The 115,343-nt window shown below is 65.6% G+C and carries 96 protein-coding genes (2 of these 96 running past the window's edge); 41 read left to right on the top strand and 55 right to left on the bottom strand.

Going from position 1 to position 115,343, the window contains the following annotated elements; translation table 11 throughout:
- A protein-coding gene (locus tag LQG66_RS35860) for a hypothetical protein (RefSeq protein ID WP_231321037.1) crosses the window boundary here: on the top strand, nucleotides 1-395 show its 3' portion. 40 nt of this gene lie to the left of the window's left edge; the window shows 395 of its 435 coding nt (coding positions 41-435); its start codon lies off the left edge, out of view; it ends in the stop codon at nucleotides 393-395.
- A 76-nt stretch (nucleotides 396-471) separates the two neighbouring features.
- On the opposite strand, the gene LQG66_RS35855 is transcribed toward LQG66_RS35860, so the two are convergent.
- A complete protein-coding gene (locus tag LQG66_RS35855) occupies nucleotides 472-978 on the bottom strand; it encodes a YciE/YciF ferroxidase family protein (RefSeq protein WP_231321035.1) in 507 nt (168 codons plus the stop codon).
- A 392-nt stretch (nucleotides 979-1,370) separates the two neighbouring features.
- Here LQG66_RS35855 and LQG66_RS35850 point away from each other — a divergent pair, with 392 nt between their 5' ends.
- Together LQG66_RS35850 and LQG66_RS35845 are read left to right on the top strand one after the other, a co-directional pair.
- On the top strand, nucleotides 1,371-2,459 hold the full coding sequence (locus tag LQG66_RS35850) for a lysylphosphatidylglycerol synthase transmembrane domain-containing protein (RefSeq protein ID WP_231321033.1): 1,089 nt from the start codon (nucleotides 1,371-1,373) through the stop codon (nucleotides 2,457-2,459).
- A gap of 92 nt (nucleotides 2,460-2,551) precedes the next feature.
- The gene (locus LQG66_RS35845; RefSeq protein WP_231321031.1) at nucleotides 2,552-4,498 is read left to right on the top strand and encodes an SGNH/GDSL hydrolase family protein; all 1,947 of its coding nucleotides are present in this window, start codon (nucleotides 2,552-2,554) and stop codon (nucleotides 4,496-4,498) included.
- A gap of 749 nt (nucleotides 4,499-5,247) precedes the next feature.
- On the opposite strand, the gene LQG66_RS35840 is transcribed toward LQG66_RS35845, so the two are convergent.
- Together LQG66_RS35840 and LQG66_RS35835 are read right to left on the bottom strand one after the other, a co-directional pair.
- Nucleotides 5,248-5,871 (bottom strand): DUF2147 domain-containing protein, encoded by a 624-nt coding sequence (locus LQG66_RS35840; RefSeq protein WP_231321028.1) that lies wholly within the window; start codon nucleotides 5,869-5,871, stop codon nucleotides 5,248-5,250.
- A gap of 162 nt (nucleotides 5,872-6,033) precedes the next feature.
- Complete coding sequence (locus LQG66_RS35835) at nucleotides 6,034-7,062, bottom strand: NAD(P)/FAD-dependent oxidoreductase (RefSeq protein ID WP_231321026.1); 1,029 nt, start codon at nucleotides 7,060-7,062, stop codon at nucleotides 6,034-6,036.
- Between the two features lie 175 nt (nucleotides 7,063-7,237).
- Between LQG66_RS35835 and LQG66_RS35830 the strand changes: the two genes are divergently transcribed.
- Complete coding sequence (locus LQG66_RS35830; protein WP_231321015.1) at nucleotides 7,238-7,702, top strand: acyl-CoA thioesterase; 465 nt, start codon at nucleotides 7,238-7,240, stop codon at nucleotides 7,700-7,702.
- Between the two features lie 55 nt (nucleotides 7,703-7,757).
- Here LQG66_RS35830 and LQG66_RS35825 read toward each other — a convergent pair whose 3' ends face one another.
- Together LQG66_RS35825 and LQG66_RS35820 are read right to left on the bottom strand one after the other, a co-directional pair.
- Nucleotides 7,758-8,078, bottom strand: coding sequence for a 2Fe-2S iron-sulfur cluster-binding protein (locus LQG66_RS35825; RefSeq protein ID WP_231321013.1), 321 nt, complete (start codon nucleotides 8,076-8,078; stop codon nucleotides 7,758-7,760).
- 83 nt (nucleotides 8,079-8,161) lie between these two features.
- Nucleotides 8,162-8,536 carry an Hpt domain-containing protein gene (locus tag LQG66_RS35820; RefSeq protein WP_231321011.1) on the bottom strand — a complete coding sequence of 125 codons (375 nt, stop codon included), beginning with the start codon at nucleotides 8,534-8,536 and terminating at the stop codon, nucleotides 8,162-8,164.
- A gap of 386 nt (nucleotides 8,537-8,922) precedes the next feature.
- Between LQG66_RS35820 and LQG66_RS35815 the strand changes: the two genes are divergently transcribed.
- Nucleotides 8,923-14,472, top strand: coding sequence for an apolipoprotein A-IV repeat region-like domain-containing protein (locus LQG66_RS35815; protein ID WP_231321009.1), 5,550 nt, complete (start codon nucleotides 8,923-8,925; stop codon nucleotides 14,470-14,472).
- 260 nt (nucleotides 14,473-14,732) lie between these two features.
- Here LQG66_RS35815 and LQG66_RS35810 read toward each other — a convergent pair whose 3' ends face one another.
- The 3 genes from LQG66_RS35810 to LQG66_RS35800 all read right to left on the bottom strand — a co-directional run bounded on the left by LQG66_RS35810 (nucleotide 14,733) and on the right by LQG66_RS35800 (nucleotide 17,670).
- Nucleotides 14,733-15,611: an MlaD family protein gene (locus LQG66_RS35810; protein ID WP_231321000.1), complete on the bottom strand. Its 879-nt coding sequence runs from the start codon at nucleotides 15,609-15,611 to the stop codon at nucleotides 14,733-14,735.
- A gap of 153 nt (nucleotides 15,612-15,764) precedes the next feature.
- Complete coding sequence (locus tag LQG66_RS35805) at nucleotides 15,765-16,535, bottom strand: ABC transporter ATP-binding protein (RefSeq protein ID WP_231320998.1); 771 nt, start codon at nucleotides 16,533-16,535, stop codon at nucleotides 15,765-15,767.
- A gap of 1 nt (nucleotide 16,536) precedes the next feature.
- Nucleotides 16,537-17,670 (bottom strand): MlaE family ABC transporter permease, encoded by a 1,134-nt coding sequence (locus tag LQG66_RS35800; RefSeq protein WP_231328071.1) that lies wholly within the window; start codon nucleotides 17,668-17,670, stop codon nucleotides 16,537-16,539.
- A gap of 157 nt (nucleotides 17,671-17,827) precedes the next feature.
- Between LQG66_RS35800 and dgcA the strand changes: the two genes are divergently transcribed.
- Nucleotides 17,828-18,823: an N-acetyl-D-Glu racemase DgcA gene (gene dgcA / locus LQG66_RS35795; RefSeq protein ID WP_231320996.1), complete on the top strand. Its 996-nt coding sequence runs from the start codon at nucleotides 17,828-17,830 to the stop codon at nucleotides 18,821-18,823.
- On the opposite strand, the gene LQG66_RS35790 is transcribed toward dgcA, so the two are convergent.
- A complete protein-coding gene (locus tag LQG66_RS35790; RefSeq protein WP_231320994.1) occupies nucleotides 18,793-19,992 on the bottom strand; it encodes an MFS transporter in 1,200 nt (399 codons plus the stop codon). The genes dgcA and LQG66_RS35790 overlap by 31 nt on opposite strands.
- A 75-nt stretch (nucleotides 19,993-20,067) precedes the next feature.
- Here LQG66_RS35790 and LQG66_RS35785 point away from each other — a divergent pair, with 75 nt between their 5' ends.
- Together LQG66_RS35785 and LQG66_RS35780 are read left to right on the top strand one after the other, a co-directional pair.
- Nucleotides 20,068-21,603 carry a hypothetical protein gene (locus tag LQG66_RS35785; RefSeq protein WP_231320992.1) on the top strand — a complete coding sequence of 512 codons (1,536 nt, stop codon included), beginning with the start codon at nucleotides 20,068-20,070 and terminating at the stop codon, nucleotides 21,601-21,603.
- 221 nt (nucleotides 21,604-21,824) lie between these two features.
- Entirely contained in the window at nucleotides 21,825-23,474 is a 1,650-nt protein-coding gene (locus tag LQG66_RS35780; protein WP_231328070.1) for a caspase family protein, read from the top strand.
- A gap of 17 nt (nucleotides 23,475-23,491) precedes the next feature.
- On the opposite strand, the gene LQG66_RS35775 is transcribed toward LQG66_RS35780, so the two are convergent.
- The 5 genes from LQG66_RS35775 to LQG66_RS35755 form a co-directional block, all read right to left on the bottom strand.
- A complete protein-coding gene (locus tag LQG66_RS35775) occupies nucleotides 23,492-24,481 on the bottom strand; it encodes a threonine ammonia-lyase (protein WP_231320990.1) in 990 nt (329 codons plus the stop codon).
- A 58-nt stretch (nucleotides 24,482-24,539) separates the two neighbouring features.
- Nucleotides 24,540-25,352, bottom strand: coding sequence for a UDP-2,3-diacylglucosamine diphosphatase (locus tag LQG66_RS35770; RefSeq protein ID WP_231320980.1), 813 nt, complete (start codon nucleotides 25,350-25,352; stop codon nucleotides 24,540-24,542).
- 190 nt (nucleotides 25,353-25,542) lie between these two features.
- Nucleotides 25,543-26,961 carry a pyruvate kinase gene (gene pyk, locus LQG66_RS35765; RefSeq protein WP_231320978.1) on the bottom strand — a complete coding sequence of 473 codons (1,419 nt, stop codon included), beginning with the start codon at nucleotides 26,959-26,961 and terminating at the stop codon, nucleotides 25,543-25,545.
- 157 nt (nucleotides 26,962-27,118) lie between these two features.
- Nucleotides 27,119-28,192, bottom strand: a complete 1,074-nt coding sequence (locus tag LQG66_RS35760) for a tartrate dehydrogenase (protein WP_231320976.1) — start codon at nucleotides 28,190-28,192, stop codon at nucleotides 27,119-27,121.
- A gap of 21 nt (nucleotides 28,193-28,213) precedes the next feature.
- Nucleotides 28,214-29,509: an MFS transporter gene (locus tag LQG66_RS35755; RefSeq protein WP_231320974.1), complete on the bottom strand. Its 1,296-nt coding sequence runs from the start codon at nucleotides 29,507-29,509 to the stop codon at nucleotides 28,214-28,216.
- 129 nt (nucleotides 29,510-29,638) lie between these two features.
- Between LQG66_RS35755 and LQG66_RS35750 the strand changes: the two genes are divergently transcribed.
- Nucleotides 29,639-30,556, top strand: coding sequence for a LysR family transcriptional regulator (locus tag LQG66_RS35750; RefSeq protein ID WP_231320972.1), 918 nt, complete (start codon nucleotides 29,639-29,641; stop codon nucleotides 30,554-30,556).
- 245 nt (nucleotides 30,557-30,801) lie between these two features.
- Here the strand turns inward: LQG66_RS35750 and glgX are convergent, their stop codons facing one another.
- The 7 genes from glgX to LQG66_RS35715 all read right to left on the bottom strand — a co-directional run bounded on the left by glgX (nucleotide 30,802) and on the right by LQG66_RS35715 (nucleotide 38,187).
- On the bottom strand, nucleotides 30,802-33,039 hold the full coding sequence (gene glgX, locus LQG66_RS35745; RefSeq protein ID WP_231320957.1) for a glycogen debranching protein GlgX: 2,238 nt from the start codon (nucleotides 33,037-33,039) through the stop codon (nucleotides 30,802-30,804).
- Nucleotides 33,040-33,098: 59 nt separating this feature from the next.
- Complete coding sequence (locus LQG66_RS35740) at nucleotides 33,099-33,374, bottom strand: DUF3606 domain-containing protein (RefSeq protein WP_231320954.1); 276 nt, start codon at nucleotides 33,372-33,374, stop codon at nucleotides 33,099-33,101.
- Nucleotides 33,375-34,386: 1,012 nt separating this feature from the next.
- Complete coding sequence (locus LQG66_RS35735) at nucleotides 34,387-35,082, bottom strand: VIT1/CCC1 transporter family protein (RefSeq protein WP_231320952.1); 696 nt, start codon at nucleotides 35,080-35,082, stop codon at nucleotides 34,387-34,389.
- A gap of 59 nt (nucleotides 35,083-35,141) precedes the next feature.
- Complete coding sequence (locus tag LQG66_RS35730; protein ID WP_231320941.1) at nucleotides 35,142-35,690, bottom strand: cytochrome b; 549 nt, start codon at nucleotides 35,688-35,690, stop codon at nucleotides 35,142-35,144.
- Between the two features lie 110 nt (nucleotides 35,691-35,800).
- Nucleotides 35,801-37,219, bottom strand: coding sequence for a sensor histidine kinase (locus LQG66_RS35725; RefSeq protein WP_231320939.1), 1,419 nt, complete (start codon nucleotides 37,217-37,219; stop codon nucleotides 35,801-35,803).
- Nucleotides 37,216-37,881: a response regulator transcription factor gene (locus LQG66_RS35720; protein WP_231320936.1), complete on the bottom strand. Its 666-nt coding sequence runs from the start codon at nucleotides 37,879-37,881 to the stop codon at nucleotides 37,216-37,218. The genes LQG66_RS35725 and LQG66_RS35720 overlap by 4 nt, the downstream gene beginning before the upstream one ends.
- Nucleotides 37,882-38,187, bottom strand: a complete 306-nt coding sequence (locus LQG66_RS35715) for a PepSY domain-containing protein (RefSeq protein WP_231320934.1) — start codon at nucleotides 38,185-38,187, stop codon at nucleotides 37,882-37,884.
- A gap of 326 nt (nucleotides 38,188-38,513) precedes the next feature.
- On the opposite strand from LQG66_RS35715, the gene LQG66_RS35710 reads away from it, so the two are divergent.
- On the top strand, nucleotides 38,514-38,759 hold the full coding sequence (locus tag LQG66_RS35710; protein WP_231320923.1) for a hypothetical protein: 246 nt from the start codon (nucleotides 38,514-38,516) through the stop codon (nucleotides 38,757-38,759).
- Between the two features lie 181 nt (nucleotides 38,760-38,940).
- Here the strand turns inward: LQG66_RS35710 and arsB are convergent, their stop codons facing one another.
- The 4 genes from arsB to LQG66_RS35690 form a co-directional block, all read right to left on the bottom strand.
- The gene (gene arsB, locus LQG66_RS35705; RefSeq protein ID WP_231320921.1) at nucleotides 38,941-39,969 is read right to left on the bottom strand and encodes an ACR3 family arsenite efflux transporter; all 1,029 of its coding nucleotides are present in this window, start codon (nucleotides 39,967-39,969) and stop codon (nucleotides 38,941-38,943) included.
- 4 nt (nucleotides 39,970-39,973) lie between these two features.
- The gene (locus tag LQG66_RS35700) at nucleotides 39,974-40,501 is read right to left on the bottom strand and encodes an arsenate reductase ArsC (RefSeq protein WP_231320911.1); all 528 of its coding nucleotides are present in this window, start codon (nucleotides 40,499-40,501) and stop codon (nucleotides 39,974-39,976) included.
- Nucleotides 40,494-40,856 carry an ArsR/SmtB family transcription factor gene (locus LQG66_RS35695; RefSeq protein WP_231320908.1) on the bottom strand — a complete coding sequence of 121 codons (363 nt, stop codon included), beginning with the start codon at nucleotides 40,854-40,856 and terminating at the stop codon, nucleotides 40,494-40,496. The genes LQG66_RS35700 and LQG66_RS35695 overlap by 8 nt, the downstream gene beginning before the upstream one ends.
- Before the next feature lie 89 nt (nucleotides 40,857-40,945).
- Entirely contained in the window at nucleotides 40,946-41,596 is a 651-nt protein-coding gene (locus LQG66_RS35690) for a Crp/Fnr family transcriptional regulator (protein ID WP_231320905.1), read from the bottom strand.
- A gap of 78 nt (nucleotides 41,597-41,674) precedes the next feature.
- On the opposite strand from LQG66_RS35690, the gene LQG66_RS35685 reads away from it, so the two are divergent.
- The 5 genes from LQG66_RS35685 (at nucleotide 41,675) to LQG66_RS35665 (ending at nucleotide 46,977) form a co-directional block, all read left to right on the top strand.
- Nucleotides 41,675-42,154 (top strand): hypothetical protein, encoded by a 480-nt coding sequence (locus LQG66_RS35685; protein ID WP_231320903.1) that lies wholly within the window; start codon nucleotides 41,675-41,677, stop codon nucleotides 42,152-42,154.
- A 103-nt stretch (nucleotides 42,155-42,257) separates the two neighbouring features.
- Complete coding sequence (locus LQG66_RS35680) at nucleotides 42,258-42,575, top strand: ArsR/SmtB family transcription factor (protein ID WP_231320900.1); 318 nt, start codon at nucleotides 42,258-42,260, stop codon at nucleotides 42,573-42,575.
- A 48-nt stretch (nucleotides 42,576-42,623) separates the two neighbouring features.
- Nucleotides 42,624-44,000 (top strand): NAD(P)-binding domain-containing protein, encoded by a 1,377-nt coding sequence (locus tag LQG66_RS35675; RefSeq protein ID WP_231320898.1) that lies wholly within the window; start codon nucleotides 42,624-42,626, stop codon nucleotides 43,998-44,000.
- A gap of 28 nt (nucleotides 44,001-44,028) precedes the next feature.
- Nucleotides 44,029-45,216 carry an MFS transporter gene (locus LQG66_RS35670; RefSeq protein WP_231320896.1) on the top strand — a complete coding sequence of 396 codons (1,188 nt, stop codon included), beginning with the start codon at nucleotides 44,029-44,031 and terminating at the stop codon, nucleotides 45,214-45,216.
- 183 nt (nucleotides 45,217-45,399) lie between these two features.
- The gene (locus tag LQG66_RS35665) at nucleotides 45,400-46,977 is read left to right on the top strand and encodes an EAL domain-containing protein (protein ID WP_231320894.1); all 1,578 of its coding nucleotides are present in this window, start codon (nucleotides 45,400-45,402) and stop codon (nucleotides 46,975-46,977) included.
- Nucleotides 46,978-47,025: 48 nt separating this feature from the next.
- Here LQG66_RS35665 and LQG66_RS35660 read toward each other — a convergent pair whose 3' ends face one another.
- On the bottom strand, nucleotides 47,026-47,457 hold the full coding sequence (locus LQG66_RS35660) for a CHRD domain-containing protein (protein ID WP_231320892.1): 432 nt from the start codon (nucleotides 47,455-47,457) through the stop codon (nucleotides 47,026-47,028).
- A 183-nt stretch (nucleotides 47,458-47,640) separates the two neighbouring features.
- On the opposite strand from LQG66_RS35660, the gene LQG66_RS35655 reads away from it, so the two are divergent.
- Nucleotides 47,641-48,303, top strand: coding sequence for a TetR/AcrR family transcriptional regulator (locus LQG66_RS35655; protein WP_231320889.1), 663 nt, complete (start codon nucleotides 47,641-47,643; stop codon nucleotides 48,301-48,303).
- On the opposite strand, the gene LQG66_RS35650 is transcribed toward LQG66_RS35655, so the two are convergent.
- Nucleotides 48,300-49,034, bottom strand: coding sequence for a GntR family transcriptional regulator (locus tag LQG66_RS35650; protein ID WP_231320887.1), 735 nt, complete (start codon nucleotides 49,032-49,034; stop codon nucleotides 48,300-48,302). The two genes, LQG66_RS35655 and LQG66_RS35650, sit on opposite strands and share 4 nt — an antisense overlap.
- 176 nt (nucleotides 49,035-49,210) lie before the next feature.
- On the opposite strand from LQG66_RS35650, the gene LQG66_RS35645 reads away from it, so the two are divergent.
- Genes LQG66_RS35645 through LQG66_RS35630 form a run of 4 tightly spaced genes read left to right on the top strand, consistent with a single transcriptional unit; the run spans nucleotide 49,211 to nucleotide 53,907 of the window.
- Nucleotides 49,211-50,104 (top strand): VOC family protein, encoded by an 894-nt coding sequence (locus tag LQG66_RS35645; RefSeq protein ID WP_231320885.1) that lies wholly within the window; start codon nucleotides 49,211-49,213, stop codon nucleotides 50,102-50,104.
- A 34-nt stretch (nucleotides 50,105-50,138) separates the two neighbouring features.
- Nucleotides 50,139-51,689, top strand: a complete 1,551-nt coding sequence (locus LQG66_RS35640; protein WP_231320883.1) for a bifunctional 3-(3-hydroxy-phenyl)propionate/3-hydroxycinnamic acid hydroxylase — start codon at nucleotides 50,139-50,141, stop codon at nucleotides 51,687-51,689.
- A 31-nt stretch (nucleotides 51,690-51,720) separates the two neighbouring features.
- Nucleotides 51,721-53,046, top strand: a complete 1,326-nt coding sequence (locus LQG66_RS35635; RefSeq protein WP_231320881.1) for an MFS transporter — start codon at nucleotides 51,721-51,723, stop codon at nucleotides 53,044-53,046.
- 9 nt (nucleotides 53,047-53,055) lie between these two features.
- Entirely contained in the window at nucleotides 53,056-53,907 is an 852-nt protein-coding gene (locus LQG66_RS35630) for a fumarylacetoacetate hydrolase family protein (RefSeq protein WP_231320879.1), read from the top strand.
- A gap of 273 nt (nucleotides 53,908-54,180) precedes the next feature.
- On the opposite strand, the gene LQG66_RS35625 is transcribed toward LQG66_RS35630, so the two are convergent.
- The 9 genes from LQG66_RS35625 to LQG66_RS35585 are packed head-to-tail and all read right to left on the bottom strand — an operon-like array spanning nucleotide 54,181 to nucleotide 61,888.
- The gene (locus tag LQG66_RS35625; RefSeq protein WP_231320876.1) at nucleotides 54,181-54,870 is read right to left on the bottom strand and encodes a YoaK family protein; all 690 of its coding nucleotides are present in this window, start codon (nucleotides 54,868-54,870) and stop codon (nucleotides 54,181-54,183) included.
- A gap of 19 nt (nucleotides 54,871-54,889) precedes the next feature.
- Nucleotides 54,890-56,311, bottom strand: coding sequence for an alginate export family protein (locus tag LQG66_RS35620; protein ID WP_231320874.1), 1,422 nt, complete (start codon nucleotides 56,309-56,311; stop codon nucleotides 54,890-54,892).
- Nucleotides 56,312-56,325: 14 nt separating this feature from the next.
- Nucleotides 56,326-57,216 (bottom strand): glyoxalase, encoded by an 891-nt coding sequence (locus LQG66_RS35615; RefSeq protein WP_231320871.1) that lies wholly within the window; start codon nucleotides 57,214-57,216, stop codon nucleotides 56,326-56,328.
- A 25-nt stretch (nucleotides 57,217-57,241) separates the two neighbouring features.
- The gene (locus tag LQG66_RS35610; RefSeq protein ID WP_231320862.1) at nucleotides 57,242-57,664 is read right to left on the bottom strand and encodes a DoxX family protein; all 423 of its coding nucleotides are present in this window, start codon (nucleotides 57,662-57,664) and stop codon (nucleotides 57,242-57,244) included.
- Between the two features lies 1 nt (nucleotide 57,665).
- Nucleotides 57,666-59,543: an amidohydrolase gene (locus LQG66_RS35605; RefSeq protein WP_231320860.1), complete on the bottom strand. Its 1,878-nt coding sequence runs from the start codon at nucleotides 59,541-59,543 to the stop codon at nucleotides 57,666-57,668.
- Nucleotides 59,540-59,827, bottom strand: a complete 288-nt coding sequence (locus LQG66_RS35600; protein ID WP_231320857.1) for a XapX domain-containing protein — start codon at nucleotides 59,825-59,827, stop codon at nucleotides 59,540-59,542. The genes LQG66_RS35605 and LQG66_RS35600 overlap by 4 nt, the downstream gene beginning before the upstream one ends.
- 9 nt (nucleotides 59,828-59,836) lie before the next feature.
- Nucleotides 59,837-60,487 carry a hydrolase gene (locus LQG66_RS35595; protein ID WP_231320855.1) on the bottom strand — a complete coding sequence of 217 codons (651 nt, stop codon included), beginning with the start codon at nucleotides 60,485-60,487 and terminating at the stop codon, nucleotides 59,837-59,839.
- A 48-nt stretch (nucleotides 60,488-60,535) separates the two neighbouring features.
- Complete coding sequence (locus LQG66_RS35590) at nucleotides 60,536-61,048, bottom strand: hypothetical protein (RefSeq protein WP_231320846.1); 513 nt, start codon at nucleotides 61,046-61,048, stop codon at nucleotides 60,536-60,538.
- 15 nt (nucleotides 61,049-61,063) lie between these two features.
- Nucleotides 61,064-61,888 carry an alpha/beta fold hydrolase gene (locus tag LQG66_RS35585; protein ID WP_231320844.1) on the bottom strand — a complete coding sequence of 275 codons (825 nt, stop codon included), beginning with the start codon at nucleotides 61,886-61,888 and terminating at the stop codon, nucleotides 61,064-61,066.
- 144 nt (nucleotides 61,889-62,032) lie between these two features.
- On the opposite strand from LQG66_RS35585, the gene LQG66_RS35580 reads away from it, so the two are divergent.
- Nucleotides 62,033-63,079 (top strand): AraC family transcriptional regulator, encoded by a 1,047-nt coding sequence (locus LQG66_RS35580; protein WP_231320842.1) that lies wholly within the window; start codon nucleotides 62,033-62,035, stop codon nucleotides 63,077-63,079.
- A gap of 33 nt (nucleotides 63,080-63,112) precedes the next feature.
- Here the strand turns inward: LQG66_RS35580 and LQG66_RS35575 are convergent, their stop codons facing one another.
- Both LQG66_RS35575 and thiD read right to left on the bottom strand, forming a co-directional pair.
- Complete coding sequence (locus LQG66_RS35575) at nucleotides 63,113-63,571, bottom strand: nuclear transport factor 2 family protein (protein ID WP_231320840.1); 459 nt, start codon at nucleotides 63,569-63,571, stop codon at nucleotides 63,113-63,115.
- A 104-nt stretch (nucleotides 63,572-63,675) separates the two neighbouring features.
- A complete protein-coding gene (gene thiD / locus LQG66_RS35570; RefSeq protein WP_231320838.1) occupies nucleotides 63,676-64,476 on the bottom strand; it encodes a bifunctional hydroxymethylpyrimidine kinase/phosphomethylpyrimidine kinase in 801 nt (266 codons plus the stop codon).
- 122 nt (nucleotides 64,477-64,598) lie between these two features.
- Here thiD and LQG66_RS35565 point away from each other — a divergent pair, with 122 nt between their 5' ends.
- Entirely contained in the window at nucleotides 64,599-64,844 is a 246-nt protein-coding gene (locus LQG66_RS35565; RefSeq protein ID WP_231320836.1) for an Lrp/AsnC ligand binding domain-containing protein, read from the top strand.
- A 442-nt stretch (nucleotides 64,845-65,286) separates the two neighbouring features.
- Nucleotides 65,287-66,348, top strand: a complete 1,062-nt coding sequence (locus tag LQG66_RS35560) for a helix-turn-helix domain-containing protein (RefSeq protein ID WP_231328069.1) — start codon at nucleotides 65,287-65,289, stop codon at nucleotides 66,346-66,348.
- Here LQG66_RS35560 and LQG66_RS35555 read toward each other — a convergent pair.
- Nucleotides 66,302-68,812, bottom strand: a complete 2,511-nt coding sequence (locus LQG66_RS35555; RefSeq protein ID WP_231320827.1) for a bifunctional diguanylate cyclase/phosphodiesterase — start codon at nucleotides 68,810-68,812, stop codon at nucleotides 66,302-66,304. The two genes, LQG66_RS35560 and LQG66_RS35555, sit on opposite strands and share 47 nt — an antisense overlap.
- A 239-nt stretch (nucleotides 68,813-69,051) precedes the next feature.
- Here LQG66_RS35555 and LQG66_RS35550 point away from each other — a divergent pair, with 239 nt between their 5' ends.
- The gene (locus LQG66_RS35550; RefSeq protein ID WP_231320824.1) at nucleotides 69,052-70,212 is read left to right on the top strand and encodes an ABC transporter substrate-binding protein; all 1,161 of its coding nucleotides are present in this window, start codon (nucleotides 69,052-69,054) and stop codon (nucleotides 70,210-70,212) included.
- A gap of 15 nt (nucleotides 70,213-70,227) precedes the next feature.
- Here LQG66_RS35550 and LQG66_RS35545 read toward each other — a convergent pair whose 3' ends face one another.
- The 7 genes from LQG66_RS35545 to LQG66_RS35515 all read right to left on the bottom strand — a co-directional run bounded on the left by LQG66_RS35545 (nucleotide 70,228) and on the right by LQG66_RS35515 (nucleotide 80,388).
- Entirely contained in the window at nucleotides 70,228-71,148 is a 921-nt protein-coding gene (locus LQG66_RS35545) for a c-type cytochrome (RefSeq protein ID WP_231320822.1), read from the bottom strand.
- 149 nt (nucleotides 71,149-71,297) lie between these two features.
- Entirely contained in the window at nucleotides 71,298-71,747 is a 450-nt protein-coding gene (locus LQG66_RS35540) for a c-type cytochrome (protein WP_231320813.1), read from the bottom strand.
- Between the two features lie 127 nt (nucleotides 71,748-71,874).
- The gene (locus LQG66_RS35535; RefSeq protein ID WP_231320811.1) at nucleotides 71,875-74,184 is read right to left on the bottom strand and encodes a xanthine dehydrogenase family protein molybdopterin-binding subunit; all 2,310 of its coding nucleotides are present in this window, start codon (nucleotides 74,182-74,184) and stop codon (nucleotides 71,875-71,877) included.
- 149 nt (nucleotides 74,185-74,333) lie between these two features.
- Entirely contained in the window at nucleotides 74,334-75,863 is a 1,530-nt protein-coding gene (gene murJ / locus LQG66_RS35530) for a murein biosynthesis integral membrane protein MurJ (RefSeq protein WP_231320809.1), read from the bottom strand.
- A gap of 413 nt (nucleotides 75,864-76,276) precedes the next feature.
- Nucleotides 76,277-76,546, bottom strand: a complete 270-nt coding sequence (locus tag LQG66_RS35525) for a hypothetical protein (RefSeq protein WP_231320807.1) — start codon at nucleotides 76,544-76,546, stop codon at nucleotides 76,277-76,279.
- Between the two features lie 1,625 nt (nucleotides 76,547-78,171).
- On the bottom strand, nucleotides 78,172-79,323 hold the full coding sequence (locus LQG66_RS35520) for a DegT/DnrJ/EryC1/StrS family aminotransferase (RefSeq protein ID WP_231320805.1): 1,152 nt from the start codon (nucleotides 79,321-79,323) through the stop codon (nucleotides 78,172-78,174).
- A 54-nt stretch (nucleotides 79,324-79,377) separates the two neighbouring features.
- Nucleotides 79,378-80,388, bottom strand: coding sequence for a Gfo/Idh/MocA family protein (locus LQG66_RS35515; protein ID WP_231320803.1), 1,011 nt, complete (start codon nucleotides 80,386-80,388; stop codon nucleotides 79,378-79,380).
- Nucleotides 80,389-80,733: 345 nt separating this feature from the next.
- Between LQG66_RS35515 and LQG66_RS35510 the strand changes: the two genes are divergently transcribed.
- Nucleotides 80,734-81,438, top strand: a complete 705-nt coding sequence (locus tag LQG66_RS35510; protein WP_231320795.1) for a DUF1223 domain-containing protein — start codon at nucleotides 80,734-80,736, stop codon at nucleotides 81,436-81,438.
- A gap of 13 nt (nucleotides 81,439-81,451) precedes the next feature.
- On the opposite strand, the gene LQG66_RS35505 is transcribed toward LQG66_RS35510, so the two are convergent.
- The 6 genes from LQG66_RS35505 to LQG66_RS35480 form a co-directional block, all read right to left on the bottom strand.
- The gene (locus LQG66_RS35505; protein WP_231320786.1) at nucleotides 81,452-83,671 is read right to left on the bottom strand and encodes a tetratricopeptide repeat protein; all 2,220 of its coding nucleotides are present in this window, start codon (nucleotides 83,669-83,671) and stop codon (nucleotides 81,452-81,454) included.
- 85 nt (nucleotides 83,672-83,756) lie between these two features.
- Nucleotides 83,757-85,976: an O-linked N-acetylglucosamine transferase, SPINDLY family protein gene (locus LQG66_RS35500; RefSeq protein WP_231320784.1), complete on the bottom strand. Its 2,220-nt coding sequence runs from the start codon at nucleotides 85,974-85,976 to the stop codon at nucleotides 83,757-83,759.
- Nucleotides 85,977-86,057: 81 nt separating this feature from the next.
- Entirely contained in the window at nucleotides 86,058-88,280 is a 2,223-nt protein-coding gene (locus LQG66_RS35495; protein ID WP_231320776.1) for an O-linked N-acetylglucosamine transferase, SPINDLY family protein, read from the bottom strand.
- 69 nt (nucleotides 88,281-88,349) lie between these two features.
- Entirely contained in the window at nucleotides 88,350-89,762 is a 1,413-nt protein-coding gene (locus LQG66_RS35490) for a mannose-1-phosphate guanylyltransferase/mannose-6-phosphate isomerase (RefSeq protein ID WP_231320774.1), read from the bottom strand.
- Nucleotides 89,763-89,774: 12 nt separating this feature from the next.
- Nucleotides 89,775-90,791, bottom strand: a complete 1,017-nt coding sequence (locus LQG66_RS35485; protein ID WP_231320772.1) for an NAD-dependent epimerase — start codon at nucleotides 90,789-90,791, stop codon at nucleotides 89,775-89,777.
- Between the two features lie 10 nt (nucleotides 90,792-90,801).
- The gene (locus LQG66_RS35480) at nucleotides 90,802-92,085 is read right to left on the bottom strand and encodes a nucleotide sugar dehydrogenase (protein ID WP_231320770.1); all 1,284 of its coding nucleotides are present in this window, start codon (nucleotides 92,083-92,085) and stop codon (nucleotides 90,802-90,804) included.
- Nucleotides 92,086-92,285: 200 nt separating this feature from the next.
- Here LQG66_RS35480 and LQG66_RS35475 point away from each other — a divergent pair, with 200 nt between their 5' ends.
- Nucleotides 92,286-93,248, top strand: coding sequence for a lysylphosphatidylglycerol synthase transmembrane domain-containing protein (locus LQG66_RS35475; RefSeq protein ID WP_231320768.1), 963 nt, complete (start codon nucleotides 92,286-92,288; stop codon nucleotides 93,246-93,248).
- A gap of 1 nt (nucleotide 93,249) precedes the next feature.
- Here LQG66_RS35475 and asnB read toward each other — a convergent pair whose 3' ends face one another.
- The 3 genes from asnB to LQG66_RS35460 form a co-directional block, all read right to left on the bottom strand.
- On the bottom strand, nucleotides 93,250-95,220 hold the full coding sequence (asnB, locus tag LQG66_RS35470; protein ID WP_231320766.1) for an asparagine synthase (glutamine-hydrolyzing): 1,971 nt from the start codon (nucleotides 95,218-95,220) through the stop codon (nucleotides 93,250-93,252).
- Nucleotides 95,221-95,258: 38 nt separating this feature from the next.
- The gene (locus LQG66_RS35465; protein ID WP_231320764.1) at nucleotides 95,259-97,223 is read right to left on the bottom strand and encodes a TIGR04372 family glycosyltransferase; all 1,965 of its coding nucleotides are present in this window, start codon (nucleotides 97,221-97,223) and stop codon (nucleotides 95,259-95,261) included.
- 437 nt (nucleotides 97,224-97,660) lie between these two features.
- On the bottom strand, nucleotides 97,661-98,716 hold the full coding sequence (locus LQG66_RS35460; protein ID WP_231320761.1) for a hypothetical protein: 1,056 nt from the start codon (nucleotides 98,714-98,716) through the stop codon (nucleotides 97,661-97,663).
- Between the two features lie 600 nt (nucleotides 98,717-99,316).
- Between LQG66_RS35460 and LQG66_RS35455 the strand changes: the two genes are divergently transcribed.
- The 15 genes from LQG66_RS35455 to LQG66_RS35385 all read left to right on the top strand — a co-directional run.
- On the top strand, nucleotides 99,317-100,819 hold the full coding sequence (locus tag LQG66_RS35455; protein ID WP_231320759.1) for an MBOAT family O-acyltransferase: 1,503 nt from the start codon (nucleotides 99,317-99,319) through the stop codon (nucleotides 100,817-100,819).
- Nucleotides 100,820-100,881: 62 nt separating this feature from the next.
- A complete protein-coding gene (locus LQG66_RS35450; protein WP_231320757.1) occupies nucleotides 100,882-102,018 on the top strand; it encodes a hydrolase in 1,137 nt (378 codons plus the stop codon).
- Nucleotides 102,019-102,096: 78 nt separating this feature from the next.
- A complete protein-coding gene (locus LQG66_RS35445) occupies nucleotides 102,097-103,293 on the top strand; it encodes a hypothetical protein (protein ID WP_231320755.1) in 1,197 nt (398 codons plus the stop codon).
- A 722-nt stretch (nucleotides 103,294-104,015) separates the two neighbouring features.
- A complete protein-coding gene (locus LQG66_RS35440; RefSeq protein ID WP_231320753.1) occupies nucleotides 104,016-105,521 on the top strand; it encodes a PfkB family carbohydrate kinase in 1,506 nt (501 codons plus the stop codon).
- A gap of 9 nt (nucleotides 105,522-105,530) precedes the next feature.
- Nucleotides 105,531-106,253: a nucleotidyltransferase family protein gene (locus LQG66_RS35435; RefSeq protein WP_231320744.1), complete on the top strand. Its 723-nt coding sequence runs from the start codon at nucleotides 105,531-105,533 to the stop codon at nucleotides 106,251-106,253.
- 108 nt (nucleotides 106,254-106,361) lie between these two features.
- Entirely contained in the window at nucleotides 106,362-107,300 is a 939-nt protein-coding gene (locus LQG66_RS35430; RefSeq protein WP_231320734.1) for an NAD-dependent epimerase/dehydratase family protein, read from the top strand.
- A complete protein-coding gene (locus LQG66_RS35425; protein ID WP_231320732.1) occupies nucleotides 107,297-107,905 on the top strand; it encodes an SIS domain-containing protein in 609 nt (202 codons plus the stop codon). The genes LQG66_RS35430 and LQG66_RS35425 overlap by 4 nt, the downstream gene beginning before the upstream one ends.
- 12 nt (nucleotides 107,906-107,917) lie before the next feature.
- Entirely contained in the window at nucleotides 107,918-108,916 is a 999-nt protein-coding gene (locus tag LQG66_RS35420) for an NAD-dependent epimerase/dehydratase family protein (protein ID WP_231320730.1), read from the top strand.
- A 45-nt stretch (nucleotides 108,917-108,961) separates the two neighbouring features.
- Nucleotides 108,962-109,810, top strand: a complete 849-nt coding sequence (locus LQG66_RS35415; protein WP_231320721.1) for a transketolase — start codon at nucleotides 108,962-108,964, stop codon at nucleotides 109,808-109,810.
- Complete coding sequence (locus LQG66_RS35410) at nucleotides 109,807-110,730, top strand: transketolase family protein (RefSeq protein WP_231320719.1); 924 nt, start codon at nucleotides 109,807-109,809, stop codon at nucleotides 110,728-110,730. Before LQG66_RS35415 ends, LQG66_RS35410 begins: the two co-directional genes overlap by 4 nt.
- Nucleotides 110,731-110,738: 8 nt before the next feature.
- A complete protein-coding gene (locus tag LQG66_RS35405) occupies nucleotides 110,739-111,776 on the top strand; it encodes a zinc-binding dehydrogenase (RefSeq protein WP_231320717.1) in 1,038 nt (345 codons plus the stop codon).
- A 9-nt stretch (nucleotides 111,777-111,785) separates the two neighbouring features.
- Complete coding sequence (locus LQG66_RS35400; protein ID WP_231320706.1) at nucleotides 111,786-112,403, top strand: hypothetical protein; 618 nt, start codon at nucleotides 111,786-111,788, stop codon at nucleotides 112,401-112,403.
- Entirely contained in the window at nucleotides 112,390-113,433 is a 1,044-nt protein-coding gene (locus LQG66_RS35395) for an aminoglycoside phosphotransferase family protein (RefSeq protein WP_231320704.1), read from the top strand. Before LQG66_RS35400 ends, LQG66_RS35395 begins: the two co-directional genes overlap by 14 nt.
- A gap of 27 nt (nucleotides 113,434-113,460) precedes the next feature.
- Nucleotides 113,461-114,123, top strand: coding sequence for a class I SAM-dependent methyltransferase (locus LQG66_RS35390; protein ID WP_231320702.1), 663 nt, complete (start codon nucleotides 113,461-113,463; stop codon nucleotides 114,121-114,123).
- Between the two features lie 813 nt (nucleotides 114,124-114,936).
- Nucleotides 114,937-115,343 carry the 5' end (the start) of a TylF/MycF family methyltransferase gene (locus tag LQG66_RS35385; RefSeq protein WP_231320701.1) on the top strand. 541 nt of this gene lie beyond the right edge of the window, so 407 of the gene's 948 nt are visible here — the first part of the coding sequence; its start codon is at nucleotides 114,937-114,939; its stop codon lies beyond the right edge, outside the window.

Here is a 115,343-nt window from a genome sequence, read left to right as displayed (position 1 = left end):
CCGGCGCGATGGCGGCCGGCGTGCTGCTGGCGCTGGCGGTGCACATGCTCGGCGCCCGCTATGGGCTCGATCTCGGCGGACTGTGGCAGACTGAAGGCGGCGACTTCATGCCGGCCGGGTCGGCGATCGCCTGGTGGCTGATCGCCACCGTCGGCTTCTCCTCAGGCTATTTCATCGCCAACATCATGCACAGCGCGGTGTCGGGCGAGATCCCCCAGCGCATGCGCAACTTCCTGGTGGTCGTGGGCGTGCTGATCCTCGCCGGCATCGGCCAGGCGATCTCCGGACCGAGCCCGGTGCCCTCGGCGGCCGGCGTGCTGGCCGGCGTCGCTGCGCTCTGCCTCGGCGCCCTGATGGCGTTCTGCGGCGCCAACTTCGCGCTGCGCAAGACCTGACCGGCGGCATCCGGATGCGACAACGCCGCGCGGAGTGTCCGCGCGGCGTTTTGTCTCATCAGGTCTGGTTAAGCGATCAGCTGGCGGCGCGCAGATTGACGGTGGTCTCGGCGAGCTTGGTCAGCTTCAGGTCGGTCGCCTTCTCCTCCTCGAGGGTCTTATGCAGCACGGCGGCGCAGTCGGCGCGACCAAGCTGCTTGGACCAGGCGACCAGGCTGCCATAGCGGGTGATCTCATAATGCTCGGCCGCCTGCGCAGCATTGATCAGCGCAGCATCCAGCACGGCCTTGTCATCCACCTCGCCCGCGACCTCCTCAGCTTCCTCGATGATGCCGTCGATGGCCGGGCAGTCGACCGCCTTGGGCGCGATGCCGAGCATCTTGAACACCTGCTCGAGCCGCGTGACATGCGTCTTCGTCTCGTCCAGATGGGTCAGGAAGCCCTGCTTGAGCTGCCGATCAGTGGCCTTCTCGGCCATCGTGGGCAGCGCTTTGACGAGCTGGTTCTCGGCGTAATAGATGTCCTGCAGCTGATGCACGAACAGGTCGTTCATCGTCTTGATGTCTTTGGTGAAGAGTCCCATTTGCGTGATGTCCTTCCGGGGGTTCGGAACATGGCAGGTCCCTCCCCGACCGATCGTGACCATGTTCGCTTTGCTTGCATGCGGCTAACCGGCGGACAGCGCGGTTGTTCCTGCCCGGCAGGGACGCACCGGCACGGAACCCGCCACGTCGGCGGTACGTTTGCGAGAGCACTTTGCGAGTAACCATTGAGACCGAACTGAGGCAACCGCGGGCGGAGCTATGTGACTGGAGTGTGACAGCCACGCGGGGCGAAGTCGGAGCTGCGTCTTGTCAAGGACTGCACAAAGCGCGCGTTTTGGCTTAAGGAACTGGCAGTCACGGAATGCCCGCCTCATCGATCCATGCTATCGCCCCTCTTCCAAGCTCTACTGCCGCCCCGCCGGGAGGATGAATGCAGCGCCTGCTGACCACGCTCGGGCGTGGCTTCAAGAAATGGATCGGCTGGAAGCGGCTGGGGATTGCAGCAAGTCTTGCGATCATCGCCTTCGCGATCACGACGCTCGTGCGCACCCTGAAGGGCGTCGACGGCGGCGTCATCCTGACCGCACTCACCGAGATCCCGCCCGGTCACATCGCACTCGCGGCCTTGTGTGTGGTCGGCGCGTTCTGCACGCTGACCTTCTATGACTATTTTGCGCTGCGAACGATTGGCAAGAAGCATGTGCCGTATCGCATCGCCGCGATGAGCGCCTTCACCAGCTATTCGATCGGCCACAACATCGGCGCCACGGTGTTCACCGGCGGCGCCATTCGTTTCCGCATCTATTCGGACTACGGCCTCTCCGCGATCGACGTCGCCAAGATCTGCTTCCTGTCCGGGCTGACCTTCTGGCTCGGCAACCTGTTCGTCCTCGGCGTCGGCATGACGCTGCATCCGGCAGCCGCCTCCTCCATGGACCAGCTGCCCCCCGCGGTGAACCGGCTGATCGCGATCGGCTTGCTGGCCGCGATCTTCGCCTATCTCGGCTGGCTCGCCGTGGGCAAGAACCGCCGCCAGCTCGGGCAGAACGGCTGGAAGGTGGTGCTGCCCTCGGCCCAGCTCACGCTGGTGCAGATCCTGATCGGCGTCGTCGATCTCGGCTTCTGCGCTTTGGCGATGTATCTGCTCATCCCCGCTGATCCGGCGATCGACTTCATGTCGCTGTCGGTCGTGTTCATCCTGGCGACCCTGCTCGGCTTTGCCAGCCATGCGCCGGGCAGCCTGGGCGTGTTCGATGCCGCGATGCTGGTGGCGCTGCCGCAGTTCGGCCGCGAACAGCTGCTGGCGACCCTGCTGGTGTTCCGGGTGCTGTATTTCGTGATCCCGTTCGCGACCGCGATTTCCATCATGGGCATTCGGGAACTCTGGCTGAACGTCGTGAAGCCGTGGCAGGAGCGGCGCAGGTTGCAGACGGCCTACGACGATCAGGACACTGCGGAACGTGCGGCTTCGACAGCGGCTGCCGTTCCCCAGCGCATCAAGCGCCACTCGCAGCGTTGAATCGCGCTATAGTCGCGAGGTCCGAGCGGCGCGGTTGAACTTGCGCACCGCTCGCTTATTTCCGCCCCATCCTTGACCTCAATCGTTGCGTGATGACTCGAATGTCTGTTCGCCCGGTGCTCGCCGCCTGCATGCTCGCCGGTGTGCTCGACCTCGTCGCTGCATCGCAGGCAGCTGCGCAGCTCGGCGCAACGCCGCTGCAGATCAGCTGGGAGGTGCGCAACCGCTTCCGCCTGTTCAGGGAGGAACGTGATTTCCTGCTCCATGCCGAGAGCACGCGCGACCGTTCCATCCTTGCGGCCGAACAGGGCTTGGCGGTGCAGAGCGACGGCCGCGGCTGGGCGCGCAACATCGTCAACCGGCTGTGCATCGACCTCGCCGGCCGCGTCAACGAGCCGTGCACCCGCGACAACGTCAAGGAAAGCTATCTGACGCCGATCGACCATCCGGTCACGGTGCGCCTGACCGGCCCGTTGCCGGTCGGCGCGACCTGCGCCTGGTCGTTCGACGACGGCGACGGCCCGCAGACATCGACCTTCGACTGCGCCGAGCCGGTCAATCTGCGCGTCCGCTATGGGCGCCAGACGGTCGCCACCGTGGACGTCTCCAGCGCGGACGGCACCCAGCGGGTCACCACGGGCATTCGCGTGCGCGATGTCTTGATTGCCGGCCTCGGCGACAGCATTGCCGCGGGCGAAGGCAATCCGGACCGTCCGGTCGCGCTCGCCGACGACGGCTTCTGCTTCCGCTCCTATCTCGGCGGCGCCAGCGCGCAATATTATCGCCCGAGCCGCGCCGGCTTCAAAGGCGGTCGCGCCTGCGAGGCGCCGGACACGCTGCAGAACTGGCAGCGCTACAGCGCGGTGTGGTTCAACGCGGCCTGCCACCGCTCGCTCTACAGCTATCAGACCCGGACCGCATTGGCGCTCGCGGTGCGCTATCCGCACGTTGCCGTCACCTATCTGCCGCTGGCCTGCACCGGCGCCACCATCGCCGACGGCCTGTTCGGCAGCCAGCGCGCGCGCGAATGCACGCCCGGCCGCTCGGTCACGACCTGCGCCGGCGGCGTCAACGGCCAGCTCGGCGAATTGCGCGAGGCGCTGACCGCGGCCAAGCGGCGGCAGCCGGACCGGCGGCTCGATCTGGTGCTGCTGTCGATCGGCGCCAACGACATCAACTTTTCCGGCCTCGTCGCCGACGTCATCGTCGAGACGCCGACCGAGCGCACCCTGTTCAAGCGCTCCGGCGTGATCGGCTCGGTCGAGGAATCGCGCAGCGAGCTCGCACGCGATCTGCCGCAGGGCTTCGCCAAGCTCCGCGAGACGCTCAAGCCGCTGGTCGGCGATCTCTCGCGCGTCATCTACACCTCCTATGGCAACCCAGCGCTGAGCCGTCCGGGCACGCCATGCCCCGGCGGTCCCGCCGGGTTCGAAATCCATCCCTCTTTCAATGCCGATCCGCAGCGGCTCGCCAACGTCGCAGGCTTCGTCGAGAACGAGTTCCTGCCGGCGCTGCGCGGGCTCGCGCAATGCACCGCCGGCGTCCTGTGCCGCGATCCGCGCAGCGATCGCATGACCTTCGTCGATGCCCATCAGGCCGCGTTTGCCGATCATGGTTTTTGCGCGCGCTCGCCGCAGGACCCGCCGTTCGACCGCGAATGCTTCTCGCCCGCCGGCGACAGCTTCGATCCGAACATCGTCAGCGCCGGCAACGAACCGCTGCTGTGCGGACGCGGCGCCAGCGAATATCGCCCGTATTGGCCGCGTGCGCGCTGGATCCGCGATGCCAATGACAGCTACTTCTCGGCCATGACCTACCCGCAGGGGCTTCCCGCGGCAATGCAGCCCGCCGACATCCATGATGCGAGCTGGGGCGTGCTGTCGGCCGTCTATGGCGGCGCCGTGCATCCGACCGCCGAAGGCCACGCGGCGATGGCCGATGCCGCGTTTCCGGCGGCAGCCCAGGTGCTCAACCTCGATGCCGCCGAGCCCAGCATCTCGAGCCAGCCGCTGCCGCCAGCGGACGCCGTGCGGCAGTAGTAGCCGCGCCATCGCCCTGCCCTGCGTCGGCTGAGTTGCCCGCCGGGCCGCATCGCGCGACGGCGGCTGGCTTCGACAAGGCCTGATCACACCAAAACGGCCTGCGCCGAAAAACAAAATTTACAAGCCGTCTCAAGCCAATCACCCCTGTCCAGTCCCGCCGGACAAAATTTTTCTATTTCGTTTTTACAGAAAAAATGCTCTGTTGGTGCATCCCGTGCTCATGAGAGGGGCGGTTCGCGGTCGTCACGAACGTGGAGCGCGGGGGGCGGTGGGCGCTTTGGGCCGCAGCATGGCGAAGGTCATGCCGACGAACGGCACGAGGCGCACGGCGAAGTCGTATGGTCCTGGCATCCCGACGCTGGTGCCAAGCGGGTGGTGATGATGATCCGCCCGTGACGGGGGCAAGACAGCCCGGTCCCCGGGGAGAGTACGTATAAGCCGTCAAGCCATCGCGCAGGGAATGCCGGGATGTCTCGGCTGACCTGTGGTTCCTGCCGCCTGCATTTTTTTTCGCAGGCGGGCCATGGGTGCGGCCAGCGCCCGGCATTCCCTGCGCCCTCTCACGATAGAGGGCGTGATGTCGAAGCCATCACTCGGACGCCATGCGCCGCGAGAACGCGAACACATGTGCATGAACGACACAAGTGCATCAACACGGACGAAGACGCTGTCCATGCCTGCTTCATAGTCGTTCGCGCGCAAGCGCGAGCGACGCGTTGACGATGACGTCGCGATGGAGCTGCGAACTACTTCGCCGGGGCCGGCACAGGCTTCTTCATCATCGGAGCTGGCGGCACCTGCTTCGGCACCACGGCAGGCAGCGGCGCCGGCACCGGGGGCGGCAGATATTTGGCGATGATCGCCGGATCGATCTGCGCCATCGCGGTGTCCGGCAGCCGCACCCAGGTCTCGTCCTTGCCGAGCAGCGAGAAGCCGATATAGCCGCGCAAGGTCAGCGACTGGCCGTCGGGAGTCAGCGTCATCTTGGCGCTGTAGATCTTGCCGTCGCGCGGATCCAGCACGTTGCCGTCTTCGTACTTCAGACCGTCGCGTTTCATGTCGCGGATGAAGGAGATGCCGAGCCAGGGCGCGTTCTTGCGATCGTCGGCGCACTTGGCGCAGGTCGGATTCGGCGGATCGTTCGGCTTCGGAAACAGCTTCGCCATCACGCCTTCGAAGGTTCCGTTGTGATCGACGACGAGCACGTAGAGCACGGGCTGGCCGTTCTCGATCTTCTGCCACAGCCCGGCCGCGGAAGGCTCCGCCGCCAGCGCAGGCCGCGTCAGCAGCGCGCCGGCGACGACAAGCGCGCCAACCGCGAGCTTCGCTACACCGGACGCCAGCCGAGGCCGGAGAAACGCATTCAGCATCATCATCTCACCTTGACCAATTCACAAATCGAATGGCCGTACAGTACGGCCGTTTCGAAGACCGTTCCAGCCCATAACAGGTCTCGCGCGCCGGTGAAACCGGCGCGCAGCCGAAACATTCAGTCACAATTGAGTTGGGCCAGGTTCCCGCGCGGCCGTGAATTAGTTCACTCCGAGCTTCTTCTGCAGGCTCGACGACGATGTCGTGTACTGGAACACCAGCCGCTTCTCCGGATACACGTAGCGGTGCGCCTTCTGCGCCATCAACGCGCCCTCGTGGAATCCGCACAGGATCAGCTTGATCTTGCCGGGATAGGTGTTGATGTCGCCGATCGCGAAGATGCCGGGCACGCTGGTCTCGAATGCCGAGGTCTCGACCGGAATGAGATTGTGCTCGAGCGCGATGCCCCAGTCGGCGACCGGTCCGAGCTTCATCGTCAGCCCGAAGAACGGCAGCATCATATCGCAGGCCACGGTCTCGACCGCATTGTCGTTGCCCTTGATCGTGGCGGCGGAGAGCACGCCGTTGGCACCTTCGAGCGCGCTGACCTGGCCGATCCTCAGATCCATCTTGCCGCCCGCAACGAGCGCCCGCATCTGCTCGACGCTATGCGGCGCGGCGCGGAAGTCGTCGCGACGATGCACCAGCGTGATGCGCTTGGCGAGCGGGTGCAGATTGAGCGTCCAGTCGAGCGCGGAATCACCGCCGCCGACGATGACGACGTTCTTGTCGCGGAACTGCTCCATCTTGCGCACCGCGTAGAACACCGAGGTGCCCTCATAGGCCTCGATGCCGGGCACGGGCGGGCGCTTCGGCTGGAACGAGCCGCCGCCGGCCGCGATCACCACGACCTTGCACTCGAACACCTTGCCGGTGTCGGTGGTGACGCGGAAACCGGGATCGCCGATCTTCTCCACCGTGTTGACCATCTCGCCGAGATGGAAGGTCGGGCTGAACGGCTTGATCTGCTCCATCAGCTGTTCGGTGAGGCCGTGCCCCGTCACCATCGGCACGCCGGGAATGTCGTAGATCGGCTTCTCCGGATAGAGCTCGGCGCACTGGCCGCCGACCTTGTCGAGGATGTCGATCAGATGCGCCTTGATATCGAGCAGCCCCAGTTCAAACACGGCAAACAGTCCGCAAGGGCCCGCGCCAATGATCAGCACATCGGTCTTGATCGCTTCGCTCATGTCGCTCTTCTCGTTGGAGACGCCGCTCGACGGATGGCGGCAGATGGCGGTTCGGAATTTGTAGCCAACGGGGCGGTTTCAGGGAAGGCACAAAAGCCGGCCCCTCGTTCGCACGCGGCTTGCAGCGCCGAGCTTAGCGAGGTTTGAAAGCAGCATGAATGATGGAGATCAATCGGTGACAGAGACGGCCCGCCACGACCAGACGCCCGATATCGAGGACTTCCCCTACCGCCTCATGGACAATGTCCGCTTCGGCGACCTCGACCCCAACCAGCACGTCAACAACGCGGTTTATGCGACCTATTTCGAGACCGGCCGGGTGACGCTGATGAAGGACCCGCGCCATGGCCTGACGCAGGAGGGACTGGCCTGGATCATGGTGCGGCTCGACATGCATTTCCGTGCCGAGCTGCGCTGGCCGGGCACGATCGAGCTCGGATTGGGGGTCGTCAAGCTGGGGCGCACGTCCGTGACATCGGAGCAGGTCGTGTTCTCCGATGGCCGCTGTGTGGCCTCGGCCACCGCCGTCATGGTGCTGATCGACGAGGTCACGCGCCGGCCCGCCCCGTTGACGGGCCCGGTCATAGCGGCACTTCGACCTTGGACCCGCCGCGGCGTAACGCTCACGCCGGCGGCCTAGGCCGCGCGGCGAAATTCAGGAGGCAGCAGAGAAAATGCGTGCGAAAGCCGAACGGTCAGGCCTGACGCTCGGGCGTTGCGACGACGAGGCCGTCGAGCTCGTCGGAGACCTTGATCTGGCAGGACAGCCGCGAATTCGGCCGCACCTCGTAGCCGAAATCGAGCATATCCTCTTCCATCGGCGTCGGCGGCCCGACCTTCTCGCGCCAGGCTTCGTCGACATAGACATGGCAGGTCGCGCAGGCGCAGGCGCCGCCGCACTCGGCTTCGATGCCGGGAATGGCATTGCGGATCGCCGCTTCCATCACGGTCGCGCCGTTCTCGATATCAACGGTTCGGGATTCGCCGGTATGGTCGACAAAGGTGATCTTGGCCATGTGTGCTCGTACTGCGCAGGGAATGAGGTCGGGCTGTCCTATAACGGACCGCTCCGCTCCGCGCTAGTGCTGCGGCTGGCCGCTCAGGACGCGCCGAGCATGTCCGAAATGGCCGCGCGGGCCTGCGCCACGGCGGTGCCGAGCCAGGCCAGCGCATCGGCCGGATCGCCCTCGCGCAGCGCCGCTTCGAGGCCTTCGGCGGCATCGGCGACGTCGAGCGCGCCGACGGCGCGGGCGGAGCCCTTGAGGGTATGGGCGACCGCGGCGGCGTCGTCGGGCAGGACCTGCAGCCGCTCCAGGAGACGGACGGCCTGGGTCGAGAACATGCCGAGCACTTCGCGCTCGAGCGCGGTGTCCCCGAGGGTCATCCGTCGCAAGAGGTCGAGGCTGATCGGCCCGTCATCGGGAACCAGCGGGGGCGAAGGCATCCATTCGATCCGTTGCAGGTCGGGAATCATGGCGGCAATCCGGTGCGGCGGGCGCGCCCGGCGCGCCCCTGTGGTAAGCCAAGCACGACAATGGTTAATGCTTTCTTACCGACCCAATTGCCCCGGGTTTGCCGCGATTTTGGCCCGCGTCCGCCCCAATCCCGGCGGAAACGGGAATTTGCAGGACTTGTAAAGTGTTAACGGCGGCGGCTGTTAACGATGATTAAGAATCTCTTAACCACGGCCATTTCTTTCAACAGGCACAGTCAATAGGATGAGCCCCGGATGGAGTGGGCCACCTGGCGGAATTTGCCACCCCTGGTGCCTGCGGAGGGATGCATCCGGTTCGAGCCATTCGAGGGGGCACTCGTGCGCGGCTCGCCGGATCGAAAATATGACGAGGGCTCGGACTCAACATGGCGAACACCCCCAAAAAGGTCAAAGACCCCACTGAAGTTGCGCTATCCGCCATTCAGGAGGCTTTGAACATCAGCGATACGTCCGCGCCGCTGGAATCGCAGGGCTCGGTCCACGCTGACGGGGCCCCGCCGGTCATGCCGACCGGCGGATCCGCTTTCGATTCGTTCGACTCCCGTCCGGGAGTCGACAACCGCAGCCTGGACGACATCGAACCGCCTCCGCTCGCCGTTCGCCGGCCGGCCAATGACGACCGCGAGACGATCGGCCAATTGCTGCAGGCGATCCAGAAGGGCCGCCCGTCGCGCGGAGTCTATACGCTGGCCACCGCGTTCGCCGGCATCTGGATCGTGGGCTGCGCGCTGATCACGATCGGCTTTCTGTCGTCGCTGCAGGCCCTGATCGGCCAGAGCGGCGGCGTGCTGGTGCTGTCCGGCCTCGCGGCCGTGTTCTTTGCCCCGGTCCTGCTGTTCTACTTCCTTGCGAGTCTCGCCTGGCGGGGCCAGGAACTGCGCATGATCGCCCAGTCGATGGCGCAGGTCGCGATCCGCTTCTCCGAGCCGGAAGGCGCCGTCAGCGATTCGATCGTGACCGTCGGCCAGGCGATCCGCCGCGAGGTCGCGGCCATGGGCGACGGCGTCGAGCGCGCAATTGCGCGCGCCGGCGAGCTGGAGACGCTGGTCGCCAACGAGGTCGCTGCGCTCGAACGCGCCTACAGCGACAACGAGGTGCGTATCCGCGCTCTGCTGCAGGACATCGCCCACCAGCGCGACAACCTGGTCGGCCAGGCCGAGCAGGTCCGCAGCGCCATCTCGGGCGTGCAGATCGATCTGCGTCACGACATCGCGCTGATCTCGGACGCGATCGCCTCGCGCGTCGACGAGGTGGCCAAGAGCATCACCGGTGCGCTCGAAGAGCGCGGCGCCCACATCACGGCCGCCCTCGGCAATGCCGGCGACAACATGATCCTCGCGCTCGGCGAGCGCGGCGGCGACCTCCTGGATCGCCTCGAGGAGGCGAGCGCCGAGACCACCCGCGCCGTACTCGACGCGTCCGAGCGCCTGACGACCAGCCTCAACTTCAAGACCGGCCACGTCCATGACGAGTTCGCCGATCTGTCCGATCGCGTCCACGAGATGCTGAACGAGCGCATCGACCGCATCACCAGCGAGTTCGAGCAGCGCACGGCTGCCATCGTCGACGGCATTTCGGTCCGCACCGAGCAGGTCCACGATTCGCTCAAGGCGTCCGGCGAATCGCTGCTGCTGGAGCTCGAGCTGCGCAGCGGAGATCTCGTCACCAAGATCGACGAGGCAAGCCAGCGCCTGTCCGGACACATCGTAACCAGCGGCGAGAAGGCGAGCGAGTCGCTCGACGCCACCGTCAACTCGCTGGTGGCAAAGGTCGTTAGCCAGACCGAGAGCACACACGACACGCTGTCGATGCAGATGAGTGCCTTCGATGAGCTGGTAAAGAACCAGGGCACCGATCTTGCCGAGCGTTTCGCGCGCGACAGCTCGACGCTGGGCGCGCTGATCACCCGCCACATCACCGAATTCGACCGCACCGTGAAGACGTTCGGCGGCGATATCGTCGAGCGCATGGGTCAGCGCACCCAGGAGATCTCGGACAATCTCAAGACCTATGTCGACACGTTCGACACCCGGCTGTCGTCCAACGGCGGCGAGATCACTGCGACGCTCGATCAGCGGCTGACGCAGTTCGAGACCACGCTGCAGGCGCGCATCACCAACTTCGATTCCTCGCTCGAGTCGAAGATCAGGACGTTCGACGACAGCGTCGAGGGACGCCTGAAGACGCTCGAGGAGAACTTCGACAACCGCGCGACGTCGGTCACCTCGACCATCGAAGGAAGCCTCGGCACGCTCTCCAGCTCGATGACCGACGGTGCAGCGCAGGTCCTGCACGCGATCGACTCGCGCCTGACCGTGCTCACCTCCTCGCTCAGCGACGGCACCGACAAGGCGCTGGAGGCGGTCGACCAGCGCATCGTCAGCCTGTCGAACATCATCGACGGCCGCAGCACCGAACTGACGGAGGCTGTCACCGCGCGCTTCCAGGACATCCATCTGGGCATCGAGACCCGGGTCGGAACGATCGCAAACGACATCGACCGGCGCGTCGCCCAGTTCGAGGACCTGCTCGGCTCCCGCGTGGAAGCCGTGGCCGGCCGTATCGAGAGCAGCGGCCGCCAGGCGAGCGACGAACTGATGACGCGGGCCGAGTTGCTCTCTGCCAGCATCAAGTCGCACGTCGAGGACGCCGAGCGCGCGCTGACCACCCTCGTGGTCAACACCAGCGAAACCATCCAGACCGGCGCTCGGGCTGCGCAGCAGGCCCTGATCAACGTCTCGACCGATGTCGGCTCGCAGTTGAAGACCACCTCCACGGACGTCGAGCGCGCGCTCACCAGCGCGGGCAGCGGCGCTGCCACTGCGATCCTGTCGAGTGCACGCGAGGCCCAGGCCACGCTGGTCACGGCCTCCGGCGAGACGGCGAACCAGATCAAGTCGCTTTCGGCCGACGTCGAGCGCACGCTCACGGCGGCGGGCTCGACCACCGCAGAAGCGATCCTCGCGAGCGCCCGCGAGGTTCAGAACACGCTGGTGTCGACCTCCTCCGACGCGGCCAGCCACGTCAAATCGCTCACCGCCGACGTCGAGCAGGCGCTCACGGCCGCCGGTTCGGCGACCGCAGCCTCGATCCTCGCCGGTGCCCGCGAGGTTCAGAACACGCTGGTGTCGGCCTCCGCCGACGCGGCCGATCACGTGAAATCACTCGCCGCGGATGTACAACGCTCGCTGACCGGCGCAGGGACCGCGACCGCCGAGTCGATCACCGCGAGCGCCCGCGATGCCCAGAGCACCCTGCTCGCAGCGTCGAGCGAGGCATCAGAGCAGGTCAAGGCGCTCACCGTCGACGTGCAGCGCTCGCTCTCCATCGCGGGAACCGCCACGGCGGAGGCGATCACGGGCGGCGCGCGCGAGGCACAGACCACGCTCATCGGCGCCTCGTCCGAAGCGGCCAATCACGTCAAGTCGCTGGCGGCGGATGTGGAGCGGACACTCGCTGCGGTCGGCACCAGCACCGCGGCCGCGATCGTCGACAGCGCCCGCGACGTCCAGTCGAAGCTCGTAACCGTCTCGACCGAGGCGGCCGACCACGTCAAATCGCTGGCGGTCGACATCGAGCGTACGCTGTCGTCCGTTGGCGCCGACACGGCGACCTCGATCCTCAACAGCGCGCGTCAGGCCCAGATGTCGCTGACGGCCACGTCGGCCGACACCGCGGCCACCCTCATCGGCAGCGCACGAGAGGCGCAGACGATCCTGACCACGACGTCGACCGAGACCGTTGCGGTGATCGTCGGCGGAGCCCGCGAGGCGCAGGACGTGCTGACCGCGACGTCGACGGACACGGCGGGCCAGCTCAAGGCGATCTCGTCGGAGATCGAGCGCTCCATCAACGCGGTCGCGGCCAACACCACCGACGCGATCCAGAGCAGCGCCCTCAACGCTCAGAGCGCGCTCGTCGCCGCGTCCAACGAGGTTTCGACGCGGGTGAAATCGACCTCGACCGAGATTGAGCGGTCGGTGCTCGCCGCCGGCAATTCGTTCGGCTCCGCCATGACCGGCAAGACGGACGAAATCGTAACCTACGTGCATCAGCAGACCGAGCGGCTGTCGCAGGTCCTCGACGGCAAGCGCGGCACGCTGGTCGAGACGCTCAATTCGAAGACCAACCAGCTCACGATCGAGGTCGATCGCGTCACCACCGACGCGCTGAAGGCGATCGAGGTCCGCGGCCAGGCTTTCGCCCAAGCCGTGAGCGGCAACGGCTCGGAGGTCGCCCGCTCCATCACGTCGGCCGGCGAACTCGCAACGACGGCGATGAGCAAGTCGCTCAAGGAGCTGGAGCAGGCGTCGCGCGCCGCGATCGAGCAGTCTCGCCAGGTCTCCGTCGCGGCGGTCACCGAGATGCAGGAGACGAGCAAGATCCTGCGCACCGACACCGTCGCCCTGTTCGAGCGTCTGCGCGAGGGCAACATCCTGCTGCAGGAAGTGCTGACCGGAGCCCACGACAACCTCAACTCGCTGGAGCGGGCGCTGGTCACCCGTGTGGCCGACTTCGTCACCGCGATGAACGACGTCACCGCGCGCAACGGAACGGCGACGCAGACCCTCGAAGACCAGCTCAACGTGTTCAACGTCAAGACGACCAGGGCGCTGGAAAACCTCAACTCGCTGTCGGGACAGTTCGATGCTCATGGCAAGGCCTTGATCGAGGCCGCGGCCGTGGTCGAACAGAGCAACCGCGATGCGACCGTCTCCGTCTCCGAACGCAAGACGACGCTGGAATCGCTGGTGACCACCATCGATCTGCGCACTGCAGACCTCGACCAGCGCCTGTCGCGCTTCACCACTTTGCTCGACGAGTCGCTCGCCGCCGCCGAGGAGCGGGCGCGCGATATCGCCCGCGTCGTGGCGGAGACCGCGGGTGCCGGCTCGACCGCGATCAGCCGCCAGTTCGAAGCGATCCGCTCCAACGCCGAAGAGGAGCGCCGCCTCACCACCTCGTCGATGCAGGAGATCTACCAGCAGAGCACGCAGGAAGCGGATGCGATGTTCAAGCAATCGGCGGAGAAGTTCGCCACGCTGGTGTCGAGCATGAAGCAGATGGCGGGCGAGATGCATCGCGAGCTCGAGGCAACCCGTAACGAACTGCGCCGTGGCGTGCTGGAGATGCCGCAGGAGGCGGCCGAAAGCACTGCGCAGATGCGCAAGGTCATCGTCGACCAGATCGAAGCCCTGGCGGAGCTGAACCGGATCGTCGCCCATCACGGCCGCGGCCTCGACGTGGTCAGCACGGCGCGCCCGGCCGCCGTCGCGGCGCCCGCGGTCGTGCGCCAGGAAGAACCGGTCGTGGTGGCGGCTGCGGCCGTCGGCGGCCGGCCCGATATGCGCCTGCGCGAGCCGGCCGCGACCAGCGTCACCAACCTGCCGCCTCCGGATCTCGGCATGCAGCAGCCGCCCCCGCCTGCCCCTGCGCCGCGCCGGGTCGAGGCGCCGCCGATGGGTCCGGTGGCCGATCAGAACCGCGACAACTGGCTGTCCGACCTGCTCAACCGCGCCGACAACAGCACGGCAGGCCAGCAGGCGCCGCGCGGCCGCGCACCGGGAGCGCAGCCAGGCAATCCGCTGGAGTCGCTGTCGCTCGACATTGCCCGTCTGATGGATCGCAATCTCGCGGCCGAGATGTGGGACCGCTATCAGCGCGGCGAGACCAAGGCGTTCTCCAAACGCCTCTACACGCCGGCGGGCCAGAAGGCCTTCGACGAGGTCGCCCGCAAATACCGCGCCGACCGCACCTTCAAGCAGACGGTCGACCGTTACATCACCGAGTTCGAGCGGCTGCTCGACGAGGTCGCCCGCGACGACCGCAATCCGCAGGCGTTGCGCGCCCAGCTGACGTCCGAGACGGGGCTCGTCTACACCCTGCTCGCTCACGCCGCCGGACGGCTGGCGTGAGGTGGAGCGAGGCGAATGGTGAGTAGCGAATAGCGAATGGTGGTTAGAGCCAGCCGCGCAGCAAACGACAAAACGGAGGCCGCGAGGCCTCCGTTTTGCTTTTGGAGATGCAATGAAGGCTTCTTCGGTTTCGGCCGTTTCGGCTTGCCGTCGCCGGCATCCCACCGGTGCGATTCAATCAGCAGCCAGCATGCAGCGATGGACAGCGCGCCACCGTCGCGCCCCTCTTCGCTACTCCCTATTCGCCACTCACCCTGTCGTCACCGCCGCCCGCTGGCTGGTGGTGCGGGCGTCGGCTGGGAGGCCTGGGCGTTGCTGGGACTCGCGCTCGCACCGCCAGCGCCGAACAGAACGCGGGTCGGGTTGCGGTCGAAATTGTTCACGGCGCGGCTGATGTCGGTCAGCGTGCGCCGTCCGTCAGCCATCAGCGCCCCCGAGCGCTTGTCGAAATCCTCGGCGAGCTCGCGGATCGACTTCACGGTCAGGAACAATTCGCCGCCGTCCTTGCCGCCGGCCAGCGTGTTGAGACCCAGCATCAGCGTATCCGCCTTGCCCATGATGCCGTCGACGCGGGTCATGACACCGTCGATGCGCTCGGAGTTGCGCGCCAGAGACTGGGTGAAGACCTCGAGATTCTTGAGCGAGTTCTTCACGGCCTCCTGGTTGTCGGCCACCACTCGGTTGATGTTCTGCAGGGTGGCGCGGATCGCCTCGGTGACGTCCTGCAGCCGGGTCGGATCGGCGCGCAGCAGCGGAACGCCGTCCTCGTCCAGCGGCGGCGGCGGCGCGGCCTCTTCACCGCCCTTCAGCGAGATGGCAGCAACGCCGGTGAGGCCCTGGAATTCGAGCCCGACGAGGGTGTCCTTGCGGATGGGAGCGTTGTTCTCGACCATCGCCAGCGCCACGACACGGCGCGGATTGTCGAGCTTGACCGAGATGACCTCGCCCACTCGAATACCGTTGAAATTAACGCTGCCGCCGTTGCGCAGACCGGCCGCCGGCCCTTCGAACACGACCCGCAACGGGCTGCGCTGCTTGGTCGTATGCAGGCTCTGGAACCAGAGGACAAAGCCGATCGCCGCGGCAATCACCGCCAGCGTGAACGATCCGATCAGGACGTAATTCGCCCGCGTTTCCATTACCAACTCCGGTCCCGGCACGTCGCGACGGCAATCCTAACCGCCGCTGCCGTGCGCTCTCGGCTGGCACCGGACCGCGGCACCGACCCCATCAACTTTGTCGCGGGAGTCCCCACCCCGCACGCAACAACAATCGTCCGGGGCCGCATCGCTTTACCCCATCACGGCGCGGGCGCGCTTGCCGTGGAAATACTGCCGGAGCCACGGATGCTCCGAGGCCTGCATGTCGGCCATCGATCCCGCTGCGATGATCTTGCCGTCCCCCAGCACCGCGATGCGGTCGCACGCCGTGTAGAGGCTGTCGAGATCATGGGTTACCATGAAAACCGTCAGTCCCAAAGTGCGCTGCAGGGTCCGGACCAGTTCGTCGAAATCGCCGGCGCCGATCGGGTCGAGCCCCGAGGTCGGCTCATCCAGGAACACGAGCTCCGGATCGAGCGCCAGCGCACGCGCCAGCGCGACCCGCTTGATCATGCCGCCCGACAGCTCGCTCGGGAAACGATCGGCAACATCGGGCCGCAATCCGACCATCACGAGCTTGGCGACCATGATCTCGTCGAGCAGCCGCTGCGAGAGCTTGAGATACTCCCGTACCGGAAACTGGATGTTCTGCCGCACCGTGAGCGACGAGAACAGCGCGCCCTGCTGAAACAACACACCCCAGCGCCGCTCGACGGCGCGGCGTGCGGCGCGATCGGCCGCATCAAGGTCGACGCCGAAGACCTCGATGTGCCCCGACAGCTTCGGCACCAGGCCGATGATGGTGCGGGTCAGCACCGACTTGCCGGCGCCGGACGGGCCGACGAAGCCGAGGATCTCACCGCGCCTGACGTCGAGATCGAGACCGTCGAGCACCCGCGTCTTGCCGAACTGCACGGTGACGTCGCGCACATGAATGATCGGATCGGACACCTCTGCCGGCATGTCACATCCCGACCGCAGCGAAGAAGATCGCAAACACGCCGTCCATGACGATCACGAAGAAGATGCCCTTGACGACCGACGACGTGGTGTGGCGCCCCAATGACTCGGCGCTGCCCTGCACGGCCAGGCCCTCGACGCAGGCCACGATCCCGATCACGGCCGCCATGACCGGCGCCTTGACCAGGCCGACGGTGAAATGATCGATCGAAATCGCATCGCGCAGGCGCAGCAGGAAGGCCTCGGGATCGACGCCGCCATAGAACCACGCCACCAGCCCGCCGCCATAAAGCGCGGCGATGTCGCCGAGGAAGGCCAGGATCGGCAGTGCGATGACGAGCGCCAGCATGCGCGGCAGGATCAGAACCTCGATCGGGTCGAACCCCATGGTGCGCAGCGCGTCGATCTCCTCGCGCATCTTCATGGAGCCGAGTTCGGCGGTATAGGCGCTGCCCGAGCGGCCGGCGATCATGATCGCCACCAGCAGCACGCCGATCTCGCGCAGCACCAGCACGCCGAGCATGTCGACCACGAAGATATCAGCCCCGAACCTGCGGAAATGGAAGATGCCCTGCTGCGCGATGATGCAGCCGATCAGGAAGGTGATCAGCACGACGATCGGCACGGCGCGCCAGCACACCTGCTCGAGATGATGAATGGTCGACGTCAGGCGAAAGCTGCGGGGATGAATGAGCACCCGTCCGCTGGCGACGATCACGGCGCCCAGCATGTCGATCAGCGCGGCGACCGTACCGACGATACCGGCAACGCTGCGGCCGATCTGGCTCAGCATGCCGGTGATGGTCACGTTGGTCGCATCGCCGTCGGGCGCGGCACTGACGCGGCGAACCTCGTCGACCAGGCTGGCGTAGTTTGCCGACAGACCGTCGATCCTGGCCTCGACGGTTCCCGTCGTGAAGCTGCGACGCAGCCGCTCGATCAGCCAGGCGCCGAAGGTGTCGAGCTTGGAAACCTGGGATACGTCGATGGAGACGTCGATCTTCTTGCCAACGAGCTTTTCGGCGTCGGCGACGAGCCGCTCGAGCGACGGCGCAAACGGCGCGGTCCAGGCGCCCGTCGCGCGCAGCGACAGCGCATGTCCCTCCCCGCTCCGTTCCAGAGTAGGGCCGCCGTTCACGACGACCATCCTCGGAGCGGCCAACATCCGCTCATTGCCGAGAAAAATCCCACCGCGTTGCTACCACCTTGTCGGAGACCCACATCAACAGCCATAGTCGGTCGCGTCACGCAAGCCCCCAAAACGGCATTCCGGTTCACAAAGCGCCAGATCTTCAATGACTTCCAACGATTTTCCAATACTCAACGCACATGTCGCGCGGTGGCCGATCGCCGGAAGTTTCACGATCAGCCGCGGCGCCAAGACCGAAGCGGTCACCGTGATCGCAGAGGTGCTACAGGGCGCGACCGTCGGTCGCGGCGAATGCGCGCCCTATCCGCGCTATGGCGAGACGCCCGAGGCCTCCTTGAGCGCCCTGCTCGCGATGCAGGAGGCCGTGGCTGCCGGCCTCGATCGCAACGCGCTGCAGGCGGCGATGCCACCGGGTGCGGCTCGCAACGCGCTGGATTGTGCGCTGCTGGATCTCGAGGCCAAGCGCAGCGGCCGACGCATCTGGGACCTGCTCGGGCGTCGCGCGCCGGAGCCGTGCGTGACCGCCTACACGATCTCGCTCAGCACGCCCGACGTGATGGCCAAGGCGGCCGCCAAGGCGGCGCACCGGCCGCTGCTCAAGATCAAGCTCGGCGGTGACGGCGACGTTGCGCGGATCGCGGCTGTGCGCGAAGCGGCGCCACAATCGCAACTGATCGTCGACGCCAACGAGGCGTGGACCGAGGCCAATCTGGAAGCCAATCTCGCGGCCTGCACCGCTGCCGGAGTCACCCTGGTCGAGCAGCCGCTGCCGGCGGCCGCCGACGAGGCCCTCGGCCGCATCCAGCGTCCCCTCATGGTCTGCGCCGACGAGAGCGTTCACGACCGTAGCTCGCTCGAGGCGCTTCGCGGACGCTACGATGCCGTCAACATCAAGCTCGACAAGACCGGAGGCCTGACCGAGGCGCTCGCGATGGCCGATGCCGCACGCGCGCTAGGCTTCGACATCATGGTCGGCTGCATGGTGGCCACATCGCTGTCCATGGCGCCGGCGATGCTGCTGACACCCCTCGCCCGGTTCGTCGATCTCGACGGTCCGCTGCTGCTGGCCGACGACTGCGATCACGGACTGCATTACGACGGCAGTCTGGTCTATCCGCCCGATGCGGCGTTGTGGGGCTGATGCGTCAGGCTCGGGCGCGCAAACCACATCAGCACGCCGCCAGCTCCCGCCATGCCGGCCATCACGTAGTACACCCCGGGCCCGTAGGCTGCATAAACCGGTCCCGACAGCACCGATGCGGCCGAGCCGACGATGCCACTCGCGGCGGCGTAATAGCCCTGCCCGCGCGCGGTCAGATCGGCCGGCACCTGACGGACCAGCAGGCCCATCGTTCCGACCAGCGTCAGTCCGAAGGTGAAGCCATGGCTGATCTGGACCGCCGCAAGGCCAAGCGCGTGCGGCTCCTGGGCCGTCAACGTCCAGCGCAACACGGCCGCCACCGCGCCGATCACGACCAGACTTGCAGCCGAAAGCGTGAAGCGCGGCGACAGCGCGAACACCACGATCTCGGCGAGCACGCCCATCGTCCACAGCCAGGCGATGGTCAGCCCGCTGAGCCCTTGCGCCGTCCACTCGATGGCGGAAAACGTATAATAGGCCGCATGGCTTCCCTGGATCAGCGCCGAAGACGCGATGATGCACAGGAAGCGCGGACTACCCAGCAGACTGCGCCCGCCCCGAGCCGGACCAATGCTGCGCGGCAACGGAGGCAGCGCCTGGAGCAGCAGGCTGCTTGCGGCTCCGCACAGCGCCAACGAGACGATGATCCAGATCAGCTCAGCCGCCGGGACGATGTCGGCCAATCCACCACACAGCAACGTACCGGCGATGAAGGCTGCCGATCCCCACAACCGCAGGCGCCCATAGTTCAAGCCGTAGCTCAGGACGCCGCGCAGCGCGTAGGCATCCGTCAACGGAACGACGGGAGTCCACAGACTGCAGATCGCCACATAAACGAGGAAGACAAGCCAGGGGCGGTGCTGGAAGCCGAGCACGGCGAAGCCCACCGCGGTGCAGAACGTGGTCAGCCGCATGGCTATCTGCAGCGCCTGTCGGCGCTCGGCGAGCGCGGTGATCACCGGCAGGACGGTGAAACGCGTCACTGCGGGAACCGCGATGATGACGCCGATCCAGGAGGCATCGAGTCCGATCGCCCGTAGCCACACGGGAAAAAAGGGCAGATGGGTGCCCGACAACGCGAACACCGCGCCATAGAACAGCCCCAACCGATCCGCGAATCGACGCGACAATGCCGGTGATGTGGTGGAGATTTGTCGGGACAGTGGCATCAATTCAATTGCGATTCGATCAATATCATGGTGATCGTTATGCCAACGCGCAGCAATTTGCGCGATGGGTTTGCCATGGTCGATGAAGTGTTCGCCCTTTCGCCGATTTCCGCCCGCGCAGCGCAGCCGAACGAGGCCGACTACGAGGCGATCCGCGACGCCTTCATGGAGACCTCGCGCGGCCGCTGGTTCCTCGGCGAATATGCCAAGCGCAACCGCAATGCCGACACCAGCATGGTGCTCGACGCGGTCGCGCGCATCGAGCATGCGCTGGCGTCCCAGCGCCAACAGCAACAGGAGCTCGACCGGGCCGACAGCAAGGCGCTGCCCGAGGCGCTGGCGGCCATCCGCGCCGCCGTCGAGGATGCCGCACTCGCCGCGGCGTCCGCCGTGGATGGGCTTGCCCTCGAGAAGAATCTGGCGCCCGCGCGCAAGGGCACGCGGATCATCAAGGAGATATCCTGGCGCTGGCGCGAGATCGGCGCCGACTCCCGGATCTGCGACCTGATCGATTCGCAGCTCACCTCGATCGAGGCTGCCTGCGAGCAGCTTGCGAGCACCGACCCGAAGGCTGCGCTGCTTACCGCGTTCGAGATCATCAAGGCCCGCCTCAGCGAGTTCGACGGCGGCGACGCGACGGTCCCGTCTGCCACTGATGAGGTCGTGCCATCGGGTGAGACTACCGCGCAGACCGCGCATGTCGTCGTACCAGCGGAGGTTGCAGATAATCCTGCCGCTCCGGCAGATGTTGTGCATCCGGCGGAACTGCCGGAAGCGACTGCGACGACGATACCCCTCGTGGCTGCCGTGGCGGCGATCGAAGCGCTCGACGCACAGTCCGCTCCCGGAGAAATGATCGTCACAGCCGCGGTGGTCGAGGCCGCAGCAGCTGAGACCTACGCCGCAACCATTGCGCAGCCAACCAGTCCAATCGCTCCGACCGACATTGCGGCCGCGCCGGTTACAGAGGTCCTCATCGAGGTCGAGACGCAGGTGGTTGCCGTCGCGAACCTCGATGAGGTCGCTGCAGCCGAGGCGCAGGACCGGGCCATCCTGGATTTGGTCGCGGCCGAGATGGGAGCGCCCGAGACGACTGAGGACGAGGGGTTCAGTCGGGCGCGGACGCTCGGCTTCGACATCGAGGAGCCGACTTCGGTCGATGACGACATCGTCGCCAGCTTCGGCGATCCCGCTCCATCCGAGCCGGAGCTTGCGCTCGCAACGGCCGAAGCGCCCGCTGCGAAGGCTGCGCTGGAACCAGCAGCTCCGTCCGTGGCTCCGATCGCAGCCCCCATCGCGCCCGTCCCGACACCGATCGAAACGTCCTTCGCGGGGGGAGCACTGGCGGCCGTGGCCGTTGCCCTGGCTGCCGAGCGCACGCCGCCGCCGCCGCCGCCGGTGGATGCGGCGCCGCGTCGGCAGGCACAAGCGGCAGCGACTGCCGTTTCCAGCACGACCGCGCAGGCCATGCCACGGCCGGCCTACGAGCCGTCGCTGGGCTCCACCCTGCTGTCGAACGGCCTTCTGCAACGGCCGCAGGTTCCCGCCAACGATCCGCTGAGCCCGATCCGGCGCATGTCCCAGCCCGAGAAGATCGCCTTCTTCTCTTGAGAACAAACGTCGGCAGGTCCGGCATGCCGCCGTACCGGAGTCCGCCACACCGCCATCGGCAGGTGACGCGGGTCACGTACGCCCGTGCATGATCCGCCTACCGTGATCCTCATGCCATCGCGCGTCGCGCATTGCTCGAGGAGAACGCCGTGTCCGGTCCGACGTCCCATGCTGATATTTCTGGTTGGAAATTGCTGCTCACCGCCGCGCTGCTGGGGTTGATGACCTGTGCCGGCGCGAGTTCGGCAAGGGCCGCCGGCGGCGATATCGAGAGCCTCCAGACGCCGCCGCGCGCGCTGGCGGCGCCGCTGCCGAGCACGGCAGACAACAAAGGCACGCCGTCGGCCCAGGAGCCAGAACCGCGCGTCGCGCTCGTGATCGGCAATTCGAGCTACCAGAATGCGCCGACGCTGGACAATCCGGACAACGACGCCCACGCGGTCGCGCAATTGTTGAACTCGGCCGGCTTCGAGGTCATCACGGCGACCGACCTCACGCAGAACGAGATGCTGAAGGTCGTACAGGATTTCTCGAGCCGGGTCGCAGCGCATGGTCCGAACGCGGTGGCGATGGTCTACTATGCCGGTCACGGCGTTCAGCTCGCGGGCGAGAACTACCTGATCCCGATCGATGCCCGCATCTCCGCACCGTCGGATCTTGCGACCAGCACGGTCCGGCTGGTCGACCTGATGGCGACGCTGGAGGCCGTCCCGAGCCGGATGCGGATCGTCGTGCTCGACGCCTGCCGCAACAATCCATTTCCCTCAGTGAACGATGCCGGACGCGGGTTGGCCATCGTCGATGCGCCAAACGGCTCGATCGTTGGCTATTCGACCTCGCCGGGCGAAGAGGCGCTCGACGGACGCGGCGAGCACAGCCCTTACGCGCAGGCCTTTCTCAATCTCGCGCAGCAGCCGAACCTGCCGATCGAGCAATTGTTCAAGCGCGTCCGTCTGCGGGTGAATCAGACGACCGACGGTCGGCAGACGCCATGGGAGAGCTCGTCGCTCACCAGCGATTTCACCTTCTTCGGCAATACGCTGGTCGCGGCGGCACGCCCTGCTGAAAATGCGCCGGTCATCCAAATGGCGGCCAACCTGCCCAGCCGCTCCGTGCGGCAGGCCTACGACTACGTGCTGTCGGAAAACCGGCCGCAATATTATCGCGAGTTCGTCGAGATGTACCCGCGCGATCCGCTGGCCGACCGCATCCGTGCGCTGCTCGCCGGCCTCGTGCAGGCCGCGGCGTGGCACGAAACGGTTCTGGCGAACTCACCGGCCGCCTACAAGAGCTTCAGCGAGACCTATGCCGACAGCCCCTATGCGCCGGTCGCGCTCCGGCTGCAGGTTCAGCCTCGGGCTGTCCCGATGCTGCAGCCGAGCCGGCTGATGCTGCCACCGCAAATGACGCCGGTCGCACGGCCGCTCAACCTCGGCGATCAGCTGAATGGCCGTCCCGGCCTACTGCCGAAGCTACCTGCCAACAACCTGCCGCCGCGACAACCGCTGCCGTCGACAGTCGTCACCAGCGGCAACCCCATCAACAAGGGCGGTCCTCAGAAGGTCCTCAACGCGGCGCCACTCGGTCAGGGCAATAAGGCGGGTCAGACCGTGTCCCCGTCAAACCCGGCGTCGGCCGCCAAGATCCAGCGCGATCCGCTCAAACGTATCTCGAGCCCTCGCTTCGAGACCCGTGATGCCGAGCGTCACCCTGGCAGGTCCGGACCGTTCAAGCCGAATATCACCTCCTCGCGTCCATCACTGGCGCGCGGCCCAGGGCCGATGCGCGGGCCCGGCACCCCGCACCTCGCGCAGTCGGGACCGCGGGGGAGCGGAGGAGGATTTGGACGGGGCGGCCTCGGCTTCCGCTGAGGCCAATCCAGCAGGGCTCAGGCGATCAGCCTGGCGTAGAGATCGGCATCGACATTGCCGCCGGACAGCACGATCACGACGGTCTTGCCTGCGACGTCCAGCCGCCCCGCCAGCAAGGCCGCAAGCCCGACCGAGCCGCCAGGCTCGACCACGAGCTTCAGCTCGCGGAACGCAAAGCCCACCGCGCGCCCCACCTCTTCATCCGACGCCTCGACGGCAGCCGACAACAAACGGCTGTTGATGGCGAAGGTGATCTCGCCGGGGATCGCGGCCATCAGTGCATCGCAGATGGTGCGCCCCTTCGCGTCATGAGCCTCCCGGTGACCGGCACGGAGCGAGCGGGCATGGTCGTTGAACCCCTCCGGCTCTGCCACGACCATTTGGGTGTGCGGGAAACGTGCCTTGACCGCAGTGGACACGCCGGCGAGCAGGCCGCCGCCCGATGCCGGCACGATCACCAGATCCGGCGACAGGCCGAGCGCCGAGATATCCTCGACAATCTCGTAACCGACCGTGCCCTGCCCCGCGATCACGAAGGGATCGTCGTAGGGCGGCACCACCGTCGAACCACGCTTTCCGGCGATGTCGCGCGCAATCGCCTCGCGGTCCTCACGGTCGCGATCGTAGAGCACGACGTCAGCGCCGAACGCCTTGGTGCGCTCGCGCTTGGCCACTGGTGCATCCGAGGGCATCACGATCGTGGCGTGCATCCCCAGCAGCTGCGCGGCATGCGCCACGCCCTGCGCGTGATTGCCTGACGAGAATGCGACGACGCCGTTGGCGCGGGCCGCCTCAGGGATCGATGCCAGCTTGTTGTAGGCGCCGCGGAACTTGAACGAGCCGGTCCGCTGCAGCACCTCCGGCTTCACGAATACGTTGGCTTTGAGCCGCTCGTTGAGCACGGGGGCCGGCAAAAGCGGCGTGCGCACCGCAACGGGCGCGAGAACGCGGGCCGCCGCCTCGATATCGGCGACGGTGACGGGCAGGATCGGAGCATGAGCTGTCATGCCCGATTTTACCGCGCCCAGTCACCGAGAGGCAAGGGACACAGCGAGTCCGGTCGGCTCAGGCGGCGCGGGCCGCCAATTGCGGAACCGGCGCCGGCTGCCGCAGCGGGTCGGTCCAGGTCAGGATCTCGAAACGGCCATCCTCGTGCTCGACCAGCGCCGTGCAGCTCTCGACCCAGTCACCGCAATTCATGTAGCGGATCCCATCCTGGTCGCGGATGACAGCGCAATGGATGTGGCCACAGATCACGCCATCGGCGCCATGCCTGCGGGCTTCAGCGGCCAACGCCGTCTCGAATGCACCGATGTAGTTCACCGCGTTCTTGACCTTCTGCTTGGCCCATTGCGACAGCGACCAATAGGGCACACCGAACATGCGGCGGAAGAAGTTGACCAGGCGGTTCATCTGGATCGCGAAGTCATAGGCCTTGTCGCCGAGATGGGCGAGCCAGCGCGCGTTCTGCACGACCAGATCGAAGATGTCGCCGTGAATGACCAGATAACGTTTGCCGTCGCTGCCGGTGTGCACGATATTCTCGACGACGTCGATGCCGCCGAAATGCGTGCCGTAGTAGCCGCGCAGGAACTCGTCGTGATTGCCGGGCACATAGACGACCTTGGCGCCCTTGCGCGCCTTGCGCAGCATCTTCTGCACCAGGTCGTTGTGCGACTGCGGCCAGTTCCAGCTCGATTTGAGCGCCCAGCCGTCGATGATGTCGCCGACCAGATAGATCGTATCGGCATCATGATGGCGCAGGAAGTCGACGAGGAGATTGGCCTGCGACCCGCGGGCTCCGAGATGAACGTCGGAGATGAACAACGTGCGATAGCGCCGGGTCGGGCTCTCTTCACCAGCAGTCTCAAGTCCCATGCTCGCCCACCTAACAGTCCCTGATGACACTGCGATGACGAACGGCCGCGCCGGCAGAACCCATCCTGCCGGACCGCTGCTGACACCGTTCGTACGACGACTCGCGGTGTCTCCGTCACTGCACCGCGATAACAGCGGGGTGCGACAATCAGGCGACAGGCGGGCGGCGCGAGCAGGGAAATTCAGCCCCCTACCTTGGCACGGTCACGACGCGCAGATTGTTGGTGGTGCCGGCCTGCGCGAACGGGATGCCGGCGACGACGACGATCAGGTCGCCGCCTCGCGCGAACTCCTCCTGGACCGCGAAGAAGGTCGCGCGCTCGACCATCTCCTCGTAGTTCTTGATGTCCTGGGACAGAACGCTGTGCGCGCCCCACAACAGGCACATGCGGCGCGAGACATCCTCGTTCGGCGTGATCGCCAGGATCGGCAGGCTGGGCCGCTTGCGCGCCACCCGCGAGGCGGACGTGCCGCTCGACGTATAGGCGACGATCGCGCTTGCATGGATCGCAGACGCAAGATCGGCGGCGGCGGAGGCGACCGCGTGCGGCGGCGTCTGGTCCTCGCCCGGCTGCGTGGCCTCGATGATCGAACGATACATCTTGTGGGCTTCGGTGCTCTTGATGATGCTGTCCATCATCGCCACCGCCTCGCGCGGATACTCGCCGCTGGCCGATTCCGCCGACAGCATCACCGCATCGGCGCCGTCATAGATCGCGGTGGCGACGTCGGAGACCTCCGCGCGCGTCGGCGTCGGCGTCGCCACCATCGAATCCAGCATCTGCGTGGCGACGATCACGGGCTTCACGGCGAGCCGGCAGGCACGCACCAGCTCCTTCTGCTTGCCCGGCACGTCCTCATTGGGAATCTCGACGCCGAGATCGCCGCGCGCGACCATGATCGCATCGGACAGCTGGATGATGTCGTCGATCCGTTCCAGCGCCGCGGGCTTTTCGATCTTGGACATGATGCCGGCACGGCCGTTGATCAGGCCCCGCGCCTCGATCACGTCGGACGGCTTCTGCACAAAGGAGAGCGCGACCCAGTCGACGCCGAGGTCGAGCCCGAACGCGAGATCCGAGCGGTCCTTCGTCGTGAGCGGCGACAGTTCCAGAATGGTGCCCGGCAGGTTGACGCCCTTGTGATTCGAAATCGCACCGCCCACGATCACCTTGGCCTCGATCCAGTCGGCGCCGAGGCCGGTGATGCGAACGCGGACGCGGCCGTCGTCGATCAGAAGATCGTGACCGGGCGCGACCGCCGCAAAGATCTCGGGGTGAGGCAGCGGGATCGACGTCTTGTCGCCCTCGGTCCCATTCAAGACGAAACGGATGGTCTCGCCAGGCCCGACCGCGATCTTCTTGTCGCGCAGGGTGCCGACGCGAATTTTCGGCCCCTGCAGATCCATCAGGATGCCGATGGGACGCTTGACCTCCTTCTCCAGCGCGCGGATTGCGGCGTGGACCTTGGCGTGATCGGCTTGCGTGCCATGGCTGAAATTGAGGCGAAAGGTGTCGACGCCGGCGAGAAACAGCGCCTTCAGCATGTCAGGCGAATTGCTGGCGGGGCCGACGGTCGCGACAATCTTGGCTCGGCGGTGACGACGCATGATGTGTCCTTTCTCCCCAGCCCGCGTGTCGCATCTGAATGGCGCGCATGTCGTTGGCAGGCGCGGGACGCGGCGGGAGCGGCTGATATACGCCCCGCGGCGTCCATTGCAAGCGCGACGCCGCGCACGCCGAGATTGCGTAGGAAAAAGGTACGCCTCAGGCGTTGGAGCCGTGGATCGCGTCGATCACGGCGTCGGTCACCTCCTTGGTCGTCGCCTTGCCGCCCACATCGGGGGTGAGAACGCCGGCTGCGCAGACCTTCTCGACTGCCGCCATCAGACGCGCGGCTGCGTCCTTTTCGCCGAGATGGTCGAGCATCTGCGCGCCGGTCCAGAACGTCGCCACCGGATTGGCGATGCCCTTGCCGGTGATGTCGAACGCCGAGCCGTGGATCGGCTCGAACATCGACGGGAAGCGCCGCTCTGGATCGATGTTGCCGGTCGGCGCGACGCCGAGGCTGCCGGCCAGCGCGCCGGCGAGATCGGACAGGATGTCGGCATGCAGGTTGGTGGCGACGATGGTGTCGAGGCTCTTCGGCTGCAGGGTCATGCGCACGGTCATGGCATCGACCAGCATCTTGTCCCAGGTCACGTCGGGAAATTCGCGCGCCACTTCGGCGGCGATCTCGTCCCACATCACCATGCCGTGACGCTGCGCATTCGACTTGGTGACGACGGTGAGGAACTTGCGCGGACGCGACTGCGCGAGCTTGAACGCGTAGCGCATGATGCGGGTGACGCCGACGCGGGTGAAGACCGCAACCTCCGTGCCGACTTCCTCCGGCAGGCCGCGGTGCGCGCGGCCGCCCATGCCGGCATATTCGCCCTCGGAATTCTCGCGCACGATCACCCAGTCGAGATCGCCGACACCGACGTTGCGCAGCGGCGAGGCCACGCCGGGCAGGATCTTGGTCGGCCGCACATTGGCGTACTGATCGAAACCCTGGCAGATCGGCAGCCGCAGGCCCCACAGCGTGATGTGGTCGGGCACGTCGGGCGCGCCGACCGCGCCGAAATAGATCGCGTCGAATTGCTTCAGCTCGGCGAGGCCGTCGGCCGGCATCATCACGCCGTGCTTCTTGTAGTAGTCCGAGCCCCAGTCGAAGGTCTTGATGGTGAAGCTGATGTCGCCGGTGCGCTTGGCGAGCGCCTCCAAGACACGAACGCCGGCCGAGATGACCTCGGGACCGATGCCGTCGGCGGGAATAGCGGCGATGGAATACGTGCGCATGAAAGAACTCCGTATGAAGGGTCAGGACTGCGTGGCCGGTTCGGCCTTTGCACTTTGTGATCGCGAGAGCAACAGGGTCAGCACCGCCGAGATCACGAGCAGGCCGGCGACGAAATAGAGCCCGCCGTTGAAGCTGCCGGTCTGGTCCTTGATCCAGCCGATCATGGCCGGACCGACGAAGCCACCGAGGTTGCCGATCGAATTGATGGTCGCGATGCCGGCCGCTGCCGCCGAGCCGGACAGGAACGTCGTCGGCATGCTCCACAGCGGCGGCTTGGACGAGGAAATGCCGACATTCACCAGGGTGAGTGCAGCCAGGACCGCGGCGACGCTGGTCGAGAGCCCCGCCAGCCAGAGGCCGAGGGCCGCCACGGCGCAGGCCAGCACGACGTGCCAGGTGCGCTCGGCGGTGCGGTCCGAATGCCGCGCCCACAGGATCATGACGATCACGGCGACGGTCGGCGGCACGGCGTTGAGGAAGCCGACGGCGAATGACGACAGGCCGAACTGCTTGATGATCTGCGGCGCCCAGACGCCGAGCGTGTAGAGCCCGGCCGAGGTGCCGAAATAGACCAGCGCCAGCGCCAGCACACGGATGTCCGCCAAGCCCCGCCAGATGCTGTGGCTCGCGGTCCCGGCCTTGCTCGCCAGCTCTGCCTTCATGGTGCGCACCAGCCAGTCGCGTTCGTCGGCGGCGAGCCAGCGCGCCTGTTCCGGCCGGTCCGTCATGTATCCGAGTACGACGAAGCCGAGCAGCACCGCCGGCAGCGCCTCGATCAGGAACAGCCACTGCCAACCCTTCATGCCGAGCACGCCGTCCATCTCCAGGAGCGCGCCGGAAACGGGCGACCCGAGTACCGTCGACAACGGTGCGGCCGCCATGAACAATGCGGTGACGGCGGCGCGCTGCCGCGCCGGGAACCAATAGGAAAGATAGAGGATGATGCCGGGGAAAAAGCCTGCCTCCGCCGCCCCGAGCAGGAAGCGCAGCACATAGAAGCTCGTCGGCCCCTGCACGAACGCCATCGCGCCCGACACGAGGCCCCAGGTGATCATCACCCGGGCGATCCAGATTCGCGCGCCGAACTTGTCGAGCGCGAGATTGGAGGGCACCTCGAACAGGAAATAGCCCCAGAAGAAGATGCCGGCGCCAAAACCATAGGCCGAGGCTGATAGCCCGATGTCCTTGTTCATGGTCAGCGCCGCAAAGCCGACATTGACGCGGTCGATGAAGGCGACGAAGTAGAGCAGCATGATGAAGGGGACGATGCGCAACGTGATCTTGCGCAGCACGCGCGTCTCCAGCTCTTCGGCCACCGTCACCTCCCTGGTCCATCTTGTCGTTGATCCGACGAGCGTAGGCGGCGGCGCAGACCCGTTTCAATGCTCGCACCATTATACAAAAAATCGATATAATCTCCGCGATCGCCCACAGGGACCGCCGTCATGGAATTGCACCAGCTCCGCTGCTTCGTCGCCGCCGCCGAGGAGCTGCATTTCGGCAAGGCCGCGCAGCGGCTGCAGATGCTGCCGTCGGCGCTCGGCCGCCAGATCAAGCTCCTGGAAGAGGACCTCGCGACGCCGCTGTTCGCACGAACCACGCGCGCGGTGTCGCTGACCGAGCATGGCGCGACCTTGCTGCGCGACGCCCGGGCGATCCTGGCGCGGGTCGAAGCGGTCGAGACCGGCTTCCGCCAGCGCGCCCGCGGCACACGCGCGCAGCGGCTGCGTGTCGGCGCCATCGACAGCGCCGCCGCCGGGCTGCTGCCGCAGCTCTTGCATGATTTCCGTGACGCGCATCCCGAGATCGCGGTGCATCTCCTGGAGGAGAAGACCATCCGGCTGCTGCCGAAGATTCTCTCCGGCGCGCTCGACCTCGCCTTCATCAGGCCGCCGGGACGAACCGATCCGCGGCTCGAATTCCGCGCCCTGCTCAGCGAGAGTGCGGTCGTCGCGCTGCCGCGGCGGCACAGGCTCGCCTCGCGCGCCTCCGTCTCGCTTTCAGATATCGCCGACCAGCCGCTGATCGTGCCGGACCGGAGATCGCGGCCGCACAGCCACGACCTCACGATGAAGCTGTTCGCGCAGGCCGGGCTGTCGCCTGACGTCGTGCAATTCGCCGACGAGAAGCAGACCATCGTGCATCTGGTCGCCGCGCGGCTCGGCATCGCGATCGTGCCGCGCTGGACCGCGCGGCTCGCGGTCTCCGGCGTCCGCTTCGTGCCATTGCGGCTGAAGCGCGGCAGCACGGCCGGGCGCCTCCCGCTGGCGGCAGCCTGGCTGCGCGGCTCGCGCGATCCGGCGCGCGAGGCGATGCTCGGCGTGCTGGACGCGCGGCTTGCGAAATATGCCCGCGGCGCGTGACAGGCGGCAGTCAGTGCATCGCGCACAGATCGACCGACGCGATCGAAACTCGGCCTCATGGTTCGAGACGCGCGCCAAGGGGCGCGCTCCTCACCATGAGGGTTCGGCCTTTGCCGCCCTCACAGCGGCTGGGCCGCAACAACGGCCCTCGTCCTGAGGAGCGCGCACCTTGGCGCGCGTCTCGAAGGACGGCCGCAGGCGTGCTTGCCTCCAACTCTTCGTTCAACCGCGATCCCCCAAAACCCCTACCCCTGCAGCGGCGCCTCCGCGATGTCGAGCAGCGCGCCGAGCCCGTGGCGCAGGCTGCGCATCGGCTGTTGCTCCGACGACAGTCCGAGCGCCAACAGCGAGCGCCCCGTGACCTCATAGACGTGGCCGAAGGGCAGCGACTGCAATTGCGCTTCGGGCTGATTGGTATCGATCAGCGCCAGCCAATTGTGTCCCTCGGGCACGGCCGGCAGCGTGAAGTTCACGACGTCGTAATGCGCGTTGTAGACAAGCAGAAGCGTCGCGTCGGAGCCGCGCCGCTTCACGCCGGTCTCCTGGGCGCGGCCATCGAGCAGCATGCCGAAGCAGCGCGCATTGCCGTCAGTCCACTGCTCGACCGTCATCGCCTCGCCCGACGGGTCGAGCCAGGTCACGTCATTGACGCCGAGATCCTCGTTGTGAGAGCCGATCAGAAAGCGGCTGCGATAGAGGATCGGAAACGCCTTGCGCATCGCGATCAGCTTGCGCGTGAATTCGCGCAAAGCACGTCCCTGCGGCGCGATGCCCATCCAGTCGAACCAGGTGGTCTCGTTGTCCTGCGCGTAGGCGTTGTTGCTGCCGCCCTGCGAGTGGCCGAACTCGTCGCCGGCCAGCAGCATCGGCGTGCCATGCGACAGCAGCATCGTGGCCAGAAGATTGCGCTTCTGGCGCTCGCGCAAGGCGATGATCTCGGGATCGTCGGTCGGCCCCTCGGCGCCGCAATTCCAGGAATGGTTGTTGCTGTGGCCGTCGCGATTGTCCTCGCCGTTGGCCTCGTTGTGCTTGTCGTTGTAGGAGACGAGGTCGTTGAGGTTGAAGCCGTCATGGGCGGTGATGAAGTTCACGCTCGCCCAGGGCCGGCGGCCGCGCTTGTTGAACAGATCGCCCGAGCCGGAAATGCGCTTGGCGAAGTCCGCAAGCGTGCCGGAATCGCCCTTCCAGAACGCGCGCGCGGTGTCGCGGAACTTGTCGTTCCATTCGGCCCAGCCGGGCGGAAACTGGCCGACCTGATAGCCGCCCGGGCCGATGTCCCAGGGCTCGGCGATCAGCTTGACGCTGTTCAGCACCGGGTCCTGGCGGCAGGCATCGAGAAAGCTGCCGCCCTCGTCGAAGCCATAGGGCTCGCGCGCCAGGATGGTGGCGAGGTCGAAGCGGAAGCCGTCGACCCGCATCTCGGTCGCCCAGTAGCGCAACGAATCGGCGACGAGCTGCAGCACCCGCTGGTGCGACAAATTCACCGTGTTGCCGGTGCCGGTGTCGTTGATGTAGTAGCGCCTCTGGTCCGGCAGCAGCCGGTAGTAGCTGGCATTGTCGATGCCCTTGAACGACAGCGTCGGTCCGAGCTCGTTGCCTTCGGCGGTGTGGTTATAGACCACGTCGAGGATCACCTCGATGCCATGGGCGTGAAACTGGTTGACCATGGTCTTGAATTCGGTCGCGAACGGCGCCTTGAGATAACGCGGTTCGGGCGCAAAGAAGGCGATCGAGTTGTAGCCCCAGTAGTTGCGCAATTCCTTCTCGACCAGGTAGCTGTCGTCGATGAAGGCATGGATCGGCAACAGCTCGGCCGCGGTGATGCCGAGCGAGCGCAGATAGGCCGGAATGTCCTGGTGCGCGAGGCCGGCAAAGGTGCCGCGGTCGGCTTCGGGGACCAGCGGATGCAGCTTGGTGAAGCCCTTGACGTGCATCTCGTAGAAGATCGTCCGCTCCCACGGGATCTCAGGCTTGCGCGACGTGCCCCAGGTGAAGGCGGGGTCGATGACCCGGCATTTCAGCATCAAGGGGGCGCTGTCGCGGTCGTCGAACGAGAGATCCTTGTCGGCATGATCGAGCTGATAGCCGAACAGCTCCGGACCCCAGCAGAGCTGGCCGACCAGCTGCTTGGCATAGGGATCGATCACGAGCTTGTTGGGATTGAACCGGTGGCCGGCATCGGGCTCATAGGGTCCGTGCACCCGATAGCCATAGACCGTGCCGGGGCGTGCGGTCGGCAGATAGCCGTGCCAGACCTCGTCGGTATATTCGGGAAGCTCGATGCGCTCGAGCTCGGTCTCGCCGGCATCGTCGAACAGGCACAGCTCGACCTTGGTGGCGTGCGCAGAAAAGATCGCAAAGTTGACGCCCAGCCCGTCCCATGTGGCGCCGAGCGGAAACGGGCGGCCTTCACTGATCTTGGCCTTGCGCAAACTGAACGCGGCCCGCGTCAAAGCGTCACCGAGGTCGGTGCGTTGGTCCATCCTTTGCCCCCTTCGTCCAATGCCCCAGGTCGATTGCCGGGTGTCGATGATCCCGATTGCTAGGTTGCCGCCGGTGTGTCGTCCGGCATGATCAACTCGGCCTTGGTCTCGGTCACCGTCACCGAGGCGATTACGGTGCCGGCCGGCGCCGGCAGCTTCGCTGCCCGCTGCTGCGTGACTTCCTTGTTGATCGCCGTGATGGAATTGCCGATGCGTCCGACCATCTCGGCCAATTCGGCGGGCGACATCTTCAGTCGCTTGGTGACGACGCGGACCTGGGCCTGATCGGTCAGGTCGAGCTTGTTGCGGGTCGGCTGAATTTTGGCGCGGCGCATTGGGAGTCCTCCTGCATGCCAGCTAACCTTGGCTGCGGAATTTGGTTCCCGCGCCGGGAGTGTCGCTCCCCCCCGTTGCCATGGCGGCATGCGTCACGGCTCTCGCGGCGCCATGCACCCGAGTGATGTCATCGGTGTTGCCCTCTGATCAGGCAGAGGGCGCAGGGAATGCCGGGCGCTGGCCGCGACCCATGGCCCGCCTGCAGAAAAAAAGCAGGCGGCAGTCACCACAGGTACAGCCGAGACAACCCGGCATTCCCTGCGCGATGGTTTTCACGCTTACTTCGCGATCTCCCCGGTGTCCGGCTTGTTAGCCACCGTCGCCCTCGGGATCATCCCCCGAAGACTTGGCGCCAGCATCGGGGCGCCAGGACCACGCGACTTCACGTCCGCAACCTGCCGTTCGTCCGCGCATCAGAGACACGCTGCGGCAAATTGCGGCCACCGCATCCCGCGCCCGACGTTCCATGACGATCGCGAAGCGCCCCTCTCGAGGAGCACGGGATGGCGACAATAGAGCACGTTTTCCGAAAAAACGAAAGCAAAATCTTTCGGCGACGGGCTGCACGGAGCATCGACTTGACGACGTTCACGAAATCGTCCTTCACGCGCAGATGCGAATGCTCGCCACGACTTTCTCCTCATCGTCATTCCGGGGCGCGCGTAGCGCGAGCCCGGAATCCATAACCACAGCTGTCAGCGACAGCTCGCGATGCTCGCCACCGCCGTCTCGCATCTCACCGCCGCCTGTGGCTATGGATTCCGGGCTCATTCGCGCTGCTTCAAAATGGCTTCGCCATTTTGCGCGCGAACGCCCCGGAATGACGCGCGGAGAGATTGCGCTTTTTCTCCCCAATCGGGACAGCCGTGGCGCCGCCGCCAGGCGGCGCGTGCCCACCATTGTCACCGTTCGAACCGCGCGGTGGGCACGATGCGACGCGGCGTTGCCGCGTGCGCCTCTTTGCCCACCCTACGGATCTGGCGCATGTCAGCCGCGCGGGCAGCCTCCGCCCTACCCGAACAGATGTGCCAGCCAGAACGCCGCACCGGCAGCGAGGCCACCGACCAGCACGGTCTGCAGCGCAGACTTGATCCTGCTGGCGCCGGTGAAGTGGCCCTTGATGGCGCCGAACACGAGCAGGGCAAGGCCGGTCGAGACCACGGAGATTCGGAGCGCGCTCGTGATGTCGTGGGTCAGCATGTATGGGATCAAAGGGATCAGCCCGCCGATCACATAGGAGCCGCCGATGGTCAACGCGCTGACCGGCGCGCGCTTCGGATCGGGCCGTTCGAGGCCGAGCTCGAAACGCATCATGAAGTCGACCCAGCGCTTGCGATCGGAAGCGATGGACTCGACCACCGTGGTCAAGGCCTGACCTTCGAGACCATAGCCGCGGAAGATCGCCGCGACCTCCTCGACTTCGCGGCCGCGGAGGTGCTCGATCTCATCATGCTCCCGCTTCTCCTCGGCGGCGTAATGTTCGGCGTCGGTGCGGGCGGCGAGATAGCCGCCCAGCCCCATCGCGATCGCGCCGGCGACGACCTCGGCGAGGCCGGCCGTCACGATCACGCTGGTCGTGGTGATGGCAGCCGACAATCCGGCTGCCAGCGCGAACGGAACGGTAAGCCCGTCGGCCATGCCGATCACGACGTCACGGACGGCTTCCGTGGCCGTGAAGTGCTTTTCGAGATGTGGCGTTGCCGGCATGGAGGCCTCCGATTCGATCTTCGACGGAGGTTTCTAGCCCGCCTGGATGACAGACATCATCACCGCAATCCCGGCACCATCCGCCGCAGGGTCCGGTCGTGCAGCCAGTAATGATGCAGCAACGCCGCGCCGGCGTGCAGGCCGATCAGGATCATCAGGCCGTTGGCCAACGCCTCGTGCATCTCCTTCAGGTCGTGCGCGAAGCCGCGATCGCCGGCCCAGGGCGAAGCGATGTCGACGAGCCCGAACACCGGCAACGCCTCGCCGCTGGCGAACTGGGTCAGGATACCGAGGACCGGAATGGCGAACATGATGCCGTAGATCAGCAGGTGCGCGATCTCGCCGGCATGAACGGTCCACGTCCCGAGCTTGGTCGCTTCGGGGAGCGGCGGCGGATCGGCCAGACGCCAGGCCAGGCGCGCCAGCGCGAAACCGAGCATCGACAGGCCGAGGCAGACGTGCATGAGCAGGCCCGTGTCGTGAGACCCGCGTGGCAGCACGTCGCCGAGATGACCTGAGATCCAGGCCGCCGGCACCAGCACGGCGACGATCCAGTGCAGTCCGATCGCGACGGATCCGTAGGACTTGGCGGTGTTTCGCATACGCATGATCAGCTTCCTTCAGGCTTTGGGCACCTCGCTGCCGGCGGACCGGAGCGCGGGGTGGCTTGACCCGAGGGGATAGCCGACCGTGGGGGTCGCGGCGCTGACGGCCGATGTCAGCCTGTTGTCAGGATCGAACGCATCTGCTTCCGTGCTGGGGCCTGCGACGGCAAGCCGCGTGGCGCGGACACCATGGCCGGCGCGATCGTGATCTTCGCCCCGCCGAGCCCGGAGCGGCCGATCTGCAGCCGCCAGCCATAGGCCTCCAGCACATCCTGCACGATCGCGAGGCCCAGCCCGCTGCCGGGCCCCTGCTCGTCCAGGCGGCCGCCCCGTTCCAGGACGCGGCCGATCTGTGTCTCCGGAATCCCCGGACCGTCATCCTCGACCGTCACGACCAGGGGGCTCGCGGTGGTGACGATGCGAACCGTGCTCGCCGCGTGACGCGCGGCATTCTCGAGGAGATTGCCAAGCACCTCGGCGAGATCGGTCCGATCGATCGCCACCCGCAATCCTGCCGGCACCTCGCCGTCGAAGCTGACATGCGCTGCGGCCGGCGTGCGGCCGAGCGTTCCGAGCAGCGCATCCACCAGCGGCGCCAGTTCGGTCGCAGCCTCCGGCTCGCCGCGCGCCTTGCCGCGCAGCCGCGCCAGCGCGAGCTCGCGATCGACCTGCCGACTCATCGCCTCGGCGACGCTCTCGACGTTGCGTGCCAGCTCGATCTGGCCGAGCTCTTTCAGCCGCGCAGCGTCCGCGGTCAGCGCGGCGAGCGGCGTCTTGAACCCGTGCGCCAGATCGGCGGCGCGGCTGCGCGAGCGCAGGATCTCGCGCTGTTGCGCGTCGAGCAGCGCATTGACCTCCTCGACCAGGGGCGCCACCTCGGTCGGCACGTCGACCGGAAGGTGCCGACGTTTGCCGCTGCGGATCTCGGCGACGCCGAGGCGCAACACCGCCAGGGGACGCAGGCCGAGGCTGACCTGAACGGAGGTGCCGACCGCGAGGATCAAGGCGAGCACGCCGAGCGCGATCGACAGATCCTTGGCGAAGGTGCGCACCGCGATGGTGGCGCCGTCGAGGTCGTAGGCGACGGCGGCGCGCACGCGGGTCTGCTGCTCGGGATTCATCAGGATGCCGCGCTCGGCGACCAGCACGCGCGCGCCGTCGGGACCGGCCAGATCATGCTGATGCACGTCGCTCGGTCCGGGCTCGTCGATCGGCAGCGCCAGGATCGTATCCCACAGCGAGCGCGAGCGCAGCAGCAGGCCGTGATCGTCGGATATCTGCCAATACAACCCGGACAACGGCACGGCGAAGCGCGGATCGGCGGGCGGCCGGGACACGACGATGCGGCCATCGGCGTCGACGTCGAGACCATTGAGCAACTGGCGCAGATGGATGTCGAGATCGCCGGCCAAGGTGCGCGCAACGTGGCGCTGGAACAGCACGACCATGCCCAGACCGGCGACCCCGAGCGCGACGAGAAGGGCGATGGTGCCCGCGGCCACCAGTCGCAGCCGCAGCGAGCCCAGTCTCATTCCGCCGCCTCCGGAATCATGTAGCCGAACCCGCGGCGGGTCTCGATGATGTCGGCACCGAGCTTCTTGCGCACCCGCCGGATCAGCACCTCGAGCGCGTTGGAGTCATGATCATGACCGAGGCCGTAGACATTCTCCTCGAGCTCGTGCTGCGGCACGACGCGTCCGCTCTGTCGCAGCAGAAAGGCGATCAGGCGATATTCGAGCTGCGACAGCGCCACCGGCACGCCGCGCAGGCTCACCTTCATCTGCCGCTCGTCGAGCGTCAGCTCGCCCGACGACAGCACCGGGGATGCATGACCGGAAGATCGCCGCACGATCGCGCGCAGGCGCGCGAGCAGCTCCTCGTTGCGGAACGGCTTCGGCAGATAGTCGTCGGCGCCGGCATCGATGCCGTCGACCCGCTCGGCCCAGCTGGCGCGCGCCGTGAGAATCAGCACCGGCATGTGCCGGCCGGAGCCGCGCCAGCGCTTCAGCACCGACAGGCCGTCCATGCCCGGCAGCCCAAGATCGAGGATCACGGCGCCATAATCCTCGGTATCGCCGAGAAACCAGGCCTGTTCGCCCTCGCCTGACGTCTCGACCAGATAGCCGGCCGCCTGCAGCGTCCGCGACAGATCGGACGCCAGCCGCGGATCGTCCTCGACCAGCAGCACGCGCATCTACTTTTCCTCGATCCCCTCGATCTCCCCGCTGCGCGCATCGACATAGACGTCGCGCACGCGGCCGTCCCGACCGATGATACGAAACTCATAACGCCAGTGGCCGCGCTGACGCTCGACGTCGACGCCCGTCACGTCGCCGGCGATCCGGCCGCGCAGCTTGGGCAGAATCTGCGACAGCGGCATGGCATCGCCGGACTCGACCGCGCGGCGCATCGCGTCGCGACGTTCGCGGTCGTCATCGCGCGCGTCCGTTGCCGCGGCGGCCGCCGTCGAGATCAGCATCGCCAGCGCCGTGACGCGCATGAACCGTCCAATTTGAGGCAATTGCATGATCTACCCGGGGCCTGGCACTCTGATATCCGAAATAATACGATTCGCTCCATCCAACGGTTTCAGACGCCGAGCATTTGCAACGCTAGGGACGTCGTGCGGCTTTTAGTTGGGACGTCCGATGTCGGAATTGCGCTTAGATCGATGCATGCTTGGAAAACGTGCATATAGCAGCATCCTGCCCGAGATAAGCTGACAATTCGCTGACGCGACGCGACAGGATGCCGTCAGCACAGCTGCGGCATGATCCGACCTCGGCCCGGCCGACCGACAACCGGCCGGCCAGCAGGAGAGTAAGCGTGCGCTTGACATTGACATTCGCGGCCCTGGTGGCGGGACTTGGCGGCATTCTGGCGGTAGCCCAAGCCGGCGAAGAGACGGCGCCGGAGCTGGTGCCGGTGAGCCGCGCCCATGACGGAGCCTGGACGCATCTCGCGCAGTTTGTGGCCCTGCAGGAGCAGGCCGAGAGCCGCTCGCTGAGCTACGAGCCCGCCCGCAGGGAGCGTGAAGGGGACGACGACGAGCAGGACGAGCCACGCCACTGAGGCAGCCGGGCTGGCGTTCCGATCGCGGGAGTCGCGACACCGGTTGCGACACATCCGGCCTCCGTCTACAGACGCGATCGAGCTGCCCCGCCGCAACGACGATCGATGCGAAAGCGCGACACGGCTGCGTCGACGGTCGAACCCGGAATGACGGGTGGCTATGATGCAGCAGGACCAGGCTCTAGGCCTGCAGTCCCGCTTCGTACCATCCCCGGGTGGCCTTGACGATGCGCACGACCGACAGCATCACGGGGACCTCGACGAGGACACCGACGACGGTCGCAAGCGCGGCCCCGGAGTCCAGCCCGAACAGGCTGATGGCGGCGGCGACCGCCAGCTCGAAGAAATTGCTGGCGCCGATCAGGGCGGCGGGAGCGGCGACGCACCAGGCCACGCCGAGCCGGCGGCTCAGCCAATAGGCGATGCCCGCGTTGAGATAGACCTGGATCAGGATCGGCACGGCGAGGATTGCGATCACGATCGGCTGCTTCAGGATCTGCTCACCCTGGAAGCCGAACAGCAGCACCAGCGTCGCCAGCAGCGCCATGAGAGAGACAGGCTGCAGTACGCGCAAGGTCCGCTCGAAGGCGCCGCCCTTCGTCCGCAGCATGGCCCGGCGCCAGAGTTGCGCGATGACGACGGGCACCACGATATAGAGCAGCACCGACAGCAGCAGGGTGGTCCAGGGCACCGAGATCGAGGCGACGCCGAGCAGCAGGCCCACCAGCGGTGCGAACAGGAACACCATGATGACGTCGTTGAGCGCCACTTGGCTCAACGTGTAGTGCGGCTCGCCGTCGCAGAGATTCGACCACACGAACACCATCGCCGTGCATGGCGCGGCCGCCAGCAGGATCAGACCGGCGATGTAGGACGACAGCTGCCCCGCGGGCAGCATCGGCGCGAACACGTGGCCGATGAACAGGCTGCCGAGCAGCGCCATCGAGAACGGCTTGATGGCCCAGTTCACGAACAGAGTGACGCCGATGCCGCGCCAATGCTCCTTGACGCCTCCGAGCGCGGCGAAATCGATCTTCAGCAGCATCGGGATGATCATCAGCCAGATCAACGCCGCGACCGGCAGGTTGACCCGGGCGATCTCGGCCGAGGCCACCGCGGCAAAGAAGCCCGGCATGAGATGGCCGAGGCCGATTCCCACGATAATACAGAGCAGGACCCAGATCGTCAGATAGCGCTCGAAGGTCGTCATCGGATCACGCCACGTCGGAGCGGAAGGACGTTGCCCCCTCGCCCGTCCCGATCTCGCGCAGCCGCGTGCCGAGCGAGAGGCGATCGATGCTGTCGAGCGGCAGATTGATGAAGGCGCCGACCCGGTTCTTCAGAAAACGGAAGGCGGTCGTGAACGCCGCGAGCTTCTCCAGCTCGGTGCCTTCGACGGCGGCGGGATCCTCGATGCCCCAATGCGCGGTCATCGGCTGCCCCGGCCAGACCGGGCAGGCTTCGCCGGCCGCATTGTCGCAGACTGTGAAGACGAAATCCATCACCGGTGCGTCCGCGACGGCGAACTCGCTCCAGCTCTTCGAGCGCAGATCGTCTCTCGGATAGTCCATGCGCGCGAGCAGCTCGACGGCCAATGGATGCACCGCGCCTTTCGGCGTGCTGCCGGCGGAGAAGGCACGAAAGCGGCCGGCACCGTCCTTGCGCAGGATCGACTCGGCCAGCACCGAGCGCGCCGAATTTCCGGTGCAGAGGAACAGCACGTTGTAGATGCGATCAGGCACGACTCTTCTCCTTGCGCTTCGGCGCACAACAAGGGGTGAGACTTTCGATGACGGGGGCGCAGACCTCCGGCCGTCCGCCGCAGCAGTCCTGCAGCAGAAACAGCGCGACCTTCTGAAATTGCACGAGGTCGACCCGGTAGACGATCGAGCGGCTGTGCCGCTGCGAGGTGACGAGACCGGCCCGCGCGAGCACGGAGAGATGCGCGGACAGCGTGTTCTGCGGCACCTCGAGCAGACGCGCGAGCTCGCCCGCCGGCAGCCCCTCGGGCTCATGCTGCACCAGGCTGCGAAAGGCCTGCAGGCGCGTCGGCTGCGCCAGCGCCGCCAATGCAAGAACGGCTTGCTCGTTTTCCATATATCCAGAATTATCGATATATAGGCACGGCGTCAAGGCCGACAGCCTCGAATGGTCCTTTAACGACAAGAGACGAGACGCCCGAAGGCTCATCGCAAGCGCAGGCGGGTGCCCTCGACGATGAGTTCGCCGTCCTGCTCCATGCGCGCCAGCGCGCGATAGAGCGCTTCATGGGTGACTCCGAGCTCGGCTGCCCAGTCCTTCTTCGACCGGCCGAGCTCGACCTTTCCGCCCTCCCCCTCGGTCTCGATGAAGTGGACGATCCGCTCGCGGGCGGTCTTCAGACTGAGCCGCTCCGATTGGGCCCGGACCTTGCGCAGCTCGCGGGCGAGATGGTCGCACCATCTGTCCCTGATCTCGGGATGGCGCAGCGCCTCGGCGAAGGCCTTGCGGTCGATCGCGAGCAGCGTTGAATCCTGCGCAGCGACGGCGTCGCAATGATACGACGCCTGATCGAGGCTGGCCTCGGCGAGAAACCCCTGCCGCGCACGCTGCAGGATGATGTCGTCGCCGGCGCACGAGCGGCGCAGCAATCTCACCTCGCCGGTCAGCACGAAGAACATCGCCTGCGGCCGATCCCCCCGGCAGAACACCGTGCCGTGGCGCGGCAGCTGGATGCGCCGCGTCTGCAACCTGGCGGCCACCGGCAGAGCGGCGAGCAACGGCGACAGCCGTGCGAGGGCGCGCCAGTCCAGCAGCGGGCGCGTGCCCTCGGGCGGGAGATGGGCGGTCCTCGGCATATGATCAGGATCATATGCGCCGTCCTGCGGCGCAGTCTACTGAAGACCCCACCGCGTTCGATCAAATGGAAGGTCCTCATGCGCCTGCGTCTTGCCGCCATCACGCTGGCCTTCATTGCGTCGGGCGGCATCGCCGCGGCGCAGCACCACGGCCATCACGACCACGGCAGCCACGGGGCGCTCGCGACAGACCAGCGCGAGCGGGTGGCCTTTCCGCCCGACCTCGTCGAGCACACCCTCGCCGACATGCGCGACCACCTGCTGGCGCTGCAACAGATCAACGACGCACTGGCGGCCGGCGAGCCGGACAAGGCCGGCCAGATCGCCGAGCAGCGCCTGGGTATGACCTCGCTACGGCTGCACGGCGCCGCCGAGGTGGCGAGGTTCATGCCCCAGGGCATGCAGGAGGCCGGCACCGCCATGCACAAAGCGGCGAGCCGCTTCGCCATCGAAGCGCAGAACGCGGGCGTGACCGGCGAGCTCAGGCCGGCCTTGAAGGCGCTGGGCGAGACGATGGCCGCCTGCGTCGGCTGCCATGCCGGCTACCGGCTGAGATAGCGCGCCGGACAACCGACCGCGAGCGAGGCGCGCTCGGCAATATTTCCAATCTTCTAGAAATATCGTTTGACTCCGGCGGACCGCGTGCCGCATCCTCCACGTCATGAAGCTCGATGACGCTGCTGCCCGCCTCGAAGCCCTCGGCAATACCACGCGCCTGAAGATCTACCGGGCGCTGGTGCGCGCGGGCCATGCCGGCCTGCCGGTCGGACGGCTGCAGGAGCGGCTGAAGATCCCCGCCTCCACCCTGTCGCACCACGTCAAGACGCTGGTCGCGGTGGGGCTGATCTCGCAGCTGCGCGAGGGCACCACCCTGGTCTGCCATGCCGAATTCGACGTGATGCGCTCCCTGCTCGGCTTCCTGGTCTCGGAATGCTGCGCCGAGGACAGCGGCTGCAGCACCGCGAGGCCGGCGGCGTGATCATTTGTCGACTAATTCGATCATTCTAGAATAATAGGAGGAAGCATCATGGCAAGAGCAAAGACGGTCGCCATCATCGGCGCCGGCCCGGTCGGGCTGGCCGCAGCAGCGCATGCGCTGGAGGGCGGCCTCACGCCTATCGTGCTGGAAGCAGGTCCCGAGGCGGCACATGCAGTGCGGCAGTGGCAGCACGTCCAGCTGTTCTCGCCATGGAGATACAACATCGACACGGCCGCGGCGCGGCTGCTCGCGGCGACGGGCTGGAATTCGCCGGACCCCGAGGTCTATCCGACCGGGCGCGAGCTGATCGAATTCTATCTTGCGCCGCTTGCGACACGCAGCGCGCTGCGCGAATTCATCAGGACGTCGCATCGCGTCACCGCAATCAGCCGTGTCGGTTTCGACAAGGCCAAGTCGAAAGGACGCGCCGGCGCGGCGTTCGAGATCCGCACTCGCAACGGCAAGGGTGACGCGGCGCTGCAGGCCGACGCCGTGATCGACGTCTCCGGCACCTGGTTCTCGCCCAATCCGGCCGGCAGCAACGGCCTGCCCGCGCTCGGCGAGACCGAACATGCCGGACGCATTACGTATGGGATGCCCGATGTGCTGCAAGCGCAGCGCAGCCGCTATGGCGGCAGGACCGTCGCCGTGCTCGGCGCCGGCCATTCGGCGATCGGCACCCTGATCGACCTCGCCACGCTGGCCGAGGACGCCGCCGGAACGCAGGCGATCTGGCTGCTGCGCAGTGACGACCCGGCCAAGGCGTTCGGCGGCGGCAGCGCCGACCAGCTCGCCGCCCGCGGCGAGCTCGGCATGGCCTTCGCCGCGCTGGTGCGCTCGGGACGCATCCGGGTCGAGACCGGATTCCACGTGTCGCGGATTGCTGATGATGGTGGCCAGCTCTCGATCATCGCCGTCGGCGACCGCAGCGTCAGCGCCGACGAGCTGATCGTCGCCACCGGCTTCCGGCCCGACTTGTCGCTGCTGTCGGAGCTGCGGCTACGGCTCGATCCCGCGATCGAAGCCCCGGTGGCGCTGGCGCCATTGATCGATCCGAACGAACATTCCTGCGGCACGGTGCGGCCGCACGGCGCGCGCGAGCTGGCGCAGGCCGACGAGCCCGGGCTGTATGTTGCGGGCATGAAGAGCTATGGCCGCGCGCCGACCTTCCTGATGACGACGGGCTACGAGCAGGTACGCTCGATCACGGCGGATATCGCCGGCGACAAGGCGGCCGCAAACCGCGTCGAGTTGAAGCTGCCCGAGACCGGCGTCTGCACCCGCGGCGGACTGGAAAGCATTGCAGCCTTGTCGGGCTGCTGTGGCGGCCCCGCTCCGTCAGGCGTAGACACTTGCTGCGCCGACGACGCCAAGGAAACGACCAAGGCCAAGGCTGCGGGGCGCACCGGCTGCGGCTGTTCGTGACGCCGCGCCAACGAGAGGGTTCAAGGGAATGCAGGCACGACGGCTGGGCGTGGTCATCGCTCTCGGCACCGCCCAGACGCTGGCATGGGGATCGAGCTACTATCTGCCGGCGATCCTCGCCGACCCGATCGCCAGGGATCTCGGTCTCTCCAACAACTGGTTCTTCGCCGCCTTCTCGGCCTCGCTGATCATCTCCGGCCTGCTCGGCCCGCGCATCGGCCGCCAGATCGACCGTGTCGGCGGCCGGCAGGTGCTGTGCGCCTCCAACATCGTGCTCGCGATCGGCCTCGCTTTGCTCGGCCTGTCGCACTCGCTCTGGGTCCTGGCAATGGCGTGGCTGTGGCTCGGCGTCGGCATGGGCCTCGGCCTCTACGACGCCGCGTTCGGCGCGCTCGGACGCATCTACGGCCGTGATGCGCGCGGCGCGATCACCGGCATCACCTTGATCGCGGGCTTCGCCTCGACCGTCGGCTGGCCGCTGAGCACGCTGGGCCTCGAGACGATCGGCTGGCGCGAGACCTGCTTTGCCTGGGCGATCGCGCATCTCGTCATCGGCCTGCCGCTGAACCTGTCGCTGCCACGCGCGATCGAGGCCGCAACCGGCGACGCGCAGACCACCAAGCCGAACATCCCGCTCGACCGCGCGATGGTGCTGATCGCCTTCGCGATGGCGGCGGCCTGGACCGTGACCGCGGCGATGGCGGTGCACCTGCCGCGGCTGATGCAGGCGTTCGGCGCGACGCCGGCGCAGGCGCTGTTCGCGGGCATGATGATCGGGCCGGCGCAGGTCGCCGCGCGCGTATTCGAGGCCGGTTTTCTCAGCCGCTTCCATCCGCTCGCCTCGGCACGGCTCGCCTGCATCACCCACCCGATCGGCGCCCTGACGATCGCGCTGTTCGGCGGCGGCGCCGCGGCCGCCTTCGCGCTGCTGCACGGCTCCGGCAACGGCATTCTGACAATTGCCCGCGGCACGCTGCCGCTGGCGATCTTCGGCCCCGCCAACTACGCCTACCGGCTCGGCCTGATCGGCGCGCCGTCGCGGATCTGCCAGGCCTTCGCGCCGCTGCTGTTCGGCCTGCTGATCGACGTGCTCGGCCGCGGAGTGCTGATCGTGTCGGCGAGCCTCAGCCTGTCGGCACTGGCGGCGCTGACGCTGCTGTCGGCCACGCGCAAGGAGGCGGCCATGCCGGGCAGCGCGTCCGACAAGGCGGCATAATCCCGCAAGCCGGGCCCTGGCGCGTAGGACTTCCTTAACCAGCATTCGGCGTCCGCGCGCCCGTTGACCGCTGTCGTGCAGCGTCGGGGCTCGCATATACGAAAAGTTGAAGGTTGAAACGGAACGATGCTCCGTGATCATACGGGGGGCGTTCACGACACGATGGCATTGCAACGCACACACATGCTTCGTGTCGGGGCGGTCGTCGCCTCCGTCGGGATTTTCCTGGCCGGCGCCGATTTTGCGGTGACCGCACTGATCGGCGACCAGACTGCGCGCCAGATCAACGAACTCAGCAAGGTCGCACTGCGCCGCTCCGAAGCCGCGATCGATTCGGCCGGCGCGATCCTGAACCGTCTCGTCGCGAAAGGCCCGATGGATTGCAGCGCCGGCGCGCTGCAGGCGCTTCGCCTCCACGTCTATCAAGGCACGATCGTGAAGGACATCCGCACCGTCGACCGCGAGGGATCGGTGCTGTGCGCGGCCTATTCCGAGACGCTCGAATTCGACAATGGCTGGGCACGGCGGGAGGAGATGTTCCAATCCGCAGACGGCCAGCTGCGGCTGTTCCGTGTCCCGCAGTTCACCGGCGCCGCTTTCGGCGTGCTGCGCGACATCGATGGGCAGCGGTCATTGGCGGCGATCCTGCGCATCGACGGCAACCTGCTCGACGTGATGCCGGTGGGCCTGCGGACCCAGAGCGACGTCACCCTGACGTTGCCCAACGGCGAGCAGGTGGCGGGCTATCATCCCGACGCGTCCTCCAGGCCGCCGGCGCAGACCGTCGCCTTCACCACGGTGTCCGATCGCTATCCGCTGCAGGCCACGATCCATGTGCGGCCGCAGAGTCTGAGCGCGCGCCAGGACATGGCCTACCTGCTGACGATGCTCGCCGCGGGCGTGCTGGGCGGCGTGTTCGGGTTGCTGCTGGCGAGCTATCTGAACCGGCCGGTGGATCCGGTCGCCGAGCTCGATCGCGCGCTCGCCGCGCACGAGTTCAAGCCCTATGTGCAGCCGACCTTCAGACTGAAGACCGGGGACATCATCGGCGGCGAGATCCTGGCCCGCTGGGAGAAGCCGGACGGCCGGCTGATCCCGCCGATGAGCTTCATCCCGCTCGCCGAGAGCAGCGGCCGCATCGAGAAGCTGACCTGGCAGATCCTCAAGAGCGCGCTGCGCGAGCTGCAGCCCGAGATGCGGCAGGACAAGCTGTTCAAGCTGTCCGTCAACATCACGCCGCGCCATCTGCTTGGCGACGGCTTCGTCGATGATTTGCGCAAGGTGGTCGCGTCGTCGTCCGTCTCGACGCGCCAGGTCGTGCTCGAGGTCACCGAGCGCGAGGAGCTCGCCGATCTCAACAAAGCGACTGATGTCGTGAAGGAGCTCGGCGAGTTCGGCTTCCGCATCGCACTCGACGACGTCGGCATCGGCCATAGCGGCCTGTCCACCATCCAGCGGCTCGGCGCGCGCATCCTGAAGATCGACAAGTTCTTCGTCGACGCGATCACGCGCGACCAGTCCGCGGTCGTCGTCGTGCAGATGCTGGTGGCGCTGGCGCGCGAGCTCGACATGTCCGTGGTCGCCGAGGGCATCGAGCAGCAGGAGCAGGTCGATGCGCTGATCGCCTGCGGCGTCGAGGAAGGCCAGGGCTACCTGGTCTCGCCGCCGCTCTCGCTCGATCGTTTCAAGCAGTTCCTCGACGTGCACAACGCCTCGGCAGCGGCGGAGGGCCGGATCTCCAAGCCCGAACTGGCGGCGTGAATAGTCCTTGTTGCGAACGCGCTGCACTGCACCGCGACTGTAAGAGACTCACTGCTTGACCATCTGGCCGCGGATCTCGCCGCCCGGATTGGCCTGTGTGTGGACGTTTGCATACCATTTGCCCGCGAGCAGATCGGTGGCCTGCGCGTCGGTCAGCACGGCGGTCCCCGTGATCGGCGGCTCCGGGCTCTTGAACGGCAGCACGATGCCGGCATTCTTGCCGGGCTCGCTCGGACCGTGGAAATGCGCGCCGATCGGAATGCCGGTCAGGCCGGAAAAAGTGACCTTCCAGGTCAGTGTTCTGGTGGCGGTGTCGAAGCTCGCCTCGGCGGCGCCCGTCGCGGTGCTGGCGTTCGGCGGCACCTCGTTGGCGGCCTTGAGCTCGGACTTCAGGACAATGGTCTCGGCGTGGGCCTGCGGAGCAGCCGCGACGCAGACGGCCACGGCCAGCAGCGCCAGATGAACGAGTTTCCGATGCATGGTTTCCCCCTTTTGGTTTTGTGCACTCTGAGCGTCGGAGACCCCGCAGGCAAGCCGATATTCCGCGGAGCGCGTTCGGATGCATGCGGTAGCGACGGTGGCCGCGTTGATTGAACAATCCCGCCCCCTGTGCCAAACAGGACGGGAACACAGAGGCCTCGATAGAAAGCCATGGCGGATCGAATGGTTGCTTCGAAGACGGCGCGCGGCAAGGTCGGGCGGCCATCGCTCGAACGTGCCGGCGAGGTCGAGGAGCGCATTCTGGATGCCGCCAAGACGGTGTTCCTCGCCCACGGCTTCGAAGGCACGAGCGTCGACGAGATCGCGCAGACCGCGCGCGCCGGCAAACCGACGATCTATGCGCGCTTCCCCAGCAAGGCGGCGCTGTTCGCAGCCGTCATCGGCCGCCAGGCGGCGCGCAACACGCAATATGAAAACCTGGTGCCGCAGGGCCGCACCCTCCGCGCCAAGCTGATCAGCCTCGGGCTCACTCTGATCGAGCGCGCCTTCTCGGAAGAGGTGGTTGGGCTGATGCGCTCGGTCATCGCGGAAGGTCCACGCTTTCCGGAGCTGACGTGCGAAATCCAGGACTCGGCTCGCCAACGCGCCACCCTCAACGTGGGCCGCATCCTCGGCGAGCTCGCACGCACCGAGGGTCTCGCCGGCAAGGGCGCTTTCGCCGCTGACCGGATCGAGGACACGGCGAAGATATTCATCGATCTGGTGGTCTTTTCCGTGCTGTTCCGCGGCCTGCTCGGCGAGGACATACGCGCGTTGAAGAAGGAGGCGCAGGCGCATGTCGAGAAGCGTGTCGACTTCTTCCTTGCCGCGACGACCTGCCGCTAACCCTTTGCGTCCCTGTGCGCGCCTCTTGCGTTGCGCAGCTCCGGAAAGATCGTCTCGTCCTGCAGGATGACGTCGGCCGTCCGCTGGTATTGCGCCGTCAGGAGCTGCACCGCGTGCTCGACATCGGCGTTCAGCACGGCCGTGACGATCGCGGCGTGCTCTTCGCCGACGGCGCGTGACGGAAACGCCTTGCGCATCGACAGCCTGCGATAGCGATAAAGCTGGTCGGCAAGCTGGCCGCAGAACGCGATCAGGGATTGCGAGCCGCAGTTCGAGATCAGGACGCGGTGATAGATCCGGTGCAGCTTCTCCCACTCCGGGTTGTCCTCGAAGGTGGTCGCGCTGAGCGAACGCGGCGCCCGGCTGAGCCGATGCTGCGCCAGCACCAGCTGCTCCTCCCATTGCGGCGTCGCAGCCGCCATCGACTCGCGCAGTGCCAGCGCCTCGACCCAGCAGCGCGTCTTGGTCAGCTCGGCGAGCTCGGCGCGGCTGATGTCCTTCACGTAGAAGCCGCGCTGCTCGCGCACCTCGACCAGGCCGTCCGCCGTCAGGCGGTTGAGCGCCTCGCGCAGCGGCGTCTGCCCGGTCTGATAGGCCTCGGTCAGAAAGCGCATCTGCAGCTTGCGCGACGGCGCGAGCCGCCCGGACAGCAAGTCCTCGCGCAGCCGGTCATACACATGGCTCGCCTGGGTCGACGGGCCCTGCCCCTCGGCCTCTACAACCGCATCCACGCCCAATCTCCTCTGAATCAGAACGACATATATAGAGCCTGGCTAGGAATCATAAAACTTATAAATTCTGATTGATTTAGATTTTTTATGTAATAAAAGAGCTGAGCCGGATCGCCGGCCACGGACAAGAACATCGCGCGCCCCCGAACCGGGGTTCGCGGCTGGAGGACACGCTCATGACCCGGTTTCCGGTCACGGCTCTGCGCAGTGTCGATCTGGGCACGCCCGATCTGGCCCGTTCGGAAGCGTTCTATCGGGAGACCTGGGGGCTGGAGCGCGTCGCTGCGGCTGACGGCGCCGTCTATCTCCGCGCAACGGGCAGCGACCACCACGTCGTCGCGCTGCACCGGAGCGACCGCACCGAGCTGAAGGCGGTGACGTTTCGTCTCGCCGATTCCGACGATTTCGATGCCATCAGCCGCAACGCCATCCGCGAGGGCGCGACGCTGCTGTCAGCGCCGGCGCCGAACCCTGCACCCGATGGCGGCGTCATCATGAGCCTGCGCGGCCCCGAAGGCGGCGTACTGCGCTTCGTCCGCGGCGATATCAGGCACGAGGCCAAGTCGCCCAGGCCGGAGCTTCCGGAGCGCCTCGCCCACGTCAATCTCAACAGTACCGACGTCGACCGCACGGCCGCGTTCTACCAGAACGCGCTCGGCTTCCGTCTGACCGACCGCTCGGCGGCGATGGCGTTCGTCCGCTGCAACTCCGACCATCATGCGGTGGTGATCGCTGCGGCCAAGGTGAACGGGCTCAACCACGTCGCCTTCCTGATGCCGACCTGGGAAGGCGTGATGCGCGGCGCGGGCCGCATGATCGATGCCGGCTACCCGATCGCCTGGGGCGTCGGCCGCCACGGTCCCGGCGACAACGTGTTCGCCTACTTCATCGATCCGGTCGGCACCGTCATCGAATACACCGCCGAGGTGCTGCAGGTCGACGACGACTATGTCGTGCGCGGTCCCGAACATTGGATCTGGCCGCCCGGCCGCACCGATCAATGGGGCATCGCGCCGCCAAAGGCCGATCACGTGAAGGCCGCGCAGCTCGCGGTCAGCTACGCCGCCTGATCAGATCCTTCCTTCAGATACGAGTTCGAGCTTCATGTCCGCCTCGTCAGATAAGAAACATTTTGAGGTCGTCGTGATCGGCTTCGGGCCGACCGGCGCCATCGCCGCCAACTTGCTTGGCGCTGGCGGCATCACGACGCTCGCGATCGACCGCGCCCGCGACATCTACGACAAGCCGCGCGCGATCGCGCTCGATCACGAGATCATGCGGCTGTTCGACAATCTCGGCATCGCCGAACAAGTCAGCCGCCATGTCGCCCCGTTCCCGGCCTCCGAGCATTTCGGCGCGCAGGGACAATTGATCCGGCGCATCGACATGGTCGCAGAGCCCTACCCGCTCGGCTACACGCCGAGCATGGTGTTCACGCAGCCGCCGGTCGAACAGGTGATGCGCGACCATGTCACGAGCTATACCTCCGTCACGGTCGAGCTCGGCACGACCCTGGTCGCGATCCGGCAACACGCGAAAGCAGCCACGGTCGTGTTGGAGCAGGACGATGGTGGCATTCGCGAGATCACCGCCGACTACGTCATCGCCTGCGACGGCGCCTCCAGCGCCGTGCGCCAGCAGCTCGGCATCAGCTTCGATGATCTCGACTTCGACGAGCCATGGCTGGTCGTCGATCTTCTCGTCAATGAGTCCGCCATCGGCAAACTGCCGGCGACCGCCGCGCAGTTCTGCAATCCGGCGCGGCCGACCACCTACATCGTCGGCCCCGGCAATCATCGCCGCTTCGAGATCATGCTGCGGCCGTCCGAAGACCGGCACGCGATGGAAGACCCGCAGCAGGTCTGGCGGCTGCTCGCCCCCTGGCTCGCCCCGGAGGACGGCAGACTGTGGCGCGCGGCGAGCTACCGCTTCCATGCCCTGGTGGCGAGCCGCTGGAGCCAGGGCCGCGTCCTGCTCGCCGGGGACGCCGCGCATCAACAGCCGCCCTTCATCGGCCAGGGCATGTGCCAGGGCCTGCGCGACGCGGCCAACCTGTGCTGGAAACTCGCGCGCGTGCTGCGCGGACAATCAAGGGCGGCGCTGCTCGACAGCTACGAGGCCGAGCGCAGCACCCATGTGCGCGAGCTGACCACCCGCATCAAGGCCATCGGCCGCGTCATTTGCGAGCAGGATCCGATTGCTGCCGCGGCACGCGATGCGCGTATCCTTGCCGAAGGCGGCGGCGCGCCGCGCACCATCACGCGGCAGGAGATCGTGCCGCCGCTGACCACGGGCCTGCTCGCGACCAAGGCGAACGCGGCCAACGGCACGCTGTTTCCGCAGCCCTGGATCATCAGCGATAGTGGACGTGCACTGCTCGATGGTGTCGCCGGCACCGGATGGCGGCTTGTTCTCGACGGACGCGGCGCGCTCAATTCGAGCGCGATCGATGCTGCGACGCGCGACGCCGGCATCAATACGATCACCATCGGCGGCGCTGGATTGGCCGAGGAAAGCGGCGTCGTCGCGCGCTGGTTCGAGCGCCACGGCTGCAGCGCCGCGCTGGTGCGACCCGACCACTATGTCTACGGCGTCGCGACGGACGCGCCGGAGCTCGCCGCGCTGCTGAGCGAGTCGAACGAACGACTGCACTAATCAAAACAAGAATATCAAACGGGGAAACGCCATGACGACATCAGCCGACACTGCCAGAAGCCCTGTGGGAGGACGCGCGATCGCCGTCCTGATCATGCTGTTCCTGTTCCAGACGCTGAACTTCTTCGACAAGCTGGTGTTCGGCCTCTCGGCGGTGCCGATGATGAAGGAGCTGGGCCTGAGCCCGAAGGATTTCGGCCTGATCGGCAGCAGCTTCTTCCTACTGTTCTCGCTGTCGGGCATGGCGGTCGGCATGTTCGTGGTCGGCCGCTTCCCGGTGAAGTGGCTGCTGCTCATCATGGCCGGCGTCTGGTCGGCGACGCAGATCCCGATCTTCTTCTCCGGCTCGATCGCGGTGCTCGTGATCTGCCGCATCATCCTCGGCGCCGGCGAAGGCCCGGGCCTGCCGACCGCACTCCACGCCTGCTACAACTGGTTTCCCGCCGACAGGCGCAGCGTGCCGAGCGCGGTGGTGCTGCAGGGCATCAGCGTCGGCCTGCTCGCCGGCGGCCCGATCCTGACCACTATCATCGTGAGCTACGGCTGGCGCACCGGCTTCCTGTTCTGCGGCCTGCTCGGCCTTGCCTGGATGCTCGGCTGGTTTGTCGTCGGCGGCGAAGGCCCCTACTCGGCCGCGCAAGCGCCGGAAACTGCAATGGCCAAGGACAAGGCGCTGCCGGCGCGCGTGCTGTGGGCCGACCCGACCGTGATCGGCGTCATCATCATGTCGACGGCGTCGTACTGGATCGTCGGCATGTCCGCGACCTGGCTGCCGCCTTTTCTGCAGCTGGGGCTCGGCTACAAGCAGGTCGAGGTCGGCTGGATCATCTCCGGCATCTATCTGTTCCAGTCGCCGCTGCTGCTCGGCGGCTCCTGGCTGACGCAAGTTCTGCAGCGCAGGGGTTTCAGCCTGCGTGCCTGTCTCGGACAGGCCTCGGGTCTCGCGCTGCTTGCCGCCGGCTGTGCGCTGCTGCTGAGCATCGTCACATCAGGCCCGCTGCAGCTCGCCTGCGTCGCCATCGCCTTCGCGGCGCCCAGCCTCACCACGATCTTCGGCCCGGTCGCGCTCGGCGCCATTGCGCCCGCGGTGCAGCGCGGCCGGCTGATCGTCGTGATCTACTCCGGCAACGCGGCATCGGCTCTGGTGTCGAATGCGCTCACCGGCTGGATCGTCGGCGAGGCCGGCGCCAACGCGCCGCTCGGCTATGCGCATGCCATGACCTTCACCGCCGGCGTGCTGATCGTTGGCGCCATCTCGGCCTTTGCCCTGATCTTCCCGGAGCGCACCATGGCGCGCTTCGCGAAGTCGGCGCAAGAACCGGCTTCTCCCTCCGCCGTACCGGCGGTTTCGACCTGAGGACATCAGATGAAATTTGCAAGCTTCACCATCGACAATGCGCCGACCTGGGGACTGGTCGAGGGCGACGCCATCGCCGATCTCGGCGCGGTCCTGCACGATCGCTTCCCTGATCTGAAGTCGGCGATCGCGGCCGACGCGCTGAAGGAAGCGGCTGCAGCCGCGTCCCGCGCCAAGCGGCATCCGCTGTCCGCCATCACCTTCCTTCCGGTCATCCCCAATCCCGACAAGATCCTCTGCATCGGCCTCAACTACGAGACCCATCGCAAGGAGACCGGACGCTCCGAGGTCGAGAATCCCACCGTGTTCGGCCGCTTCGCCAACAGCCAGACCGGGCATCTCACCAACATCATCCGGCCGCGGGTCTCGACCGATCTCGATTTCGAGGGCGAGCTCGCGATCGTCATCGGCAAGCCCGGCCGCTACATCAAGCGCAGCGAGGCCTTCCAGCACATCGCAGGCTACGCCTGCTACAACGAAGGCAGCGTGCGCGACTTCCAGCGCCACACCCACCAGTTCACGCCCGGCAAGAATTTTCCCGCCACCGGCGCCTTTGGCCCGTGGCTCGTCACCGCGGACGAGATCGACGATCTCGGCCCGCTGCGGCTGCAGACGCGGCTGAATGGCGAGGTGGTGCAGGACGCCACGATCAGCCAGATGATCTTCGATATCCCGCGCCAGATCGAATACTGCTCGTCGTTCACGCGGCTAGAGCCGGGCGACGTCATCGCCACGGGCACACCCGGCGGTGTCGGCTCGCGCCGCACGCCGCCGCTGTGGATGAAGCCCGGCGACGTGGTTGAGGTAGAGATCGACCGCATCGGACTGCTGAAGAATGGGATCGTAGACGAAGCGGTTTGAGCGTCCGCTCTCTCCGCCGTCATTCCGGGGCGCGCGACAGCGCGAGCCCGGAATCCATAACCACGAACGTCAATCATGTTCGAGGTGCATGCCCCAGCGGTCTCGCCAAGCCATGACCGCCTGTGGCTATGGATTCCGGGCTCATTCGCGCTGCCCCAAAATGGCTTCGCCATTTTGCGCGCGAATGCCCCGGAATGACGGTGCGTTTGGCGAAGCAGCGCCCCCGCTCAACGTACCATTGATGGCCGAGCCTGCCCAAGCGACCGCAGCGGCTCAGCGCGGCGATGCTGGCCCGGCAAGGCGCACCACCAGCGCCAGCGCGGCGACGATCGGCGGGACGACGAAGCACCAGCTGCCGAGCCGCACGAACAGCAGCGCGGCTGCGCCGCAGCCGAGCGCAAAGGCGAGCACGTTGACCGCCATCTGGACGAGACGCGCGGACGGCGGCGCCTGGCTCTTGTCACCGACGTAGATGCGATCCGCGAGGTCGATCATCACCTGCGTCGTGGTGCCGGTCATCAGGGTCGAGGGTGGCGCAGTCGGCAGATGAATCCGGTGCACGGCGTTCTGGATCGCCATCGCCGCCACCAGCACCATGCCGGTGATGATGGCCTCATGGCTGTCGCCGTTGTCGAACGGGCCGAAATGGACGGCGAGCGCGGCACCGAGCATGAGCAGCACGAGCTTGACCGCGATCAGCACCTCGAACGCCCGCGACCACCGCCGCGACAGCAGCGTGCCGGCGAGCCGCGTTGCGATCACGACCACGCAGAACACCGGCAGCGCCAGCAGCTTCGCGACCGCGCCGGAGGTGCCGAGCGCCAGCGCCGCGCCGAGCGTCACGAAGTTGCCGGTGACGTGGGCCGTGAACAGGCCCTGCAGCGCCAGGAAGCCGGCGGTGTCGACATAGCCTGCGTTGACGCTGAGCAGCAGCGGCACGACGCGCGAGTCGGTGGAAGCCATGTGATTCCGCTTTCGTTGTTCAGAGCGCGTATTTGAGTTCGAGGCCGATGTAGTCGCTGTCGTGACCACCAACGCGGCGCAACGTATCACCGATCCTGTAGTGCACGGCCTCCAACGCGCCGGTGAGATTGGCGTTGAAGCGGTAGTCGGCACGCAACTGCGCGTAGACCCCAGACCACAGACTGCCCTGCCCAGCCGTGCCGGCGACCGCGACATTGGGCTGGACATAGATCGCATCCGCCGCGGTCGCGCGCCACTGCAGGCCGATCGCCGCCATGACCGAGAGATCGGCCGCCGGCTTGACCGTCAGCGACGGCTTGACATGGATCAGGTTGGTGTAGCCGGTGAAACCGGCGAGCGAGAAATAGTAGCCATTCGGAAACAGCGGATTGAAGGTCTCGATCCTGTTGTCACCGCGATGGCGGTCGCCGGAGGCGCCATCGAGCTGCAGGCCGATGCGCGGCTGCCAGGCGAATTCGGCAAACGTGTAGCCGGCCCGCGCGCCGGCGCCCCAGGCCCGGATCTGCTTGGCCCCGACCGATCCCGCCTGCCCCATTGCCTCGAGATCCCAGTCGAAGCCCGCGAGCTTGCCGGCGAAGCGGATGTCGAGCACATGGCGACGCTCGTTGCCGGTGGCATCGAGGAAGCGCACATTGTCGCGCTGATAGTAGGAATAATACGACGACAGCTCGTTGGTGCCGAGCACCTGGCGCTCGACGCGCAGGGTGTGAAACTGGAACTGGCCATTGGACGTGTCGTCGAACGGCCGCACCAGATTGTACTGCACCGGCTGGCTGACGAAGCCGATGAAGCGCCACGGGCCGCTCTCCCAGTCGGCCCACAGTGCATCGAAGGACTGGCGCACGTTCGGGCCGTCGCGCGACGACACGAAGCGCTGCAGGTCGAAGTCGAAATCCTGCCGGCCGACACGGGCCTTGAAGGTGCCCTTCTCCGTCGTGTCGACATAGGCGAGGAACGCGAGCCGGAGATCGAGCGGGTCCTGGTCGACCGACGTGATGTTGGCCTTGCCGAACGCGCGGTCGTCCTCGAGCTGGACGAACAATTGCCAGTGCTCATTGAGATGCGCGTCGGCGTGGATCTGCAGCCGCTGCAGCAGATGCGAATCGGGCTTGGTCCCGCCGATGCCGAAGCTTGCCGCGTCCAGGCTCTCGAACCGCTCGCGCAGGGTCATGCCGAACGAGACATAGCTCTGCGGGTTGCCGGGCTGCAGCGGGATGTACTTGATCGGGTCGAACGGGGCCGTACGCAGCGCCGGATTGGCCAGGACGGACCAGTCCTCCTGCCAGCGATTGGTGCGGATCGTGGGGCGCGCGGCATTGTCCTCGGCAAGAGCCGAATTGGCAGTGCATAGCGCAGCGAGCATCACGCTCGCGACCGCCGCCTTCGCCAGAGCCCGTGCCATCCGCAACTTCGCCGGCATCTCCCCCAAGGCTCCTACTTCACGACCGCATGAATCTCCGCGACATAGCCGCCGGGAAACTGCACGACCGCCTGCTCGCGCTTGTCCGAGGTGAACGGCTCGACCAGTACGGTCGCGCCTGTTCCTTTCGCCTTGTCCAGGGTGGCCTTGAGATCGGCAACCTCGTAGCCGGTCATCTCGCGACCGAACGGATACGGCAGATGGCCATCGGTGACCAACACTGTCATTTTTCCGAACGCAGACTCGATGCGGATGCGCCGATAATGATCGTTCGAGCGCCCGATCTCAATGCCCGGCGCCTTCGCCTCGTCGGACACCACCTTGCCATGGGAAAAACGCAGGAAGGCGCGCGTGAAGGCTTCGGCACGCCCGCGCGAGACGTAGACGCGATTGTCCGGAACGGTCTGGAACGCGGGATAGGACGGCTTGGTCGTGTGCCAGTACAGCTGCATGTTGACGCCGCCCGGCCATTGGATCACGGCATCGCGTCCGATCGGATCGGGGAACGGCGCCACCACCACGTCGGCGCCGGCGGCCCTGGCCGCCTTGATCGCATCATCCAGGTCGGTGACGAGATAGCCGGTGCGCTCGGCGCCGAACGGATACGGAATACCCGTCTTGAAGCCGAACAGCGACACGGTGCCGACCGGCGTCTGCAGCAGCTGCGAGGTCGTGCTGCTCGGCGTCGGCGTCACCGTCACCACCACCTGCTTCGTACTCTGGCCGCCGAAGGTGGCGAGGAAGCTGGTCGCGAATTTCTCGACATCCTCGGGCGCGACGTAGACGTGCGTGGTGTCGTATTGCGCGCCGACGCCGATGAGCGGCGCGGGCTTTTTCGCGAGAACGGGCGCTGCGAGCAGCGTGGCCGCGAGCGCAGCGCTGAGCAGAGAACGACGACGGAGCATGGCAACCTCGAACGAATGGATGAATTTACGCGCGGCGCGCGCGCATCGACATGGAGACGAGCACGAGGCCGGCGATCAGCCCGAGATGCTCGAAGAAGGCGTTGAGGGCCATGAACCGGTCATGGCCATCCATGTGCCAGAAATCGTTGGCGGTGAGCATCGCCACTGATGTGAGCACGCCGAGCGCGCCGGCGCCGAGCCAGACGAAGCGGTTTACGATGACCAGCACCGAGCCGATCAGCTCGACGGCGATGGCAGCCACCGCCCAGAGCCACGCCGGCTGCAGGCCGAAATGGGCCTGCTCGGCGATGGCGCCAGGGAAGTCGACGAGCTTCTGGATGCCGCCGATCAGATACGCCGACACCAGCGCAAGCCGTGTCAGTGGCCATAGCCACGGCCAGTCGAGAATCGCGGCGATTGGCCGTGGCGTGTCGGACAGCGCCGTCATCTCAGACCGCCCAGCAGGCGCAGCCGAGCGCGCCCCAGAAGCTCTTGAGATCGGACACCGGCAGGCTGGAGGACCAGGCGCGCGCATGATCGTGGCCATGCATGCCGCAGGCGCTGGCACAGCCGCACATCTGCATCGCCTGGGCGCGGACGGCGCCGTTGTCGTCCTTCTCCAGCCAGGCGCCGTAGCCGCCGAAGCGGCGCACCGGCGACCACTCCGGCATCGCCGGCGGCGGCGCGGCCTCGTCCAGCGCCTTGAAGTCCGACGCCGCGTAGACGATGCGGCCGCCGACCATCGTAAGCTCGCTCGTGGTGTCGGCGATCTCAGCCTCCGCACAGGAGAAGTAGTCGCGATCCGGCACGATCAGGTCGGCGAGCTGGCCGACCGCGATGCGGCCCTTCTTGCCCTCTTCGTTGGAGAACCAGGTGACGTTCTCGGTCCACATCCGCAGCGCGGTTTCGCGATCGAGGCAGTTGCGCTGCGGCGTGAGCCTGAGGCCGCCGACGGTGCGACCGGTGACCAGCCAGGACAGCGAGACCCAGGGATTATAGGACGCGACGCGGGTCGCGTCCGTGCCGGCCGAGACCTTGACGCCCTTGTCCAGGATCTTCTTCACCGGCGGCGTCGCCTCGGCTGCGCCAAACCCGTAGCGCTCGACGAAATATTCGCCCTGATAGGCCATGCGGTGCTGCACGGCGATGCCGCCGCCGAGCGCCGCGATACGGTCGATCGACTGGTCCGAGATGGTCTCGGCATGATCGAAGAACCAGTGCAGGCCGTCGAGCGGGGTATCTTGATTGACCCTCTCGAACACGTCGAGCGCACGCGAAATGGTCTCGTCATAGGTCGCGTGCAGCCGCCACGGCCATTTGTTCTGCGCGAGAATGCGCACGACCTCCTCGAGCTCGCCCTCCATCTCGGCCGGCATGTCCGGCCGCGGCACGCGGAAATCCTCGAAATCGGCGGCCGAGAACACCAGCATCTCGCCGGCACCGTTGTGGCGGAAATAGTCGGTGCCCTGCTTGTAGGACGATGTCTGCGTCCAGCGCAGGAAGTCGTCCTTCTCGCCCTTCGGCTTCTGCGTGAACAGGTTGTAGGCCAGCCGGATCGTGAGCTGGCCGTCATCGGCGAGCTTCTGGATGACGGCATAGTCGTCCGGATAGTTCTGGAAGCCGCCGCCGGCATCGATCGCACCGGTGACGCCGAGCCTGTTCAGCTCGCGCATGAAGTGCCGCGTCGAGTTGAGCTGATAGTCGAACGGCAGCTTCGGCCCCTTGGCGAGCGTCGCATAGAGGATCGCGGCGTTCGGCTTGGCCAGCAGCAATCCGGTCGGATTGCCCTTGATGTCACGCATGATCTCGCCACCGGGCGGCTGCGGCGTGTCCTTGTCGTAGCCGACGGCGCGCAGCGCGGCGCCGTTCAGAATGGCGCGGTCATACAGATGCAGCAGGAACACCGGCGTGTCCGGCGCGACCGCGTTGAGCTCGTCGATCGTCGGCAACCGCTTCTCGGCGAACTGGTGCTCGGTGAAGCCGCCGACCACGCGCACCCATTGCGGCGGCGGCGTGATCGCGACCTGCGCCTTCAGCATCGCCATGGCATCAGCGAGCGAACGGACACCGTCCCAGCGCAGCTCCATGTTGAAGTTGAGCCCGCCGCGGATGATGTGCAGGTGGTTGTCGATCAGGCCCGGCAGCACGCGCCGGCCCTTGAGGTCGATCACCTTGGTCGCCGGCCCTGCCAACGGCATCACGTCCTGCTCGTGGCCGACGGCCGTGAAGACGCCGTCCTTGATCGCGACCGCACTCGCCGTGGGATTGGAACGATCGAGCGTCGTGAGCAGGCCACGATGCAGGATGAGATCGGGATGCTCGCTCATGAGGCCTTCTCGCCTTGCGCCGGAGGATTGGTGGTCTCTGCCCGGCCGTGATGGCCGGGCAGCAGGCCGAAGATGTGGGTGGCGCAGGCGGCCTTCTGCCACGCTGCCGAAAGGCTCGTGCCGTCGAGGAGCTGCTTGCTCACGGGAATGACCTGCTCACCGAGCAGGATTCCGAGCAGGCCGACCAGCGCCACCAAGGGCGGCGCCGGCGAGCGCACCTGGAGCAGGCTGTAGATCACGCCGACCAGCAGCCCTGCCCCGAGCGAAAACAGATAGATCTTCATTGCGCCGCCTCAGGCCACCTTGGCGCCGCCCTCGGAAGCGTGTTCACCGAGCGCCCATTTCGAGAAGCGGACCTGGATGCCGTAGGGCGAATGCGCCTTGAGGATCTCCATCATGCCGTCATAGGTCTCGGCCCGCGCCCAGTCCTGCTGCAGCTCGAAGGCGTATTGGCAGGACGTGATCGGCACCGCACCGGCCTGGATCGCCCGCTCCATCGAACGGTTATGCGCTTCCACGGACAGATCGCCGCACGCATCGGCCGGGATGTAGATCTCATAGCCTTCCCTCAGCATGTCCAGCGTCGGAAACATCACGCAGGCCTCGGTCCACAGGCCCGCGATCACGAACTTCTTGCGGCCCGTGGCAGCGACGGCCTTGCGGAAACCCGCGTCCAGCCAGGAGTTCATCGAGGTGCGGTCGATGATGTCGTGGCTCGGATACAGATCCGTGATCTCCGGCATGAAGGGCCCGGAGAAGGAATCCTTTGCCACGGTCGTCAGCACGGTCGGGATCTTGAACAGCTTGGCGGCCTTGGCGAGAATCTGGACGTTGTTGAACACGCCGAGACGGTCGTGCGACTGCACGCCCTGATACATCGCCGGCTGATAGTCGATCAGCGCGATGGCGCTGTTCTGCGGGGTCAACATTTCGAGCTTGGACATGAATATCTCCGTGGAAAACGATTCGATTGAGTGGATCAGGTGAGTGGATCAGGCGAGCGAGCCGCGCGGCGCAGCGCCGCCCGGTGCGAAACGGCGCCACGCCAGGACGCCGAGGAGAATGAAGAGTGCGAGCGTGACGAGTTGTGCCGCCGCGAACGGCGGCTCGCTCTGGGTCGGCGCCAACGCATTGAGCACGCCGATCTTCTGGAACGACTGCACGATCGCGACGAAGACGTTGAGATAGAGCGAGAGCAGCGCTGAGACGACGTAGACCGACCGCCACCGCCCCGACAGCGCGAACACGTAGAGCGCAGCGGCGGCCGCAACGAGCAGCGCGAGCAGGATGATGCCGATGATCCGCGGCGGGTCGAGACCGAACGGCGGCAGCGGAAAGCCGGTCACGCCGGTGAGGAAGGTCGTGGCCAGGAACAGCGCCGCCCAGACCGCCAGATGGCGGCCTGCCAGCATGCCCGCGAGCATGACGAGCCCGGTCGCAATTCCGATCAGGCTCAGCACCACGTGAATCTGAAGAAACAGAGTCGTCGGAATTCCCCAGCTCATGCAAGCCTCCTCTGATCAGCTCTTGATGAAGGACAGCAGATCGGCGTTGATGGTCTCGGCCTCGGTCGTCGGCATGCCGTGCGGAAAACCCTTGTAGGTCTTCAGGGTGCCGTTCTTCAGGAGCTTGGCCGACAGCGGCGCCGAGTCCGCGTAGGGAACGATCTGGTCGTCCTCGCTGTGCATGACCAGCACCGGCAGCGTGATCTTCTTCAAGTCTTCGGTGAAGTCGGTCTGCGAAAAGGCGACGACGCCGTCATAATGCGCCTTCGCGCTGCCCATCATGCCCTGGCGCCACCAGTTCTGGATCACCGCTTCCGACGGCTTGGCGCCGGGCTTGTTGTAGCCGTAGAAAGGTCCTGCCGCGACATCGCGGTAGAACTCCGCGCGGCGGGTGGCGACCTGGGTCTGGAAGTCGTCGAACACCGCCTTCGGCAGGCCACCCGGGTTGGCGGCCGTCTGCACCATCAAAGGCGGCACCGCGGCGATGATCGCGGCCTTCGCAGCCCTGCTCTCGCCGTGACGCGCGAGGTAATGCACCACCTCGCCACCGCCGGTGGAATGACCGACATGGATGGCGTTCTTCAGGTCGAGATGAGTCGTGAGCGCCGCAAGATCGTCGGCATAATGGTCCATGTCGTGACCGCCGGCGACTTGGGCCGAGCGGCCATGGCCGCGGCGGTCATGGGCAACGACGCGGAAGCCGCGATTGAGGAAGAACAGCATCTGCGCATCCCAATCGTCGGACGAAAGCGGCCAGCCATGGCTGAACACGATCGGCTGCCCCGAGCCCCAATCCTTGTAGTAAATGTCTGTGCCGTCGTTGGTTTTCAGAACAGCCATGATCTCTCTCCTGCGTCCCGTCTCGCGCCGGCGGCTGCGACGAAATTCGTATCGCGGCCCCGCCTGGCAGATGCTATGCAATCTCATGTGCACCTGCACAATGATCCGAGGACGCCAAACCACTGGCTCCAGAAGGCCAAGGGGATGCCGCAGCTTCGAACAACATCGTCCTCATGGATGAGGGGCGTCGCCATCACGCTGAACGAGCAAGGGCTCGACGCGGCGGCGCTGTTTGCCGAGGTCGGCCTCTCGATCAAGGACCTCGACGATCCCGATCATCGCTGGCCGACCGAGGAGCTGAGCCGGCTGTGGACATTGGCTGCCGAGCGCTCGGGCAATCCGGACATCGGCCTTGCAAATCTCGATGCGCCGCGTCCCGATCACTATGGCGTTGCCGGCTATGCGATGATGTCGAGCCCTGATCTGTTGACCGGGCTCACGCGTCTCATCCGCTACATGTGCCTGGTGAGCGACGCCGTTGTCATCACGCTCGAACCGGGCAAGGGCGGCCGCTGGGTGCGCACCGACGTGTTCAGCGGCGAATGCCCGATCCCGCGGCAGCGCTATGACTATGGCGTCGTCAATCTGCTCAATCTGTGCCGCTGGATGCTGGACCGGCCGTTGACGCCGCTGGCCGCACGCTTTTCGCACGCGGTGCCGATGTCGATCGCGGCCTACAACAAGGCCTTCCAGTCGCCGCTCGAATTCGATGCACCGTTCAACGGCTTTCTGGTGTCGGACCAGGATCTCGCCTGCAAGCTGACGACATCAGCGCCTCAGCTCGCCGCGATTCACGACCGCATCGCCGACGAAGCGCTCGAGCGTCTCGTCAAGACCGATACCGCACATCGCGCGCGAGCGGCGATCGCCAAGCTGCTGCCCGACGGCAGCCCGCTGCGCTCGGCCATCGCAGCCGAGCTGGGCTTGAGCGATCGCACCTTCCAGCGCAGGCTTGCCGATGAAGGCCTCTCCTTCAGCGATCTCGTCGAAGACACGCGACGCGAGCTCGCCCAGCGCCATCTTGCCGATCCGCGCATGACGCTCGCCGACATCGGCTATCTGCTCGGCTATGCCGATCAAAGCACCTTCTTCCGCGCCTCGAACCGCTGGTTCGGCGAATCGCCGGGCGAGTATCGCTCCCGGGTGGTGAACGGACACCGCCGGGAAATCGCGCTCGCGCGCGGCACGTAACCCGCCGCCACAGGCGCGTTCAGAAGGCCTGCTTCAGAACATCCCGTTGGTATTGGCCGACTGTTCGGGAATCGGTTGCACCGAATCCCAATGCTCTTCGATCTTGCCGTCCTTGAGGCGGAAGATGTCGACGATGGCATTGCCGCGGGTGCCGGGCTCGCGGATGGCGTGAACCCGCAGCACGACGAAATCGCCGTCGACATGCACCTGTGTGATCTCGCTGTGCGACTGCGGAAACTTGGTCTTCAGAAATTCGATGAACTTGCGAAAACCTTCCGGGCCATCCTCGGCGTTCGGATTGTGCTGAATGTAGGTGCCGAGATATTTCGACGCGCTTTCGAAATCCTTGCGATTGAGGCCCTGCTCATAGAAGTCGAGCACGATCGCCTTGTTACGCTCCTCCTGAGCCGAATAGGCGCGCTGCGCCAGCGCCGGTGCCGCGAGCACGGCGGCAAGCGCCGCGGCCAGCACGACGGCGAAAGGTTTCTTCATCGTGTCATCTCCTCTGAACGGCCGCGCCAGGCAGCAGCGGCCTGCCTATCCGGGCTTGGATGGGATCATCTGCGATGATGCAGACCTCATCGCATGAGGTCGCATCAATAATAGCGGTAGAAATGATGCACTGGGCCATGGCCGTGCCCGACGGTGAAGCGATCGGCCGCCGCGATGGCGCCGGAGATGAAGGCCTTGGCATTGCGCACAGCGACCTCCATCGTCTCGCCCTTCGCAAGCCCCGCAGCCACCGCCGACGACAGCGAGCAGCCGGTGCCGTGCGTGTTGCCGGTCGCGACGCGCGGCGCTGCGAGCGCGATGCTGCGCTCGGCGGTGATCAGGTAGTCGGTGCTGTCAGCGCCCTGCCCGTGGCCGCCCTTGATCAGCACGGCCGGGCAGCCGAGCGCCAGCAGGCGGCGGCCCTGCTCTGCGACGGCCTCATCCGACGTCGCCATCGCCTCGCCCAGCAGCGCGGCGGCCTCCGGCAGGTTCGGCGTGAGCAGTGATGCCTGTGGAATGAGCCGGCTGCGGAGCGCCGCGATGGCATCCTCCGGCAGCAGCCGCGCGCCCGATGTCGCGACCATCACCGGATCGAGCACCACATGGGCCGGCCGCCAGCGTGCCAGGCTCGTGCTGATCGCATCCGCGATCGGAGCCTGGGCGACCATGCCGATCTTCACGGCGCCGACGAGGAGATCGTCGAACACGGCGTCGATCTGCTTGGTGACGAATTCCGGTGGCACCAGGTGCACCCCGGTCACGCCTGTCGTGTTCTGCGCGGTCAGCGCGGTCAGCACCGAGGCGCCGTAGACGGACAGCGCCGCGAAGGTCTTCAGGTCCGCCTGGATGCCGGCTCCCCCTGAGGAATCCGAGCCGGCGATGGTGAGTGCGACGGGGGTGCTCATCCCGCTTTCCTAGCGCGGGCCGGCCGCGCTCGGCAAGCAGGCCGGGCCACCGGAGAAAGCGTATCGACTTCGCCGGAAAACGCTATATTGAGGCGAAAGACGCCTTCCGGAGACAGCCCGCAATGGTTCCCTTCTTCGTCCAGATCAAGTGCAAGCTCGGCCAGTCGTATACGGTCGCCAATGCGCTGGCAGAAGCCGAGATCGCCTCCGAGATCTACTCGACGGCAGGCAATTACGACCTGCTGGTGAAGTTCTACGTCGACAACGCCACCGACATCGGTCACTTTGTGAATGAGAAGGTCCAGGTCCTGCCCGGCATCCAGGACACTCACACCATCATCACGTTCAAGGCCTTCGGCGCGAGCTAGCCGACGCCCGTCGCGCCGGATCATGTCTCGGGGAGACAAAAGGCGCCCGCCGTTTCCGACGGGCGCCGACGTCATGAAAATCGTACAAGCATGGTTTCGTCATGAAAGACGATGGCCGGCCGGAGGCCGATCTCCGGACGCGGCAGGTTCTGCCCTACGGCCAAGCCTCGGCGCGAGCCGGGGCGGCCGTTCATTCGAGCCATTCCCAGGACTGCATTCCACCCGGCCAAATCGTCTTGGGAGGTCGGAAAGCCGGACCCTTCGACGTGAGGGGCTGGGGGACCGTCGAACGGCCCGGCTTTCCTTTTCCGCGACTTGGCGATAGGGCTGCTATAGCGGCAGCATGCAGCACCGGGTCAAGACGAGCGGACCAATCGATACGGTCGATCAAGAAGTTGAGACAGAAGCACAAGAGTCTGCGGCGCGTTGCGTGACGAGTGAGATCAAAACCGTGTCGTCCCTCGTGCCGAGCTATGGCTTCTCGGCCGAGCAGATGGAGACCGAAACCAATATTGCGGCCTGGCGCGAAGCGACGTCCACGTTCTTCGACGTCGATGAGCTCGCGGCGGCTGACGCGCTGCCGTTTCGCGCGGATGTGCTGTCCTATGCCCTGGGTCCGGTCCTGTTCGGAATGGCGCGAGCCAGCGGCCAGCGCTTCCGCCGTACCGCCGAGACCATCGTACGCAGCGGCGTCGACCACATCATTCTGCAGCTCTACGTGAAGGGCAGCTATGAGGGCGTCACCGGGGGCCGGCCGATCCGCGTCGACGCCGGAGACATCTGCGTGCTCGACCTCGCCCAGACGCTGGAGACGCGCGCCACCGCGTTCGAGAACTTCACCCTGGTGGTGCCGCGCCCGATGTTCGACGCGCGCCTGCTGCGGGTCGAGGACCTGCACGGCCTGGTATTGCCCGCCCAAGGCGCGCTCGCACCGCTTCTGGCGCGGCATTTCGGCGCATTGTTCGACTACGCACCGCGCACGAGCTTCGACGAATGCCAAGCGGTGATCGAGGGGACGATCTCCCTGGTCGCCGCCTGCCTGCGCGGCGAGCTCGAGCGCCGCGACGCGGACCGCAACGTCACGGCGGACGCCTCGCTGCTTCGCGTCCGCCAATACATCGAAGCGCAGCTGTCGAGCGCCGAGCTGAGCGCCGACGCCGTGGCGCTGCATTTCGGCCTGTCGCGCGCATCGCTGTACCGCCTGTTCGCACCGATCGGCGGCATTGCCGACTACATCCGCAGCCGCCGCCTGCACCGCGCCTTCTTCGAGCTCGCGTCCGCCGGCTCACGCCAGGTCAGGATCAGCGAGGTGGCGCGGCGCTGGCAGCTCGGGACGGACGCGCATTTCGCGCGCCTGTTCAAGGCAGCCTACGGCATCACGCCGAGCGCCGCGCGCGAAGTGGCTCTGTTCGGCGCCCGGCAGGTCCCGCCCGGAGGCAACGGCGCGGCCTCTCCGCTCAGCCGTTGGATGCGAGAGATAGCACCGCCGCGGAGCGCGGAATGAGCGCGACGACGTCGGCCGAGTGCGCATCTGCGTCCTCGGGCGCTTCGGCATCCGGCTCCGCCTCGCCGGCATCGCGGGCGGTCCGCGCGATCTCCAGATGCTCTTCGAGCTGCTCGACCGGCATCGGCCGGCCCAGCAGGTAACCTTGCGCGAAATTGACCCCGAGCGAGCGCAGCTGCGTCAGCTGCTCCTCCGTCTCGACGCCCTCGGCGGTGATCTGGATGCCGAGCCCGCGCGCCAAGGTCACGACCGAGGAGATCACGGCCGCGCTTTCGTCGCGCACGCTCAGATTGGCGACGAATGATTTGTCGATCTTGATCTTGTTGAACGGGAATGCGGTCAGCGAGCGCAGCGACGAATAGCCGGTCCCGAAATCGTCGAGCGCCAGCGAAATGCCCAGACCCTTGAGCTTGTCGATGAAGCTCTCGTTCTCCGCCGCACGCTCCAGCAATACCGATTCGGTGATCTCGATCTCGAGACGTTTCGGATCGAGACCGGAGCGGGCGAGCGCCGACTGGATGACGTCGAACAGCTCGGCCTGCTTGAACTGAACGGGCGACAGGTTGACCGCGACCTTGACGTCGTCGGGCCACGCAGTCGCATCGTCGCAGACGCGGCCGATGATCCACTCGCCGAGCGGCACGATCAGGCCGGTCGATTCCGCAAGCGGAATGAACTTGTCCGGCGGCACCAGTCCCTTGACCGGGTGGCGCCAGCGCACCAAGGCTTCGACGCCGCGGCGATCGCGGCTCTCCGCATCGTAGAACGGCTGATAGTGCACTTCGAACTGACACTGCGCGATGGCGTCGCGCAGATCGCCCTCCAAGGTGTTGCGCGCCTCGAGCTCGGCGGACATCGCATCATCATAGAGCGTGTAGCAGCTGCGGCCCGCGGATTTCGAACGATAGAGGGCAAGGTCGGCCTTCTTGAGCAGATGCTCCTGGTCGCGGCCGTGCTCGGGCGCCAGCGAGATGCCGATGCTGGTGCCGATCTCGGCCCGCTGCCCGCCGAGCAGGAACGGTTCGGCGATCAGCTTCGTGATCCGTTGCGCGAGCTCGATGGCTGCCGCGCGCTGATCGGCGCCGCCGACCTGGATCAAGGCAAATTCATCGCCGCCGAGCCGGGCCAGCACGTCCTCAGCACGCAGCTGCGACTTCAACCGCTGCGCGACCTGCACCAGCAACTCGTCGCCCGCACCGTGGCCGAGGGAGTCGTTGACGTTCTTGAAGCGATCGAGGTCGAGCAGGAACACGGTGAACCGGCCGCTCGTGTCGTCGTTGATCCGCTCCATCTCCTCCAGGAAGAAAGCACGGTTCGCGAGCCCGGTCAGGGCGTCGGTCTGCGCAAGCTCGAGCACGCGGCGATTGGCCAGCGCGAGCTGCTGCGCATTGCGGCTCGACAGCGCGAGATAGACCGCGAGGAAGATCGTCGTCGCAATGCCCGCCGCATACAGCGCCAGCGCACGGTTATGGGTGGCTATCAGCCCGCCGCCGGCGGGTGCCGCCTGAAACACCCAGTCGGCGTCGCCGATCCGCAGTGTCGTCGACCAGATGTTGGGGGCCGCCGGCCAGCGTTGCGGATCCACTCCGGAGGCATTGATGACCCGCTCCGGCGGAAGCAGGTTGATCGCGAGCGCCGGACTGTTGGGATTGTTGGCTCGTACCGATTCCAGCAGCATCGGCAGATCGAAGACACCGACGATGAAACCGGTGAGATTGCGGCGGCGATCGGCGACCGTCGTGCGCGAGGTCCCCTTGGCGTAGACGGGAATCCCGATCATCACCGCATTCGCGCGCTCGCTCTGGTTGATCAGATTCTGCCGGGTCCGCAACGCGCCGATCATGTCGTAGTCGCGCGACTGCTCGAGCACGGCGCGGTGGTCCGGGATGCTCCAATAGTCGAGGCCGTAGACCGGCGAAGTCTTCGCCTCCGTGGAGAAGTAGACGGGATAATACTCGTCGCTCTCCGGCGCGACGGTGCCGTCCGGATAGGATTTGATGCGGAAGGCAGGAACGCCGTCGGTGATCGCCGCGGCCTCGTATTCGCCGCGCTCCTTGCGCTTGATCCGCGGCAGCCACGCCAGACGCAGCATGCCGCGATGCGCCTCGAACAGCCGCGCGCTGAAGGTCTGATATTCGCTGCGGGTGATGTCGTCGTTGGCGGATTCGAAGCGCGTCCGCAGCGCGGTCAGCCGGCTGACATATTCGTTGACGCCGTTCTGCACCAGGATCGCCTGCGCTTCGGCGACGCCCTCGAAATCGGTACGCGCCAGCCGGTTTTCCCAGCGTCCGACTGCAACCGTACCAACCACCGACAGCACCACGCCGACGCACGCCGCGATGATCGCGGGACGATAAAGGCGGTATCGCGATAGCGACGCGCGAAACCTGTCACGCCCGCCACCGTCGCGAGCATTGTCCTGATCTGTCAGCAGCGTCGGTGCGCTGTACTCTTCAACCTGCAAAACCTGGCCCCCGCCAAACGGCTGCCCCTTACTACGATCCGACGGATGGGACACCGTGCGAAGTTAAGGACGGTCAAAGATGATGACATGTCCGGTGTTGGATCCCACGGCTTGGTTAACACCTGACTGTTGGGGGCCGCGCAAAACGCGATCAAGCGCGAGATGCGTCTTTAGCGAGGTCTTCATTCAAGGCGCGTAGGGTGGATTTCGGTCAAGCGCACGGTTCATCGAATATCGCTATGAAGTGGCTTTCAAAGTTCTGGACTTCCATCATCGTCATCCTGGTCGCCGGCGTGCTGCTGCCCGCCACGACGAGTGCGGACGAACTCGGCGTCACCAACGACTCGATCCTGTTTGGTCAGGTCGCTGCGCTCGAAGGCCCGTCTGCGGCACTCGGCCAGGCGGCGCGTCAGGGCCTGCTGGCCGCGTTCAGCGAGCTGAACGCCAAGGGCGGCGTCTACGGACGCAGGCTGAAGCTGGCGAGCCGCAACGACGGCTACGACCCCGATCGCTCGGTGGTCGAGACCATCAAGCTGATCTATGAGGACAAGGTGTTCGCGCTGATCGGCGCCGTCGGCACGCCGACGGCAATGGCCACCGCGCCGATCGCGGCCTCGAACGACGTGCCCTTCATCGGGCCGATCTCCGGTGCCGAATTCCTGCGCGCGCCCGAGTTTCAGAACGTCGTGAACATCCGCGCGAGCTACGCGGCGGAAGCCGAGGCCTCGATCAAATATCTCACGGAAGAGCTTCGCCTGACGCGAATCGCGATCTTCTATCAGGATGACGCGTTCGGCCGCGACGTGCTGGCCGGCGTAAAGACCTATCTCGATCGCCGCGGCCTGGAGCTGGCCGCTGAAGGCACGTTCGAGCGCAACACGCGGGCGGTCGGCGCGGCGTTGAAGGTCATCCGGCGCGCCGAACCGGAGGCGGTGATCCTGGTCGGCACCTATGGCCCATGTGCCGAGTTCATCAAGATGTCGCATCGCAGCGGCTTCAATCCGACCTTCACGGCGGTGTCCTTCGTCGGCGGCAACGCGCTCGCCAAGGAGCTCGGTCCGGAGGGCCGCGGCGTCATCGTGTCGGAAGTGGTCCCGTTCCCATGGGACACCGACCGCCGCGTCGTCGCCGACTACCAGGCCGCGATGAAGGCCCTCGACCCCAGCCAGACGCCGGACTTCATCGGGCTGGAGGGCTACATCACCGGCCGTCTGGTGGCGCGGGCGCTGGCGATGACCGGGCCCAACCCGACCCGTGCCGAGCTGCTCAGGATCATCAACGAGGTCGGCCAATTCGACATTGGCGGCCTAATCGTGAGCTTCGGCAACGCCCGCAAGGAGAATCCGCCGCCGGTATCGCTGACGGTGATCCAGAGCGACGGCAGCTTCAAGCCGATCTAGCTGTCGTCGGGCGGCTCAGCCCACCGGCTTCTTCGGCTTCGGCGGTCCTTCGACCGGCGGCAGGGATTTCAGATAGACCGCCATCGCCTTGCGATCGTCGGCGCTCAGCTGCGACGTATTGCGGATCACGCGCGCCATCGACCCGCCCGCGTTGTCGCCGTCCGGCAGCTGCCCGGTCTCGAGGAAATAGCTGATGTCGCTCTCGCTCCAGTCGGACAGCCCCTTCTGGGTGATGTTCGGCACGAAGCCCTGGCCTTCCGGCTCCGGCCCGCCGGCAAAGCGCTGCGCAGTCTTGATGCCGCCAAGCGGATTGCGGGGGCTGTGGCATTCCGCGCAATGACCGAGGGTGTTGACGAGATAGGCGCCGCGATTCCATTCGGCGGAGCGCGAGCCGTCCGCCACGAACGGTCTGTCGTTGAAGAACAGCAGCTTCCAGACGCCGACGGTGCGGCGGATGTTGAACGGGAATGGCAGCTCGTGCGTGCGCGAGGGACCAGCGACGGCCGGCAGCGTCTTCATGTAGGCGAAGAGATCGCTGATGTCGTCGACCTTCGCCGCCGCATAGGAGGTATAGGGAAACGCCGGATAGTAGTGGCTGCCGCCGGGCGAGACGCCCCTGACGACTGCATTCACGAAATCGGCCTCGCTCCAGCGTCCGATACCGTCATTCGGGTCCGGCGAGATGTTGGGCGCGTAGAACGTGCCGAACGGAGATGTCAGCGGCAGCCCGCCGCCGAGCTTCAGGCGATCCGGCTGGTTCGGTACAGCATGGCATGACGAGCAGCCGCCAATGTTGAACATCTCCTGCCCGTTGGCGAGATCCGGCGCTCGCGCCGCAGCCGCGAGCGCCACGGTCGCGGGGCTGGTCAGCCACCAGAATACCGCCAGGCCGGCGGCGCCGAGCACACAGACAGCAAGCAGAAGGCGTCGCAGCATGGTCGCTCCGTCACGGCGGGGAGGATGTCGTCGGTTGGCCGCAAGCCGCTGGACATCGACGGCGATCGATACGACAGGACGCCCGGGCGCACAAACAAACGGGGCGAACGCGCAGCACGCGTTCGCCCCTCGCATGAGATCACATCAGGTCAGCTGGCCTTGAGCCGGAAGGTCTCGTGGCAGCCGCCGCACTCCTTGCCGATCGCCGGCGCCGTCGCCTTGAGGCTGTCGAGATCCTTGATCTTGGCCTTGGCCTCGACGACCACCTTGGCGAAGCCGTCGATCTTGGCCTTGAAGCCGGCCTGGTCTTCCCAGATCTTCGGCGAGGGGCTGTAATCGCCCTCGAACTTCGCACCCTTGACGCTCGCGGGATACATCATCGGCAGCTTCTTGGCCGTCTCGTCGAGCTGCGCAAGAGCGGCATTGACCGCGGCCTGGTCGTACGGCTTCTCGCCCTTCACCATGGCGATCAGAACACCGCCGAGGTTCTTGGCGTTGGCCTTCATCGTGTCCTGGCTATGCTTGACCAGATCCTGCTGCGCCATCACGGCTCCGGCCCCTAGCAGCAAAGCTGCGACAGCCACGACAGTCCGCTTCATCAATTCGCTCCTTTGTTGTCACAATCTCGTCCCGCCCACCTGGACGGGTCGTTGCCATCAGTCAACCCCAACTCCGGGGGGTTATTCCGGAATTGAGGCGGATATCGGAGATCCCCGCGAAGACTAGTCAGAGACTATGACGGCGATGCTGCTCCCGGATCGCGATCCACACGCGCTCGGGGGTCGCCGGCATGTCGATGTGATCGATCTTGTACTCGCGCCAGAGTGCCTCGACGATCGCGTTGACCACGGCCGGACATGAGCCGATCGCGCCCGCTTCGCCGGCGCCCTTGACGCCCATCGGATTGGTCTTGCAGGGCACGTTGTGGGTCTCGAAGGTGAAGGACGGCGCATCGGCCGCGCGCGGCAGCGCATAGTCCATGAAGCTGCCGGTCACCAGCTGCGCATCGGAGTTGCTGTAGACCACCTGCTCCATCAGCGCCTGGCCGATGCCCTGCACCGCGCCGCCGTGCACCTGGCCGGCCAGCAGCAGCGGATTCAGCGTCACGCCGAAATCGTCGACGATGACGTAGTTCACGACCTTGATGATGCCGGTCGCGGGATCGATCTCGACCTCCGCCACATGCGTGCCGTTCGGATAGGTGCCGTCGGCGCTGGCGAAGGTGGCACTGCCGTTGAGCTTGGCGGGATCGACGCCGGGACGCTTGGCGAGATCGGCGAAAGAGATCGTGCGGTCGGTGCCGGCCACCCGCACCCGCCCGTCGGCGATCTCGAGATCGCCCAGCCCTGCTTCCAGCGCCTCGGCGGCGATCTGCTTGAGCTTGTCGCCGAGCTCATGGGTGGCGCGCTGCACGCTGACGCCGCCCGAGGGAATCGAGGCCGAGCCGCCGGTGCCGAGGCCGGTCGCGATCTCCTGGGTATCGCCCTGGTGGATGTGCACGCGCTCCGGCGCAAGGCCGAACTGCTCGGCGACGATCTGGGCATAGGCGGTCTGGTGGCCCTGCCCGCTCGACTGCGTGCCGATCAGGATGGTGACGTCTCCGTTGGGGTCGAGCCGCACATTAGCGGTCTCCTCGCCCATCACGCCGCAGACCTCGACATAGCTCGCGAGCCCGATGCCGCGGATCAGCTCGTTCTTCTTGGCCGCCTTGGCGCGCTTCGGAAACTCTTTCCACTCGGCGATCTCCATCGCGCGCTTGAGATGCGCGTTGAAGTCGCCGGAGTCATACACTTTGCCGGTCGCGGTCTTGTAGGGCAGCGCGCGCGGCGCGATGAAGTTCTTGCGCCTGACGGCATCGACGCTCAGATCGAGCTTGCGCGCGCAGGCATCGACCAGGCGCTCGATGACGTAGGCAGCTTCGGGGCGGCCCGCGCCGCGATAGGCGTCGACCGGAACGGTGTGGGTGAAGATGGTGCGCACCCGGCAGTGGAACGCCTGGACGTCGTAGAGCCCCGGCAGCATGCCGGCGCCGCCATGCGGGATATAGGGCGCGAAGGTCGAGAGATAGGCGCCCATGTCGCCCATCAGATCGACATCCATCGCCAGGAACTTGCCGTCCGGGGCCAGCGCCATCTTCGCTGTGGTGACGTTGTCGCGGCCCTGGGCGTCGCCCATGAAATGTTCGGAGCGATCGGCCGCCCAGCGCACCGACTTGCGCAGGCGGCGCGCCGCGACCGCCAGCAGCGCGTATTCGCGGTAGGGGAACAGCTTGGTGCCGAAGCCGCCGCCGACATCGGGGCAGATCACCCGCATCTTCTCGGTCGGGATCTTCAGGACGTTCTGGCACAGAATGTCGCGCAGGCGGTGGCTGCCCTGGCTGCCGGCCGTCAAGGTCAGATGGTCGCGCTTGACGTCGTATTCGCAGACCGCGGCGCGCGTCTCCATGAAGCTCGCCACCACGCGCGGATTGACGATGCGGATCTCGGCCACCGCATGCGCTTTCGCAAAGGCGGCCTCGACCGCGGCCTTGTCGCCGATCGAGACGTCGAACAGCACGTTGCCCTTGTGCTCGGCCCACACCTGCGGCGCGTCGGACTTGATCGCATTGACGACGCCGGTGACCGCCGGCAGCGTCGTCCACGCGACCTGGATCGCCTCCAACGCATCGCGCGCATGATCGAGCGTGTCGGCGACGACGAAGGCGATGGCATCGCCGACGTGACGCACCTCGTCCTTGGCGAGGATCGGATAAACAGGCGCGGTGAACGGATCGGTTTCCAGGTTGAACAGGCAGGGCAGCCCGCCAAGTTCCGCGGTGTCCTCCGCCGTCAGGATCAGCGCCACGCCCGGCAGCAGCCGCGCCGCAGCGACATCGATGGTGAATTTGGCATGCGCGTGCGGCGAGCGCAGCACCAGCGCATGCAAAGCGGCCGATGGCGCGAGATCGTCGGTATAGCGGCCCTTGCCGCGAATCAGCGCGTCATCCTCTTTCCGGAGAACGCTTTGTCCGACGCCGAACTTGATTGGAGCAGCCATCTGTTTCACTTCCCGCTTCGCTTTGGCGATATTGGCGCCATATTGCAGCGGATCGACGACCCGCGCAAACGCCATATGGTCGGCGCCGGAAAACGAGTGGTCAACTCTCGGCCAGCGTGGGCCGCGGCCTCATGCCGCACTGCAACGGATCAACGCCGCACGAGCACCTTGAGCCAGCGCGGGCCGAACAGCGCGAGGATCGCGCCCGCATAGATGACGGCCCCGACCACGATCAGCACGCCGAGCAGCGCCTCGTCCTGCATGCGGCCGAGGACTGCGAGATGGCCTGCGCCGTAGCGAGCGGTCAGCCACAGCGCAGCCGCGAGCACCACGCCGGTGCCGGCGAATTTGAGCAGCGACGAGGTGAGCCGCCGATCGAAGCGGAGATAGCCCTTGTGCACGGCAAAGCCGAGCACCAGCAGCAGATTGATCCACGCCCCCACCGCCGTCGCCAGCGCCAGGCCGACCTGGGCCAGCGAGCCCATCAGCAGCACCTTCAGCAGCACGTTGACGCTGAGGCCGGTGAGCGACGCCTTGACCGGGGTCGCCGTGTCCTTGCGCGCGTAGAAGGTGGACACCGCGCTGCGGATCATCACGAAGGGAATGAGGCCGACCGCATAGGCCGCCAGCGTCGCGCCGGCCGCCGCCGCATCCCCCCTAGTGAAGGCGCCGCGCGCGAACATCGCGCGCGTGATGACGTCGGGCACCGCCAGGAAGGCCGCCACGAAGGGGACCGAGAACAAGAGCGTGAAGTCGAAGGCGCGGCGCTGCTGCTCCATGGCGCCGTCATGATCGTTCGCGGTGAGCCGCCGCGACATCTCCGGCAGCAGCACGGTGCCGATGGCGATGCCGATCACCCCGATCGGCAGCTGGTTGAGCCGGTCGGCGTAGTACAGCGCCGACAGCGCACCGGCCGGCAGGAAGGTCGCGATGATGGTGTCGGCGAACATCGCGACCTGCGTCCCCATCGAGCCCAGCGTGGCCGGTCCCAGCGCCCGGAAGAAGGCGCGGATGTCCTCATCGAGCTTCAGCGGCGCAAAGCGCGGCAGGCCGCCATGGCGGGCGAGATCGCCGGCCAGCAGGACATACTGCAGGAAGCCGGAGATCAGCACGCCCCAGGCCGCGGCATGCCCGGCATTGGGGAAGAACGCCGCGAGCGCCAGGGTCGCCATCATCGCGAGATTGAGGAAGATCGAGGCGGCGGCTGCGCTGGCGAAGCGCTGCATCACGTTGAGCATGCCGCCATACAGCGTCACCAGCGTGATCAGCAGCAGATAGGGAAAGGTGATGCGCGTCAGCGTGATCGCCAGTTCCCGCTGCGCCGGGTCGTCGCCGAAGCCCGGCGCCAGCAACGTCATCGCCTGCGGCATGAACAGCCAGGCCAGGATCAGCAGCACCACCTGCGACGCCAGCAGCAGCGTGAAGATGCGGTCGGCAAACAGGCTCGCCGAGGCCGGCCCCTTCTCGCCATGGACATGCGCATAGGCCGGCACGAAAGCGGCGTTGAACGCCCCCTCGGCGAAGATCGCGCGAAAATGGTTGGGCAGCCGGAACGCGACGAAAAACGCGTCCGCCACCGGCCCGGCGCCAAGAATCGCCGCCAGCATGATGTCGCGGGCAAAGCCGGTGAGCCGAGACAGCAGCGTATAGCCGCCGACAGTGAAAATACGTCCGAGCATGGGGGGCTTCTAGAGCATCGAGGGGCTAGTTTGAAGCGGAACGTCTGCTCGCGTTGCTTGCGGCTAAAATGCGGCGCCCCGGTCGCGTCCCCCCGTCCCGCTGGAGGCAACGGCTGGAATGCATTTTCTGAGGCCCGCGGGCGCCGGCTGGAAACCTTCCCCCACTTGCAGCAGGCTTTCGCCCTATGGCGCTCCACATTTTGCGCCCGTCTGCTTCCAGTCGTCATGGCCGGGCTTGTCCCGGCCATCCACGTCGTTCGGCACTCTCTGTACGACGTGGATGCCCGGGACAAGCCCGGGCATGACGGAGTAACTCATTGGGCACTACATGCGACGAATGAGCGAAGTGTCATCCGTCGCGCCCGGCGCGAACACCGACAGATGCCGCATCTCCAAACCGGCGCTGGTTGGCTTTAACGAACGTCCGCCAACCACGGCACAAGCCCTCGCGCCTCGTTCTCGGCTGTCTCTGCAGTGTCATAGATTCCGCAATCGGGACCCGGCGGTCCCCATTCGCCTTCGAGTTGCTCGCCCGCAAGAATGATGGGGCTGTCCGGATCGTCATTGGGCAAGCTCGCCGACAACCACTGCCTTTGATACGTATAAGCTCCATCTGGTCGGCGCAAAATTAGCACGCGCTCGCGGCCATTGATGCTTTCAAGCGTCTTGACCGTCGAATACATTGCGCGTTGCTCTCGTTCTGAAATTATGATGCGGATGGCAGCCGGTGGGGAGGATCAGCACGGCCTGATCCGCCGCGCGCGGTCACCAATCCAGATTGACCGCCATACACCGACTGCAGAGCAAGGCCCCTCTTGGGATCTCTTGCTTGCAGTTGTGACACCGTGACTCGGCGTCCCGCATATGAAGGACGTTGGCCTTCGCCTGATGAACGTCACCCCCCGACACGCGCGTGAGCATCTTGATCGCCTCGGCTGAATTCGCATGATGCAAGCGCGCGATTTCGCCCCTGTCCACCGGTGAGAGGCCCTCGAAGAGCAGAACGATCGCACGACAATGCGGGCAGACCAGATGCCATCGGCCGTCGGGCGAGAAGGTTTCATAGGACCATGATTGATCTGCGAAAGCGTCGAGCAACTTCAGCGTCATTCTCTTTGGCATGAACGTCCTCAAGTTTGGCGACGAGGCTAGCCCGCTGGGCGGATGAGCGCAGCGTCATCCGCCACGCCCGGCTCGAACACATCGACGATGTCATCAGATCGCCGACAATAGCGCCAAGACGGCGGACGACGCCAATCCCTTACGCGATGGTCTTCCGATTGGCGCCGTCGGGACCGCCCCCAAGGACTCATTTCGCGAGCCGGCCCAAGCACATCCTCTCATTCACTCGCTTCGGAAAAAAAAACTATTTCTTTTTACCAGAAATCATGATTGTATATCCGCATCCCGTCTCGATCAGAGGGGCGCTTCGCGGTCGTCACGGACGTTGAGGCGGGATGCGGTGGGCGTGTCGATGCTGCAGCGTGGTTTTGTCCGCGCCGACGAACGGCAACGATGCGCACGGTCAAGTCGCGTGGTCCTGGCATCCCGACGCTGATGCCAAGTTGGTGCTGATGCGCAAGGCGCGCGGTGCCGATGACGGTGGCCAAAAAGCCCGGAGCACCGGGGAGAACGCGAAGCAGCCGTTCCAACCATTGCGCGGGGAATGCCGGGTGTTCTCGGCTGAACCTGTGGTTCCTGCCGCCAGCATTTTTTTCAGCTGGCGGGCCATGGGTGCGGCCAGCGCCCGGCATTCCCCGTGCCCTCTGTTTGGAGAGGGTAGGTCCATCGGCAAAGCTCGGACGCGAAAGGCGCCGCGAGAAAGGGAACACATGTCTCGCCACCGTCATTGCGAGGAGCGAAGCGACGAAGCAATCCAGGGCCGCACGCGCAGCCCTGGATTGCTTCGCTTCGCTCGCAATGACGGAGGATAGACCGATCTCACGCCGCGCGGGTGACCATTGGCAGCATTCGCCAGGACAAAGCCAGTGGGAGAAGTCGGTAGAAAGATGCCCGCTCCACACTTCGCCGTCATCCCGGACAAGTCCGCCGACGCAGCGCGGCGGCGGGCGCCGATCCGGGATCCATATGCCGTGCAGACGATGGGGCGCGGAATGCGCCGCCTGCCCGTTTCAGGCATCACGCGGTATGGGTCCCGGCGTTCGCCGGGACGACATTGTCAGTTGGGATTGCCGGCGGGGCATATCACTTGCGGCCGCGCTTTCGTCATGGGGAGAGCGCGGCCAAGTGAGACCGAGATCGAGTGAGCCAGATCGCGTGCGCGGTCAGCTCAGCAATGCGTGAGACCTCAGGCCTGGACCGCGCCGCGGACCACGTCGATGATCCGCGCCTGGGTCGCCTCGTCGAGATAGGCGTGCATCGGCAGGCTGATGACGTCGCTGGACAGCTGCTCGCTGACCGGCAGGCCGCCGTCGGCGCTCGGGAAGATCCGGTAGGCCGTCTGCTGGTGCATCGATTTCGGGTAGTAGATCGCGGTCGGAATGCCCTGCGCCTTCAGCGCCGCGGCGAAGTCGTCACGTCCGACGCCCCTGGGCAGGCGGATGGTGTATTGCGCCCAGACCGAGGTGCAGCCGTCCGCAAGGCGAGGCACGTTGACGACGTCGGCAAGGCCCTTGGTGTAACGCGCCGCCGCCACATCGCGCGCCGCGATCTCGTCCTCGAAAATCCTGAGCTTCTCGATCAGGATGGCCGCCTGGATGGTGTCGAGCCGCGCGGTGAGGCCAAGGCGGACGTTGTCGTATCTGTCGGTGCCGCCGCCATGGGCGCGCACGCTGCGCAGGCGCTCCGCCAGGCCGGCATCGTCGGTGAGGATGGCGCCGCCGTCGCCGAAGCAGCCGAGCGGCTTGGCCGGATAGAAGCTGGTGGCGGTGGCGAGCCCGAAGGTGCCGATGCGGCGGCCCTTGTAGCTGGCGCCAAAGCCCTGCGCGGCGTCGTCGAGCACGAACATTCCTTCGTCCGCAGCGATCGCGGCAACCGAATCATGGTCCGCGCTCTGCCCGAACAGGTCGACCGGGATCACGGCCTTGGGCTTGAGGCCCAGCCTGCGGGCGGTGGCGATGCCACGGCGCAGCGAGGCCGGATCGATGTTGAAGGTCTCCTCCAGCACGTCGACGAACACAGGCGTAGCGCCGGTGAGCGCGACCGCCTCGCCGGTCGCACAGAACGTGAAGGACGGGCACAGCACGGCATCTCCGGGCCCGATGCCCTGCGCCATCAGCACCATCAACAGCGCATCGGTGCCGCTCGAGCAGCTCACGGCATATTTGGCGCCGCAGAACGCTGCGAGCTCGGCTTCGAGCTGGATGATCTCGGGGCCGCCGAGAAACTGGCAATGCGCGAGCACGCGGGCGACGGCGTCGTCGAGCGACTTGCCGAGCCGCTGGCGCTGCGCGGCGGTGTCGATGAACGGGATGGGCTGCTGACGCAGATGCTGATTCATGGCGGATGCTACTACGGATTGGGAAGTGGACATCGGGCGAAGGACAGGCCGGCGTCAACCAGCGGCAGCGCGCAGCTTGCGCGCGGCTGCCTCGGCCGGACGATGGCTCGAAGTCTCCAGGCACTGCGTGGCGATCGCGAGGCTCGCAACGCCCTCGTCACCGGTGACGGCCGGGGACGTGCCCGAGCGCACCGCGTGCAGGAAGGCGATCAGCTCGGCGCGCAGCGGCTCGTCGTGACCGACCGGCAGATGGCGCATCGAGTAGCTGCCGTCCGGCTTGAAGCCGAAGCATTCGGTGACCTGGCGCGTCAGCAGATCGCCCATGATGTACTTGCCGCGCGTCGCCACTGTCACGTTGCGCGCCTTGAACGGCGTCAGCCAGTTGGTGTTGATGTGAGCGAGCACGCCGGAGGCGGTGCGGAACTGCAGCAGCGCGATGTCCTCGCGCTCGGCCACCGCGCTCGACAGCTGCGGCTGCACCTCGATGATGTCGGATTCGGTGAACCAGCGGATGAGATCGATGTCGTGCACGGCGAGATCGATGACGACGCCGACGTTCGACATGCGCGGCGGGAACGGGCCGACGCGGGTGATGGCGATCGACAGGAGGTCCTCGCCCGCGATCGCCTTCTTGATCGCGGCCACCGCCGGGTTGAAGCGCTCGACATGGCCGATCATCAAGGTGACGCCGGCGCGATGCGCGGCCGAGACGATCTCCTTGCCCTCATCCACCGTGGAGGCGATCGGCTTCTCGACCATCAGGTGCACCTTGCGCGCGATGCAGGCGAGCGCAAGCTCATGATGCAGATGCGTCGGAGCGGCGATGGTGACCGCGTCGACGCCCTCGGACACGAGCTCATCGAGGGTCTCGAAGGTCGCGCAGTTCGCAAGCTCGTTGACGCGGCTGCGATGCGCCGGCAGCGGGTCAACGACGCCGACGAGGTGGACGTCGGGCAGTCCGGCGAGCACGCGGGCATGGTTGCTGCCCATCACGCCGGCTCCGATCACGCCGACCCGCAGCGCCTGCCTCATCTCGGCCTTGTGGCCCGCCCCCTTCGAACTCATGTCAGCGACCCCATCGATGTCCCGGATTGGCCTCAACAGTTAACGAACTGCAAATCAGCCGGTCGAAGCTCTCCTAGCACGCCACCTCAAGCGAGGCGAATGCGGAAACCCTTTTCAGGACACGATTTGATTCAGAAAGTTACATCCGAAGAGAACGAAAAACGAAGTATTTTGAAGGGCCTGCGGCGCGGCCTTCGCGTGTGGCGAGCGCCCCGTTCACGCATCGCGACAGATCATGGCCACAATGGTCGAGCCGTCTTCACGCCTGCGTGTGCGTCACGTGAGGAAGGTAACGCGGTGGATCCGACCGGCGAAGGACCTCTTACCAGATCGCTGGAGGATCCCATGATCGCACGCCTCGCATCACTCGCTTTCACGTCCGCTGTGGCCCTCGTCTCCCTCGGCGCCACGCCGTTGCCCGCGACCGCCGGCGAGCGCCCGGTGGTGATCGAGTTGTTCACCTCGCAAGGCTGCTCGTCCTGCCCACCTGCAAATGCCTATCTGAACGAGCTGGTGCGGCAGCAGCGCGATGTGCTGCCGCTGGCCTTCCACGTCACCTATTGGGACCGGCTCGGCTGGAAGGATCCGTTCTCACTGGCCGCGGCGACCGATCGCCAGGCGCGCTATGGCAGCCGCTTCGGCGACGGTTCCTACACGCCGGAGATCGTCGTCGACGGCAAGACGAGTCATGTCGGCTCCAACCGGGCCGAGGTCGGACCGGCGATCGACCGCGCCCGAGGCGCGCGGTCGACTGCGGCGACCATCAAGCTCGCCCGCAACGGCAACCAGATCAGCGTGGAGATCGGCGGCGGCGAGGGTCGCGGACGCGCTCTGCTGGTCGGGTTCGACCATCGGCATGAGACGGCGATCGGTCGCGGCGAGAATAGCGGCCGGAAGCTGGAGGAGCTGAACGTGGTCCGCTCCGTCCGCGCGCTCGCCGATTGGAGCGGCGCCGCGCTGCGCCTCACCGAGCCGATGCCGGAGGGCGAGGATGCCGCCGTGATCCTCGAAGCCGCGGATGGACGCATCGTCGGTGCCGCGCGCCTGTAGCCTTGGCCGCCTGTCAGGCGGACGCGCAGAAGCGGCGCCAGAACAGGCGATAGCCCTCCTCGACCTTGCGCGCATAGGTCTCGACATTGCCGGCGGCGGAGCTTGCGACCATCGCCGGCAGCTCCGCCCGCAGCTTCGCCAGCTCGGCTGGCTGCGCGGCCTGCTCCATGGCGATGGCGATGTAGCCGTCATCGTCCTCGGTTACCCAGTCGTGCAGGCCGACCGCCTTGACGATGCCTCCGGCCGCGCGCGAGGCCGCGCTGAGACCGAGCTTGGCGACGACGGGCACCCCCGCCTGCAGCGATTCCCAGGTGCTGACGCCGCCATTCTGCGGGAACGGGTCGAGCGACATGTCGATGTCTGCGAACTGCGCGATGTGTTGATCGCGCGTCGACAGGCCGAGGCAGGTGATGCGCTCCTGCGCGATGCCATGCGCCACGAAACGGGCGACGAGACCGTCGCGCAGGAAGGGATCATCGAGCGCGCCATTCTTGATCACGATCCGGGAGTCCGGCAGCGCGCTCATCAGCCGGGACCACAGCGTCAGCGCAGGCTCCGAGATCTTGTCGATCCGGTTGAACACGCCGAAGGTCACATGGCCGTTGCGCAGCATCGGCAGCGGCGTCGGCTGCCATCCCTGCAGCGGATCGGTGGTGATCACCGCCGGCAGGTCGTAGACCCGCTCGGCAAACAGGTGCCGCGCAGGCTCGGGCACCGTCACCGGATCGGCAAAGAAATAATCGATGGTCGGCAGGCCGGTGCCGGTGCCGCTGCCCCAGGCCGTGACCTGGACCGGCGCGGGCTTGCGCGCAAACACCGGCAGACGGTTGCCGGCGGAATGGCCGGAGAGATCGACCAGGATGTCGACCTGGTCGGTTTCGATGCGGTCGGTCAGCTCCTCGTCGGACATCTGCCAGGCATCGACCCAGACGTCGGCTGTAGCGCGGCATTGCTCCGTCATCACGTCTCGCAGCGGCGAGCAGGAATAGCAGACGACCTTGAACGCCTCGTGATCGTGATGGCGCAGCACCGGCAGGAACACCAGGGCGGCCGAATGGGTCCTGAAATCGGACGAGACATAGCCGATGGTGAGCCGACGCTCCGGATCGCGGTCGCGCAAGGGCTGTGGCCGGCGCGCGATCTGGGCGCCAATCCTGGTCCACCATTCCCGCCTGACGGCCTGATGCTGGGCGAAGTCGGCGTCAGGCATGAAGTCGAGCAGGAAGATCTTTGCGGTGATCGCATCGCCGAAATCGGGCTTGAGCTCGAGCGCGTGCTCGACGTGCTGCAAGGCCGTGGCGAGATCGCCCTGCTTCGAGAAGCATTCAGCGAGCCAGGTCCAGGCGACTTCAGACGCAGGGTTCTGCTCGAGCACCTTGCGGCAGGCGTCGATCGCCGGCGCGATGTTGTTCTTGATCACGCTCAACTGGGCGAACCCCAGCAGCGCCACGTCCTGCCGCGGATCGAGCGCCAGCGCCGCATCGTAGTCGGCCTTGGCCTGGTCGAACTGCCCGGCCTGCTGCTGCAGCCGGCCGCGCTGCGCCAGCACCTGCACGGCTCTGGGCCTGATCGCGAGCGCGGCATCGAACGCCGCCAGCGCATCGTTGAAATGACGCAGGTTGATGCTCGCCAGCCCCTTGCCGAACATCGCCTCCATGTGACGCGGGTTGAGCGACAGCGCCCGATCGAAGCTCTGATTGGCCTCGGCATTGCGATTGAGCGGCAGCAGCGCCATGCCGCGGTTGCAATAGGCGTCGGCGTAATCAGGCTTCAGCGCAATCGCCCGATCGTGGGCCGCAATCGCCTCGTCCGGCCGGCCCAGGCGCATCAGCGTGTTGCCGAGACCGGTGAGCGCGACCACCAGATTGGGTTTCAGCGCGATCGCCCGTTCCTGGCATTTGCGCGCCTCCTCGTAGCGTTTGCGGTTGAACAGCGCGAGGCCGAGATTGGACAGCGCCTCGGCATTGCGCGGCTCGATCTCGACGGCCTGGATCAAGGCCTGCTCGGCCAGATCGAGCTGGCCACCATCAAGTGCCGACACGCCGAGCAGATGCAGGGTATCGAAATGGTCGGGCAGCAGCGCCAGGATCTGACCGCAGATCGCCTGCGCCTCGGCCGGCCGGCCGGCGCGATAGGCCGCGACGGCGCGCGGCAGCAGCTCATCGGCCTGCTTGCGATGCTTCTTCTGAAGCCTCGCATTCTGGAAGGCGCGAGACCCGACATTGCTTGCCAAAGATGGCCTCCCCAGGTGACGTGCAAAACCTACAGCATGGACCGACTTGAACTCCGGCACCGCTTCATGCCGTACCAGACGGCACTCAGCCGGCGCCGGCACAATGCCGACGCCAGAACAGGCGATAGCCTTCTTCGACCTTGCGCGTGTAGATCTCGACATTGCCGGCCGCGGAGTTGGCAACCATTGCCGGCAGTTCGGCCCGCAGCTTCGCCAGCTCGGCCGGCTCCGCTCCGTGCTTCAACGCGATCGCGACGTAGCCGTCATCGTCCTCGGCCACCCAGTCGCCGAGCCCTGTCGCCGTGACGATGGCCCCGGCGGCGCGCGACGCCGCGCTCCGTCCGAGCTTGGCGATGACGGGAACGCCGGCCTGCAGCGATTCCCAGGTGCTGACGCCGCCATTCTGCGGGAACGGGTCGAGCGAGATATCGACCAGAGCAAACTGCGCGATCTGCTGCTCGCGTGTCGACCAGCCGAGACAAATGATGCGCTCCTGCGTCACGCCTTGCGCGGCGAAGCGGGCCAGCAGGCGGTCACGCAGCAGGGGATCGTCGAGCGAGCCGCTCTTGAGCACGATGCGCGAGTCCGGCAGCTCTCGCATGATGCGCGTCCAGACCATCAGCGCCGGATCGGAGATCTTGTCGAGCCGATTGAACACGCCGAAGGTCACGTGGCCGTTGCGCAGCATCGGCAGCGGCGTCGGCTGCACGCCCGGCAAGGCTTCCGTGGTGATCACCGCGGGCAAATCATGGACCTGCTCGGCGAACAAATGCCGCGTGGCCTCGGGCACCGTGACCGGATCGGCAAAGAAGTAGTCGATGGTCGGCAAGCCGGTGCCGGTGCCGCTGCCCCACGCCGTCACCTGAACCGGCGCGGGCTTGCGGGCAAACAGCGGCAGACGGTTGCCGGCGGAGTGGCCGGAGAGATCGACCAGGATATCGACGCCGTCGGCCTCGATGCGATCGGCCAGTTCGTCGTCGGACATCTGCGAGGCATCCACCCAGAGGTCGGCGCAGGCACGGAATTGCGCCGTGACGGCGTCCTGGACAGGCGAGCAGGCATAGCAGGCGACGCGGAAATCCTGCCGGTCGTGATGCTTCAGCACCGGCAGAAAGGTCAGCGCGGCCGAGTGATTCCTGAAATCCGAGGAGACGTAGCCGATGGTGAGGCGCCGCTCCGGATCGAGATCGCGCGGCGGCAACGGTCTGCGGGCGACGTGGCTGCCGATCCGCTGCCACCATTCGCGCCTGACGGCCTGATGCAGTTCGAAGTCGGCATCGGGCATGAATTCGAGCGTGAAGATCTTTGCGGTCATCGCCTCCGCGAAGTCGGGCCTGATCTCCAAGGCCCGGTCGAAATGCGCGACGGCAGCACTGACCTCGCCCTGCTTGCCGTAGCAGACGCCGAGCCACAGCCAGGCATCCTCGGAGCGCGGGTTCTGCTCCAGCACCTTGCGGCAGGCATCCACCGATTGCGCCACGTCCTTGAAATGGCCGAGCTGGGCCTTGCCGAGCAGCGCCATCTCCAGCATCGGATCACCGGCCAGCGCGGCATCGAAATCCGCCCTCGCCTGGTCGAAGCGCCCGGCGATCTGATGCAGCCGCCCGCGCTGCGCCAGCACCTGCGCTGCGCCGGGCTTGATCGCGAGCGCGGCATCGAAGGCCGCGAGCGCCTCGTTGAAGTGACGCAGGTTGATGCTGGCCAGCCCCTTGCCGAACATCGCCTCCATGTGGCGCGGGTTGAGCGACAGCGCGCGATCGAAACTCTGGTTGGCGTCCTCATTTCGGTTGAGCGGCAGCAGCGCCATGCCGCGATTGCAATAGGCATCGGCGTAATCAGGCTTCAGCGCGATCGCTCGGTCGTGAGCGACGATCGCCTCGGCCGGCTGGCCCAGGCGCATCAGCGTATTGCCAAGGCCGGTCTGCGCGACCACGAGCGCAGGCTTCAGCGCGATCGCGCGCTCCTGAGCCTTGCGGGCCTCGTCGTAGCGCTTCCGGTTGAACAGCGCGAGGCCGAGATTGGACAGCGCCTCGGCATGACGCGGCTCGATTTCCACCGCCTTCGTCAGGGCCTGCTCGGCGAGATCGAGCTGGCCGCTGTCGAGCGCCGACACGCCGAGCAGATGCAGGGCATCGAAATGGTCGGGCAACAGCGCCAGGATCTGTCCGCAGATCGCCTGGGCTTCGGCCCGGCGACCACCGCGATAGGCGGCGACGGCCGCGGGCATCAGCGCATCGGCCTGCTTGCGATGCTTCTTCTGAAGCCTCGCATTCTGAAACGCGCGGGAACCGACATCGCTTGCCACAGATGGCCTCCACCGGGGGTGACGCGTAGATCGACAGAGTGGACTTGTTGCAGCCTCGCTCGATGCAGCCGCAGGCGGCACTCAGCCGGCTTCCGCGCAATAGCGGCGCCAGAACTGCCGGTAGCCTTCCTCGACCTTGCGCGTGTAGGTCTCGACATTGCCCGCCGCAGAATTCGCAACCCGCGCCGGCAGCTCCGCCCTGACACGCGCCAGCTCGGCGGGCTGCGCGGCATGTCTCAGGGCGATCGCGATGTAGCCGTCATCGTCCTCGGCAACCCAATCGTCGAGCCCGATCGCCTTGACGATCGCGCCACCGGCCCGCGACGCCGAGCTGTTGCCCAGCTTGGCGACGACCGGAACACCCGCTTGCAGCGACTCCCAGGTGCTCACGCCGCCATTCTGCGGGAACGGATCGAGCGAGATGTCGATGTCGGCGAAGGCTGCGATGTGCTCCTGCCGCATCGATGCGCCCATACAAGTGAGCCGGCTCTCGCCGATGCCGTGAGCGACGAAGCGCGAGATCAGCCCGTCACGCAGGAATGTGTCGTCCAGCGCGCCGTTCTTGATCACGACGCGGGCATCGGGAAGCGCCCGGAGCAGTGCCGACCAGACGGCAAGCACGTGATCGGAAATCTTGTCGATGCGGTTGAAGACGCCGAAGGTGACGTAGCCGTTGCGCAGCATCGGCAGCGGCGTCGGCTGCGCGCCCGGCAGCGGATCGGTCGTGATCAGCGCCGGCAGGTCGTAGACCTGCTCGGCGAACAGCGGCCGAACGGCCGGCAGCACCGTGACCGGATCGGAAAAGAAGTAGTCCATCGTCGGCAGACCGGTGCCGGTGGCGTTGCCCCAAGCCGTGACCTGGATCGGAGCGGGCTTGCGCGCGAACACCGTGAGGCGATTGCCGGCCGAATGACCCGAGAGGTCGACGAGAATGTCGACCTGGTCCGACTGGATGCGATCGGCAAGCTCATCATCCGACAACTGCCATGAGTCGACCCAGCCATCGGCGACCGCCTTGCACTGGTCCGTCACCGAGTCCACCAACGGCGAGCAGGAATAGCAGATGACCTCGAAGGCCCCGTGGTCGTGATGGCGCAGCACCGGAAGGAAGGTCAGCGCCGCCGAATGGCTGCGGAAGTCGGACGACACATAGCCGATCGTGATACGCCGACCTGCGTCGCGGTCGACGGACGCGAGTTGCCGCTGCGGAATGTGGGCGCCGATGCGGTCCCACCATTCGCGCCTGACGGCCTGATGCACGGCGACATCCGCCTCGGGATAGAAATCGAGCGCGAAGATCTTCTTCATGATCGCGTCCTCGAAATCCGGTTTGATCTCGAGCGCGCGGTCGAAGTGCTGGATTGCGGTGGCCGTATCGCCCTGCTTGGCGAAACAGGCGCCGAGCCAGACCAGCGCGATCTCCGACGCCGGATTGTGCTCCAGCACCCGTTGGCAGGCGGCCATGGCCGGAGCGATCCGTTCGGTGAGCACGCAGACATGGGCCTTGCCGAGCAGCGCAGCCTCCAGCATCGGATCAGTGGCCAGCGCGGCGTCGAAATCCGCCTCGGCCTCCTTGAACCGTCCCATCTGGATGTAGAGCCGGCCACGCTGCGCGATCACGGCGGCCGTTCCCGGCTTCATGGCGAGCGCCGCGTTGAAGGCTGCGAGAGCCTGGTCGAAATGCCTCAGATTGATGCTGACCAGCCCCTTGCCGAAGGTCGCCTGCATGTGCCGCGGCGCCAACGCCAAGGCGCGCTCGAAGCTCTGTCGCGCTTCTTCGTTCCGCAGCAGAAGCAGCTGCGCCATGCCGCGGTTACAGTAGGCGTCGGCGAAATCGGGCTTGACCGCGATGGCCCGGTCATGCGCCTCGATCGCCTGCTCGAACAGCCGCATGTTCATGAACGTATTGCCGAGACCGGTCAGCGCGGTTGCGAAATTCGGCTTCAAGGCGATGGCGCGCTCCTGGGCGGCGCGGGCTTCCTCGTAGCGCTTCATGCTGGAGAGGACGAGGCCGAGATTGGCCTGAGCCTCGGCATTGCGCGGCTCGACCGCAACGGCACGGGTCAGCGCCTGCTCGGCCAGATCGAGCCGGCCGCTGTCGAGCGCGGAGGCGCCCAGAAGGTGCAGGGCCTCGAAATGATCGGGCACGAGCGCCAGGATCTGTCCGCAGACCGCCTGTGCATCCGCATGCCGGCCGCCGCGGTAGGCCGTGACGGCTTGCGGCAGCAGGCCATCGGCCTGCTTGCGGTTCTTCTTCTGCATGCGCGCGTTCTGGAACGCGCGCGATCCGATCGTGCTTTGCAAGGATGCTCTCCGGCGGAGGACTCCGGGGCTATCTAGCACGCCTCGCGTGATTCGAGGCGATACACCGCCCTACTCGCGGCGGTAATCATCCTCGATCCGGATGATGTCGTCCTCGCCGAGATACGAGCCGGTCTGGACCTCGATGAGCTCCAGGAGAATCTTGCCCGGGTTCTCCAGCCGATGCACCGCGCCCATCGGGATGTAGATCGATTCGTTTTCGTGCACGGTCTTGACGGTCTCGTTCACGGTGACCCGCGCCGCCCCGCGCACCACGATCCAGTGCTCGGACCGGTGATAGTGCTTCTGCAGCGACAGCCGCTGGCCCGGCTTGACGACGATGCGCTTGACCTGGTGCCGTTCGCCATTGTCGACCGACTGATAGCTGCCCCAGGGGCGATGCACCTTGATGTGAGCCTCGGTGACTTCCGGAGCGACCGTCTTCAACCTCGCGACCAGCCGCTTCAGTCCATTGGCATCGCGCTGGCGCGACACCAGGATCGCATCCTGCGCAGCCACCACGACGAGATCATCCACGCCCTCGAGCGCGACCAGCGCCTTGTCGGTGACCACGTTGCAGTTGCGGGAATCCTCGAACACTGCGATACCGCGCGCGGCATTGCCCTGCGCGTCCTTGTCGGACAGCTCCCAGACCGCGTGCCAGGAGCCGACGTCCGACCAGCCGCACGACACCGGCGCAACGGCGGCGCGCTCGGTCTTCTCCATCACGGCGTAGTCGATCGAGATCGGCTTTGCCGCCGCGAAGGAGTCGGAGTCCAGGATGATGAAGCTGAGGTCTCGCCCGGCCCTGGTCACCGCATCGGCCACCGTCTGCACACTGCCGGCATCATACTTGCGGTATTCGTCGAGCAGGACGCCGGCCCGGAACATGAAGTTGCCGCTGTTCCAGAGATAGCCCTCGCGGATGTAGCGCTCGGCAGTCGGCTGATCCGGCTTCTCGACGAATTTCGCGACGGCCCGCACCTCTCCGGATACCGGCGAGCCCGGGCTGATATAGCCGTACTCGGTGGCGGCACGTTCCGGCTTGACGCCGAAGGTGACGATGCGCCCGCTCTCGGCGGCAGTCAGTCCGGCGCGGCAGGCGTCGAGGAAGGCCGCGGTATCACGCACGACATGGTCGGCGGCGAGCGCCAGCACCACCGCGTCCTGATCGCGCGACTGCGCAAAGGCAGCGCCGGCCGCGATCGCAGGTCCGGAGTCGCGTCGCATCGGCTCCAGCAGCACGTCGGCCTCGATGCCGATTTCGGCCAGCTGCTCCAGCACCATGAAGCGATAGGCCATGTTGGTGATGATGATCGGCCGCTCGAACAGATCGGCATCCGACACACGCAGCAGCGTGTCCTGGAAGGTGGAACGGGCGCCGAACAGCGGCAGAAACTGCTTCGGCCGGACCTCGCGCGATGCCGGCCAGAGCCGGGTTCCGGCGCCGCCACACATGATGAGAGGAATGATGCGTCCGGTCATGAAATGAGGCCCTCAAATCCGATGATAGTCGCGATACCAGCGCGCGAACCGCGCGATACCGTCGGCGATCGCGGTTGCCGGCCGAAAGCCGATGTCACGCTCGAGATCGCTCACGTCCGCATAGGTCGCTTCGACGTCCCCGGGCTGCATCGGCAGCATCTCCTTGATGGCCGGCCGCCCGAACTCCTTCTCCAGCAGCGATATCACGTCGGTCAGCTGTTCGGGGTGATTGTTGCCGATATTGTAAATCCGCCAGGGTGCCCGGCTGCTCGACGGGTCCGGCTTATTTCCGTCCCAGTTCGGATTACCTGCCGGCGGGCGGCCGATCAGGCGGACGATGGCCTGCACGATGTCATCGACATAGGTAAAATCGCGCTGCATCTTGCCATGATTGAACAGCTTGACCGGCTGCCCCGCCAAAATGGCCTTGGCGAAGATGAACATCGCCATGTCGGGCCGGCCCCACGGGCCGTAGACGGTAAAGAAGCGCAGGCCGGTGGCCGGCAGCCGGTACAGATGGCTGTAGGAATGCGCCATCAGCTCGTTCGCCTTCTTGCTCGCCGCATAGAGGCTGATCGGATGATCGACATTGTCCCTGACCGAGAACGGCAGCTTGGTGTTGGCGCCGTAGACCGACGAGGACGAGGCGAACAGCAGATGCTCGCAGCCGTGGTGCCGGCAGCCTTCGAGCACGTTGATGAAGCCTTCGAGATTGGCATCGACATAGGCGTGCGGATTTTCCAGCGAGTAGCGCACGCCCGCCTGGGCGGCGAGATGCACCACCGCGGGAAAGCGATGCTGGGCGAACAGCGCCTTGATGCCGGCGCGATCGACCAGATCCAGTTTGTGGAAGGTGAATCCGGGCTGCGTCTTCAGAATGTCGAGACGCGCTTCCTTCAGTCTCGGATCGTAGTAACTGTTGAGGTTGTCGATGCCGACGACCTGGCGTCCCTCGGCAAGCAGCCGCTGCGTCAGATGAAAGCCGATGAAGCCGGCCGCGCCAGTCACGAGGATCGGGTTGTCTGCCATGGTCGCTCCGTCAGGGTCGCCACAGTTCGATGGCGTCCGGTTTGCTCGCGCGGTCGAGCTTCATCTTGACGTCGAGCACGAGGCCGCTCTCCTCGCGCAGCAGGCCCTGCACCAGAGGCCAGCCTCCGGTGAGATACTCATCGTGCGAAACGGCGAGCACGACCGCATCGGCTGGACGCAGCGCTGCCATCGCCGTGAGGCCGATGCCATATTCCTCGTGAACGGCCGCGGCATCGGCCAGGGGATCGGCGACCTGCACCTCGACGCCGAACGACTGCAATTCGCTGATGATGTCGATCACGCGCGAGTTGCGGATGTCCGGCACGTTTTCCTTGAAGGTCATGCCGAGGATGGTGACGACGCCGCTGCGTCCCCTGCGCTTCAGCAGCCCGCGGATGCATTCGCGCGCGATCCGCCGGCCCATTTCGTCATTGATGCGACGTCCCGCCAGGATGACCTCGGGATGATAGCCGGCCTTTTCGGCGCGATAGGTGAGGTAATAGGGATCGACGCCGATGCAGTGCCCGCCGACCAGCCCGGGCGTGAACGGCAGGAAGTTCCATTTGGTTGCCGCCGCCGCCAGCACATCGCCGGTATCGATCTCGAGCGCCTGGAAGATCAGCGAGAGCTCGTTCATGAAGGCGATGTTGAGATCGCGCTGGGTGTTCTCGATCACCTTCGCGGCTTCGGCCACCTTGATCGAGGGCGCGCGATGGATCCCTGCCGTGACCACCGATCCGTAGACGTCGGCGACGATCTGCAGCGTTTCCGAATTTTGCGCCGAGACGACCTTGGTGATGGTCTCGAAACGATGCGTCTTGTCGCCGGGATTGATGCGCTCCGGCGAATAGCCGACGTTGAAGTCGCGGCCCGCCTTCAGCCCCGAGCAGCTTTCCAGCAGCGGGACGCAGTCTTCTTCCACGGCGCCCGGGTACACGGTGGACTCATAGACCACGATGTCGCCGCGCTTCAGCACCGCGCCCACCGTGCGCGTCGCGGCCAGCATGGCGCTCAGGTCAGGTCGGCGCGCGCTGTCGATCGGAGTCGGAACGGTGACGATGAAGAAATCGGCCGTGGACATGTCACCAGGCTCGCTGGTGAAGCGCAGGCCCGGGCGCCTGAGATCGACCGTGTCGACCTCGCAGGTCCGGTCCTTTCCGTCCCTCAGCTCGGCGACCCGTCCTGAATCGATGTCAAATCCCAAGGCAGGACAGCCCGCGCGTGCGAACGCAGCCGCGACCGGCAGGCCGACATAACCAAGGCCTATTACCGCAATCTTCCGGCCATGAGACATAAATTGATATTCCGGTCGTTTCGGAGGCCATTGACGCCACCCCTGCGACTGTTTAGCCACCGGGGCATCAGGACTGCAAGGGGTCGGTCGCCGCGACGGCGTGCGCCCGGTCAGAGGTCCGGTCATCTTGCCAGGACGGGGAGTTGCGCGTCTCGCACTCGGCTTGGACCGTTTCAAATCGAGAGCGAAGCCGACCTGGCATGCGTGCGTTTTTGATTCTTCTCCTCCGGATCGCGGTGTCGCTCGCCCTGCTCTATCTCGCGCTGCGCGGGATCAACTTTGCAGCGATCCGCGAACGGCTCAGCCAGATCAGCATCGGCTGGATCGTGCTGGCGGTTGCCATCACGCTGTTGCAGATCTTCATCGGCGCCCTGCGCTGGCGCGAGATCTCCGCACTCTGCGGCGCCCCGCTGACCGACCTGCAGGCGTTCCGCTACAACATGATCGGCTCCTTCTTCAACCAGACGCTGCCCTCCTCGATCGGTGGAGATGCCGTGCGGCTGTGGCTCATCGGCCGCACCGGCGCCGGCTGGCGCGCGGCCAGCTACTCGATCCTGACCGACCGCGCCGTCGGCTTCATTGCGCTGGCGCTGATCATCGTCGCCAGCCTGCCGTGGAGCTATGGCATGATCGCAGACGAGCACGGGCGGCTCGCGCTGGTGGCGGTCGACGCGGCGGCGCTGGCGGCCGGCGTCGGCTTTCTCACGATGGGCTATCTGCCCGCCGCCTGGATGAAGGCGTGGTGGCCGACGCGCCACGTCTATGCGTGCTCGGTGATCGCGAGCAAGGTGATCTTCGGCAGGACCACCGCCGCCAAGATCGCGGCGCTATCGCTCTCGATCCACGTGCTCGCCGTCGTCATCGCCTGGTGCGCCGTGCGCTCGATCGCGGCCCCTGCCGCCTTCGAGCAGCTGTTCCTGCTGACGCCGCCGATCATGCTGATCACCATGCTGCCGATCTCGATCGCCGGCTGGGGCGTGCGCGAGGCCACCATGATGGTCGCGTTCGGCTATGCCGGGCTGGCGCCGGCCGACGGAACGGTGGTCTCGATCCTGTTCGGCGCGGTCTATTTCATCGTCGGCGGCATGGGCGGCCTGGTCTGGATTCTCAGCGCCGAAAAGAGCGCAGGCAAGATGACCGTTCCCGCGACGGTGGAAGATTGAGCTATCGGGCCGGCGCCCATTCGTTGTGCCACGCCTCGGCCATCAGCACGTTCCACAGCCAGTAGGAATGATTGTGGCGGCGGCTGAGATGCTCGTCGAACATGCGGGTCACCCGTGCCGGATCGAACAGGCCCTGCCGCTGCAGCCGCGCCGGAGACAACAAGTCTGCGGCCCATGATTTCAGCGGCCCGCGCAGCCAGGCATCGAGCGGAATGCTGAAGCCGGTCTTCGGCCGGTCGATCATGTCAGCCGGCACGTGGCGATACAGCACCTGCCGCACCAGCCATTTGCCGCGGCCGTCACGCACCTTCATGCCGGCGGGAACCCTGGTCGAGAATTCGACGACGTCCTTGTCGAGGAAGGGCACGCGTGTTTCGAGCGCCACAGCCATGGCCGCGCGATCGACCTTCTGCAGGATGTCGTCGCTCAGATAGCTCAGGGAATCCGCAAGGGTCATGCGGTCGAGCCGATCGAGCTGCACGGTCAGCCGCCGCATCTCGTCTCCGGCCCAGCTCGGGCGCTCCTCGCCTGCCACCACGGTCCTGGCCGGATCGTGGTCGATCGAGCACAGTGTCCGGTAGAGGCCCTCAAAACCGTCGGCGGCGATGATTCGGCCGAGCTTGGCAACCTGATCGCCGGCGTGCCGGACCCTCAACCGGGCCGGCAGCACAGGCTGCAGCGCCGTGATGATCGTATCAGCCGGCTCCGGCGCGATCGCGCTGAGCACGGCGCCGATCGCCCGCCGCACCGGCATCGGCAGGTGACCGAGACGCGCCTGCAGCGCGCCACCCCAGACATGCCTGTTGTAGCCGCCGAACAGCTCGTCACCGGCGTCACCCGACAGCGCCACCGTGACGTGCTGGCGCGCCAGCTGAGCCACGAGATGGGTCGGGATCTGAGAGGAGTCGGCGAACGGCTCGTCGTAGATGCGCGGCAGCTTCGGGATCACGTCCATGGCGGTCCGCGCGTCGACATAAAGCTCGGTGTGATCCGTGCCGAGATGCTGCGCAACCCTGCGGGCGTCCTCGGCCTCGTTGTAGCCGCCTTCGGCAAAGCCGATGCTGAAGGTGCGGACCGGCCGGCTGGCCTGCGCCTGCATCAAGGCGACGATGGTCGAGGAGTCGATGCCGCCGGACAGGAACGCGCCGAGCGGCACATCCGAAAGGCACTGCCGCTTCACGGCGACCGCGAGCAACTGCTCCAGCCGTTCGATGGCGTCGCTATCATTGCTGATCCGGTCGCCTTGGCCGGCGACGACACGATCGCGCAGCGACCAATAGGGTTGCGGCTCCGGCCAGGTGCCGGGCGCCGCGTCGCCGGAAACACTCACGAATGACGCGGCTGGCAGCTTGCGCACACCGCTCCAGATCGTGGCCGGCGCCGGTACATAGGAGTAGCGCATGAACGCGGTCAGCGCCGCGCGATCGAGCGAAGGCGCCCAGGAGGGATGGGCGGCGAGCGCCTTCAGCTCCGAGCCGAACACAAGGTCGGCGCCGCTCCAGCCATAGAACAGCGGCTTCTCGCCGAAACGGTCGCGCGCCAGGGTCAGCCGCCGCGTCTCGGCGTCCCACAGCGCGAAGGCGAACATGCCGATCAGCCGCTGAAGCGCCGGCTGGACACCCCATTGCCTGACCGCGGCCAGCAACGTTTCGGTGTCGGAATGCCCGCGCCAGTTCGGCGCCGCCCCGCATGCCTCCAGCTCGGCGCGGACATCGAGATGATTGTAGATCTCACCGTTGAAGGTGACGGTATAGCGTCCGCACACGCTGTGCATCGGCTGCGCGCCGGCCTCGGAGAGATCGAGGATCGCCAGACGGCGGTGGCCGAACGCAATGCCGGCAGCCGCCTGGGTCCAGATGCCCGAGGCATCGGGCCCACGATGCGCCAGCGCCGTGGTCATCCGGTCGACGATGCCGCTCAGTCGACCATCATCAGCTCCACCCGGACACAGCAGTCCCGTTATGCCGCACATGATGCCGCCTCCGATGCTCCGTCGCGATCCCGCATGGCTCAGTCGCCCTCAGCCGTGTCGCGCAGCAGATCCTTCTCGTGACGGGCGAGGAAACCGAGACTGGGACGACTTGTGGCGTAGTAATACGGCAATCCCAGCGTACGTCGCCAGCGTGACAACAGCCTGTCGGCATCATGGCCGCCGTCGAATTCAGCCGTCCGGCCATCGGCAACCGCCAAGACTTCCTCCGCCGTGCGCAGGATGTCATCCGCAGAGTTGTTCTCCGGATGAGCACCGCTCCGGCCCAGCACAGCCGCATCGAACACGCGCCAACGCCAGGGCGCCGTCGTCAGTTGCCGCTGCGTCAACATGGTCCCATCCGTCAGCCTGACCGGCTTGAGGGCAAAGCGGACATTCCCGTTCCACAGCTGGGCATCCGTCGTAATCGCATTCACGATCGCACAGGGGATTCCGAAGCTGACGGCGACATTCGTCAACCCCGACGTGGTCCCGATGAACGCGCGGGCATGGCGGATGAGGTGAATGTCCATCAGATCCGATCTGAACTCGCTCAACGCATAGTCGATCGTGCGTTCCATGGCAGGAAGCTTGGGAGAATTCGGTCCACCGAGCTTGATGACCCATCCGCCTCGCGAGGTGATGAGACGAATGGCATCCAGGGATGTCTCGATCGGCGCGTTGCGATGGGTCTGCCCCGTGCCCATGAACTCGAAGTAGTGGGCCGCGTCCCGCGTGTGCAGGCAGACATACCAGTCGTCGGGCTTCAGGCCATGCCTGGACCGGAGCTCATCGAAGCGCTCCGCTGCGACGTTCGAAACGGCTGCGGTCCGATCATAGATTTCACGCAGCGGATGCCCTCTTCCTTCACGCTCCCATTGTTCGATGGCGATCGCACCCGCTTCCTGCCAAGCCACAGTCCGCCCATCCGGCAAACGGAACGCGTTGAAGTTCAGGCCATACCAACGCTGCAAGGAGAGCAATTCCTCGCCCACGCGTTCCGATATGGTCTCACCGATCACCACGATCCGACCAAGCCCTTCAAAGAGCTTGAAGAAGATCGCGTTGGCGATCAGCTCCGGACGGACCACGATCACCGCTTCACCTGACCACCAGCCAAGCTCACGCATGCGGAACAGAATGTCGAGCATGCCGAGATGACCGATCTGGGTGGCCCACTCCTCCGGAATCAGCCGCAGGGCTTCCAAGGACACGTCGAGCCTGTCGAGCAGCCGCTTCAACTCATCAGACAGCGACGGCGGCGATTTGCGGAGGTCCCGTTGCGCATCCAATGCACGCTCAAACAGCCGAATGCCGATCTCACCGCAGCCGACATGCGTCACCCGCTGGCCGGTGAAGTTGCACAAGTCGAACAATCGGCCAGGAGCCCCGCACAGCACATCCAGAGTGTTGGGAAAATAATGCTTGGAGTTCCGCGCCGCTATGTTCTGATGAGGACGGAAGAAACTCGGGCTGCCTCGGCAGGCCCAATACATCGCATCGAGAGCCCCAGCTTCGTCACCCGCGATCATGTCGACCATGGCCTTGTGGAACGCCAGATCGACGACCGTCGCGAGCTCTTCCGGTCTCGCTCCGGCTGCGGCTTCTCGTGCATCGGTAAACTCGCCCAGCTCGAACAACGATCGAACCAGTGCGTATCTGATATCAGTATCGTCCAGCGACAACGTTTCGCGGCGGACAGCACCAACCACTTCTCGGTAAGCGCCAATGCTGGACAAGACGCGCGCTGAGGCTTCATGGAAGCATCGGCTGAGAGCGGTCGAGAAACGAAACCCTGGCTGATCTACGAGGCGAGACGTGACATAGGGAAAATACGCCTGATACAAGCGCTCCCGGAGCGGAACCCTCACGACGTCGGCGATCACGAGAAGAAGGAACACGATGCGTCGGGGCAGCAGATTGAGGATCGCTCCAACCACGACAAAGACCAGATAAACAAACCGCCTGTGGCGCAAGCGCTTCGACCGGTGCTTTTGCAGTTTCATGCGACCAAGTCCCCTGTAACCTTGACTCCACGCGTTCGGATCAAGGCAGAGCTTGGACGACCGACCCTGGACATCGCGCGCGATGCGCACCCACGATCAATTCTCAGGACGAGGACCGGACGCACATCGGGTTCGAAGCGGAAACTCCTTCGACGAGGAGACCCTGCTTCGCAGAGGCCGACCAATGATTGAGCCGACCGGATTGGCGCCAGCTATATCAGAGGAGCGACCGACAAGCCAAGCCGAACATGCAGCTGAACGCCGCCAACCGAAGCGAGACGGGGTATTCAGGACATCGAGACACCGGACATACTCGTCGCCTCCCTTGGACCAGCCTCAGCGCCTCGGAATCCGAATGGCTACGTGAACGTGAAGCCCGGCTGCTCGTAGACCGCTCTGCTTGCTCTCACCGAGGTGCCCTGCCGTTTTGTGTGTCTTCACTCACCGAGTCCGGCGGGGAACGCCTGCTTGAATGCCTCGGTCTTGACGATCTCGCGGGCAAGATAGCTCGTGAACTTCTGCGCACCCGGCTGGTCCAGATGGCCGCCCCCGTCGACGGTCGTGAGGCCGTCGAACGGCGGGGTGATCAGTTCGACATTCAGCGCCTTCGCCAACTCTGCCGCCTGCTGCGTGCACGACTGACTGTGGGGAACCAGCGTGAGCACGACCCGACCACCGATTTCTTCAAGCAGGGTCTTCGCATAGGCTACGACCGCCGGGTTCGTGTGACAATCAGGATCACGGGCGGATAACATCGGCTTGTTGCCCATGGCAACATAGCCGGGGTTCGCGTCCAGTCCCATGTCGCCGTTGAAGACGTTGCGATAGAGTCCGGTCGGCGTGAAATATCCGTTTTGATACGCCGCGACCAGGTCCTCGATGCGCCAGTGCAGATTGCGGCCAATGACGGTAAGGTACCCGCGGAGCCGACTGCGCCCTACAGCAGCGATAGGCTGCTTCTGCGGACCAAGGGTGACATTGAGATCGCTGCTGAAGAAATGAACAAACTGGTCGTCGGCGTTGATGACCCAGAGGCGCGGACGGATTTTCCAGCGCTTGATCACCCGGCGCGAGAACTCGCCGCCACGCAATCCGACAAAGGCCATATTGTAGATCTTCAATCGATCGAGCATCGGCGATCGCTCGAGCGTCTGCCTGTCAACGGCATAATTGACGAAGGACGGACCGAGGAAAACGATGTCAGCATTCTTGGCTGCGTCGACCGCCCCTCCCAAATTGCTGTAGAAGATGTCCTGGTCCTGGATCTGCGGCACATGGCGGCCTCCGAAATCGCGGTACCAGTTGGCGTCTCCCTGACGTGGAATCTGCAACAGGCCGTCCCGCAGCGTCCAACCGTCAAAAGAGAGCTGGGACAGACCGAGCGAAAACACGAAAGCCGCCATGATGCCAACAATGCCGACCACGGCGAGATAGCGCCTGAAGGCAAACGGTTCTGACGTCGTTTCCGGTGCCGTCCCGGTGACTGTCGACATGACGCAAATCTCGCTTGATAGTCTGCTTGGGACTCGGATCGAGGAAAATCCGGGGACGAAATGCGGTCCTGAAACAACGTGCTCAAGGATCCCCGCGCTCTGTTTAGGCGCCTATGCGCGGACCCGTCACGACGTCATCTGTGCATTCCATAGGTAGCCCGCTTCGCCGCCGAAGCCATTCTTGCGGCTGGAAGCCCAGAAAAACCAGCACTCAGTTCACCGCCGGTCCCCTTCACCCGCCTCATGCATTTGCATGCATTGACGAGGTAACCGCTGCAAAGGCCCGCAAAAATCGAAGATTGCATCCCGCCCCGTGCATGTCGCGGACCGCCCATCGACTACCGCAAAGACCCGATTCAGCGAATACGCGAAAGCCTCATCGTTACATCGCCGGTCGAATTGCGGGCAGCCATAGCAGAAGAATTGCTAGCCGAAAAGTGTGCGCCCGCGCCGTCGCCCGATCGGGCGGCTGACTGCGTTCGTTTCCCGGCCGAAAGAAGCATCCCCCGAAATCACCGCATGTGTGGCCTCGCCCAACTTGGCAGCGCCCGCAATCATTGATAAAGCAACGCAACATGCGGCAACATCGCGAAACTTGGTATGCTCTTCACGCAATTTGAGTTTCTGTTCCTGTTCCTGCCGGTGACGTTCGCCGGATATTTCCTGTTGGCCCGCTTTTTCGTGGCACCTTTCGCGCGCTTGAGCTGGCTCGCCGCCGCGTCGCTGGCCTTCTACAGCTATTGGGACATTCATTTCGTCCCGATCATCCTGGTCTCCATCGTCTTCAATTACACGATGGGCCTGCTCATCGCAGGACAGAGCGGAAAGCTTCGCAGCGGCCTCCTTGCGACCGCCGTCACGCTCAATCTCGGAGCGCTCGCGTTCTACAAATATACCAACTTCGGCATTCAGATATTCAATGCGCTCTCCGCATCGAAGTACCCATCGCTCGCCATCGTTCTTCCACTGGGTATTTCGTTCTTCACCTTCACCCAGATCGCCTATCTGGCCGACGTCTATGGCGGCTACGCCGATGAGCGCAGCTTCGTCAAATATGGGCTGTTCGTCACGTATTTCCCGCATCTGGTCGCGGGGCCGATCCTGCATCATCGCGAGATGATTCCGCAATTCGGCGCGGAGGACAGCCGAAGGATTTCCATCGAGAAGGTCGCGGTCGGCCTCACGATCCTGACGATTGGCCTGTTCAAGAAGTCGTTCATCGCCGACGGCTTTGGCCTGGTCGCCAATCCTGTATTCCAGGCAGCCAATTCGAGCCATCTCCATCTGATGGATGCCTGGGGCGGCGCGCTCGCCTACTCGCTGCAGATCTATTTCGACTTTTCCGGATATTCGGACATGGCGATCGGCATTTCGATCATGTTCGGGATCAAGCTGCCCTTCAATTTCGACGCCCCCTATAAGTCCCAGAGCATCATCGAATTCTGGCGTCGATGGCATATCTCCCTGTCGCGATTCCTGCGCGACTATCTCTACATTCCCCTGGGCGGCAACCGCTATGGCGAGCATCGTCGGAATGCGAACCTTTTCGCCACCATGCTGCTCGGCGGCCTCTGGCACGGAGCAGGCTTCACGTTCGTGATCTGGGGCGCCCTGCACGGGCTGTTTCTGATCGTCAATCATCGCTGGAGCAAATTCGTCCAGGCGCGGCCGACGCTCGCCCGCCTGTCGGGTTCCGTCTGGTACGCCGTGGCGGCACTTCTGTTGACGCAATTCGTCGTGGTTCTGGCCTGGGTCTTCTTCCGCGCCGACAATCCGAACGCTGCCGTCAGGCTCATCAAGGGGATGATCGGGCTGTCCAATCCAGAGCGGATCACGATGACGAACCTCGTGGACCCGCGCCTGATGATCGCAATCCTGCTGGGCTACGCCGCCTGTCTTGCGCTCCCCAACGTCAACGCGATGTTCGAAAGCTGGAAGGTCGGCCTGGAAACCTATCACAATCCGCGGCCCTGGAGCATCCTCAACCTCAAGTGGCGACCGTCCCTGGCCTGGGCAATCGGGACGTCCGTCGCGCTGGTTGCAGCGGTGCTCATGAACATCATTGCCGGCGACACCTCGCAGTTCCTCTATTTCCAGTTCTGAGCACGTAGGCGCACCCGGAGCGTGGGCTCATCGTGACGGATCACGGCTCAAACGACCGGCGCATGAACGACCAGCCGCAGCCTCGCGCGGAACTGCCGCCAAGGGATCTCACGCGGCGCTATTGCATGGGCGTTCTGGCAGCCGCTGCCGTTGCAGGCTACCTTCCTCCGATCGGCCTGTTTCACGCCGCCCGCCCATTCGGCGCTTCCGCGACCCTGAAGGACCTTGCGCAATCGCAACGGGACCACCCGGAGCAGATCGTGCTTCCGTTCGATCTGCGCTACAACGCGGCGTTCAAGCTGGCGAGGGTCGAGCAGGAGCACCCCGAAATCATCTGGATCAGCACATCGCGCGCAGGCACGTTTCGGGCTGCTCTTTTTGCTCCCTACCGGTTCTACAATCTCTCGTTCACGGCCTGGACCACCGGCCAGATGGCCGATCTGTTCGAGCGCGCCACGCGGCAGGCGCCCCCCAGGATCGCGATCCTGTCGCTGGATCATTTCCTGTTCGCGGAACGATGGGAAGAATGGTTCGCGCTTCCACGAAAGATGTATCATGATCGCGCTCTCTCCTATGTGAGATCGAGCCTGCTGGATTTTGCCCGGACGGCAACGCGCCACCCTGCCCCTTTTCGGAACTACCTGAACGCGCCGACAGCCTTCATCGGCACTCAATCCATCTTTCATGAGGAGGGCTTCCGCGACGACGGGTCGTACCTCTATTCACCGGGCCACGTTGCCGACGCGCGCTCACGTTACATGAACGCAGAAACGCTCGCTGAGACCCTGCCTCGCGCATCGGGCCTTTCATCGTGGCTGAAGCAACCGATCATGCGTCTTGCCGAGATCGCAGAGGCACGCGGCGTGAAGCTGTTGGGCATCCAGTTGCCATTCATTCGCGCCGGCGTCGATCTATTGGATCGCGAGCAGGCCGGTCCCCTCGGATTCGGCGCCTGGCGCGAGTTCGCAGCCAAGGAGACCAGGAACTGGTTGCGGGAGATAGGAATCCCTTTCTTTGATCTGGCGCGTCTGCCGATGGAAGATGAGACAGCGAGTTTCGTGGACGCATACCACCTCGCCGAATCCGGCGCCGCCAGAGTGATGCTGCATTTGCTGAACGATCCGGATTTTCGAGCAGAGTTTCCGAGGATCGATGCCGCTGAGATCCAGCACTCTCTCGCGGCTCTTCCGAAAAGCTGAGCGCGAGACGACGTTCTTGCAGCCGCCCCTCTTAGCCACTAGCCTGAATGCGCGCAATCGACTTCAGGATGATGCCGATTGCGAGCCAAAATCGTCGAACTTGGCAGTATGCAATACCATCAAAGTGGGTACGAACCGGTGACTCGGTATCTCGCGATAGTCGTGGCGCTATTTGCTGCCGTTTTCGTGCCGCTGCTGGCGGTTTTGGAATGGGCCGGGTGGCGATTGGGCGCGACGGTTCCACTGTCGGTGATTGCGGTGGAGCAGTCGCGTAGCGATCGACTCGTCTGGCTCGGCACATTCAAGGACTATGCGCCCTACAAGCTCGAGCGAATCAGGCAGATCCGCCCTGAGGTCTTGCTGGTGGGAAGCTCACGCTGCGGCCAAGCCCGCGAGCAGATGTTTCGCCCCTATGTGGCCTACAACGCCTGCCTGACGGCTTGGCCTCTCACACACGTCGTGGATTTCATAGATCGCGCGACCACGGCTGCGAAGCCGCGGGTCGTCATCGTGGCGCTGGATTACTTCCTGTTCGGCGATTTCCTCGCCGAGGCCTGGCGGAAGGAACGCACGATGGACTTCACCCAGGGCATCGATTCGCACCGGCGGAAGTTGCACGACGTGACGGACTTCGTGATCCGGACCGGCGGAAATGTCGATACCATTCGGTCCACGCTACTCACTCCGCAAGTCGAGCCCGTGGATAACAACATACTGATTGGTCCGGAGGCGATTCGCGGAAAGTTCGGATTCCGCAAGGACGGTTCTGTCATCGTCGCCCCACCCTATCGAAGCACATCGGCAGAGACGTTGTCCCGAGGCGCTCAATACGTTACATCCTCGTTTCCGGGAGCCCCCCATCTGAGCGAAGGGCAAATTCGCGAGGTCGAGCGCTTGTCCCGACTGTCTCGCGAACGTGGCTTCTCGGTGGTTGCGATCCAGTATCCATTGCTGGAGAGCGCGGCAGCCTTCCTCGATACCGACGAAACCTACTGGCCCTATTCAGGCCTCTGGCGCGAACTCAAGAGCCCGCAGACCGTCGAGAGATTTGCACGGCTCGGCATCCCGTTCTTCGACATGAGTCGCACCGAGATATCGCAGGATTCCGGCAACTTCTTCGATCCAGCGCATCCGTCCGAGCGGGGCATGCTCAAGACCTACCTCGCCCTGCTGACCCGACCCGAATTCAGCAAGCTGTTCCCGCTGATCGACCGGGACGCCCTGGCGGCCGACCTCGATCGGCGAAAAGACGAACAGTTCGACCTCTATCACTGAACCAGTTGCCAACGATTCGCGGGCCTCCTGGCTTTGCTTGAATTGGACAGGATACCTCCTTGAAGACCGTTGTCTCGACGATCCCAGTGGCTAAGTAGCCGGTGAACTTTCGAGCCTCCCTTCTCGTCCAGGCGCCACCGCCGTCGAGGGTCGCAACCGTCCAACGGCGGGGAGCGATGGCTTCGATTGAGGCCTTGGCCAGTCGCTCGAATGGTCGTCTGTCGACACTTCGTTCAGACCGCCGCTGTGCAATTCGACGGGCTGACTCAGCGCGCGCGGGGTCGACGACCGCGCTCCACCAACGACACGTCAACTTGGGTCGGCGAAAGCATATCCGGCATATGCCGGTGCCTTGTGCACAGACCGAGAGCGCCGCCGATGGCGTGAGCATCAGTTGCTTTCCTGTGGAGCAGCATTCCGGCGCGTTCAAACTCCCGAATTGACGCTGATGCTCACAGGAGTGTTTGTGCTGCTGCGCACACCTGATAAAGAGATGCTGAGAAATGACGGGCAGCACCATGTTCATCGTTCCGATCATGATGAATGATCTTGATTTTTGACAATGGAATCAATGTTGAGAGATGGTCGAAGCACGTCCGGAACAAAGTCCCGGAGCAGCTGTGCCAAGTCGGAAATGCACGTGCGTCACAGGTTATGAGTCGGACGAATAGCATGATGGCCGGCTATCTTACTTCAGCACGAATGAGCCGGAGGCGAAATCCTTGGACCAGATGATCGATACCGCCCGCATGGATCTGGCCTGTGAGACGATTCGTGCGTCATGCGAATCCGGGCAAACCATTGCGTTCGTGTCCGGCAATTTCAACGTCGTGCACCCCGGACATTTGCGGCTTCTGAAATTCGCTGCCGAGCAGGCCGAGGTGCTCGTCGTCGGCGTCAACCCGGATTCGACTCCCGGCGTGACCCTGGCGCAGGACATGCGCTTCGAGAACGTGCGCTCGATCTCTTTTGTGCACCATGTCGTGCGTTTGGGAACAAATGCTTCCGACTTCATTGCACGCCTGAAACCGACGGTGGTCGTCAAAGGCAAGGAGTTCGAAGACCGCGCCAACCCTGAGCAGGATGCCGTCGACAGCTATGGCGGACGCCTGATCTTCTCGTCCGGCGAACTGCGATTTGCCTCGCTGTCGCTGTTGGAACGCGACGCGAACGTTGACATGTCGACGGTCCGTAAACCGCTCGAGTTCCCCAAGCGTCACGGCTTCGATATCTCGAACCTGAAGGGTCTCCTCGGAAAGCTGACCGGCATGCGGGTGGCGGTCATTGGCGACCTGATCGTCGACGAATATGTCACCTGCGATGCCGTCGGCATGTCGCAGGAAGATCCGACCATCGTCGTCACCCCGCTGATGACGCGCACCTTCGTCGGCGGCGCCGGCGCAGTCGCGGCGCATGCGCATGGACTGGGCGCCGACGTGAAATTCTTCACGCTGGTCGGCGATGACGAGGCGGCGCGCTTTGCCCGCAACACGCTCGAGCAGCACGGCGTCAATTTCAATGCGTTCACCGACCAGACCAGGCCGACCACGCGCAAGCAGCGTTTCCGCGCCCTCAACAAGACGCTGTTGCGGGTCAATCATCTGCGCCAGCACGCCTCCGATGCCGAATTGCAGCGGCAGATGCTGGCGGCGGTCGAGCGCGCATTGAAGACCAGCGATCTTCTGCTGTTCTCCTGCTTCAACTATGGCTGCCTGCCGCAGGACCTGGTGGACGCGATCGCCGATCTCGCCCGGTCCAAGGGCGTGATGATGGCAGCCGACAGCCAAGTGTCCTCGCAGACCGGCGATGTCTCGCGTTTCAGGGGCATGACGCTGTTGACGCCGACCGAGCGCGAGGCCCGCGTCGCGCTGAACGACTTCATCTCGGGCCTTGCCGTCATCAGCGAGCGGCTGGTGGAGCGGGCGCGGACCAAGAACCTGGTGATCACGCTCGGCGCGGAAGGGGCGCTGATCAACACGCTGGCCGACGGCACGTTTACCTCCGACCGCCTGCCCGCCTTCAATCCGTCTCCAAAGGACGTCTCGGGCGCGGGCGACAGCTTGTTCATGGCGTCGTCGATGGCCCTGCGCGCAGGCGCAGACATCTGGCAGGCGTCCTATCTCGGCTCGCTGGCTGCGGCCCTGCAGGTCTCCCGCGTCGGCAATCTGCCGCTGACCTCCGCGGAACTGGTGCGGGAAATCGACGAAGCCGGCTTCAGCCACGAGTAGGATGTCGTCATGCGTGCCCTTCTGCTCGCGGCGGGAATCGGAAGCCGGCTGCGCCCGCTCACCGACACGACGCCGAAATGCCTGGTCCGTGTGCATGATCGTCCACTGCTGGACTACTGGCTCGACCTCGTTTTCGAGGGCGGCGTCGAGCGGGCGCTGCTCAACACCCACTGGCTGGCCGAACAGGTCCGGGCCCATGTGGCGCAATCGCGGTGGCGCGACCGCATCGACCTCGTTCACGAAGATGAACTGCTCGGAACCGGCGGCACGGTGCTTGCCAACCGCGAATGGTTCGGCGACCAGCCGTTTCTCGTCGCACACGCCGACAATCTGACCGACCTCGATGTCGAAGGCCTGATCGCCGCTCATGCCAACCGGCCCTCCGGCTGCATCATGACCATGCTGGCGTTCCGGACCGACGATCCGAGTTCCTGCGGAATCCTCGAGCTCGACCGCGAGAACAGGGTGGTCGCGTTTCACGAGAAGGTCGAAAATCCGCCCGGGAACCTCGCCAATGGTGCGGTCTATGTGTTCGATCCAGAGGTGATCGAGGACATTGCGGCGCTCGGAAAACCCGTCGTCGACCTTTCCACCGAAATCATCCCGAACTATCTGGGACGAATTTTGTGCGTGGAAACCAGTGGTTATCACCGGGACATCGGCAACCCGGAAAGCTTGCGCCGGGCGCATTTGGAGTTTAAGCACAAACCACGCCATGGCGGGGGCGTTTGACGGGCGGCTTTCGTCGCTGGGCTGGTCGCCTTTTGCTGCCAATTTGTATAAAGGTGCGCTCGACGCGAGAGCGAGCGGAACGACAGGCGAGCCACGGGGATTGCTCAGATGAAAGTATTCGTGACCGGAGCGTGCGGCTACAAGGGCAGCGTGCTCGTGCCGAAGCTCCTGAAGGCCGGCCACAAGGTCGTCGCGTTCGACATCATGTGGTTCGGCAACTTCCTCGAGCCGCATCCGGATCTCACGGTCGTCCAGGGCGACGTCCGCAATCCCGACGCCATCGACCTGACCGGCGTCGACGCCATCATCCATCTCTCCAGCGTTGCCAACGATCCCTGCGGCGATCTCGACCCCAAGCTGACCTGGGAGATCTCCTGCCTCGCCACGATGCAGCTCGCCGATCGCGCCTACCGCCACGGCATCAAGCGCTTCATCTACGCCTCCTCCGGCAGCGTCTACGGCGTCAAGGAAGAGGAGCAGGTCACCGAGGACCTCGAGCTGCTGCCGATCTCCGAGTACAACAAGACCAAGATGTGCGGCGAGCGCATCGTGCTGTCCTACAAGGACGACATGGTGGTGCAGATCGTGCGCCCGGCCACGGTGTGCGGCTATTCTCCGAGGCAGCGACTCGACGTCTCCGTCAACATGCTGACGATGCAGGCTCTGACGAACGGCCGCATCACCGTGTTCGGCGGCGACCAGACGCGCCCGAACATTCACATCGATGACATCACCGACCTCTATCTGTTCCTGCTCGATCATCCTGAGCACACCGGCGTCTACAATGCCGGCTTCGAGAACATCTCGATCCTCGACATCGCCAACCTCGTCACCAAGCACGTGCCGGCCGAGGTCATCGTGACGCCCTCGAACGATCCGCGCAGCTATCGCGTCAATTCCGATCGCCTGCTCGCGACCGGCTTCCGCCCGAAGAAGACGGTGGAGGACGCGATCAAGGAAATCATCGGCATGTACTCGCAAGGCCAGCTCAAGAACGAGGACCGCTGGTACAATCTGAAATGGATGGAGAAGGAGGTCGTGAAATGAACGTCTTGGCCTTCAAGACCCCCGGCAGCCTGTTCGCCGACTACACCAGCCGCTTCAGCACCGTGCTGAAGGATTTCGACTGGAGCCCGGTCGAGAAGCTCGCCTACGAGCTGCGCGATTGCTGGCAGACCGGCCGCCAAGTGTTCTTCTGCGGCAATGGCGGCAGCGGTGGCAACGCCAACCATCTCGCCAACGATTTCCTTTACGCGCTCTCGAAGACGCCCGGCTCCGGCCTGCGGGTGCATTCGCTGTCGTCGAACCCGTCCGTGATCACCTGCCTCGCCAACGACGAAGGCTACGACCAGGTGTTCTCGCTGCAGCTCGCGGTGCTCGCGCGCAAGGGCGACGTGCTGATCGCGTTCTCCGGCTCCGGCAACTCGCCGAACATCGTCAAGGCGCTCGAAGAGGGCAAGAAGATCGGCATGACCAGCTATGCCGTGCTCGGTTTTTCCGGCGGCAAGTCCAAGGCGCTGGCCGATGTGCCGATCCATTTTGCGGTGGACGACATGCAGATCGCCGAGGACGCGCAGATGGTGATCGGCCACATGATCATGCAGTGGCTGTACGCCCAGCGCGGCGACATCATCACGACACGCGAGGTCTGACGGACAGGGACGATGGCTGCGAACGAAAAGTACCTGATCCTCGGCTCGAACTCCTTTTCGGGCGCAACCTTCGTCGACTTCCTCGCTGCGGCCGGTCACGACGTGATCGCGACCAGTCGGTCGGATGAGCCGCACGAGGCCTTCCTGCCCTACAAGTGGCAGAAGCGTCCCGGCAGCGTGCGCTTCAAGCGCGTCGATCTCAATCACGATCTCGATGCGCTGAAGGCGCTGCTTGCGGCCGAGCGTCCGACCCATGTGGTGAATTTCGCGGCGCAGAGCATGGTCGGCGAGAGCTGGCTGTATCCGGACCACTGGATGATGACCAACGTCGTCTCCGCTGTCAGGCTGCACGACATCCTGCGCAACTATGACGGCCTCGACCGCTACGTCCACGTTACCACGCCGGAGGTCTACGGCTCGACCGAGGGCTGGGTGCGCGAGGATGCGCCGTTCAATCCGTCGACGCCTTATGCGGTGTCGCGCGCGGCCGGCGACATGAGCCTGCGCACCTATTTCGCCAACTACCAGTTTCCCGTCGTGTTCACGCGGGCGGCCAACGTCTACGGCCCCGGCCAGCAGCTCTATCGCATCGTGCCGCGCACCATCGTGGCCGCGATGACCGGGCAGAAATTGCGCCTCGACGGCGGCGGCAAGTCGATCCGCGTCTTCATCCACATGACCGACGTGTCGGATGCGACAGTGAAGATCGGCCGCAAGGGCACGCTCGGCGACACCTATCACATCTCGGGCTATGAGCTGGTCTCGATCCGCACCCTGGTCGAGATGATCCTGGCGCGGCTCGGCAAATCGTTCGAGGACTGCGTCGAGATCGGCCCCGAGCGCCCCGGCAAGGACACCGCCTATACGCTCGACAGCTTCAAGCTGCGCACCGAACTCGGCTGGCGCGACACGTTCTCGCTGGAACAGGGCATCGACGACGTCATCGCCTGGGCGCGACGCTTCGAAGATGTCATGGCCAAGCTGCCGACCAAGTACGACCATAAACCCTGATCGAGACCCCTGCGCTTCCCCGGGGAAGCGCGACTGGAGAGCACGATGAACGTGGCAGTCCGGAGCACAGCGGCCAAGCCTGACGTCGCCGCCCTGAAGGCGCAGGCGGCGAAGTTGCGCGGCAAGATCATCCAGATGTCGCACAAAGCGCAGGCCGCCCATCTGGCGTCCTCGCTGTCCTGCGCCGACGCGATGACCGCGGCCTATTGGCACGTGCTGAACATCGACCCGACAAACCCGACCGATCCGCTGCGCGATCGCTTCATCCTGTCGAAGGGGCATGCCGCCGCGGCGCTGTTTGCGACCCTGGCGATGAAGGGCTATTTCCCGATCGAAGAGCTCGAGACCTATTGCCAGGACGGCGGCCGGCTCGCCGAGCATCCGCCGGCCAACCTGCTGCCCGGCGTGGAGGCAGCCACCGGCTCGCTCGGCCACGGCCTGCCGCTCGGCTGCGGCATGGCGCTTGCGGGGCGCATCAAGGGCGAGAGCTTCCGCGTGTTCGCGCTGCTGTCGGACGGCGAGAACAACGAGGGCTCGGTGTGGGAGGCCGCGATGTTCGCCGCCGCCCAGAAGCTCGAGAATGTCTGCGTCGTCGTCGACTACAACAAGTGGCAGGCGACCGCGCGCTCCAACGAGACCCTGATGCTGGCGCCGCTGCGCGACAAATGGGCCGCCTTCGGCTGGGACGCGCACGAGATCGACGGCCACGACGTCGGCGCGCTGGCGGAAGCCATGCAGAACATCCCGAACGGCTCCGGCAAGCCGGTGGCGCTGATCGCCCATACCGTCAAGGGCAAGGGCGTGTCGTTCATGGAGGACGACAACAACTGGCATTATCGCGCCCCGACCGCTGAGGAAGTCGTCAAGTCGTTCAAGGAGCTCGGCCTGTCATGAGAAATGCGTTCGCTGACGAACTGACCAAGCTCGGCAACGAGGACAGCCGCGTCGTCATGCTCTCGGGCGACATCGGCAACCGTCTGTTCGACAAGTTCAAGGACAAGCATCCGAGCCGCTTCTTCAACTGCGGCGTCGCCGAAGCCAACATGATGGGCGTCGCCGCCGGCATGGCCATGAACGGCCTGCGCCCGGTCGCCTACACCATCACGCCGTTCGTGACGACGCGCTGCCTGGAGCAGATCCGCACCGATGTCTGCTATCACGAGGCACCGGTGACGATCGTCGCGGTCGGCGCCGGTCTTTCCTATTCCGGCCTCGGCCCGACCCATCACGCCTGCGAGGACATCTCGTTCCTGCGCTCGATCCCGAACATGGTCGTGATCTGCCCGGGCGACGCCTTCGAGGTGCGCGGCGCGTTGCGGGCGGCCATGCAGCAGGACCGTCCGGTCTACATCCGCATGGGCAAGAAGGGTGAGCCGGTCGTTCACAAGGGCCCCATCACGGATTTCAAGATCGGCAAGGCGATCACGATCGAGGAAGGCTCCGACGTCTGCCTGCTCTCGACCGGCAACATGCTGCCGGAAGTCATTGAAGCCGCGCACAAGTTGAAGGAGAAGGGCATCTCCGCCGAGGTCGTCAGCTTCCACACCGTGAAGCCGCTGGATGAGGACAAGCTCAAGCAGGCCTTCAGCCGCTTCAAGCTGGTCGCGACCATCGAGGAGCATTCGCTGATCGGCGGCTTCGGCTCCGCCGTCTCCGAATGGCTCGCCGATACCGAGACGAAGCACCAGAAGTTCCTGCGCTTCGGCACGCCCGACGCCTTCTTCAAGAAATCCGGCGAACAGGAATATGCCCGCGAGGTGCTGGGACTGACCGGCCACCAGATCGCGGACAAGATCATCCACGTGTTGAGCTGAGACATCACATGAAGACCCAAGCTGCCCTCCTGGTCCAGACCGGCCAGCCGCTCGTCCTGGCCGAGATCGAGACGCCGGCCCTGAAGCCGGGGCAGGTGCTGGTCGAGATCGCCTATTCCGGCGCCTGCGGCACCCAGGTGATGGAGTGGCGCGGCGACAAGGGCGAGGACAAATGGGTGCCGCATTGCCTCGGCCATGAAGGCACCGGCACGGTCATCGAAGCAGGCCACGCCGTCACCAAGGTCAAGGTCGGCGACAAGGTCGTGCTGTCCTGGATCAAGGGCAGCGGCATCGAGGCCGGCGGCGCCGTCTATGACTGGGACGGCAAGAAGGTCAACGCCGGCGGCGTCACCACCTTCCAGCGCCATGCGGTTGTCAGCGAGAACCGCCTGACCCTGCTGCCGCCTGACCTGCCGATGGACGTCGCGGTACTGCTCGGTTGCGCCGCGCCGACCGGCATGGGCGCGGTCTACAACGTGCTGAAGGTGCAGCCGGGCGATGCGGTCGCCGTGTTCGGCACCGGTGGCATCGGCCTCAACGCGCTGATGGCAGCAAGCCTGGCCGGCGCCATGCCGGTGATCGGCATCGATCCCAACCCGACTCGCCGGGCGCTCGCCCAGCTCTATGGCGCGACCCATGTCATCGATGCATCCGGCGACGTGCTGGCCGAGATCAAGAAGATCGTGCCGCAGGGCGTTGATCTCGCGGTGGAATCCTCCGGCATTCCCGCTGTGATGGAACAGGCAATCAATGCCACGCGCCAGCAGGGCGGCCGCGCCGTCGTGATCGGTAATGCCAAGCATGGCGCGGCGCTCACGCTGAATCCCGGCGTCTTCAACCAGGGCAAGAGCCTGCTCGGCACCTGGGGCGGCGACAGCGTCCCGGATCGCGATTACGGCCGCTACGGCCGGCTGCTGAGCTCCGGCCGCTTCCCGGTGCGGGATCTCCTGTCGAAGCCCTACAGCCTCGCCCAGGCCGATCAGGCGCTGCAGGATCTCGCCGCCGGCAAGGTCGGCCGTCCGCTGATCGACATGTCGCTGGCTTAAGTCCAGGCCATGCGGATCGGGATCGATTTCGACAACACGATCGCCTGCTATGACGGCGTGTTTCATGCGGCAGCACTCGAGCGCGGCCTGATCCCGGCCGATCTCGGCCGCGACAAGAACAGCGTCCGCGACCATCTCAACGGCTCCGGACGCAAGGACGATTTCACCGAGCTGCAGGGCTACGTCTATGGCGCCCGCATGGACCTGGTGTCGCCCTACCCCGGCTTCGCCGCGTTCGTGGCGGCGGCCCGCGCGGCCGGCCATGACCTGTTCATCGTCAGCCATAAGACCAAGCATCCCATTCTCGGGCCGAAGCACGACATGCACGCAGCTGCCCGCGGCTTCCTGTCGGACCGCGGCCTGATGGGCGCGGCCCCCGGCCAGATTGCGCCAGACCGGGTGTTCTTCGAACTGACCAAGGACGACAAGGTCGCCCGCGCCCATGCGCTGGCCTGCGAGGTCTTCGTCGACGACCTGCCGGAGATCCTGGCCATGACCGGATTTCCGGAAGGGATGCGCAAGGTGCTGTTCGACCCCGAGAACCAGTTCGCGACCAAAGCCACGGGTTACGAGCGCCGCGCTTCCTGGACCGAGATCGCGGCGGATGTCGTCCGTGACCGCGGCTGACGCCAGCCCCGACGCCGATGCCGCCCTGCTGGCGCTGGCGCAGCGCCTCACCGCGCAGGCCGGCAAGGCGACGCCGCAGGCGTTGACCCGGCTGGCGGGCGGCCGCAACAATCAGGTTTTTCGTCTGGACACCGAGGCCGGCCCGCTGGTCCTGAAGCGCTACTTCACCGATGCCCGCGACAGCCGCGACCGGCTCGGTGCCGAATGGAGCTTCATCAGCCACGCCTGGTCGCGCGGCGTCCATGTGGTGCCCGAGCCGCTCGCCTGCGATCGCGCCGAGCAGGCCGGGCTCTACAGCTTCGTGCAGGGCCGCAAGCTTGGCGCCACCGAGCTCGCGCCTGTTCATGTCGATGCGGCGATTGATTTCGTGCTCGCTGTGAATGCCCCGCCGCGCCCTGCTCTGGCGCCGGGATCGGAGGCCTGCTTCTCGCTCACCGAGCACATTGCGACCGTCGAGCGCCGGGTGGCGCGGCTGGCGACGCTCGATGGCGAGGTGCCGCATGTGGCCGAGGCACGCCAGCTGGTGGCGGCGCGGCTGCAGCCGGCCTGGGAAGCCGTGAAGGCGGACATTCTGCGCGGCGCCGCGGCCGAAGGTCTTGCCTTGGATGCAGCCATTCCCGGCGATCAGGTCTGCCTGTCGCCGTCCGACTTTGGCTTCCACAACGCGCTGATCGACGAGACCGGCAAGCTCACTTTCCTCGATTTCGAATATGCCGGCCGCGACGATCCGGCCAAGCTGGTATCGGACTTCTTCTGCCAGCCAGAAGTGCCGGTGCCGCTGGCGATGCACGAGCACTTCATCGAGCGGCTGACGGAGGGACTCGGGCTCGATGCGGCCAGCGTCACACGCTGCCACCTGCTGCTCGACGCCTACCAGATCAAGTGGACCTGCATCATCCTCAACGACTTCCTGCCGCTTGGCGCCACCAGGCGCGCCTTCGCCGACACCGGAGCATGGGCGCAGCGCTGCGCCGAACAGCTCGCCAAGGCCGACGCAAAGCTCGGCCTGGTCGGCGCCACATCCGACTAACCGACATCCCCACGCCCGGAGATTTTCATGGCCTATCGCGAGTTCGTCAGTCTCGTCCACAAATCGACCAAGCGCGACTATCTCGCGCGCGTCACCCAGCGCGACAAGGCCGACGTCGCCGAGATGGCGGTCAAGTTCGACTACGACTATTGGGACGGCAGCCGCGAGACCGGCTATGGCGGCTACAAATATGACGGCCGCTGGCGCAAGGTCGCCGACGCCATGATCGAAGCCTACGGCATCAAGCCGGGCATGCGCGTGCTCGACGTCGGCTCCGGCAAGGGCTTCATCCTGCACGATTTCCGTGAGGCCATCCCGGATCTCGAGGTCGCCGGCATCGACGTCTCCTCCTACGGCGTGGAGCACACGATGGAGAGCGTGAAGCCGTTCTGCCAGGTCGGCAATGCGGCCAAGCTGCCCTACCCGGACAAGCATTTCGATCTCGTCATCTCGATCAACACGCTGCACAACCTCTACAACTATGATCTCGATGCGGCGCTCCGCGAGATGGAGCGCGTCAGCCGCGGCGCCAAATACCTCTGCGTCGAGGGTTACCGCAACGAGCGCGAGAAGGTGAACCTGATGTACTGGCAGCTCACCTGCCGCATCTTCCACACGCCCGAGGAATGGGACTTCGAGTTCAAGCGGTCGGGCTACACCGGCGATCACGAATTCATCTTCTTCGAATAAGCGTGAAGCGATAGCGTCGACGATCGCTCTCGCGACGCAATGGCGCCCGAGTGATGAGCTGATCATCGCCCTCTCGACCGAGAGGGCGCGAGGAAGGCCGGACCTCGGCTGAGGCCCGTGGCCCGCCTGCTCAAAGAAATGCAGGCGGCAGGTACCACAGGTACAGCCGGACGACCCGGCCTTCCCCGCGCGATAGTTTTACGGTGTCCTTCGTGCTCTCCCTGGGGATCGGCGTTCTTGCCCCCATCGCCCGCGCCATGCCGTCAAAGCAACAGCCACGAACTTGACCTCAGCGTCGAGAGGCCAGGACCACACGACTTCGCCGTCCGTGCGACCTGCGCTCGTCTCGCGCAGCCGTCACGTCCATCGCAGCCCACCTCCACGTTTCGTGACGACGCGTACGTCCCTCTGCACGAGGCGGGATGCGCACAGACAACCACACTTTCTGATAAAACGAAAGAAGAATATTTTTCGCGCCGGCACTGGACAAGGGGCATCGGGCTGGGACTCCAGCGAAATTCGGCCTGCGCGCGCAGCCGCCAGCGATAGACTCCGCGCTGCCGCTCGCCGCTTTACGCCGCGAATTTCGAAGTTCCGATGCCAAGTCTGCTGCCAAGACTGCTGCCCTGCTGGTCGGAATCTCAAAATCGGCCCGCGCGAGGCATCCCCCGCTTCTGCACCTGGTTGGCAACGGAACATCGCTACGCTGACATCGTGAAAACGGGTGAAGAGCCTCCACGCGCTTTTGCGATCTTTGCAAAATGTATCTATAAAAAGGCAATCAAGACTGAAGGCGTGGGAACGGGGCTGCCGATGACGAAGTCGTTGAAAGTGGCGATCGCCGAGGGATTGCCGCCCCAGACCCTGTTCAGGCTGCGCTCGATCAAGCGCGCACTGATGGGACAGCCGCCTCCGGAGGCACCGCAATCAGCCCCGGCAGCCCATTTCCAGCCCGAACCTGCTTCCCCGCCCGCCGGTGAGGCCCAGCCGGCCGCGCACGAACCGCGGACGAGGCAGACCGAAGCGCTGGAGCGGCTCGACGCGCACAAGATCAGCGCGCCTTATTTGTTCTTCGACGTCGACGACGTCCTGATCCTGCCGGCCAAGGAGATCGCACGCACGCTGACCTTGAGCGCGATGTACATCAACAGTGCCGACGTCAAGGGCGACATCGCCGAATTCGGCACGATGGGTGGATTCACGGCCCGGACCCTGGCCAA

This window comes from Bradyrhizobium ontarionense, from assembly GCF_021088345.1.
GTDB lineage: Bacteria > Pseudomonadota > Alphaproteobacteria > Rhizobiales > Xanthobacteraceae > Bradyrhizobium > Bradyrhizobium ontarionense.
Note: the sequence above shows the minus strand (reverse complement) of the source record. Positions and strands in the feature narration are given on the sequence as shown.

Excerpts from the sequence above, each read along its gene's own strand:
- LQG66_RS35405 (WP_231320717.1), top strand. The coding sequence starts at position 110,739 with ATGAAGACCCAAGCTGCCCTCCTGGTCCAGACCGGCCAGCCGCTCGTC.
- LQG66_RS35465 (WP_231320764.1), bottom strand. The coding sequence starts at position 97,223 with ATGAAACTGCAAAAGCACCGGTCGAAGCGCTTGCGCCACAGGCGGTTT.
- LQG66_RS35850 (WP_231321033.1), top strand. The coding sequence starts at position 1,371 with ATGCAGCGCCTGCTGACCACGCTCGGGCGTGGCTTCAAGAAATGGATC.
- LQG66_RS35535 (WP_231320811.1), bottom strand. The coding sequence starts at position 74,184 with ATGGCTGCTCCAATCAAGTTCGGCGTCGGACAAAGCGTTCTCCGGAAA.
- glgX (WP_231320957.1), bottom strand. The coding sequence starts at position 33,039 with ATGGACCAACGCACCGACCTCGGTGACGCTTTGACGCGGGCCGCGTTC.
- LQG66_RS35695 (WP_231320908.1), bottom strand. The coding sequence starts at position 40,856 with ATGGAAAACGAGCAAGCCGTTCTTGCATTGGCGGCGCTGGCGCAGCCG.
- LQG66_RS35645 (WP_231320885.1), top strand. The coding sequence starts at position 49,211 with ATGACCCGGTTTCCGGTCACGGCTCTGCGCAGTGTCGATCTGGGCACG.
- LQG66_RS35600 (WP_231320857.1), bottom strand. The coding sequence starts at position 59,827 with ATGAAGATCTATCTGTTTTCGCTCGGGGCAGGGCTGCTGGTCGGCGTG.
- LQG66_RS35545 (WP_231320822.1), bottom strand. The coding sequence starts at position 71,148 with ATGCTGCGACGCCTTCTGCTTGCTGTCTGTGTGCTCGGCGCCGCCGGC.
- LQG66_RS35515 (WP_231320803.1), bottom strand. The coding sequence starts at position 80,388 with ATGAGTTCGAAGGGGGCGGGCCACAAGGCCGAGATGAGGCAGGCGCTG.
- LQG66_RS35480 (WP_231320770.1), bottom strand. The coding sequence starts at position 92,085 with ATGTCTCATGGCCGGAAGATTGCGGTAATAGGCCTTGGTTATGTCGGC.
- LQG66_RS35855 (WP_231321035.1), bottom strand. The coding sequence starts at position 978 with ATGGGACTCTTCACCAAAGACATCAAGACGATGAACGACCTGTTCGTG.
- LQG66_RS35845 (WP_231321031.1), top strand. The coding sequence starts at position 2,552 with ATGACTCGAATGTCTGTTCGCCCGGTGCTCGCCGCCTGCATGCTCGCC.
- LQG66_RS35550 (WP_231320824.1), top strand. The coding sequence starts at position 69,052 with ATGAAGTGGCTTTCAAAGTTCTGGACTTCCATCATCGTCATCCTGGTC.
- arsB (WP_231320921.1), bottom strand. The coding sequence starts at position 39,969 with ATGACGACCTTCGAGCGCTATCTGACGATCTGGGTCCTGCTCTGTATT.
- LQG66_RS35435 (WP_231320744.1), top strand. The coding sequence starts at position 105,531 with ATGCGTGCCCTTCTGCTCGCGGCGGGAATCGGAAGCCGGCTGCGCCCG.
- LQG66_RS35670 (WP_231320896.1), top strand. The coding sequence starts at position 44,029 with ATGCAGGCACGACGGCTGGGCGTGGTCATCGCTCTCGGCACCGCCCAG.
- LQG66_RS35820 (WP_231321011.1), bottom strand. The coding sequence starts at position 8,536 with ATGATTCCCGACCTGCAACGGATCGAATGGATGCCTTCGCCCCCGCTG.
- LQG66_RS35510 (WP_231320795.1), top strand. The coding sequence starts at position 80,734 with ATGATCGCACGCCTCGCATCACTCGCTTTCACGTCCGCTGTGGCCCTC.
- LQG66_RS35390 (WP_231320702.1), top strand. The coding sequence starts at position 113,461 with ATGGCCTATCGCGAGTTCGTCAGTCTCGTCCACAAATCGACCAAGCGC.
- LQG66_RS35430 (WP_231320734.1), top strand. The coding sequence starts at position 106,362 with ATGAAAGTATTCGTGACCGGAGCGTGCGGCTACAAGGGCAGCGTGCTC.
- LQG66_RS35565 (WP_231320836.1), top strand. The coding sequence starts at position 64,599 with ATGGTTCCCTTCTTCGTCCAGATCAAGTGCAAGCTCGGCCAGTCGTAT.
- LQG66_RS35540 (WP_231320813.1), bottom strand. The coding sequence starts at position 71,747 with ATGAAGCGGACTGTCGTGGCTGTCGCAGCTTTGCTGCTAGGGGCCGGA.
- murJ (WP_231320809.1), bottom strand. The coding sequence starts at position 75,863 with ATGCTCGGACGTATTTTCACTGTCGGCGGCTATACGCTGCTGTCTCGG.
- LQG66_RS35525 (WP_231320807.1), bottom strand. The coding sequence starts at position 76,546 with ATGTATTCGACGGTCAAGACGCTTGAAAGCATCAATGGCCGCGAGCGC.
- LQG66_RS35685 (WP_231320903.1), top strand. The coding sequence starts at position 41,675 with ATGCGCCTGCGTCTTGCCGCCATCACGCTGGCCTTCATTGCGTCGGGC.
- LQG66_RS35735 (WP_231320952.1), bottom strand. The coding sequence starts at position 35,082 with ATGCCGGCAACGCCACATCTCGAAAAGCACTTCACGGCCACGGAAGCC.
- thiD (WP_231320838.1), bottom strand. The coding sequence starts at position 64,476 with ATGAGCACCCCCGTCGCACTCACCATCGCCGGCTCGGATTCCTCAGGG.
- pyk (WP_231320978.1), bottom strand. The coding sequence starts at position 26,961 with ATGCGTCGTCACCGCCGAGCCAAGATTGTCGCGACCGTCGGCCCCGCC.
- LQG66_RS35815 (WP_231321009.1), top strand. The coding sequence starts at position 8,923 with ATGGCGAACACCCCCAAAAAGGTCAAAGACCCCACTGAAGTTGCGCTA.
- LQG66_RS35425 (WP_231320732.1), top strand. The coding sequence starts at position 107,297 with ATGAACGTCTTGGCCTTCAAGACCCCCGGCAGCCTGTTCGCCGACTAC.
- LQG66_RS35760 (WP_231320976.1), bottom strand. The coding sequence starts at position 28,192 with ATGCGCACGTATTCCATCGCCGCTATTCCCGCCGACGGCATCGGTCCC.
- LQG66_RS35785 (WP_231320992.1), top strand. The coding sequence starts at position 20,068 with ATGGTCGATGAAGTGTTCGCCCTTTCGCCGATTTCCGCCCGCGCAGCG.
- LQG66_RS35635 (WP_231320881.1), top strand. The coding sequence starts at position 51,721 with ATGACGACATCAGCCGACACTGCCAGAAGCCCTGTGGGAGGACGCGCG.
- LQG66_RS35810 (WP_231321000.1), bottom strand. The coding sequence starts at position 15,611 with ATGGAAACGCGGGCGAATTACGTCCTGATCGGATCGTTCACGCTGGCG.
- LQG66_RS35575 (WP_231320840.1), bottom strand. The coding sequence starts at position 63,571 with ATGAAGAAACCTTTCGCCGTCGTGCTGGCCGCGGCGCTTGCCGCCGTG.
- LQG66_RS35640 (WP_231320883.1), top strand. The coding sequence starts at position 50,139 with ATGTCCGCCTCGTCAGATAAGAAACATTTTGAGGTCGTCGTGATCGGC.
- LQG66_RS35690 (WP_231320905.1), bottom strand. The coding sequence starts at position 41,596 with ATGCCGAGGACCGCCCATCTCCCGCCCGAGGGCACGCGCCCGCTGCTG.
- LQG66_RS35835 (WP_231321026.1), bottom strand. The coding sequence starts at position 7,062 with ATGAGCGAAGCGATCAAGACCGATGTGCTGATCATTGGCGCGGGCCCT.
- LQG66_RS35625 (WP_231320876.1), bottom strand. The coding sequence starts at position 54,870 with ATGGCTTCCACCGACTCGCGCGTCGTGCCGCTGCTGCTCAGCGTCAAC.
- LQG66_RS35595 (WP_231320855.1), bottom strand. The coding sequence starts at position 60,487 with ATGTCCAAGCTCGAAATGTTGACCCCGCAGAACAGCGCCATCGCGCTG.
- LQG66_RS35770 (WP_231320980.1), bottom strand. The coding sequence starts at position 25,352 with ATGGGACTTGAGACTGCTGGTGAAGAGAGCCCGACCCGGCGCTATCGC.
- LQG66_RS35725 (WP_231320939.1), bottom strand. The coding sequence starts at position 37,219 with ATGAGACTGGGCTCGCTGCGGCTGCGACTGGTGGCCGCGGGCACCATC.
- LQG66_RS35610 (WP_231320862.1), bottom strand. The coding sequence starts at position 57,664 with ATGACGGCGCTGTCCGACACGCCACGGCCAATCGCCGCGATTCTCGAC.
- LQG66_RS35775 (WP_231320990.1), bottom strand. The coding sequence starts at position 24,481 with ATGACAGCTCATGCTCCGATCCTGCCCGTCACCGTCGCCGATATCGAG.
- LQG66_RS35750 (WP_231320972.1), top strand. The coding sequence starts at position 29,639 with ATGGAATTGCACCAGCTCCGCTGCTTCGTCGCCGCCGCCGAGGAGCTG.
- LQG66_RS35840 (WP_231321028.1), bottom strand. The coding sequence starts at position 5,871 with ATGCTGAATGCGTTTCTCCGGCCTCGGCTGGCGTCCGGTGTAGCGAAG.
- LQG66_RS35730 (WP_231320941.1), bottom strand. The coding sequence starts at position 35,690 with ATGCGTATGCGAAACACCGCCAAGTCCTACGGATCCGTCGCGATCGGA.
- LQG66_RS35715 (WP_231320934.1), bottom strand. The coding sequence starts at position 38,187 with ATGCGCGTCACGGCGCTGGCGATGCTGATCTCGACGGCGGCCGCCGCG.
- LQG66_RS35490 (WP_231320774.1), bottom strand. The coding sequence starts at position 89,762 with ATGACCGGACGCATCATTCCTCTCATCATGTGTGGCGGCGCCGGAACC.
- LQG66_RS35580 (WP_231320842.1), top strand. The coding sequence starts at position 62,033 with ATGCCGCAGCTTCGAACAACATCGTCCTCATGGATGAGGGGCGTCGCC.
- LQG66_RS35720 (WP_231320936.1), bottom strand. The coding sequence starts at position 37,881 with ATGCGCGTGCTGCTGGTCGAGGACGATCCGCGGCTGGCGTCCGATCTG.
- LQG66_RS35520 (WP_231320805.1), bottom strand. The coding sequence starts at position 79,323 with ATGAATCAGCATCTGCGTCAGCAGCCCATCCCGTTCATCGACACCGCC.
- dgcA (WP_231320996.1), top strand. The coding sequence starts at position 17,828 with ATGACTTCCAACGATTTTCCAATACTCAACGCACATGTCGCGCGGTGG.
- LQG66_RS35630 (WP_231320879.1), top strand. The coding sequence starts at position 53,056 with ATGAAATTTGCAAGCTTCACCATCGACAATGCGCCGACCTGGGGACTG.
- LQG66_RS35805 (WP_231320998.1), bottom strand. The coding sequence starts at position 16,535 with ATGCCGGCAGAGGTGTCCGATCCGATCATTCATGTGCGCGACGTCACC.
- LQG66_RS35455 (WP_231320759.1), top strand. The coding sequence starts at position 99,317 with ATGCTCTTCACGCAATTTGAGTTTCTGTTCCTGTTCCTGCCGGTGACG.
- LQG66_RS35400 (WP_231320706.1), top strand. The coding sequence starts at position 111,786 with ATGCGGATCGGGATCGATTTCGACAACACGATCGCCTGCTATGACGGC.
- LQG66_RS35460 (WP_231320761.1), bottom strand. The coding sequence starts at position 98,716 with ATGTCGACAGTCACCGGGACGGCACCGGAAACGACGTCAGAACCGTTT.
- LQG66_RS35450 (WP_231320757.1), top strand. The coding sequence starts at position 100,882 with ATGAACGACCAGCCGCAGCCTCGCGCGGAACTGCCGCCAAGGGATCTC.
- LQG66_RS35590 (WP_231320846.1), bottom strand. The coding sequence starts at position 61,048 with ATGAGCTGGGGAATTCCGACGACTCTGTTTCTTCAGATTCACGTGGTG.
- LQG66_RS35620 (WP_231320874.1), bottom strand. The coding sequence starts at position 56,311 with ATGCCGGCGAAGTTGCGGATGGCACGGGCTCTGGCGAAGGCGGCGGTC.
- LQG66_RS35415 (WP_231320721.1), top strand. The coding sequence starts at position 108,962 with ATGAACGTGGCAGTCCGGAGCACAGCGGCCAAGCCTGACGTCGCCGCC.
- LQG66_RS35605 (WP_231320860.1), bottom strand. The coding sequence starts at position 59,543 with ATGAGCGAGCATCCCGATCTCATCCTGCATCGTGGCCTGCTCACGACG.
- LQG66_RS35825 (WP_231321013.1), bottom strand. The coding sequence starts at position 8,078 with ATGGCCAAGATCACCTTTGTCGACCATACCGGCGAATCCCGAACCGTT.
- LQG66_RS35475 (WP_231320768.1), top strand. The coding sequence starts at position 92,286 with ATGCGTGCGTTTTTGATTCTTCTCCTCCGGATCGCGGTGTCGCTCGCC.
- asnB (WP_231320766.1), bottom strand. The coding sequence starts at position 95,220 with ATGTGCGGCATAACGGGACTGCTGTGTCCGGGTGGAGCTGATGATGGT.
- LQG66_RS35680 (WP_231320900.1), top strand. The coding sequence starts at position 42,258 with ATGAAGCTCGATGACGCTGCTGCCCGCCTCGAAGCCCTCGGCAATACC.
- LQG66_RS35585 (WP_231320844.1), bottom strand. The coding sequence starts at position 61,888 with ATGGCTGTTCTGAAAACCAACGACGGCACAGACATTTACTACAAGGAT.
- LQG66_RS35485 (WP_231320772.1), bottom strand. The coding sequence starts at position 90,791 with ATGGCAGACAACCCGATCCTCGTGACTGGCGCGGCCGGCTTCATCGGC.
- LQG66_RS35740 (WP_231320954.1), bottom strand. The coding sequence starts at position 33,374 with ATGCGCCGCGCCAAAATTCAGCCGACCCGCAACAAGCTCGACCTGACC.
- LQG66_RS35655 (WP_231320889.1), top strand. The coding sequence starts at position 47,641 with ATGGTTGCTTCGAAGACGGCGCGCGGCAAGGTCGGGCGGCCATCGCTC.
- LQG66_RS35675 (WP_231320898.1), top strand. The coding sequence starts at position 42,624 with ATGGCAAGAGCAAAGACGGTCGCCATCATCGGCGCCGGCCCGGTCGGG.
- LQG66_RS35665 (WP_231320894.1), top strand. The coding sequence starts at position 45,400 with ATGCTTCGTGTCGGGGCGGTCGTCGCCTCCGTCGGGATTTTCCTGGCC.
- LQG66_RS35780 (WP_231328070.1), top strand. The coding sequence starts at position 21,825 with ATGACCTGTGCCGGCGCGAGTTCGGCAAGGGCCGCCGGCGGCGATATC.
- LQG66_RS35790 (WP_231320994.1), bottom strand. The coding sequence starts at position 19,992 with ATGCCACTGTCCCGACAAATCTCCACCACATCACCGGCATTGTCGCGT.
- LQG66_RS35615 (WP_231320871.1), bottom strand. The coding sequence starts at position 57,216 with ATGCTCCGTCGTCGTTCTCTGCTCAGCGCTGCGCTCGCGGCCACGCTG.
- LQG66_RS35660 (WP_231320892.1), bottom strand. The coding sequence starts at position 47,457 with ATGCATCGGAAACTCGTTCATCTGGCGCTGCTGGCCGTGGCCGTCTGC.
- LQG66_RS35420 (WP_231320730.1), top strand. The coding sequence starts at position 107,918 with ATGGCTGCGAACGAAAAGTACCTGATCCTCGGCTCGAACTCCTTTTCG.
- LQG66_RS35410 (WP_231320719.1), top strand. The coding sequence starts at position 109,807 with ATGAGAAATGCGTTCGCTGACGAACTGACCAAGCTCGGCAACGAGGAC.